The organism is Polaribacter sp. BAL334 (assembly GCF_015767435.1).
In the GTDB taxonomy this organism is placed as follows: domain Bacteria; phylum Bacteroidota; class Bacteroidia; order Flavobacteriales; family Flavobacteriaceae; genus Polaribacter.
This window is the reverse complement of the sequence record NZ_JADWOV010000319.1, coordinates 173014-288356: the sequence shown is the minus strand read 5'-3', so window position 1 is coordinate 288356 and position 115343 is coordinate 173014. Positions and strand designations below refer to the sequence as shown.

General features: G+C 31.6%; 111 protein-coding genes. 44 read left to right on the top strand and 67 right to left on the bottom strand.

Annotation, left to right across the window (positions count from 1 at the left end):
• Positions 1 to 537: 537 nt before the first annotated feature.
• The 10 genes from IU405_RS14390 to IU405_RS14350 all read right to left on the bottom strand — a co-directional run bounded on the left by IU405_RS14390 (position 538) and on the right by IU405_RS14350 (position 11130).
• Positions 538 to 1242, bottom strand: a complete 705-nt coding sequence (locus IU405_RS14390) for a sulfite exporter TauE/SafE family protein (protein ID WP_197439310.1) — start codon at positions 1240 to 1242, stop codon at positions 538 to 540.
• On the bottom strand, positions 1242 to 1688 hold the full coding sequence (locus tag IU405_RS14385) for a FixH family protein (protein ID WP_197439309.1): 447 nt from the start codon (positions 1686 to 1688) through the stop codon (positions 1242 to 1244). The genes IU405_RS14390 and IU405_RS14385 overlap by 1 nt, the downstream gene beginning before the upstream one ends.
• A gap of 12 nt (positions 1689 to 1700) precedes the next feature.
• Positions 1701 to 3122 carry a cytochrome c oxidase accessory protein CcoG gene (gene ccoG / locus IU405_RS14380; protein WP_197439308.1) on the bottom strand — a complete coding sequence of 474 codons (1422 nt, stop codon included), beginning with the start codon at positions 3120 to 3122 and terminating at the stop codon, positions 1701 to 1703.
• Between the two features lie 24 nt (positions 3123 to 3146).
• On the bottom strand, positions 3147 to 4004 hold the full coding sequence (locus tag IU405_RS14375; RefSeq protein ID WP_197439307.1) for a cbb3-type cytochrome c oxidase N-terminal domain-containing protein: 858 nt from the start codon (positions 4002 to 4004) through the stop codon (positions 3147 to 3149).
• Between the two features lie 14 nt (positions 4005 to 4018).
• Entirely contained in the window at positions 4019 to 4189 is a 171-nt protein-coding gene (locus tag IU405_RS15735; protein ID WP_231749767.1) for a CcoQ/FixQ family Cbb3-type cytochrome c oxidase assembly chaperone, read from the bottom strand.
• Between the two features lie 4 nt (positions 4190 to 4193).
• The gene (gene ccoN, locus IU405_RS14370) at positions 4194 to 6386 is read right to left on the bottom strand and encodes a cytochrome-c oxidase, cbb3-type subunit I (protein WP_197439306.1); all 2193 of its coding nucleotides are present in this window, start codon (positions 6384 to 6386) and stop codon (positions 4194 to 4196) included.
• A gap of 10 nt (positions 6387 to 6396) precedes the next feature.
• A complete protein-coding gene (ccoS, locus tag IU405_RS14365) occupies positions 6397 to 6570 on the bottom strand; it encodes a cbb3-type cytochrome oxidase assembly protein CcoS (protein ID WP_197439305.1) in 174 nt (57 codons plus the stop codon).
• 114 nt (positions 6571 to 6684) lie between these two features.
• Positions 6685 to 8046: an oxygen-independent coproporphyrinogen III oxidase gene (gene hemN, locus IU405_RS14360; RefSeq protein WP_197439304.1), complete on the bottom strand. Its 1362-nt coding sequence runs from the start codon at positions 8044 to 8046 to the stop codon at positions 6685 to 6687.
• Positions 8047 to 8055: 9 nt separating this feature from the next.
• Positions 8056 to 8754 carry a purine-nucleoside phosphorylase gene (gene deoD, locus IU405_RS14355; protein ID WP_197439303.1) on the bottom strand — a complete coding sequence of 233 codons (699 nt, stop codon included), beginning with the start codon at positions 8752 to 8754 and terminating at the stop codon, positions 8056 to 8058.
• 3 nt (positions 8755 to 8757) lie between these two features.
• A complete protein-coding gene (locus IU405_RS14350) occupies positions 8758 to 11130 on the bottom strand; it encodes a heavy metal translocating P-type ATPase (RefSeq protein WP_197439302.1) in 2373 nt (790 codons plus the stop codon).
• A 103-nt stretch (positions 11131 to 11233) separates the two neighbouring features.
• Here IU405_RS14350 and IU405_RS14345 point away from each other — a divergent pair, with 103 nt between their 5' ends.
• Positions 11234 to 11920, top strand: coding sequence for a Crp/Fnr family transcriptional regulator (locus IU405_RS14345; protein WP_197439301.1), 687 nt, complete (start codon positions 11234 to 11236; stop codon positions 11918 to 11920).
• Here IU405_RS14345 and IU405_RS14340 read toward each other — a convergent pair.
• The 12 genes from IU405_RS14340 to IU405_RS14285 all read right to left on the bottom strand — a co-directional run bounded on the left by IU405_RS14340 (position 11917) and on the right by IU405_RS14285 (position 23556).
• The gene (locus IU405_RS14340; protein ID WP_197439300.1) at positions 11917 to 12987 is read right to left on the bottom strand and encodes an AMP-binding protein; all 1071 of its coding nucleotides are present in this window, start codon (positions 12985 to 12987) and stop codon (positions 11917 to 11919) included. The genes IU405_RS14345 and IU405_RS14340 overlap by 4 nt on opposite strands.
• Positions 12988 to 13008: 21 nt before the next feature.
• Positions 13009 to 13926, bottom strand: coding sequence for a CPBP family intramembrane glutamic endopeptidase (locus IU405_RS14335; RefSeq protein ID WP_197439299.1), 918 nt, complete (start codon positions 13924 to 13926; stop codon positions 13009 to 13011).
• A 2-nt stretch (positions 13927 to 13928) separates the two neighbouring features.
• Positions 13929 to 14969: an o-succinylbenzoate synthase gene (locus IU405_RS14330; protein ID WP_197439298.1), complete on the bottom strand. Its 1041-nt coding sequence runs from the start codon at positions 14967 to 14969 to the stop codon at positions 13929 to 13931.
• A gap of 7 nt (positions 14970 to 14976) precedes the next feature.
• The gene (locus tag IU405_RS14325) at positions 14977 to 15489 is read right to left on the bottom strand and encodes an SRPBCC family protein (protein WP_197439297.1); all 513 of its coding nucleotides are present in this window, start codon (positions 15487 to 15489) and stop codon (positions 14977 to 14979) included.
• A gap of 3 nt (positions 15490 to 15492) precedes the next feature.
• Positions 15493 to 16317, bottom strand: a complete 825-nt coding sequence (locus IU405_RS14320; protein WP_197439296.1) for a DUF4349 domain-containing protein — start codon at positions 16315 to 16317, stop codon at positions 15493 to 15495.
• A gap of 9 nt (positions 16318 to 16326) precedes the next feature.
• Entirely contained in the window at positions 16327 to 17232 is a 906-nt protein-coding gene (menA, locus tag IU405_RS14315) for a 1,4-dihydroxy-2-naphthoate octaprenyltransferase (protein ID WP_197439295.1), read from the bottom strand.
• On the bottom strand, positions 17223 to 18761 hold the full coding sequence (locus tag IU405_RS14310) for a PH domain-containing protein (RefSeq protein ID WP_231749765.1): 1539 nt from the start codon (positions 18759 to 18761) through the stop codon (positions 17223 to 17225). The genes menA and IU405_RS14310 overlap by 10 nt, the downstream gene beginning before the upstream one ends.
• Positions 18715 to 19224 (bottom strand): PH domain-containing protein, encoded by a 510-nt coding sequence (locus IU405_RS14305; RefSeq protein ID WP_197439294.1) that lies wholly within the window; start codon positions 19222 to 19224, stop codon positions 18715 to 18717. The genes IU405_RS14310 and IU405_RS14305 overlap by 47 nt, the downstream gene beginning before the upstream one ends.
• 36 nt (positions 19225 to 19260) lie before the next feature.
• Positions 19261 to 20040, bottom strand: coding sequence for a (Fe-S)-binding protein (locus IU405_RS14300; RefSeq protein ID WP_197439293.1), 780 nt, complete (start codon positions 20038 to 20040; stop codon positions 19261 to 19263).
• A 79-nt stretch (positions 20041 to 20119) separates the two neighbouring features.
• On the bottom strand, positions 20120 to 21436 hold the full coding sequence (locus tag IU405_RS14295) for a (Fe-S)-binding protein (protein WP_197439292.1): 1317 nt from the start codon (positions 21434 to 21436) through the stop codon (positions 20120 to 20122).
• A gap of 23 nt (positions 21437 to 21459) precedes the next feature.
• Complete coding sequence (locus IU405_RS14290; protein WP_197439291.1) at positions 21460 to 22422, bottom strand: MlaD family protein; 963 nt, start codon at positions 22420 to 22422, stop codon at positions 21460 to 21462.
• 54 nt (positions 22423 to 22476) lie between these two features.
• The gene (locus IU405_RS14285; protein ID WP_231749763.1) at positions 22477 to 23556 is read right to left on the bottom strand and encodes an N-acetylmuramoyl-L-alanine amidase; all 1080 of its coding nucleotides are present in this window, start codon (positions 23554 to 23556) and stop codon (positions 22477 to 22479) included.
• A gap of 210 nt (positions 23557 to 23766) precedes the next feature.
• Here IU405_RS14285 and IU405_RS14280 point away from each other — a divergent pair, with 210 nt between their 5' ends.
• Both IU405_RS14280 and IU405_RS14275 read left to right on the top strand, forming a co-directional pair.
• On the top strand, positions 23767 to 26361 hold the full coding sequence (locus IU405_RS14280) for a putative LPS assembly protein LptD (RefSeq protein ID WP_317193377.1): 2595 nt from the start codon (positions 23767 to 23769) through the stop codon (positions 26359 to 26361).
• A 154-nt stretch (positions 26362 to 26515) separates the two neighbouring features.
• Positions 26516 to 26896 (top strand): Rid family detoxifying hydrolase, encoded by a 381-nt coding sequence (locus IU405_RS14275; protein WP_197439288.1) that lies wholly within the window; start codon positions 26516 to 26518, stop codon positions 26894 to 26896.
• Positions 26897 to 27042: 146 nt separating this feature from the next.
• Here IU405_RS14275 and IU405_RS14270 read toward each other — a convergent pair whose 3' ends face one another.
• Positions 27043 to 27801: a DUF481 domain-containing protein gene (locus IU405_RS14270; protein WP_197439287.1), complete on the bottom strand. Its 759-nt coding sequence runs from the start codon at positions 27799 to 27801 to the stop codon at positions 27043 to 27045.
• Positions 27802 to 28002: 201 nt separating this feature from the next.
• Between IU405_RS14270 and IU405_RS14265 the strand changes: the two genes are divergently transcribed.
• Positions 28003 to 29475, top strand: a complete 1473-nt coding sequence (locus IU405_RS14265; RefSeq protein ID WP_197439286.1) for a S41 family peptidase — start codon at positions 28003 to 28005, stop codon at positions 29473 to 29475.
• 73 nt (positions 29476 to 29548) lie between these two features.
• Here the strand turns inward: IU405_RS14265 and IU405_RS14260 are convergent, their stop codons facing one another.
• The gene (locus IU405_RS14260; RefSeq protein WP_197439285.1) at positions 29549 to 30490 is read right to left on the bottom strand and encodes a patatin family protein; all 942 of its coding nucleotides are present in this window, start codon (positions 30488 to 30490) and stop codon (positions 29549 to 29551) included.
• Positions 30491 to 30537: 47 nt separating this feature from the next.
• Here IU405_RS14260 and IU405_RS14255 point away from each other — a divergent pair, with 47 nt between their 5' ends.
• Together IU405_RS14255 and pepT are read left to right on the top strand one after the other, a co-directional pair.
• The gene (locus IU405_RS14255) at positions 30538 to 31581 is read left to right on the top strand and encodes an oxidoreductase (protein ID WP_197439284.1); all 1044 of its coding nucleotides are present in this window, start codon (positions 30538 to 30540) and stop codon (positions 31579 to 31581) included.
• A 23-nt stretch (positions 31582 to 31604) separates the two neighbouring features.
• Complete coding sequence (pepT, locus tag IU405_RS14250; protein WP_197439283.1) at positions 31605 to 32846, top strand: peptidase T; 1242 nt, start codon at positions 31605 to 31607, stop codon at positions 32844 to 32846.
• A 152-nt stretch (positions 32847 to 32998) separates the two neighbouring features.
• Here the strand turns inward: pepT and IU405_RS14245 are convergent, their stop codons facing one another.
• A complete protein-coding gene (locus IU405_RS14245; protein WP_197439282.1) occupies positions 32999 to 33538 on the bottom strand; it encodes a 1-acyl-sn-glycerol-3-phosphate acyltransferase in 540 nt (179 codons plus the stop codon).
• 44 nt (positions 33539 to 33582) lie between these two features.
• On the opposite strand from IU405_RS14245, the gene IU405_RS14240 reads away from it, so the two are divergent.
• Positions 33583 to 34923: a DNA recombination protein RmuC gene (locus tag IU405_RS14240; RefSeq protein ID WP_197439281.1), complete on the top strand. Its 1341-nt coding sequence runs from the start codon at positions 33583 to 33585 to the stop codon at positions 34921 to 34923.
• A 105-nt stretch (positions 34924 to 35028) separates the two neighbouring features.
• Here IU405_RS14240 and glyA read toward each other — a convergent pair whose 3' ends face one another.
• The gene (gene glyA / locus IU405_RS14235; RefSeq protein WP_197439280.1) at positions 35029 to 36303 is read right to left on the bottom strand and encodes a serine hydroxymethyltransferase; all 1275 of its coding nucleotides are present in this window, start codon (positions 36301 to 36303) and stop codon (positions 35029 to 35031) included.
• Positions 36304 to 36500: 197 nt separating this feature from the next.
• On the opposite strand from glyA, the gene fahA reads away from it, so the two are divergent.
• The 4 genes from fahA to IU405_RS14215 all read left to right on the top strand — a co-directional run bounded on the left by fahA (position 36501) and on the right by IU405_RS14215 (position 41629).
• On the top strand, positions 36501 to 37778 hold the full coding sequence (fahA, locus tag IU405_RS14230) for a fumarylacetoacetase (RefSeq protein ID WP_197439279.1): 1278 nt from the start codon (positions 36501 to 36503) through the stop codon (positions 37776 to 37778).
• Positions 37779 to 38027: 249 nt separating this feature from the next.
• The gene (locus IU405_RS14225) at positions 38028 to 38723 is read left to right on the top strand and encodes a hypothetical protein (protein ID WP_197439278.1); all 696 of its coding nucleotides are present in this window, start codon (positions 38028 to 38030) and stop codon (positions 38721 to 38723) included.
• Positions 38724 to 39230: 507 nt separating this feature from the next.
• Positions 39231 to 39473 (top strand): hypothetical protein, encoded by a 243-nt coding sequence (locus IU405_RS14220; RefSeq protein ID WP_197439277.1) that lies wholly within the window; start codon positions 39231 to 39233, stop codon positions 39471 to 39473.
• Positions 39474 to 39997: 524 nt separating this feature from the next.
• Positions 39998 to 41629 (top strand): hypothetical protein, encoded by a 1632-nt coding sequence (locus IU405_RS14215; protein ID WP_197439276.1) that lies wholly within the window; start codon positions 39998 to 40000, stop codon positions 41627 to 41629.
• Positions 41630 to 41799: 170 nt separating this feature from the next.
• Here the strand turns inward: IU405_RS14215 and IU405_RS14210 are convergent, their stop codons facing one another.
• From IU405_RS14210 to ytxJ, 10 genes are all read right to left on the bottom strand, one after another.
• Positions 41800 to 43200 carry a DUF4403 family protein gene (locus IU405_RS14210; RefSeq protein WP_197439275.1) on the bottom strand — a complete coding sequence of 467 codons (1401 nt, stop codon included), beginning with the start codon at positions 43198 to 43200 and terminating at the stop codon, positions 41800 to 41802.
• 171 nt (positions 43201 to 43371) lie between these two features.
• On the bottom strand, positions 43372 to 43971 hold the full coding sequence (locus IU405_RS14205) for a hypothetical protein (RefSeq protein WP_197439274.1): 600 nt from the start codon (positions 43969 to 43971) through the stop codon (positions 43372 to 43374).
• Positions 43972 to 44047: 76 nt separating this feature from the next.
• On the bottom strand, positions 44048 to 44230 hold the full coding sequence (locus IU405_RS14200) for a hypothetical protein (protein WP_197439273.1): 183 nt from the start codon (positions 44228 to 44230) through the stop codon (positions 44048 to 44050).
• A gap of 117 nt (positions 44231 to 44347) precedes the next feature.
• Positions 44348 to 44638, bottom strand: coding sequence for a hypothetical protein (locus IU405_RS14195; RefSeq protein ID WP_197439272.1), 291 nt, complete (start codon positions 44636 to 44638; stop codon positions 44348 to 44350).
• A gap of 78 nt (positions 44639 to 44716) precedes the next feature.
• A complete protein-coding gene (locus IU405_RS14190; protein WP_197439271.1) occupies positions 44717 to 45685 on the bottom strand; it encodes a deoxyhypusine synthase family protein in 969 nt (322 codons plus the stop codon).
• A gap of 16 nt (positions 45686 to 45701) precedes the next feature.
• On the bottom strand, positions 45702 to 47228 hold the full coding sequence (locus IU405_RS14185) for a bifunctional GNAT family N-acetyltransferase/carbon-nitrogen hydrolase family protein (protein WP_197439270.1): 1527 nt from the start codon (positions 47226 to 47228) through the stop codon (positions 45702 to 45704).
• A 9-nt stretch (positions 47229 to 47237) separates the two neighbouring features.
• On the bottom strand, positions 47238 to 48173 hold the full coding sequence (gene speB, locus IU405_RS14180; protein ID WP_197439269.1) for an agmatinase: 936 nt from the start codon (positions 48171 to 48173) through the stop codon (positions 47238 to 47240).
• Positions 48174 to 48221: 48 nt separating this feature from the next.
• Positions 48222 to 49613, bottom strand: a complete 1392-nt coding sequence (locus IU405_RS14175; protein WP_197439268.1) for an arginine decarboxylase — start codon at positions 49611 to 49613, stop codon at positions 48222 to 48224.
• Positions 49614 to 49978: 365 nt separating this feature from the next.
• Positions 49979 to 51526 carry a DEAD/DEAH box helicase gene (locus IU405_RS14170; RefSeq protein WP_197439267.1) on the bottom strand — a complete coding sequence of 516 codons (1548 nt, stop codon included), beginning with the start codon at positions 51524 to 51526 and terminating at the stop codon, positions 49979 to 49981.
• A gap of 59 nt (positions 51527 to 51585) precedes the next feature.
• Positions 51586 to 51978 carry a bacillithiol system redox-active protein YtxJ gene (gene ytxJ, locus IU405_RS14165; RefSeq protein WP_197439266.1) on the bottom strand — a complete coding sequence of 131 codons (393 nt, stop codon included), beginning with the start codon at positions 51976 to 51978 and terminating at the stop codon, positions 51586 to 51588.
• Positions 51979 to 52122: 144 nt separating this feature from the next.
• Between ytxJ and clpB the strand changes: the two genes are divergently transcribed.
• The gene (gene clpB / locus IU405_RS14160) at positions 52123 to 54729 is read left to right on the top strand and encodes an ATP-dependent chaperone ClpB (RefSeq protein ID WP_197439265.1); all 2607 of its coding nucleotides are present in this window, start codon (positions 52123 to 52125) and stop codon (positions 54727 to 54729) included.
• A 218-nt stretch (positions 54730 to 54947) separates the two neighbouring features.
• Positions 54948 to 55445, top strand: coding sequence for a SixA phosphatase family protein (locus tag IU405_RS14155; protein WP_197439264.1), 498 nt, complete (start codon positions 54948 to 54950; stop codon positions 55443 to 55445).
• A gap of 227 nt (positions 55446 to 55672) precedes the next feature.
• Here the strand turns inward: IU405_RS14155 and IU405_RS14150 are convergent, their stop codons facing one another.
• From IU405_RS14150 to nadC, 7 genes are all read right to left on the bottom strand, one after another.
• Entirely contained in the window at positions 55673 to 56368 is a 696-nt protein-coding gene (locus tag IU405_RS14150) for a DUF3291 domain-containing protein (protein ID WP_197439263.1), read from the bottom strand.
• A gap of 130 nt (positions 56369 to 56498) precedes the next feature.
• On the bottom strand, positions 56499 to 57167 hold the full coding sequence (folE, locus tag IU405_RS14145; RefSeq protein ID WP_197439262.1) for a GTP cyclohydrolase I FolE: 669 nt from the start codon (positions 57165 to 57167) through the stop codon (positions 56499 to 56501).
• A 108-nt stretch (positions 57168 to 57275) separates the two neighbouring features.
• Positions 57276 to 58643, bottom strand: a complete 1368-nt coding sequence (gene hisS, locus IU405_RS14140) for a histidine--tRNA ligase (protein ID WP_197439261.1) — start codon at positions 58641 to 58643, stop codon at positions 57276 to 57278.
• A 95-nt stretch (positions 58644 to 58738) separates the two neighbouring features.
• Positions 58739 to 59686, bottom strand: coding sequence for a YihY/virulence factor BrkB family protein (locus IU405_RS14135; protein WP_197439260.1), 948 nt, complete (start codon positions 59684 to 59686; stop codon positions 58739 to 58741).
• A 157-nt stretch (positions 59687 to 59843) separates the two neighbouring features.
• Positions 59844 to 60176, bottom strand: coding sequence for a four helix bundle protein (locus IU405_RS14130; protein WP_197439259.1), 333 nt, complete (start codon positions 60174 to 60176; stop codon positions 59844 to 59846).
• 86 nt (positions 60177 to 60262) lie between these two features.
• Positions 60263 to 60835 carry a pentapeptide repeat-containing protein gene (locus IU405_RS14125; RefSeq protein WP_197439258.1) on the bottom strand — a complete coding sequence of 191 codons (573 nt, stop codon included), beginning with the start codon at positions 60833 to 60835 and terminating at the stop codon, positions 60263 to 60265.
• Between the two features lie 115 nt (positions 60836 to 60950).
• Positions 60951 to 61808: a carboxylating nicotinate-nucleotide diphosphorylase gene (nadC, locus tag IU405_RS14120; protein ID WP_197439257.1), complete on the bottom strand. Its 858-nt coding sequence runs from the start codon at positions 61806 to 61808 to the stop codon at positions 60951 to 60953.
• 157 nt (positions 61809 to 61965) lie between these two features.
• Here nadC and rlmH point away from each other — a divergent pair, with 157 nt between their 5' ends.
• From rlmH to IU405_RS14085, 7 genes are all read left to right on the top strand, one after another.
• Positions 61966 to 62439: a 23S rRNA (pseudouridine(1915)-N(3))-methyltransferase RlmH gene (gene rlmH, locus IU405_RS14115; protein ID WP_197439256.1), complete on the top strand. Its 474-nt coding sequence runs from the start codon at positions 61966 to 61968 to the stop codon at positions 62437 to 62439.
• A 205-nt stretch (positions 62440 to 62644) separates the two neighbouring features.
• A complete protein-coding gene (locus tag IU405_RS14110) occupies positions 62645 to 63226 on the top strand; it encodes a non-canonical purine NTP diphosphatase (RefSeq protein WP_197439255.1) in 582 nt (193 codons plus the stop codon).
• A gap of 80 nt (positions 63227 to 63306) precedes the next feature.
• Positions 63307 to 63648 carry a DUF3592 domain-containing protein gene (locus IU405_RS14105; protein WP_197439254.1) on the top strand — a complete coding sequence of 114 codons (342 nt, stop codon included), beginning with the start codon at positions 63307 to 63309 and terminating at the stop codon, positions 63646 to 63648.
• A 60-nt stretch (positions 63649 to 63708) separates the two neighbouring features.
• Positions 63709 to 64737 (top strand): FecCD family ABC transporter permease, encoded by a 1029-nt coding sequence (locus IU405_RS14100; protein ID WP_197439253.1) that lies wholly within the window; start codon positions 63709 to 63711, stop codon positions 64735 to 64737.
• The gene (locus IU405_RS14095; RefSeq protein WP_197439252.1) at positions 64737 to 65528 is read left to right on the top strand and encodes an ABC transporter ATP-binding protein; all 792 of its coding nucleotides are present in this window, start codon (positions 64737 to 64739) and stop codon (positions 65526 to 65528) included. The genes IU405_RS14100 and IU405_RS14095 overlap by 1 nt, the downstream gene beginning before the upstream one ends.
• 383 nt (positions 65529 to 65911) lie before the next feature.
• Positions 65912 to 66202, top strand: coding sequence for a hypothetical protein (locus IU405_RS14090; protein WP_197439251.1), 291 nt, complete (start codon positions 65912 to 65914; stop codon positions 66200 to 66202).
• Positions 66203 to 66402: 200 nt separating this feature from the next.
• Positions 66403 to 67434, top strand: coding sequence for a M28 family metallopeptidase (locus tag IU405_RS14085; protein WP_197439250.1), 1032 nt, complete (start codon positions 66403 to 66405; stop codon positions 67432 to 67434).
• A 112-nt stretch (positions 67435 to 67546) separates the two neighbouring features.
• On the opposite strand, the gene IU405_RS14080 is transcribed toward IU405_RS14085, so the two are convergent.
• Positions 67547 to 68188 (bottom strand): protein-L-isoaspartate(D-aspartate) O-methyltransferase, encoded by a 642-nt coding sequence (locus IU405_RS14080; protein WP_197439249.1) that lies wholly within the window; start codon positions 68186 to 68188, stop codon positions 67547 to 67549.
• Between the two features lie 114 nt (positions 68189 to 68302).
• Here IU405_RS14080 and IU405_RS14075 point away from each other — a divergent pair, with 114 nt between their 5' ends.
• The 4 genes from IU405_RS14075 to IU405_RS14060 all read left to right on the top strand — a co-directional run bounded on the left by IU405_RS14075 (position 68303) and on the right by IU405_RS14060 (position 71545).
• Positions 68303 to 69262 carry a Gfo/Idh/MocA family protein gene (locus tag IU405_RS14075; RefSeq protein ID WP_197439248.1) on the top strand — a complete coding sequence of 320 codons (960 nt, stop codon included), beginning with the start codon at positions 68303 to 68305 and terminating at the stop codon, positions 69260 to 69262.
• A 120-nt stretch (positions 69263 to 69382) separates the two neighbouring features.
• Positions 69383 to 70270: a 3-hydroxybutyryl-CoA dehydrogenase gene (locus IU405_RS14070; RefSeq protein ID WP_197439247.1), complete on the top strand. Its 888-nt coding sequence runs from the start codon at positions 69383 to 69385 to the stop codon at positions 70268 to 70270.
• Between the two features lie 114 nt (positions 70271 to 70384).
• A complete protein-coding gene (locus IU405_RS14065) occupies positions 70385 to 70885 on the top strand; it encodes a hypothetical protein (RefSeq protein ID WP_197439246.1) in 501 nt (166 codons plus the stop codon).
• A gap of 18 nt (positions 70886 to 70903) precedes the next feature.
• A complete protein-coding gene (locus IU405_RS14060; RefSeq protein WP_197439245.1) occupies positions 70904 to 71545 on the top strand; it encodes an acyloxyacyl hydrolase in 642 nt (213 codons plus the stop codon).
• Between the two features lie 47 nt (positions 71546 to 71592).
• On the opposite strand, the gene IU405_RS14055 is transcribed toward IU405_RS14060, so the two are convergent.
• Complete coding sequence (locus IU405_RS14055; protein ID WP_197439244.1) at positions 71593 to 72066, bottom strand: Dps family protein; 474 nt, start codon at positions 72064 to 72066, stop codon at positions 71593 to 71595.
• A 102-nt stretch (positions 72067 to 72168) separates the two neighbouring features.
• On the opposite strand from IU405_RS14055, the gene IU405_RS14050 reads away from it, so the two are divergent.
• Positions 72169 to 73110: a hydrogen peroxide-inducible genes activator gene (locus IU405_RS14050; RefSeq protein WP_197439243.1), complete on the top strand. Its 942-nt coding sequence runs from the start codon at positions 72169 to 72171 to the stop codon at positions 73108 to 73110.
• A 33-nt stretch (positions 73111 to 73143) separates the two neighbouring features.
• Here the strand turns inward: IU405_RS14050 and IU405_RS14045 are convergent, their stop codons facing one another.
• A complete protein-coding gene (locus tag IU405_RS14045; protein ID WP_197439242.1) occupies positions 73144 to 74763 on the bottom strand; it encodes an ABC-F family ATP-binding cassette domain-containing protein in 1620 nt (539 codons plus the stop codon).
• Positions 74764 to 74943: 180 nt separating this feature from the next.
• Here IU405_RS14045 and IU405_RS14040 point away from each other — a divergent pair, with 180 nt between their 5' ends.
• Together IU405_RS14040 and IU405_RS14035 are read left to right on the top strand one after the other, a co-directional pair.
• A complete protein-coding gene (locus IU405_RS14040; protein WP_197439241.1) occupies positions 74944 to 76338 on the top strand; it encodes a hypothetical protein in 1395 nt (464 codons plus the stop codon).
• 136 nt (positions 76339 to 76474) lie between these two features.
• Positions 76475 to 78280 carry a DEAD/DEAH box helicase gene (locus IU405_RS14035; protein ID WP_197439240.1) on the top strand — a complete coding sequence of 602 codons (1806 nt, stop codon included), beginning with the start codon at positions 76475 to 76477 and terminating at the stop codon, positions 78278 to 78280.
• A 51-nt stretch (positions 78281 to 78331) separates the two neighbouring features.
• On the opposite strand, the gene IU405_RS14030 is transcribed toward IU405_RS14035, so the two are convergent.
• The 5 genes from IU405_RS14030 to pheT all read right to left on the bottom strand — a co-directional run bounded on the left by IU405_RS14030 (position 78332) and on the right by pheT (position 84959).
• Positions 78332 to 79747, bottom strand: a complete 1416-nt coding sequence (locus IU405_RS14030) for a bifunctional metallophosphatase/5'-nucleotidase (protein WP_231749760.1) — start codon at positions 79745 to 79747, stop codon at positions 78332 to 78334.
• A gap of 89 nt (positions 79748 to 79836) precedes the next feature.
• Positions 79837 to 80694, bottom strand: coding sequence for a hydroxymethylglutaryl-CoA lyase (locus tag IU405_RS14025; protein ID WP_197439238.1), 858 nt, complete (start codon positions 80692 to 80694; stop codon positions 79837 to 79839).
• A gap of 143 nt (positions 80695 to 80837) precedes the next feature.
• A complete protein-coding gene (locus tag IU405_RS14020; protein ID WP_197439237.1) occupies positions 80838 to 81452 on the bottom strand; it encodes a LysE family translocator in 615 nt (204 codons plus the stop codon).
• 6 nt (positions 81453 to 81458) lie between these two features.
• The gene (locus tag IU405_RS14015; RefSeq protein ID WP_197439236.1) at positions 81459 to 82490 is read right to left on the bottom strand and encodes a quinone-dependent dihydroorotate dehydrogenase; all 1032 of its coding nucleotides are present in this window, start codon (positions 82488 to 82490) and stop codon (positions 81459 to 81461) included.
• 42 nt (positions 82491 to 82532) lie between these two features.
• Positions 82533 to 84959, bottom strand: coding sequence for a phenylalanine--tRNA ligase subunit beta (gene pheT / locus IU405_RS14010; RefSeq protein WP_197439235.1), 2427 nt, complete (start codon positions 84957 to 84959; stop codon positions 82533 to 82535).
• A gap of 213 nt (positions 84960 to 85172) precedes the next feature.
• Here pheT and IU405_RS14005 point away from each other — a divergent pair, with 213 nt between their 5' ends.
• Complete coding sequence (locus IU405_RS14005; protein WP_197439234.1) at positions 85173 to 86837, top strand: ArnT family glycosyltransferase; 1665 nt, start codon at positions 85173 to 85175, stop codon at positions 86835 to 86837.
• 153 nt (positions 86838 to 86990) lie between these two features.
• Positions 86991 to 88913: an LTA synthase family protein gene (locus IU405_RS14000; RefSeq protein ID WP_231749758.1), complete on the top strand. Its 1923-nt coding sequence runs from the start codon at positions 86991 to 86993 to the stop codon at positions 88911 to 88913.
• Here IU405_RS14000 and IU405_RS13995 read toward each other — a convergent pair.
• From IU405_RS13995 to IU405_RS13975, 5 genes are read right to left on the bottom strand one after another with little or no spacing between them, the layout of a single operon-like run.
• Positions 88902 to 89462 carry a phosphatase PAP2 family protein gene (locus tag IU405_RS13995; protein ID WP_197439232.1) on the bottom strand — a complete coding sequence of 187 codons (561 nt, stop codon included), beginning with the start codon at positions 89460 to 89462 and terminating at the stop codon, positions 88902 to 88904. The two genes, IU405_RS14000 and IU405_RS13995, sit on opposite strands and share 12 nt — an antisense overlap.
• Before the next feature lies 1 nt (position 89463).
• Entirely contained in the window at positions 89464 to 90618 is a 1155-nt protein-coding gene (locus tag IU405_RS13990) for a peptidylprolyl isomerase (RefSeq protein ID WP_197439231.1), read from the bottom strand.
• Complete coding sequence (locus IU405_RS13985) at positions 90618 to 91325, bottom strand: FKBP-type peptidyl-prolyl cis-trans isomerase N-terminal domain-containing protein (protein WP_197439230.1); 708 nt, start codon at positions 91323 to 91325, stop codon at positions 90618 to 90620. Before IU405_RS13985 ends, IU405_RS13990 begins: the two co-directional genes overlap by 1 nt.
• A gap of 2 nt (positions 91326 to 91327) precedes the next feature.
• Positions 91328 to 91888: a gliding motility-associated peptidyl-prolyl isomerase GldI gene (gene gldI, locus IU405_RS13980; protein ID WP_231749756.1), complete on the bottom strand. Its 561-nt coding sequence runs from the start codon at positions 91886 to 91888 to the stop codon at positions 91328 to 91330.
• Positions 91854 to 92882: a DHH family phosphoesterase gene (locus IU405_RS13975; protein ID WP_197439229.1), complete on the bottom strand. Its 1029-nt coding sequence runs from the start codon at positions 92880 to 92882 to the stop codon at positions 91854 to 91856. Before IU405_RS13975 ends, gldI begins: the two co-directional genes overlap by 35 nt.
• Before the next feature lie 79 nt (positions 92883 to 92961).
• Here IU405_RS13975 and IU405_RS13970 point away from each other — a divergent pair, with 79 nt between their 5' ends.
• Together IU405_RS13970 and IU405_RS13965 are read left to right on the top strand one after the other, a co-directional pair.
• A complete protein-coding gene (locus IU405_RS13970; RefSeq protein ID WP_197439228.1) occupies positions 92962 to 93993 on the top strand; it encodes an alkaline phosphatase D family protein in 1032 nt (343 codons plus the stop codon).
• Between the two features lie 53 nt (positions 93994 to 94046).
• Positions 94047 to 94466 (top strand): nucleoside-diphosphate kinase, encoded by a 420-nt coding sequence (locus IU405_RS13965; RefSeq protein ID WP_197439227.1) that lies wholly within the window; start codon positions 94047 to 94049, stop codon positions 94464 to 94466.
• A 62-nt stretch (positions 94467 to 94528) separates the two neighbouring features.
• Here IU405_RS13965 and IU405_RS13960 read toward each other — a convergent pair whose 3' ends face one another.
• On the bottom strand, positions 94529 to 94825 hold the full coding sequence (locus tag IU405_RS13960) for a DUF721 domain-containing protein (RefSeq protein WP_197439226.1): 297 nt from the start codon (positions 94823 to 94825) through the stop codon (positions 94529 to 94531).
• Positions 94825 to 95904: a DNA replication/repair protein RecF gene (gene recF / locus IU405_RS13955; RefSeq protein ID WP_197439225.1), complete on the bottom strand. Its 1080-nt coding sequence runs from the start codon at positions 95902 to 95904 to the stop codon at positions 94825 to 94827. The genes IU405_RS13960 and recF overlap by 1 nt, the downstream gene beginning before the upstream one ends.
• Before the next feature lie 114 nt (positions 95905 to 96018).
• Between recF and IU405_RS13950 the strand changes: the two genes are divergently transcribed.
• The 7 genes from IU405_RS13950 (at position 96019) to IU405_RS13920 (ending at position 102204) form a co-directional block, all read left to right on the top strand.
• Positions 96019 to 96786 carry a tetratricopeptide repeat protein gene (locus IU405_RS13950; RefSeq protein WP_197439224.1) on the top strand — a complete coding sequence of 256 codons (768 nt, stop codon included), beginning with the start codon at positions 96019 to 96021 and terminating at the stop codon, positions 96784 to 96786.
• An 85-nt stretch (positions 96787 to 96871) separates the two neighbouring features.
• Positions 96872 to 97378, top strand: coding sequence for a 6,7-dimethyl-8-ribityllumazine synthase (ribH, locus tag IU405_RS13945; protein WP_197439223.1), 507 nt, complete (start codon positions 96872 to 96874; stop codon positions 97376 to 97378).
• A gap of 135 nt (positions 97379 to 97513) precedes the next feature.
• Positions 97514 to 97789 (top strand): riboflavin synthase subunit beta, encoded by a 276-nt coding sequence (locus IU405_RS13940; protein ID WP_197439222.1) that lies wholly within the window; start codon positions 97514 to 97516, stop codon positions 97787 to 97789.
• Positions 97789 to 99600, top strand: a complete 1812-nt coding sequence (mutL, locus tag IU405_RS13935; RefSeq protein WP_197439221.1) for a DNA mismatch repair endonuclease MutL — start codon at positions 97789 to 97791, stop codon at positions 99598 to 99600. The genes IU405_RS13940 and mutL overlap by 1 nt, the downstream gene beginning before the upstream one ends.
• Positions 99601 to 99603: 3 nt before the next feature.
• Entirely contained in the window at positions 99604 to 100335 is a 732-nt protein-coding gene (locus tag IU405_RS13930) for a rhomboid family intramembrane serine protease (protein WP_197439220.1), read from the top strand.
• On the top strand, positions 100336 to 101187 hold the full coding sequence (locus IU405_RS13925; RefSeq protein ID WP_197439219.1) for a rhomboid family intramembrane serine protease: 852 nt from the start codon (positions 100336 to 100338) through the stop codon (positions 101185 to 101187).
• Between the two features lie 6 nt (positions 101188 to 101193).
• Positions 101194 to 102204 carry an endonuclease/exonuclease/phosphatase family protein gene (locus tag IU405_RS13920; protein ID WP_197439218.1) on the top strand — a complete coding sequence of 337 codons (1011 nt, stop codon included), beginning with the start codon at positions 101194 to 101196 and terminating at the stop codon, positions 102202 to 102204.
• A 5-nt stretch (positions 102205 to 102209) separates the two neighbouring features.
• Here IU405_RS13920 and IU405_RS13915 read toward each other — a convergent pair whose 3' ends face one another.
• Both IU405_RS13915 and IU405_RS13910 read right to left on the bottom strand, forming a co-directional pair.
• Complete coding sequence (locus IU405_RS13915; RefSeq protein ID WP_197439217.1) at positions 102210 to 103370, bottom strand: NAD(P)/FAD-dependent oxidoreductase; 1161 nt, start codon at positions 103368 to 103370, stop codon at positions 102210 to 102212.
• A gap of 30 nt (positions 103371 to 103400) precedes the next feature.
• Positions 103401 to 103721, bottom strand: coding sequence for an antibiotic biosynthesis monooxygenase family protein (locus IU405_RS13910; protein ID WP_197439216.1), 321 nt, complete (start codon positions 103719 to 103721; stop codon positions 103401 to 103403).
• A 62-nt stretch (positions 103722 to 103783) separates the two neighbouring features.
• Here IU405_RS13910 and mtaB point away from each other — a divergent pair, with 62 nt between their 5' ends.
• Genes mtaB through IU405_RS13895 form a run of 3 tightly spaced genes read left to right on the top strand, consistent with a single transcriptional unit; the run spans position 103784 to position 106787 of the window.
• Positions 103784 to 105118: a tRNA (N(6)-L-threonylcarbamoyladenosine(37)-C(2))-methylthiotransferase MtaB gene (mtaB, locus tag IU405_RS13905; RefSeq protein ID WP_197439215.1), complete on the top strand. Its 1335-nt coding sequence runs from the start codon at positions 103784 to 103786 to the stop codon at positions 105116 to 105118.
• A gap of 58 nt (positions 105119 to 105176) precedes the next feature.
• A complete protein-coding gene (locus IU405_RS13900; RefSeq protein WP_231749754.1) occupies positions 105177 to 105833 on the top strand; it encodes an alpha/beta hydrolase in 657 nt (218 codons plus the stop codon).
• 45 nt (positions 105834 to 105878) lie between these two features.
• Positions 105879 to 106787 carry a lytic transglycosylase domain-containing protein gene (locus tag IU405_RS13895; RefSeq protein WP_197439213.1) on the top strand — a complete coding sequence of 303 codons (909 nt, stop codon included), beginning with the start codon at positions 105879 to 105881 and terminating at the stop codon, positions 106785 to 106787.
• A gap of 1 nt (position 106788) precedes the next feature.
• Here IU405_RS13895 and IU405_RS13890 read toward each other — a convergent pair whose 3' ends face one another.
• From IU405_RS13890 to IU405_RS13860, 7 genes are all read right to left on the bottom strand, one after another.
• Positions 106789 to 106986: a YwbE family protein gene (locus tag IU405_RS13890; protein WP_231749752.1), complete on the bottom strand. Its 198-nt coding sequence runs from the start codon at positions 106984 to 106986 to the stop codon at positions 106789 to 106791.
• Between the two features lie 83 nt (positions 106987 to 107069).
• Positions 107070 to 107261: a cold-shock protein gene (locus tag IU405_RS13885; protein WP_197439212.1), complete on the bottom strand. Its 192-nt coding sequence runs from the start codon at positions 107259 to 107261 to the stop codon at positions 107070 to 107072.
• Between the two features lie 115 nt (positions 107262 to 107376).
• Positions 107377 to 108318, bottom strand: coding sequence for an NAD(P)H-dependent flavin oxidoreductase (locus IU405_RS13880; protein WP_197439211.1), 942 nt, complete (start codon positions 108316 to 108318; stop codon positions 107377 to 107379).
• 17 nt (positions 108319 to 108335) lie between these two features.
• Positions 108336 to 110006: a S8 family serine peptidase gene (locus IU405_RS13875; protein ID WP_197439210.1), complete on the bottom strand. Its 1671-nt coding sequence runs from the start codon at positions 110004 to 110006 to the stop codon at positions 108336 to 108338.
• Between the two features lie 53 nt (positions 110007 to 110059).
• Positions 110060 to 111247, bottom strand: a complete 1188-nt coding sequence (gene mnmA, locus IU405_RS13870) for a tRNA 2-thiouridine(34) synthase MnmA (protein ID WP_197439209.1) — start codon at positions 111245 to 111247, stop codon at positions 110060 to 110062.
• 66 nt (positions 111248 to 111313) lie between these two features.
• On the bottom strand, positions 111314 to 112048 hold the full coding sequence (locus IU405_RS13865; protein ID WP_197439208.1) for a hypothetical protein: 735 nt from the start codon (positions 112046 to 112048) through the stop codon (positions 111314 to 111316).
• Positions 112038 to 112748 carry a toxin-antitoxin system YwqK family antitoxin gene (locus IU405_RS13860; protein ID WP_197439207.1) on the bottom strand — a complete coding sequence of 237 codons (711 nt, stop codon included), beginning with the start codon at positions 112746 to 112748 and terminating at the stop codon, positions 112038 to 112040. Before IU405_RS13860 ends, IU405_RS13865 begins: the two co-directional genes overlap by 11 nt.
• Before the next feature lie 40 nt (positions 112749 to 112788).
• Between IU405_RS13860 and IU405_RS13855 the strand changes: the two genes are divergently transcribed.
• The 3 genes from IU405_RS13855 to IU405_RS13845 are packed head-to-tail and all read left to right on the top strand — an operon-like array spanning position 112789 to position 115190.
• Complete coding sequence (locus IU405_RS13855; protein ID WP_197439206.1) at positions 112789 to 113364, top strand: adenylosuccinate lyase; 576 nt, start codon at positions 112789 to 112791, stop codon at positions 113362 to 113364.
• A gap of 42 nt (positions 113365 to 113406) precedes the next feature.
• Positions 113407 to 114750, top strand: coding sequence for an adenylosuccinate lyase (purB, locus tag IU405_RS13850; RefSeq protein ID WP_197439205.1), 1344 nt, complete (start codon positions 113407 to 113409; stop codon positions 114748 to 114750).
• A complete protein-coding gene (locus IU405_RS13845; protein ID WP_231749750.1) occupies positions 114750 to 115190 on the top strand; it encodes a hypothetical protein in 441 nt (146 codons plus the stop codon). Before purB ends, IU405_RS13845 begins: the two co-directional genes overlap by 1 nt.
• Positions 115191 to 115343: the final 153 nt, after the last annotated feature.

Here is a 115343-nt window from a genome sequence, read left to right as displayed (position 1 = left end):
CACTAAGGTTCTCGAAGAAAATGTAACGTGAAATTATATTCAATTACATCAGTGAAATTAGTGTCAAATCAAATTTCAATAAAAGCTTTTTGGATTTTGTGGCTTCTTTGTGGGTTTTGTGTAATAGCTATATCACAAAGGTTCACAAAGCAGACACAAAGGTTCTCAAAGAAAATGTAACGTGAAATTATATTCAATTACATCCGTGAAATAAGTGAAATTAGTGTCTTACTTTTTTAATGACAACTTTTTGGATTTTGTGGCTTCTTTGTGGTTTTTGTGTAATAGCTATAGCACTAAGGTTCACAAAGCAGACACTAAGGTTCTCGAAGAAAATGTAACGTGAAATTATATTCGCTTATATCCCTGAAATTAGTGAAATTAGTGTCTTACTTTTTTAATGACAACTTTGTGGATTTTGTGGCTTCTTTGTGGATTTTGTATAATAGCTATATCACAAATGTTCTCAAAGTAAATGTAATGTGAATTTATACTCACAAACTTCCGTGAAATTGGTGAAATTAGTGTCTACCTTTTTTAATGACAACTTTTTACAGTTTCAATAGCAGATGTCAAGACTGGCTCAGGAGGAGAAAGAAACGGAATTCCCAATCCTAAACCCCGTAAAATGAATAAAACGCCCATAAAAACAACCACTACTGGAATGGCTTTTTGAATAATGGTTCTAAAATTTCCTTTTGTAAAACTTCCAAAATATACCACAACTGTCATTAAAGGAATGGTTCCTAATCCAAAAAGAAACATATAAAACGCCCCTGAAATGGGTGTGGATGTAGTCAATGCGCCTAAAATAGCCATATACACCAAACCACAAGGCAACAAACCATTTAAAAAACCCAACACAAAAAAAGTGTCGTTGTTTTTCTTTTTCAATTCGTTCCCCAACGCATTTTTTACTTTGAAAACAAATTGATTGAGGACTTTTGACAAAGGAATTTTAGCCGTTATTTTGGGAAAAACAACCAATAAAATCATTAAAACTCCTGTAATAATAGCGATTTGTTGTTGAAACCCAAACAAGAAAAACCCTTTGCCTAGATAGCCAAAGAGAATTCCCATCAAACTATAAGTAAACAATCTGCCCAAATGATAACTGAGAATTTGCAAGGCTTTTTTGATGGGAGAATCCCTATCAACAGGCAACATAAAAGCGATGGGACCACACATGCCAACGCAGTGAAAACTGCCAACCAACCCAAAAATAAGTGCAGATATCAACATTAAATTTCGAGCTCTTGTTCGTGTAAATATTTCTTATTTTTGTATTCCCATTCCACAGTGATGTTCCAACGACCATCTACTAAACGATTCTCAGGCACGAGCAAATAGTTATCAGAAATTGAAATTGGCATTTCAAAATCTAGTTGTTTATTAGATGGTCTGTATAGGAACACTTTACCTTTAATTTTGTTATAATCAATATTTGAAGGAAAAAAAATAAAAAGTCCTTCATCATAACTGATGACCTTCATTACATCCTCAAATTCTTGAGCGTTTTTGGTAGCTTCAATTCGGTCTTGAAACTCCAATTCTTTTTGATAATATTTTTCTGTTACTAAGTCATGACTGTATTTTTCATTTACACTCATAGAAATCACAAAGTATAGGATAAACCCAATAAACCCTATAAATGCTAGTACGATTCCTGTTCCCCAATTGAATTTCATTTTTTTAATTATTTAACGATAACTTCTTGGACCTAGAAAATTAGTAGTCGTTGTTTCTATTAACTTTCCTTTACTAAAAACCCCTATTTTTAGAGTTATTTTATCTTTTTCTAATTCAGCACTATGCAATTCAATAAACAACGTACCTTGAGACAATCCCTGTTCAGGAATTGAAAAATGCCTGTCAGAAACTACTTTGATGGTTCCTTTGTGAGACAATAATTGATAGCTCACATCCTCGATTTTGTGTGTTGTTTTATTGATGATTTTATACGTATATACATTACTGATAATGTTGTTTTCTTTTTGTTGATACAATTGTCCTGGCAGGCGTAAAATATTGGCTTCTACATCATTTCTCAGGAAAAGCATGCCCACTAAAACCCCTACCAATATGAATAAAACTGCAGAATATCCTTTCATTCGAAGTGTAAATTTGAAAGGCTCTTTTTTGACAATGTTGTCTTCACTTGCATAGCGAATCAATCCTTTGGGAAGATTGATACTTTCCATAATATGATCACATTCATCAATACATGCTGTACAATTGACACATTCTAATTGCGTACCATTTCTGATGTCAATTCCTGTAGGACACACCACCACACATTGCTTGCAATCGATACAATCGCCTTTGCCAGCAGCTTCTCTGTCTTCTCCTTTTCTAAAAATAGAGCGTCCTTTTTCACCCTCACCACGTTTGTAATCGTAAGCAACATTGATGGTTTTGTTGTCTAATAACACTCCTTGCAATCTTCCATAAGGACAAGCAATGATGCACACTTGCTCACGAAACCAAGCGAAAATAAAATAGAAAACACCTGTGAAAATTAATAACGAAATTAATGTTCTTACGTTGTCAAGTGGATTGCCCGTAATATAACTTATCAAAGTGTCTCCCCCAATTAGATATGCTAAAAAAACATTGGCAATTAAAAATGAAATGACAAAGAAAATGAACCATTTTAACAGGCGTTTTCGTATTTTTTCGGCATTCCAAGGTTGTCTGTCCAAACGCATTTGTTTTCCACGATCACCATCAATCCAGTACTCTATTTTTCTGAAAACCATTTCCAAAAAAATGGTTTGCGGACAAATCCATCCACAAAAAATACGTCCAAAAACAACAGTAAAAAGAATGACAAACACGACTCCTGTTATCATGGAAATGACAAATAAGTAGAAATCTTGGGGCCAAAAAGGAAATCCAAAAATATTGAATTTACGTTCTAAAACGTTGAACAATAAAAATTGGTTTCCATTAATTTTGATAAAAGGCGCAGCAAAAAGAAATATCAATAAGAAATAACTGACATAGCTTCTGTATTTGTAAAAGCGCCCACTAGGTTTTTTTGGATACACCCAAGAACGCTTTCCTTCGGTATTTATGGTGGCAATACTGTCTCTAAATTGTTCGTTACTAGGTGTTTCCATTTTTGTTGTTTTAAGTATTTGATGCTATTCTTGCACCCAAATTTCTCCTTCAGCAGCTTTGGCAACATCAGGAGTTGTGCCTTGCAAGGAAAGCACATAACTAGCTACTTTTGCAATATCTTCTGGTTTAAGGGTTTTGTTCCAAGCAATCATTCCTTTTCCATCTCTACCTCCATTATACACAGTATTGAACACATTTTTAATTCCACCACCTAAAATCCAGTATTCATCCGTTAAATTAGGTCCAATTTGCCCTCCACCATCTGCCAAATGACAGGAAGCACAATTGAGGTTAAACACGGCTTTTCCTCTTTTTAAATCTGCATCCGCTGTTAATAAAGTAACATTTTCAATATCAAAAACATTGGGTGAAGTCGCTTTGAATTTTTCAACTTCTGCCCTAGCTTCAGCAACCGCTTTTTCATATTCAACAGCTTGATTATCTGCACCTAACACATGAAAACGAATCAAATACACCACTCCAAAAATGATGGTTGCGTAAAACATATATACCCACCAAGGAGGTAAAGAATTGTCCAATTCTTTGATACCATCGTAATTGTGATCCAACACAATTTCGTGTTCTTCTTCAATATCTTTTGCTTTTGTCCACGATTTTAAAAAGCTGCTATACCAAGCTTCTTTGATTTCTGGTACAACACCATCTTTTTCGTCTTGCAATGTTTTGGCTCTATTCACAGCCATGACATTGACAACTTCTTTTAATACAATGACCAATACAAATCCTATCAATGCCAACCAAACTAATGGATTTTCATACACATCAAATGGATTTTTATAGACCATAAACGATTTTGCAAGAGCTAAAAAAGTAACAATTACAAAAACTACATATACTGTTGATTGAAAATACTTTCTCATGTTTTACTGGTATTTTAGTTATCTTCTAAAGGTAAATTACTGACTGTTTTTATATACTCTTTTTTTGCTGTGAATACCCACCAAAACAATAAAACAAAAAAAGTGAAGAATATGAGCAATGAGATCATAGGATATATTTCAATTCCTGTGATGCTTTCCATATGATTTTTTACAAACTTTAACATGTGCTTATTTTTTAGAAATTTGATCTTCTTTTACTTTGATATCCGTTCCCAAACGTTGGATATAGGCTATGATAGCAATGATTTCTCGGTCTTTCATTTCAATAAATTCCAATCCGTTTTCTTTGGCATATTTCTTATCAGCTTCATAATTTTTTACAAAATCAGGATCTTGATATAGATTTTCTTCAATCATTTTCCCTTGCTGATTCATAGCTGCTTGTGCATACGTAATTTCTTCGTCAGTATAAGGAACGCCTAAAGAAACCATCACTCGCATTTTATCTTCGGTTTTTGACTTGTCTAATTTATTTGTAATTAGCCATTTATAGGAAGGCATGATAGAACCAGGTGACGTACTTTGTGGATCATACATGTGATTCAAATGCCAATTGTCATTGTATTTTTTACCCACTCTATGTAAATCAGGTCCTGTTCTTTTTGAACCCCATAAAAATGGATGGTCATATACATATTCTCCTGCTTTTGAATACTCGCCATAACGTTCCACTTCACTTCTGAATGGACGAATCATTTGAGAATGACATCCCACACAACCTTCTCTGATGTACAAATCTCTTCCTTCCAATTCAAGCGGAGTATACGGTTTTACACTGCTGATGGTAGGAATATTTGATTTTACTAACAATGTTGGAATGATTTGCACAATACCACCAATCAAAATGGCGATGGTTGCATAAATGGTTAATTTTATTGGTTTACGTTCTAACCAAGTATGATAGCCTTCACCTTTTGTTCTGTGAGAAGCTACTTTTGTTAAAGCAGCAGCTTCAGCCAATTCATCTGTAACATCACTTCCAGCTCTTACTGTTCTGATGATGTTGTACAACATGATAATTGCACCCAAAATATACATACTTCCTCCTATCGCACGCATCCAATACATGGGTATAATTTCGTTGACTGTTTCTAGGAAATTACCATAGGTCAATGTGCCATCAGGATTGAATTGTTTCCACATAGAGGCTTGCACAAAACCTGCCACATACATGGGCAATGTATATAAAATAATTCCTAAAGTTCCTACCCAAAAGTGCACATTTGCCAAGGCAACAGAGTGCAAATTAGTTTTGAATAATCTTGGTACTAACCAATATATCATCCCGAATGTTAAAAACCCATTCCAAGCCAACGCACCTACGTGAACGTGAGCAATAATCCAATCTGAAAAGTGTGCAATCGCATTTACGTTTTTCAATGACAACATTGGTCCTTCAAAAGTTGCCATACCATAACCTGTAATTGCAACTACCATGAATTTTAAAACTGGGTCAACACGTACTTTATCCCAAGCACCTCTCAATGTCAATAAACCATTAATCATCCCTCCCCAAGAAGGTGCAATTAACATAACTGAAAAAGCAACCCCTAAATTTTGAGCCCAATCTGGCAAAGCAGAATACAACAAATGGTGAGGTCCTGCCCAAATATAAATGAAGATCAAAGACCAAAAGTGTACAATTGATAATCTATAAGAATATACAGGTCTGTTTGCTGCTTTTGGCACAAAATAATACATCAATCCTAAAAATGGTGTTGTTAAGAAAAATGCTACTGCATTGTGTCCATACCACCATTGAACCAAGGCATCTTGCACTCCTGCATACACAGAATATGATTTTAAAGCACTTACTGGAAGCGCTAAACTATTGAAAATATGCAACACTGCAACTGTAACGAAAGTGGCTAAATAAAACCAAATAGCTACATATAAATGACGTTGTCTTCGTTGTAAAATTGTCCAAATCATGTTGACACCAAAAGCTACCCAAACCAACGCAATGGCAATGTCAATTGGCCATTCTAGCTCTGCATATTCTTTGGATGTTGAATACCCTAAAGGAAGCGTAATTGCAGCTGCCACAATGATCAACTGCCAACCCCAAAAGTTAAAATTACTTAAAAAGTTACTTGCCATTCTGGCTTTTAACAACCGCTGCAAGGAATAATACACCCCTGCAAAAATGGCATTCCCAACAAAAGCAAAAATTACGGCATTGGTGTGTAAAGGACGTAAACGACCAAAACTCAACCACGAAATTCCGTCAGTTAGATTTGGGAATAAAAACATAAAAGCTAAAAGTAATCCCACTGAAAACCCTACTATTCCCCATAGCAAAGTTGCGTAGATAAACTTTTTAACGATCTTATTGTCATAATAAAATTGTTGCATTTCCATAAATTTAAATTTAGTCTTTGGTTAATTTTTTATTGGTTTTTACTAGCTCGTCATCAAACAACATTCTGACTGAAGGTGTGTATGTATCATCATACTGACCTTTTTTTACTGCGTAAATAAATACGATTAGGAAAACTAATGCAACTAAAATACTTAGTGAAAGTAGTAGGTATATTACGCTCATATCTTGCCTGATAGATTTTATGTGTCAAAAATACTTGGATTGACTTTCTCAAAATATGACATTTGTCATATTCATATTTTTTTTAAAAAAAAACAATCCTATTACATCAATTGGTCATATTGTTTGTGAAAATAATTTCTCTTTGGATTGCTGTTGTTGCAAATTTTTATCAAATGCCATGCAGATATTTCTGACAAAGGGCCTTGCATGTTCCGGAATTTCAAGTGAGTGTTCTTTGATGATGACCAAACCATCATTTTCTAGTTCTCGTAACAAATTCAAATGAACCTCCAAATTTTCAAATTTCATGGATTCATCATTCCAAGAAGTTTCAAATTGGCACATCATATTCAAAATATGTTGGCGCATTACCAAATCTTCATCTGTTAAAATATGCCCTCTAAAAACTGGAATTTCTCCCTGAGAAACCAACTTTTGATACTCTTTTACGGTTTTCACATTTTGAGCAAAAGCCCCCCAAGAATCGGAAATTGCAGACATTCCCAGCCCAATCATCAACTGTGTTTTATTGGCGGTATATCCCATAAAATTTCGATGTAATGTGTTGTTTTTTGTTGCGATGTATAATTCATCTGTTTGTAAAGCAAAATGATCCATCCCTATTTCTTCATACCCAAAATCAGCAAAAAGTTGTTTTCCAATTTCGTATAAATTCCTTTTCTCTTCGTCTTTTGGCAAATCATCTTCATTAAATCCACGTTGTCCAACACCTTTTACCCAAGGCACATGTGCATAACTATAAAAAGAAATTCGGTCAGGTTGTAAGATTTTAGTTTTGGTAATGGTATCAATAATATCAGCAGCTGTTTGAAAAGGCAATCCAAAAATCAAATCGTGACTTATGGAAGTGTAGCCAATTTTTCGAGCCAACTTGGTTACTTTTTCTACATTTTCAAAAGGTTGAATTCTGTGAATGGCTTTTTGAACTTTTTCATTGTAATCTTGCACCCCAAAACTAACTCTTCTAAAACCAACATCAAACAAAGTTTGTAAATGCGCTTCAGTTGTATTGTTAGGATGACCTTCAAAACTAAATTCAGCCTTTGAATGTTTTGTGGCATTTTTTAGAATTCCTTCTATTAAAAAACGTAAATTCTTTTCAGAAAAAAAAGTGGGAGTTCCTCCACCCAAATGCAATTCTTTAATGATGGGTTTTTCATGCAACAAATTCAGATAGAGTTCCCATTCTTTTAGCACCGTTTCAAGATATTCCTCCTCAACTTCATGACGTTTGGTAATGTGTTTATGACACGCACAAAACGTACACAAACTTTCACAAAATGGCAGATGAATGTACACACTGATTCCTTCAGATGAATTGCTTTCGGCAAAAGATTTTTGAAAACTATGAAGCCATTTTTTTGTTGAAAATTCAGCAGCATCCCAAAAGGGAACTGTTGGGTAACTTGTATATCTTGGTCCTGGAATGTTGTATTTTTGGATGAGTGATTTCATTGGGATGTGTTATGCCAATTCAATGGCTATTTCAATCATTTCTTTAAACGTTTGCTCTCTTTCGTCAGCTGTAGTGCGTTCTTTGGTCACTAAATTGTCCGAAATGGTAAGAATTGACAACGCATTTACGTGATGTTTTACAGCAATCGTATACAAACCCGAAGTTTCCATTTCTACACACAATACACCATATTCAGCCCACTTTTTATATGAATCAAATTCATCTGCATAAAACTCGTCCGAACTCAGAATTCCTCCTGCTTTGATGGGAATGTTTTTTTCTTTAGCGATTTCTATTGCTTTTTGAAACAAGGTAAAGCTTGCTGTTGGCGCAAAATCAGCGCCGTTAAAACGAATCGTATTCAATCCTGAATTGGTGGAAGCTGCCATCGCAATCACAATATCCCTGATGTTCACCTCTTTCTGATAGGAACCTGCAGAACCCACTCTAATGAGGTTTTTCACTCCATATTCTGTTATCAATTCATGACAATAAATCAGCGTAGAAGGAATGCCCATTCCTGTGCCTTGAACTGAAATTCTTTTTCCTTTATAAGTACCTGTAAAACCGAACATTCCACGAACGTCATTGTATAAAAATGCGTTTGTTAAAAAGGTATCCGCAATCCATTTTGCTCTCATTGGATCACCAGGTAATAAAATAGTTTCTGCAATTTGACCTTTTTTGGCCTCAATATGTACACTCATAACTTAGATTTTTTTTCCTATTAAATTGGTACTAATCGTTGTAAAAACCACAATACTTATAGAACTCAAAGGCATTAAAATAGCTGCAATTACGGGCATTAATTGACCTGTAACTGCAAAATACAATCCTACTAAATTGTAGCAAAGTGACAATAAAAAGCTGTATTTTATCACTTTTATGGCTTTTTTGGAAGCATTGAAAAATTGGTCAATTTTTTGAAATTGACTCGCATCTAAAATGGCATCACAAGCAGGCGAAAACACATTGATGTTTTCTGATAAGGCAATTCCCACATCACTTTTTGCCAAAGCTCCAGCATCATTTAAACCATCTCCAATCATAGCAACTTTGTTGTTTTTGGATTGAAAATCTGCTACAATTTGCAATTTATCTTCTGGTTTTTGGTCGAATAAAAATGTAGTGTTATCAGGCAAAACTTGAGATAAAAATTCCTTTTCACCACTATTGTCTCCAGAAACAACTGCCAAATCAAACGTGCTTTTTAAAGACTCAAAAAGTGATTTCAATCCCTTTCTGTAGGAATTTTTTATAGTGAATTTTCCTTTGTATTCATCATCAAAACTAACGTGAACTGAAGTATCCAATGAAATTGGCAAAGCATTGTTTTGCACAAATAAAGCGGAACCTATTTTTATCCGTTTTTCATCAAAAATCACTTCAATTCCTTTGCCTATAATTTCCTTGAAATTTGAAACAGGAATTGTTTTTATATCTGAAAATGAATTGTATAAGGTTCTGCTCAAAGGATGATTTGAGGCTCTTAATGCACTTTTTACGAGCTGTTTTTCAGAGTCATTCAATGGAATTCCAACATAAGAAATGCTACTTTCTTTTGCTGTAGAAAGTGTGCCTGTTTTATCAAAAATGATGGAATTGATCGTCGCTAATTGTTCAATGACTGTGGCGTTTTTCAGATAGAATTTCTTTTTTCCAAAAATACGCAACATGTTTCCCAATGTAAAAGGAGCTGCCAATGCAATTGCACAAGGACAAGCAATAATAAGCACCGCAGTGAAAACATTTAGCGCTTTTGAAGCATCAAAAAACAACCAAAAAATAGTGGCTATTGTTGCAACAGACAACACAAAAATGGTGAAATTTTTACTGATGGTATCTGTGATGTTTTTAAAATGAGATTGCTTTTCTGTCTTAAAAACATCATTGCTCCACAATTGCGTCAGATAACTTTGCGAAACAGAAGCCAACACTTCCATTTCTAAAATTCCTGACAGTTGTTTTCCTCCTGCAAATAATTTATCGCCCGATTTTTTGGATACAGGAATTGCTTCACCTGTCACAAAACTATAGTCTATTTGTGCATTTCCATTGATTAAAATTCCATCAACAGGAATCAATTCTTGATTTCTGATGAGCAATCTATCTCCTTTTTGTACCTCGTAAATTTGAATATTTTCCTCTTTGCCATCTGCCAAAATTTTGGTCACAGCAATCGGAAAATAGGATTTAAAATCACGTTCAAAAGACAAGAAATTATAGGTTTTCTGCTGAAAAAACTTTCCCAATAAAAGGAAAAATACCAACCCAGTTAAACTGTCAAAAAAACCGGTTCCTAAATCAAATAAAATTTCAACAAAACTTCTGATAAATAAGACTGCAATTCCCAATGCAATTGGAACATCAATGTTTAGTATTCCCGATTTCAGTCCTTTATATGCTGCAATAAAATAGCCATTTCCTGAATAAAAAACGACAGGAAGTGAAAAAGCAAACATCAACCAACGAAAGATGTTTTTATAGTGATCTAACCAAAATTCTGAAACTTCAAAATACTCTGGAAAAGATAAAAACATCACATTTCCAAAGGCAAATCCTGCAATTCCGAGTTTGTAAATCAAACTTCTATCCACCGCTTTTTTTCCAGATTCGTAATCTTCCAAACTAATATAAGGTTCATACCCAATAGAACTTAACAGAATTACAACTTCTTTCAATGAAATTTTAGTCGCATGAAAAGTAACTCTGACCGTTTTTTTAGGAAAATCAACTTGTGAAGCAGTGATATTTGGATTCAATTTATGCAAATTTTCAAGCACCCAAATACACGAACTACAGTGAATATGAGGAATGAAAAGTGTGATGATTTGCGTAGTTTCATCATCAAATTCTAACAATTTTTCAGCAATTTTCGGATTGTCTAAAAAGTCGTATTTTCCCTTTATTTCAGAAGGAATTGCACCAGGATTCTCTTGAAAATCATAATAACAAGTCAGTTCATTTTCAGAAAAAATTTCGTACACAGTTTTACAACCGTTACAACAAAAATTTTTCCCATCTTTTTGAATGTCAGTATCATTACAAGAATCTCCACAATGATAACAATGTGTAGTGTTCATATTTGCTCGTTTGCCGATTGCAAAGTTGAAAATTCTTATGCAATTAAAATATGATTTTTGTCAGTTTTTCAGTATCTTTGATGAGGCACAAATTAACTTTTCTATGAGCAAATGTGAACAATGTATCGTTCGTCAATTTAATTCACTTAAACACCTTTCCAAAGATGATTTGGTGAGAATGTCTAATTGTAAAACTTCTAAAATCATCAAAAAAGGAGAACCTATTTTTGAAGAAGGAGATTACTTAAATGGTGTTTATTGTATCAAAGATGGAGTTTGCAAGGTTTCAAAAATGAGTGAAAACGGCAAAAATCAAATCGTAAATTTGGTTAAAAGAGGAGATTTATTAGGAGAAAGAAGTTTGATTTCAGAAGAAGTCTCCAATCTAAATGCCATTGCTTTAGAGGACATGGAAGTGTGTTTTATTCCAAGAGAAGAAATTATTAGAGATTTGGAGAAAAATCCTGCATTTACCATGGATGTTTTAAAAAACATGGCTATTAATTTGAAAAATTCAGATAATTTGGTAGTAGACATGGCACAAAAAAGTGTGAAACAACGCTTGGCTGAAACGCTCATGAAACTTCAAACAAAATTTGGTATCAATGATTTAGGAGCAATTAATTTGCAACTTTCTAGAGAAGATATTGCCAATATTATTGGTACAGCAACGGAATCTTGTATTCGATTATTATCAGAATTTAAGAAAAGTAAATACATTGATTTTGAAGGAAAAAACATCATTATTCTCAACAAAAATGAGTTGGAAAAAATTGCCAACGGATTTTAAAAATGATGGCTTTCTAAAGTACTTTTTCGTTGAATTTTCCCAGAAGTGGTCTCATTGAAATTGTTCAAAATAACAATTTCTTTCGGAATCTCGAACTTTGAAATGTTTTTCAACGTTTTTATCTGAGAAAAAAGGGTTGATTTGTACACATCTTCCTTGTCTATTTTTCCCTCTGATTCAATCAACAACACTAACTTTTCACCCAATTTTTCGTCTGGAATTCCAGCAACAAAAAAACGCAGTTTTATAATTTCCGATAATTTTTCTTCAATGATTTCTGGTTGCAATTTAATTCCCCCAGAATTGATGATATTGTCAAATCTCCCTAAGATTTCAAACTTGTTTTTGGAAACCAATTGAACAATATCATTGGTAAAAATCACCTTTTCAGAAATGTTTTTTGCATCAATGACCAAACAATCTCTGTGATCCTTGTAAATGGAAACATTGGGTAAAACCTCGAAAAAAGTTGGGCTTATTTGGGTATGATTCAATTTTTTAATGGCAATGTGCGTGATGGTTTCTGTCATTCCATACGTTGCAAATACCTTGCAATCAATTGTTTGTATCTTTTCCTGAAGTTGCTGAGATACAGCTCCTCCTCCAACAATCAGTTTTTTTATTAGATGTAAATGTTGCAATGAATTTTCCAATTGAAGTGGAATCATTGCAGAAAAATCAAAACTTTTAGAAATTTTTTCCAAAGGATTTGAAGATGCTTCTACAATATCCAAATGCCAACCCAAGGTAATGGCACGAATCAACATCATTTTTCCTGCAATGTAAGTGATTGGCAAACAAAGTAATGCTGTCGTTTTTTGAGGTAAATTAAAATAGGTGGCTGTAGCAATAGCACTATTTATCATGAATTCTTTTTGCAATGCAATTGTTTTTGGAATCCCTGTAGAACCAGAAGTTTTGACTAAAATCGTTTTTTCATTTGAAAACCAATCTGACAAAAATTCATGCATTTCAGCCGAAATTTGAGAAACATGAGCTAAAATTTCTTCAACACTTTTAAAGGAAATCCCGTTAATTTGAAATGATTTATGAAAAGAATTTGCCATCAATTAAAAACTAAAAAAACCTTAGTGCTCAGTGATTATTGCTGGTTTTTCAATTTTCCCAGTCAATTTTTCTTTCCAATTTGTCCAAGCATATTTCTTTGAAAAAATAAATATCAAAATAGGAAAAATCACAAAAACAGGAAGGTAAACATCTGCGCCTAACGCTGGTATGGAAACATCAATCAAAATTGAATCTGTTTGAAAAGCAGTCCAATTTGCAGTCACCAACAAAGCTGTAATCAAATTATTTGCTGCATGAAAACCCAAAGCTAATTCCAAACCTTCATCCATCAAGGTAATAATGCCAAGAAAAAATCCTGTTCCTATGTAATATACCAAAATTCCATAACCCAATTTTTCTACTTCAGGATTTGCAATGTGTAACAATCCAAAAACTAAGGAAGTAACAATCAATGGAAACCACCTGTTTTTGACAGCAATTCCAATACCTTGCATCAAATATCCTCTGAAAAAATATTCTTCAAAACTGGTTTGCAATGGAATCAATAAAACACCAATCAATACTAAATATAAAAAAGGTTCTAGTTGAAAATTCAAAACATAATCCTCAGGAGCAACTTGATAATCGATAAAAACAAACAAAGTTGTGATAAATCCCCAAAGTGAAAACGCAAAAAATACGCGTTTCCAATCCACCTTTTTTCGTGAAGTAGTCAGTGTTCTAATCTTTTGATTATGAACGTATTTTACCCAAAAAAAGACAGCTCCTAAACCAATTGCAAAAGGCAATAAATTTTCAATCAACACCTGATTTGTTCCTTTCTGTGCAATTTGATCTTTCATCAATTGATCCACATCTAAGTCTAATAAAAAAATGGCGAGCATGTTCAATCCCATAAAACCGAAAAAGACGATAGAAACAACCAAGTATTTCCACATTCCTAATTTCCCCGTAAAAGCTTGCTGTATATAATTCATTCTTATAAATTAAAATTCCAATTTTTAGTTGTATTATAGTGTAATTTTCCGTCACTTATTTCTAACGGACTTTCAAAATTGTTTGTAAATAAACTTCCTGTTCCCAAACCTTGAGGCAATGGATTTTTCAGATGATACGTGAATTGCGCAATCGCATTCAACCCAACATTGCTCTCCAAAGCTGAGGTAATCCACCAATCACAATTGTTTTGCTCTGCTAAAGTAATCCATTCTAAACTATTGGCAAAACCTCCCAACAAACTTGGTTTTAAAATGATGAATTGTGGCTGAATTGCAGCCAACAATTGGTGTCTTTTTTGAGTTGAAAAAACACCAATCAACTCCTCATCCAATGCAATTGGAACTGGCGTTTTTGCACACAAAGCTGCCATTTCTTCTATTTGACCTTGTTGAATAGGTTGCTCAATAGAATGAATGTCAAATTTTGATAATTTTTCTAGTTTTTCAAGCGCTTCATGTGGTTTAAATGCACCATTAGCGTCTACTCTCAATACAATTTCGTTGGCTGTATATTCTTTTCTGATGGCAGCTAACAATTCCAATTCTGTATCAAAATCAATCGCACCAATTTTCATTTTAATGCACGAAAAACCTTGTTCTAATTTTTCTTTGATTTGCGATTTCATAAACGCTTTATCTCCCATCCAAATCAAACCATTGATTTCAATAGCATCTTTTCCATTCGTGAATTTTGTAGGAAATAATTCAAAAGGAGTTTGACTTTTTAAAGACAAAAAAGCCTGTTCTAACCCAAATTGAATGGAAGGAAAATGAGTGAGTTTTTCCAATAAAACATCCAAACCAAGATGAATATTTTGACAAGTCCATGCAATTTTTTCTGAATAATTTGAAACATCGTCATAACTCAACCCTCGAAAAAGTCCTGTTTCGCCAATACCAATTTTGTCATTTTCTTGCAACATCAAAAACCAGGTTTCTTTGGTTTTTAAAATTCCACGAGAAGTACCACTTGGATTTTTAAAATGGAGAATGTATTTTACGGTACGTGCTGAAATAGACATTGAAAAATTATTGCTCTATAAAAGCTTTAAAATTGGTTAAATATGATAAATCTTGATTTTTAAATGTGCCTTTAAAATACGGAAACAAACATGCCATTAAATAAGAATCACTTGTACAAGTAGCTTGTAAGCTAATGTTAGTCAATCCATTAGATTCAGTAAAAATGTAATCATTGGTTTTTAACATATTTTCGGCATTGTGAAAAAGTGTTAGTTTTTCATTAGGAATATACGCCATAATTTTCTCAGAAATCATCATTTTTTGATCTTGATTTTCAATCATTAATTGATACTCACTTCCTGTTTTTCCGATATTTTCATTGACAACTTCAACAGATTTTAGTTCAGGAATCCATTTTTGTTTATTTTCAATGGCATTGAACGCATCAAAAACTTGAGCAATTGGCTTGTTAATTTGGACTTGAACAGTGTAAGTCGTTTGTTTTATAAATGCACCTGTTGCAAAAAAAACAAGTACTAATATGGAAATAATACCTAAAATAATTTTTACTCTTTTCATTCTTTACACTTTTTTATGACGCCATTTTTTGATTAAAAAATAAACGATTGGGATGATGATCACAAATGGCCAAATGGATAAAATAAATAGGAAAAAAGATTTCAAATTTTCAAATCCATTTTTAAAACTCTCCCCTATTTTTCCTGAAAAACCTGTTTCATTAGTCACTTTTTTATAAAAAGAAACGGACAATGTTGAAAAGGAAACTTGGTTGGAAAGGTAATTCAATCTTCCTTCAGTAGCTTCAATTTCTTCACGCAATTTTCCCAATTCACGTTCAACATTCAAAATATCTTCAACAGATTTGGCTTGATGCAAAATTTCTAAATACCGTTTTTCGAGTTCTTTTTTATTTTTTAAGCGAGATTCAATATCTAAAAACTCTTCTGTTACATCTGAAACTCGAATTTCTTTTGAATCAAATTTGGAAATTTGACTCGCAATTCCTGATAAAATGGAATCAAAATATTGTGCTGGAATTCTGATATTCAAATAATAATTTATTCTATTATCATATTCGTTTTTGGAGTCTGAAGAGATATATCCTTTGTATTTTTTGACTAAATTTTCAACAGAATACTTTGTTTTTTCCAAATCGTTCGTTTCAAAAAGGACGTTTCCATTTTTGATTAATTTCCTTGAAACTAGTTCTTTAGCATCAATATTCTGCGAAGTTTCAGCTTCTGAAAAACTTTTTTGAACTCCAGGTGAGCTCTTCAAATCCAACTTGTTCTCTGAGATTGCAGAGAGCTCAAGTGAATTTGAATCTGAATTTTTACAATTGACTAACAGTAATAAGGCAAATACAACTATTCCTAATTTTTTCATACTAAAATGTTATAAAGTGTTTACAAATCCAAAAATAACTGCGAATAAAAAAGTGCTTAATGCTACCTTTTTTAGCTCAGCATCCAACTCAGAAAGTTGGTTATTTTTGGCTACTGTAATCATATTTTTCGTCAAAGGAACAAAGGCTATTAGAAACAAAAACTGCATCCAAGATGAAAAATTTAAAATTACAAAAAACGTACTCGCAAACAATGCGCCAAAAATTAAAAAGTAATGGTATTTTTTTGCTTTTGAAATCCCTAATTTCACCACAAGTGTATTTTTTTGATTGATTTTGTCTTGTTCAAAATCACGAAGATTGTTCAAATTCAAAACAGCTGTGCTTAAAAATCCAATGGCAAAAGCAGGTAAAAAGATACTGAAATTCAATTGTTTGGTATATAAAAAATAACAACCAACAACACTTACCAATCCAAAAAAAAGAAATACAAAAACATCTCCAAAACCACTGTAACCATAAGCTGATTTGCCAACAGTATATTTAATTGCCGCAACAATTGAGCTAATTCCTAATAAAAAAAAGAAGATTGAATAGCCAAAATTTTCTTTTCCAAAAGATACAAAAATCAGGAATAAAGCAATAATTAAGGTAAAAATTGCTGTAATCATCATCGCGTTTTTCATTTGTTTTGGCGAAATTGCACCAGATGCCACCATTCGTGCTTCTCCTGTCCTATTTTTGTCAGTGCCTTTTATGCCATCACCATAATCGTTCGCAAAATTGGACAAAACTTGAAAACCAATCGTTGTGATGATTGCCAACCAAAAAATAGAAGATGCTAAAATAGAAGAATTTGATTGCTGATTCCCCAAAAAACTACCTACAATGATCCCTGAAATTGATAATGGAAGCGTTCTAAGACGCGCAGCTTTGATGACACTTTTTACATCCATGATTGTTGGCTAGTTTCAATTTTATACAACGCAAAATTATACATTTTTAATGCTTCTGTTGAATTGATGCAGGGAATTTTAATTTTTCCTGAAGCCGTTTGAAAAACCAAATCAGCCACATTTTTTCTTGCCTGAAAAAAAGTTTGTTGCATGCTAACGCATTGCACTTTATAAAATGGGAGAATTGTTTGATGTGTTTCTATGGTTCCAAAATTGATTTGCAATAAATCCTCAGAAAACAGATAGGTTCTTTTTTTAAATTTTGTTTCAATTAACAAAGCAAAAACAGGAAATAAAACAACATTTATCCAAAAAATAAGGTGATTTTGAAAACCAAAATAAAAACCTAGATTGATCAATGATAATACAAAAATTCCTTGAAGATACAAACGAGATTTATAATAAGAATCTACCTGATTTTTATCAAAATCGTTTAAATTTTCGTTCGGAAAAAGAAGGTTTTTAATGGCTGAAATTTGTGCTATTTTACAACCCACAATTTTGATAATTTCTTGTTTTTTCTCTTTAGAAATTCCACTTTCGGCTTGGCTAAAAGTGATGAATGAAATGCCTAAAATTTTCTTTAATGGATTCGTGGAAATCGTAATGTGCTGCACTTTATTTTTTTTGAGAACGATTGATTTTTTGGTGGTCAATCCTTGATCAATTTCTAATGTGTCATTTTTGATAAAAACCGTCAAATTAAAATGCTGTAACAGAATTCTGACAAACGAACTTATCAAGCCAACTAAAACCAATAAAAGAGAAAAAAATAACATTATAAAAATGCTAGTTTGAAAAGCAGATGAATTTTCAGAGATAAAATTATCTACCAATTCATCATTTCCTGAACCTTTAAAAAATTGTTCTAATTGCTGGAAAAATCCAATTAAAATTGCAATTAAAATGAGTAAACTTTTCAGATGATTTTCAGTGATACTCACTTTCAAAAGCGCTAAAAAATCAATTTCCAATAGCGGTTTTTCTTTGATTTCAACTTCTGATTTAGTATTTGCTTTATCAAAAATTGTGATGCTATTTTTCAGTGCAGTTGCTTGTTCAAAAGTCATTGCTTTGATAGAAATTTCGGCATCTGCAGAACCTGCAGTTTCAATATTTACTTCATACACATTGATGATTTGTTGAACAATATTTTGCTTAAAATTGATATTTTGAATTCTGTCAAAAGGAATTTCGATGTTCGTTTTTTTGATGATTCCTTTTTTTAAAATGAAATGATTGTTTTCTATTTTGAATTGAAAATTTTTAAAAATTAGAAAAGCTCTCACTAGGAAAAATACTAAAACAACTGCAATTCCAAGATACATATACGTTAAGGAAATTGCGGAAAGTTTTGAGAATTTTTGAATGAAAAGAATGAGTAAAATCCACGTGGCTTTCAGCAAACTAAAAATTTGGTTGCTATAAATTACTAAAATTCCTTTTTTAGATTGAGTGCTGAATTGAGAAAAAAGAGTTGCATTATCCATCAATTTGAGTGCTGATAAATTCTTTGATTTTTGATGCATCAGTCATTTTAATTCCTCGTATTTTTAAATCATCACTACTATTTCCAGCAGTAAAAACAATCAAAACAGCCAAATTAAAAAATCGTGAAAATGGTCCTTGATTGATTTCAATATGTTGAATTCTATGAAAAGGAACTGTAGTTGTTTTCATAAAAAACAGACCACTTTTGTACGAAATATCTTTACTTCTTACCAAATATTTTCTTTTGGAAAAACCAATTTTTAAAATCAGAAATTGAATTGTAAAGGCAATAATCAATGCAATATATATCCAAAATGAAAAAGCACTGATATTGATTATATTCGTAAAATCAACCAAAAAAACAACTGAAATTGAAGCAAAAAAAAGTATAAAGAAATTGATATAAATGACGTTTAAATACTTTTTTTCAATCGATAAAAACTCGTTTTCTGGAAGTTCAGGGAATGAAATTACAGCTATATTTTCAAAAGAATTGACCATTAATTGTAAATGATAAAAAGATTTAAATAAAAACGATTATAAATGATTTGCTTCTGCAATTAATTCTGCAATGTCTTTCACCACAATTTCACCCTCTTTTTCTTTAAATTTCACACCATCAGCCATCATTGTTTTGCAATAAGGACAACCAGTTGCAATGATTTGAGGATTGGTTTCTAAGGCATCTTCTGTTCGCAAAATATTCACTTCTTTGTCACCTTTTTCAGCATCTTTAAACATTTGAGCACCTCCTGCTCCACAGCACAAAGCTGTTGATTTGTGACGTTTCATTTCGGTTAAATTGACACCTAGTCTTCTAATTAAATCGCGTGGAGATTCATATTCTTCATTGGCTCTACCCAAATAACAAGGATCATGAAAAGTGAGTCTTTTTCCTTGTAAAGTTGTTTCATCTATTTTTAAACGATTTTCTTTTATCAATTTTTGGATGAATTGTGTATGATGAAAAACTTCATATTTTCCACCCAAACTTGGATATTCGTTTTTCAATGTATTGAACGAATGTGGATCGCAAGTTACAATCGTTTTCACCTCATATCCATTCAAAATTTCAATATTCATCAAAGCTTGCATTTGAAATAAAAATTCATTTCCAGCTCTTTTTGCAGCATCTCCAGTAGAAGATTCTTCTGTGCCTAACACAGCAAAATCAACATTTGCTTGTTGTAAAATTTTGACAAAAGCCCTCGTAATTTTCTTAGCTTTATCATCATAACTTCCAGCAGCGCCAACCCAAAACAACACTTCTGGTTGCTTTCCTTGCGCCATCATTTCTGCCATTGTTGTTACTGTCATTTGTTTATTTTTTAGTTGTTATTTTTTAGTTTTTAGTTAGTATTTAAGTTAAAACTAAAAATTCATCATTAAAAATTATTTATTCTTCATTCACCCAATTCAATCTATCTTGTTGATTGTACTGCCAAGGAGCGCCATTATTTTCGATATTGCTCATCATCATATTTAATGATTGAGGAGCAGCACTTTGCTCCATCACTAAATATCTTCTCATATCCATAATGATGGATAAAGGGTCAATATTTACAGGACATTCTTCCACACAAGCATTGCAACTTGTGCAAGCCCACAATTCCTCAGGAGTGATGTAATCGTTTAATAATTGCTTTCCATCGTCTTTAAAAATGCCGCCATTTGCGTCTATATTTTTTCCAACTTCTTCCAAACGATCTCTAGTATCCATCATAATTTTTCTAGGCGACAATTTTTTTCCTGTCAAATTTGCAGGACACGAAGAAGTACATCTTCCACATTCTGTACAAGTATACGCATTCAATAATTGCACCCAAGTTAAATCGGTTACATCTGAAGCTCCAAATTTTTCAGGAACTTGATTTTCAGTGCTTTCTGCGGGAGTTGCATACGGATCAACAGCAGGATCCATCATTAATTTTACTTCTCTAGTAACTGATTCTAGATTCGTAAATTGTCCTTTTGGATGTAAGTTTGCAAAATAAGTGTTTGGAAAAGCTAATAAAATGTGCAAATGTTTTGAATAATATAAATAATTAAGGAAAACTAAAATCCCTAAAATATGCAACCACCAAGCAGTTCTTTCAATGATATGAAGTGATTCTAAAGAAAAGCTTTCAAAAATTGGAGCAATAAACTGACTCATTACATTGCCAACTCCAGCTTCTTGAAATGCAATATCTGTGGCATTCATGGTTAAAAATAATGTCATCAAAACTACTTCAAAATACAGAATGATATTTCCATCATTTTTGGGCCAACCTTTCATTTCTGCGCTTAAAAAGCGTTTGATTTTAACCACATTTCTTCTTGTCCAAAAAACAAAAACGGCTAACAAAACTAATACCGCCAAAACTTCAAAAGTTCCAATTAAAAATCCATAAAAATTGGCTCCTAAAACACCTTGAAAAAGTCTGTGTGTTCCAAATAATCCATCAATAATAATTTCTAATACTTCAATATTGATGATGACAAAACCAATATAAACTACCAAATGCAACAATCCAGAAATAGGTCTTCTCACCATTTTTGATTGTCCAAAAGCAATTTTAAGCATGTTTTTGAGACGCTCAGATTTGTTATCTGTCCTGTTGATATCTTTTCCTAAACGAATATTTCTGAACAATTTGCGAACATTCATCGCAAAAAAACCGAAACCAATTGCTAATGCAAGTGCAAATAAAATATTTGGTAAATAGTGCATTTGACTGTTTTTATGTATTATAGTTATTGTTTAACTTCCTCCTCTTTAACTTCTGGTTTATAAGGAGTTGCTTTTTTTCCAAAAAGCGAAAAATGAACAAATCGTTTTGGATTTAATTTCATATCCCTCAATAATTCTTCCAATTCTTGAGACATTTCAGTTAGATTTGTATACAATGCATCATCATTCAATAATTTCCCAGCAGTTCCTTTTCCGTTGTTAATTCCATCTAACAATGTATTGACTGATGTCAAAGTGTATTCTGCTTTTCTCATGATTTCACCTAAATTCGAATTCGCTAATGTATCTGAAACTTTAGATAAATTCTGCGTAATTTGATTCGTGTTTTTCAATGTTTCTTTTAAGTTTGAAGAATTTGAATCCACAATTGAATTTACAGAAGCAATTGTTGCTCTTAAATCAATAATGGCAAGTTCAATCTCCTCAAAGGAATTTTGAATGCTGGTTGTTGTTTTTTTATCCAACAAATTATTGAATTTTTTGAAAGAATTATCAGCACTTTCTAAAACACGTTCCAATTTTATTTGAATAGGGTCTAATCTTGCACCAATTGACGAAAAAAGTCCTTCTTCCACTTCTCCCTTTAAATAATCACCATCTTCGGCTTCTACACCTTCATAACTTGGGATTAAAACTAAATTTGAGCCTGATAATGGATTAGGAGAATAGATTTTTACAATGCTATTTTTGGTAAATTTAAATCCATTTTCCAATGAAAATTTCACTAACATTTGCCCTTTTTTCTCTGGATTTGGATTGAAATCAATATTATCAACGCCACCAACTTTTAATCCATTTACAAAAACTGAACTTGCCTCAGTTAAGCCTCCTACATTATTATATTCGACAAGAAATTGTCTTTTGGTTGGTTGAAAAATATTTTGGCCATTCAAAAAATTGAATCCCCAAATAAAAATTATGATGATTAGAATTGCAATAATTCCGGTTTTTAATTCTTTTGACATATGTGAAAATTTATAACAATATTACTAATAATTTTTGGTTGAAGAGACCTGAAATCAATTCAATTTCAGTGCTTCTGCAACTGAAATTTTCTCTTCCCCTTTAAATGCAACCATAAATGCAGTTGAAAATCCTGCTTTTTGAGCAGTTTTTAAACTTTCTTGTGCTTCTTTGTAATTGGATGTTGTTCCATAATAATACTTAAAAAAATCACCTGTTTGCACTATTTCAACGTCTTTTAAGCCACTAAAATTGGATGGTTTTAATTCAATTTTATTTTTTCCTGATGCAATTTGAATTTTAAATACTACTTCGTTGTTCGTTTTTTCTGAAATTATTTTTGGAGTTTTTACCTCATTTACGGTATTCATTCTCAAATGATCAATATAATCTTTAATGGCATCAGCAATCGCTTTTGCCATTTGAGATTGGCCTTTTTCTGAATTCAAATAAGCACCTTCAGCTCTATTTGTTAAAAAACCCAATTCTATCAAAATACTTGGCATAATGGTTTCTCTCAATACTTGAAAATTATCTTGTTTTACTTTTCGGTCTAAACGATTCAATTTTTGAGTAAAATTTTGCTGTACTAAAGTTGCAATTTCCAAGCTTTTATCTAAATTTTCTTCTTGTAAAAGTGACAATCCAATCACAGATTCTGCAGAATTTGGATCAAAACCTTGATAGCGTTCTTGGTAATTATCTTCTAATAAGACCACCGCATTTTCTCTTTTTGCGATTTCGAAATTCTTTTTATTTCCTCGTAAACCCAACACAAAAGTTCCTGCTCCGTAAGCATTTGACGTGTGAGAATCACAATGAAAAGAAACAAATAAGGTTGCTTTAGAATCGTTTGCAATGGCACCTCTTTTCCATAAATCGATAAAAACATCTTCCTGTCTTGTATAAATTACTTTTATATTATCGAATTTTGATAGTTGTCGTCCAACTTCTAATGCTGTTTTCAATGCAATATCTTTCTCCTGAAAACCGTTTCCTAAATTTCCAGGGTCTTTTCCTCCATGACCAGCATCTAAAACAATAGTGTAGGTTTTTTGAGATAGTAATGGAGTTGAAAAAAAGGAGAAAAAAACCGTTAAAAGTGTTAAAAAAAACAAGTTTTGTGGTTTCAGCATAAATTTGTGGTTTTGCAAAAAGTTCATCAATAAAATTTAACTAATTTTGGCGTCATAAATTTGGTGTTCCAAATATTGAACCGTTTTTAATTTAATACAAAAATAGTATTTAAAGCATTGCAATCAAACCTATCATACATACTTTTATTTTGTGTCTTCTTTTTTACAAAGATTGGCTTTGCACAAGATATAAAATCGAGAACTAAAACAGTGATTCCAGTAGTAAAAAAGGATTCATTGAAACCCTCTAAAGAAGTTCCTAAAATCACTATTAAGAAAGATTCTCTTATCTTAAAAAAAACTGATACAATCGCAAAAGATTCTCTAAAACCAAAGGAAACTATTGAGGATATTATCACACATACTGCCAAAGATTACACCATTCAAGATGCAAAAAAAAGAACAGTAACTTTATACAATGAAGCTAACATTTTATACACAGATATTGATTTAAAAGCAGGAATCATCATTGTTGATTATAAAGAAAATAGTCTTTTTGCAAAAGGAATTATTGATAGTACAGGCTATGTTCAAAAACCAATTTTTAAACAAGGAAGTCAGGAATCTGTGCAAGATTCTATCATTTACAATTTTAAAAGCAAACGTGCCATTATCTATGGGCTAAAAACTCAGCAAGGTGAAATGTATACGTACGGAATGAAAACAAAAAGAGAAAATGACTCTACCGTTTTTATCAGAAAAATACGTTTCACAACTTCGGATAAAGAAATTCCTGATTATTATATTGCCACCAACAAAGCCAAATTAGTTCCTGGAAAAAAAATTATTGTGGGCGCAAGTAACTTGGTTTTGGCTGATGTACCTACACCTGTTTTTTTACCTTTTGCTTATTTTCCAATGACTGAAACAAGCATGTCTGGTTTTTTAGTTCCTGCTTTTGATACCGGAAGTAGCGCAAGAGGAATTGGTTTTCAAAATGGTGGATACTATTTTGCCATCAGTGATTTTATGGATTTAACGGTTTTGGGTGATGCCTATTCTAATGGAAGTTGGGGAACTAGAATTTCATCAAACTACAACAGACGTTACAAATACAATGGAATTTTTAGTTTGAATTTTGAGAATATTATCAATGGAATTCGTGGTTTTGATGATTTTGCAAAATCAAATAATTTTAACATCAGATGGACTCATAATCAAGATTCAAAAGCAAGTCCAAATTCACGATTTTCAGCTTCTGTAAATTTGGGAAGTAGTCGTTTTTTTAGAGAATCTTTGAACCAATTCAATGTTGCTCAAACTCAAAATAACACGTTTAATTCCTCTATCAATTACAGCAAAACTTTTGTTGGAACCCCATTTAATATGGCTGTGACTGCGTCACATCAACAAAATACAAACACGGAAAGTATTACTATGACGTTGCCAAACTTAACCTTAAATATGGACAGGATTTATCCATTTGCAGGAAAAAATGGTGTAAAGAAAAATCCAATTCAAAAAATGGGTTTCAATTACAATATGCAAGGACAATATTTGATCAATACTACTGATGCTGATTTTTTTACAAGCAAAATGTTTGAAACTGCGAGAGCAGGAATTCAACATAGAACTTCTACAAATACGAATATCAAAGCATTCAAATATTTTACGCTTTCTCCAAGTGCCAATTATGAAGAAGTTTGGCAATTTGATTATATAGAAAAAGAGTACGACCCAACCAATAATGTGGTTGTAACTGATACTTTACGAGGTTTTAAAAGCTTTAGAGAATACAATTTGGGTGTGAGTTTATCAACCAATATTTATGGAACGTTTAACTTTAAAAAAGGACGATTAAAGGCGATAAGACATACTATTAGACCCACAATTTCATATTCTTACAGACCTGATTTTAGAGATAATTATTTAAAACAAGTACAACAAAGTTCAAATCCACTTGATTTTCAAGAATATACTGTATTTGATCAAGGAATTTATGGAGGACCTTCAGGAGGTTTGAGCAATTCTATTGGAATTTCATTGAACAATGTTTTAGAAGCAAAAGTCGCCCCAAAAGACCCTGATAGTGATGATGAAGATGAAAAAATCATGTTGTTAAACAACTTGAATTTTAATACTTCCTACAATATTGCAGCTGATAGTTTGCGTTGGTCAAACGTATCATTTAGTGCAGGAACACGTTTGTTTAAAGACAAATTAGCGTTGAACATAAATGGCTCATTAGATCCTTATCAAGTAAATGATGAAGGTCAAAGAATCAATAAATTCAATCCAGGAATTTTCAGATTGACAAATGCGAATATGACTATGAATTATTCCATTTCAAGTACAGATTTAGACAAAAATAAAAAGAAAGATGAATCTGAAAACAAAAATGGAAATGGCGCAAACAATCCTGTTGATACCATGGGTGCAGAAATTGACCCAACAAATAGATTTGGAAGGCAAAATACAAACAACAATCAATCAAAAGAACCTACAAAAACAGAACTTTACAGAGCAAAAATTCCATGGACACTGAATTTAGTATATTCTGCAAATTATACAAATAATGGTATTCAGCCAGGAACAGTGGGTGTTCATACTGTTGGATTTAGTGGAAATATTGAATTGACACCCAAATGGAAAATTGGCTATTCCTCTGGATATGACATTAAAAACGGTGCTTTTTCTTTTTCAAGATTTAATTTTTCAAGAGACTTAGACAGTTGGCAATTCAATTTTAATTGGGTGCCTTTTGGTGCAAATTCTTCTTACACCTTTTTTATTGGGGTAAAATCGACCATGCTTGCAGACTTGAAATGGGATAAAAATAAACCACCAGATAGAAGACTTTTTTAATAGTTTTTAGTGTTTAGTTTTTAGTGTTTAGTGTTTAATTTTTAGTTTTTAGTTGAACTTTGAAACTTTGAAACTTTGAAACTTTGAAACTCTGAAACTTTGTAACTTTGAAACTTTGTAACTTTGAAACTTTGAATCTCTGAAACTAAAAAGAATGAAAAAAATTATCAAAACAGATAAAGCTCCTGTTCCAATTGGACCTTATAATCAGGCTATTTTAAGTGGAAATACGTTATACACTTCAGGACAAATTGCCATCAATCCAGCAACTGGTGAATTGGTTTTAGACGATATTACTACTGAAACGAAGCAAGTTATGGAAAACATGAAAGCTGTTTTAGAGGCTGCAGAAATGACTTTCGAAAATGTTGTAAAATCAACTATTTTTATTTCTGATATGCATAATTTTGGAGCTATAAACGCTGTGTATGCAACCTATTTTCAAGAAGAAACAGCTCCTGCAAGAGAAACTGTGGAAGTAGCAAATCTGCCAAAATTTGTGAATGTTGAAATCAGTATGATTGCGATCAAATAAGCAAAAATAGACTAAAAATAAAAACCTGTAAAACTAAAAACAGCATCAAAAACGGTATTGATGCTGTTTAAATTTATTTAATTTATCTAATAATTTTTATTGATTATTTAGGACTATTTAGATATTTAAAACTAAATTTATCTCCCCTAAAAACTCTTCAACGTAAAACCAAAAGACAAAAATTGGTCTTCTTGTTTTTGATTTTCAATCACCAAACTTTCGGAAGTATGTAAATAGCTGATTTTGAAATTTAAGAATTTCCAAATGGGCAATTCAGCACTAAGGTCTGCTTGCCAACGATAATTTTTATAATCCTGAAACGAAGGTTGAAAATAACTTTCATGGTTTAAAATCAATTTCTTTTTGAATAAATGGTATTTTCCATTCAGCCAAATCGTTCCACGCCAAGTATTTATGGTTGAATTTCCATTGTATTCAGGACGTGTAAAGTTGGTTTTATTGAAATTTGTTCGTTCATATTCCGTGGAAAGTGACATTTTTATCCAATTGGTTTTGTCATTGAAAATTTGAAAAGAAAGTCCACCACCAAATAAATAACGAATGTCTATTTCTCTTCGGTAATTGGTACTTACAAATCCTAACAACAAAGGATATATTTTTTTGTGGGTATTGAAGTATAAAAAGTTCAAACTCAGAATGTCTTCATCTGCTTTTACTTTTCCAAATTCTTGGTACACATACGAATTACTTGTTTTGAAAACCGTGTTTTTAAATGCTTCCACACTTCCTTCAGCCTTTGCTCTAAAGATAACAGTTTGTACATTTCCACCTTGCCAAAAACCCGTCAAAGACAATTGACCTTTTATCTTTAAAGTATCACTTTCGTTGAGTTGCGCAAAAAACAACATCGGAAAAAACAAGCTAACAAGGAGTATCTTTTTCATAATGACGGTTTTTAAAATCATATTTTTAGTACACATTTCAAAGATATTTATTTTTAGAAATCTGTCACAATTTGATTTGTAAAGTTTTTTTATGAAACCCGACTAAAATTCTAGAAAACAAAAAGCCATTTTTTGTTATCTTTGGTTGATATGAAAATGATGCATCCTCTATATAAATTTGAAATATAAAAGAATTATAACATGAAAAAACACATAGCTTCCCTTCTATTGTCAATTATTTTTATCACGATTTCCTGCGAAAAAAAAGAGATTGATTCCTTGGACGTTCCTACTTCCGATAAAATCAATAAGTTTATTTGGACTGGCATGAATACTTATTATTTATGGCAAAAAGACGTCCCAGTTTTGGCTGACAATCGTTTTGGAAATTATGAAGATTTTTACAGTTATTTCAGAGGATTCTCTTCTCCTGAAACGGCTTTTTATAGCCTTTTGAATCAACCTGGTGTTGTAGATCGTTTTTCGGTAATGGTGGATGATTATGTAGCATTGGAAAATTCATTTCAAGGAATTTCATTGAATAGCGGAATGGAATTTGGCTTGGTAAGATATGTCAATTCGTCTACACAAATTTTTGGATATGTGCGTTATGTGCTTCCAAATTCTGATGCTGCTAACAAAAATATTTCACGAGGAATGATTTTCAATACAGTGAATGGAACTCAACTCACAGATTCGAATTTTGGTAATTTATTGTTTGGTGAAAATAGCGTTTATACTATTGGTTTTGCCAATTATAACAACGGAAATCCAACTTCAAATGGCATTTCTATTTCGTTGACAAAAACGCAATTGCAAGAGAATCCAATTGCAGTTTCGAAAGTATTTACTGAGGGAACTAAAAAAATAGGCTATTTGATGTACAATCAGTTTTCTAGTTCTTTTGACGGAGAATTGAATACTGCTTTTGCCAATTTTAAAGCGGAAAATATCAACGAATTGATTGTTGATTTGCGCTATAATGGTGGTGGCTCTGTACAATCAGCTACATATTTAGGGAGCATGATTACAGGACAATTTAATGGACAATTGTACTCAAAAGAAGTTTGGAATAGCAAAGTATTGAGTGCACTTCCTGCAAGTCGTTTTGTAAACAATTTCACAAATCAAATCAGAAATGTGGATAGCAATGGAAATGTCATTTTGAATCAAAGCATCAATAGTTTGGGATTGACAAAAGTGTATTTCATTGTGTCAAGTAGCACAGCTTCAGCATCAGAATTGGTTATCAATTCATTGAGTGCCTATATTGATGTTCAATTGGTTGGCAATAAAACCGTGGGAAAACAAGTAGGTTCTATTACCTTGTATGATTCTGATAATTTGCTTAGAAATGGACCAAACTTAAACACCAATCACACCTATGCAATGCAACCCATTGTATTGGAAATCAGCAACAAAGACAATGAAAATCATCCTGAAGGTTTTACACCAGGAACCAGTTTGCCAGGTGTTTTATTGTCAGAAAACTTTGGGAATTTGGGTGTATTAGGAGAACGTTCTGATCCGTTATTAGACCGAACGTTAACGCTGATTACTACAGGTGCAAAAGGGATTTTCGATACTAAAACTTCACTTGTTCAAGAAGAAATTTTCAACTCGAAATTGGCTACTCCAACTCGTAATAATATGTATGTGGAAGTAAAGAATTGAGTTCAAAATTTAATAGTCAATATTCAAAGTTGAGATTCTAGAAACTGAAGAACAACAGAAACAACAGAAACCCTTAAACCTGTTCAATCTCATCATTAGGCAAAACATCAGGGCGAAATTCACTCATCAATTCTTCGCGTTTTGATTTGGCATATTCAAAGCCTGATTCCCACCATTTTGTCATCAATTTTTGATCAAATATCAGGGAATTTGTGGTGAGAACTGTTGGCGTATAATACAAATTGAGTTTTACATCTTTGCTATTTGCAGCCAATTTTCCAATGGTAATATTGTGTCTTTCAACATGTGCCAACATAAATTCAAATACATCAAACAGCAATGAAAAGGGGTTTTTTGACGGAATTCTATTGATTTGAGTCACTTCCGTTTCCAAAATAATAGCATCAATTTCTGTGGCTCCTCGCAAAATAGCTTGTCTTATTGGCACCAATGCTCCAAAACCACCATCAGCATATTGTTGTTTGTCTTTTTCAAGCAAACTCATAAAAGGCACATAATTGCACGAACCCCAAATCCAATCACAAAAATCTTCGTATGAACAATCATTACTGGATTTGTATTCAATTTGATTTGCGGTCAAATTTGACACTGTAACCACTACTTCTTTGTTATTTTGTCGAATGCTTTCAAACATTTCTCTGGTAACATTTTCCCGAATTAACTTTCGCAAGTTTTTACTTTCGCCAAAGGTTTTTCGTCCGTTGATAAAGTTCCAAAGTGTGTTTAAATGATTGATAAGTACCACTTTTTCACCATTCACTTTTTTGATGACAAATGGATTATTGCTAAAAATAGATTCTTGATTGACGTTGGTATAAAGTGTTTTTAATTCATCTAACATTCCCAAAGCCAAATGAGAAACCATCAAACTTCCTGTTGAAGTGCCCAAAAATAAGTCATATTGGCGAAGATCTCTCGTCATCAGAAATTCTGCAACACCTCCTGCAAATGCGCCTTTACTGCCTCCACCAGAAATTACCAATGCTTTTTTCATGAACTACAAATGATTTTGAGTATTTTAGTCGTATAAAAATATCAAAAATGAAATCATTTTCTTTAATTATTTTCACTTTCCTTTTGATGACTGCTTGTCAGCAAAAATATATTCCTAGAAAAACGATTGCAATCAAGTTACAAGAATTTAAAATAGACAGCACAAGTATCAGAGCAATTGTAGCAATGGATTCGAATTCAGTGTATTATGCAGGTTCAAATGGGGATTTTGGATATACGTTGGATGCTGGAAAAACATGGTCAACACAATTTTTTAAATTTCAAGATTCGATAAAACCACATTTCAGAAGTTTGGCTAGCAATGGAAAAGACTTTTTTGCGCTTTCTATTTCAAATCCTGCTTTGTTGTATAAAATCACTAAAAATGACCAAAAATTGGTGTATATTGAGCAACATGAACGCGTTTTTTATGATGCAATGCAATTTTTTGAAGACGGAATTCATGGCATTGCAGTGGGGGATCCAACCGAAAATTGCGCTTCTATTATTATTACCAAAGATGCAGGAGAAACTTGGCAAAAAATAGCTTGCGATATCTTACCCTTTTTTGACCAAGAGGAAGCTTTTTTTGCCGCAAGCAATACCAATATCAAAACCATTGGTAAAAAAGTTTGGATTGGTTCAGGTGGAAAAAATGCACGAATGCTATTTTCTGATAATTATGGAGAAACTTGGCAGATTTTTGATACGCCCATCATTCATGGAAATGGCCCACAAGGCATCTATTCTATAGATTTTTTTGATGAAAATAATGGCATTGTTGCAGGAGGAAATTACGCAAAACCATCAGAAAATAACGCCAATATTGCCACCACTACTGATGGTGGAAAAACATGGAAATTGGTTGCCAATGGCAAGAATCCTGGGTATATCAGTTGCATTCAATATGTGCCAAATACGCAAGGAAAAGAAATGATGGCTGTGGGAATTTCAGGAATTTCGTTTTCCAATGACGGAGGAAATTCTTGGAAAATCATTTCTGACGAACAATTTCATAACATTCAGTTTGTAAATAATAACATTGCATGGTTGTCTGGGGCACAAAAAATAGGTAAATTGAGCATTCAATAACAAACAAAAAGCAATTCTTCAAAATGATTGATAAACAACAGATTACGAATAGATTCATCTCTTATGTTGTGGTTGATACTACTTCCGATCCTGAAAATCCGTCATTTCCAAGTACTGAAAAACAATGGAACTTGGCAAAACTCCTCGAAAAAGAACTTTGTGAAATAGGCATGGAAGACGTTGAATTGGACGAAAACTGCTATTTAATGGCAACTTTGCCAAGTAATTTGGAATATCAAGTTCCCACCATTGGTTTTATTTCTCATATAGATACCAGTCCAGATTTTTCGGGAACAAACGTAAATCCTCAAATCATTGAGAATTATCAAGGAAATGATATTATAATCAACGAAGCTGAAAAGATAATTTTGTCACCCAGCTATTTTGAAGATTTAATCCTTTACAAAGGTCAAACATTGATTACCACTGATGGTACTACCTTGTTAGGTGCAGATGACAAAGCAGGAATCACAGAAATTGTATCTGCCATGGAATATTTGATACATCATCCTGAAATCAAACATGGAAAAATCAGAATTTGTTTTACACCTGATGAAGAAGTAGGCAAAGGAGCTCATTTATTTGATGTCGAAAAGTTTGGTGCTGAATGGGCATATACTATGGATGGCAGTCAAATTGGCGAATTAGAATATGAAAATTTCAATGCAGCAAGTGCCATTGTAACCATCAAAGGAAAAATGGTGCATCCTGGCTATGCCAAAGGAAAAATGATCAATTCGTTATTGATTGCACATGATTTTATTTCATCACTTCCCAATAACGAAATTCCAGAAAAAACAGCAGGTTATGAAGGTTTTTTTCATTTGCATGACATGAAAGGTTCCGTGGAAGAAACTACTTTAGAATTCATCATCAGAGATCATGATTTTGATATATTCGAAGAGAAAAAATACTTGTTGCAAAAAATTGCTTTTGACATCAATGAGCAATATGAACATGACTGTGTTTTTGTACAAATCAAAAATCAATATTTCAATATGAAAAAGAAAATTACTCCTGTAATGCATATTGTGGATATTGTTGAAGAAGTGATGAAAGATATTGGAATTGAACCGATTATCAAACCAATTAGAGGTGGCACAGATGGTTCTCAGCTGTCATTTAAAGGATTGCCTTGTCCGAATATTTTTGCAGGAGGTCATAACTTTCATGGAAAATATGAATATATTCCTGTGGAATCAATGATAAAAGCCACTGAAGTAATTGTTGGAATTGCACAAAAAGTAGCTGAAAAATATGCATAAAAAAATCTCCAGAAAGAACTTCTGGAGATAACATAAGTAGTTGCAACTAATTAATAAGTTTATACTATAAATCTAAAATAGACCCCCTAATTTCTATTTTAGCAAGTAAAACGTTGCAATTTTACAGATAATTTATCACATAAAAAAATATATTATGAAAGTTCAGGGTTTTTCCCCTTTACATCTCGGTAAAAACCCCTAAAAACCTCAAAATCTTTTTCCATATTTTCAGTAGTATAATAAGGTTCAGAGATTTTTATTTGTTTATTTCCAAAATCTAATGTTGCCATGACTACAGGAACTTTTGCACCTTTTGCAATAAAATAAAACCCTGTTTTCCATGTATCTACCTTTTTTCTGGTGCCTTCAGGTGACAATCCCAATCTGAATTCGTCTTTCGAATTAAAAAGTTCAACAATGGCATCAACCAATTTATTATTTTTAGTACGGTCTACAGGTGTACCACCCAAAGCTCTAAAAAAGAAACCAAAAGGCCCTTTAAAAAGAGAATCTTTTCCGATATAATTGATCATAATTCCTGAACTCATTCTGGCTAAAATGGCAATAGGAAAATCAACCCAACTTGTGTGAGGTGCTGCAATTACTACATATTTTTTTAAATGTGTTGGAAAATTCGTGTCCATTTTCCATCCTAAAATTCGGAATAAGATAAATCTTGCAAATGTTTTCATTGTGTCTGATAAAAGTGATAAATTTAAGGACTTAAATTGACATGATGAACGCATTTATTACGTATAGTTTATTAGCCCTTATTTTCGGTGTTATTGGATTTATTATTGGAAAAATACTAGGGAAATTACAATTCGAAACTTCTAAAACGGTTCTTGAAAAAGAGAAATCTTCTCTGGAAGAACGGGTTTTGTCTTTACAACAAAGCATTCAGCAACAAGAGCAAAAGAAAATTGAGTTAGAAAATGAAATGAAAGCGCTGCAAAGAGAAAAAGAATCATTGTTGGGATTGAATTCGCATCAAAAAGCTGCTTTAGAAAATTTGGAATCCAAACTTCACGATCAAAAAAGTGAAGTTGAAAAGTTGAATGAAAAGTTTACCAAAGAATTTGAAAACTTGGCAAATAAGATTTTAGATGAAAAATCGACGAAGTTTACACTTCAGAATAAAGAAAATATGGAAACAATCTTGAACCCTTTGCAAGAAAAAATAAAAGGTTTTGAAGATAAAGTTGAAAAAACGCACAAAGAAAGTATTGATTATCATGCAGCTTTGCGCCAACAAATTGTAGGATTGAAAGAGTTGAATCAGCAAATGAGCAAAGAAACGTTGAATTTGACCAAAGCCTTGAAAGGCGACAGCAAAGTGCAAGGTGATTGGGGTGAAACACAATTGGAAATCTTATTGGAAAAAGCCAATCTCACCAAAGATATTCACTTTACCACCCAAGGAGGATATAGAGACGAAGAAGGCAAACTTAAAAAGCCCGATTTTATCATCAATTTGCCAAATAACAGGCATTTAATTGTAGATTCAAAAGTTTCACTGACAGCATACGAACGATATTACAGCGCTGAAAATGAAGAAGATAAAGTGATTTTCTTAAAAAATCATGTAGAAAGTATACGCAAGCATTTTAGAGATTTGAGCGAAAAGAAATACGAAAAATTATATGATATCAATTCACCAGATTATGTTTTGATGTTTGTACCTATAGAACCCGCTTATTTATTGGCTTTGAGTAAAAGTGATGGTTTATATTTAGAAGCATTGGATAAAAATATTGTTTTGGTTTCAACTTCTACTTTATTAGCAACCTTGAGTACTATTTCCTCCATGTGGAGGCAAGAAAACCAAAAACGAAATGTGATTGAAATTGCAAGACAAGCAGGTGCCTTATACGATCAATTTGTGAATTTAACAGAGGATTTGATAAAAGTTGGCAATCAGTTAAAAACAGTTCAAGGAACTTATGATGTATCTATGAAAAAGCTTACAGGAAAAGGAAACTTAGTAACGAAAGTTGAAAATATTCGAAAATTAGGAGCAACAACCTCTAAAAATTTACCTCAAAATTTGTTAGATAGAGCTTTGGAAAATCAATAATCAATTTGTAAACTATCGTAAGTTTTTAGTAACTTTATAGGTATCATTTTAAAATAAAAAAGGCATCAAAAATTTGATGCCTTTTTTAATATAATCAGTAAAAAATTACATCACAAACAATCTTCTTGTGCTCATCATATCCGAAACACGTTCTCCAATATCGTGCAAAGCAACTTCATTATCCGCATTTTGAATGGCTTCATCAATAAAATCAACGATGTGAACCATGTCCTCTTCTTTCAAACCACGAGTAGTTACTGCAGCTGTTCCAACACGAATTCCTGAAGTAATAAAAGGACTTTTATCATCAAAAGGAACCATATTTTTGTTCACTGTAATTTCTGCTTTTCCTAAAGCGATTTCTGCATCTTTTCCAGAAATATTTTTGTTGTGCAAATCAATCAACATACAGTGATTGTCTGTGCCTCCTGAAATTAAATGATACCCTCTTGACACAAATTCAGCTGCCATTTTGGCTGCATTTTTCTTCACTTGAATTTGATATTCTAAGAATTCATCTGTCAAAGCTTCACCAAAAGCAACTGCTTTTGCAGCAATCACATGTTCTAAAGGACCTCCTTGATTTCCTGGGAACACAGCTGAGTTCAATAACGTTGAGATTCTTTTCGGAGTTCCATTTTTCAATAAATCACCAAACGTATTTTCAAAATCATCACCCACCATAATCATTCCTCCTCTTGGCCCACGCAATGTTTTGTGAGTAGTTGTGGTCACAATATGACAATGAGGAATTGGATCGTTCAAAATTCCTTTTGCAATTAAACCTGCAGGATGTGAAATATCAGCCAATAAAATAGCGCCAACACTATCCGCAATTTCTCTGAATCGTTTAAAATCCATATCTCTTGAATAGGCAGAAGCACCAGCAATCAATAATTTTGGTTTTTCTATTTCAGCGATTTCTTGAATTTTGTCATAATTCAACACACCCGTTTCTCTTTCCACACCATAAAACGAAGGTTTGTATAATTTTCCAGAGAAATTCACAGGCGAACCATGCGTCAAATGTCCTCCATGAGACAAATCAAATCCTAAAATTTTATCACCAGGATTCAAACACGCTGCAAAAACAGCCGTATTTGCTTGCGAACCAGAATGAGGTTGCACATTGACATACGAAGCTCCAAACAATTCTTTGGCTCTGTCAATGGCAATTTGCTCTACAATATCCACGATTTCACAACCTCCATAATACCTTTTTTCAGGATATCCTTCTGCATATTTGTTGGTCAAAATAGACCCCTGAGCTTTCATTACTTGATCACTTACAAAGTTTTCGGAAGCGATTAACTCTAACCCATTTAACTGTCTTTCTTTTTCTTGCTCTATGAGGTCGAAAATCTGATGATCTAATTGCATGTATATGTTTTTAAAAAGAAGCTACAAAAATAAGAAAAAGGATTGCGTTGCGAAATAGGTTTTTAGGATGTTTTCAACATTTTATTAAGAATTATAGGAATGAAAAAAAAGTCTTGTTAAAATTCCTCTTTTCGATCTTTTTTTGTTTTAAAATGTCAAAAAATTATGTAGGTTTGGAAAAAATATAAATCGACAAAATGATTATTACTGCAAATAACCCCAACAGAAAATCTTGGTTAAAAGTGAAAGAGGATTCCGATTTTCCTATTCAAAACATTCCATTTGGTGTTTTTATCACAAGAGATGACATCATTACTATAGGGAGTAGAATTGGTGATTATGCCATAGATTTAGGCGCATTTCATCAATTAGGCTATTTTGATGGAATTCCATTAACCGATGACATGTTTTTGCAAGACAATTTGAACGATTTTATTGCAGATGGTCGCAAAACGTGGCGTTTGGTAAGAAATCGTATTGCGGAAGTTTTTGATGTAAAAAATGGAATTCTACGCGATAATCCTGAACATAAAGACAAAATTATCTTTAGATTGGATGAAATCGAAATGTTGTTGCCAGTGGCTATTGGCGATTATACCGATTTTTATGCCAGCAAAGAACACGCCACCAATGTAGGTTCGTTGTTTAGAGATCCTGAAAATGCGTTGTTGCCCAATTGGTTGCACATCCCTATTGGCTATCATGGAAGAAGTTCCTCCATTGTGCCTTCAGGAACACCTATCAGAAGACCTTATGGGCAAACATCTCCTGCTGAAGGAAGCAATACTCCTGGATTTGGCCCCACAAAATTATTAGATTTTGAATTAGAAATGGCGTTTATCACTACAGATGCCAATGTTTTGGGTGAAAGAATTAACATTGACGAAGCTGAAGAATATATTTTTGGATTGGTACAATTCAATGATTGGTCTGCCAGAGACATTCAGGCTTGGGAATATGTGCCTTTGGGTCCTTTTTTAGGAAAGAATTTTGCGTCTACCATTTCTCCTTGGATTGTAACGTTGGATGCTTTAGAACCTTTCAGAGTGGACAATCCTAAACAAGAAATTGAGCCTCTACCCTATTTGAGACAAAAAGGAAAAGGCAGTTTTGATATTCATTTGCAAGCAGCCATCAAACCAGAAAACGGCCCAGAAACCGTAGTTTCAAATTCGAATTTTAAATATATGTATTGGACAATGGCGCAACAATTGGCACATCACACAGTGAATGGTTGTCCTGTAGAATCTGGTGATATGATGGGCTCAGGAACGATTTCTGGCCCCACAAAAGACAGTTTTGGTTCTATGCTCGAATTGACATGGAAAGGTCAACACCCAATCACCCTAAAAGACGGAACAACCCGAAAATTCATCAATGACTATGATACTGTGATTATGCGTGCGCATTGCAAAAACAGCAAAGTTCGTATTGGTTTTGGAGAATGTGCTGGGAAAGTATTGCCTGCGAAGTAGAGGTTTTTAGATGAAAGTTATATGAAGTTGCGCATATTTAAAGCTTATCATTTTAAAAATAACACTTGATAATTAAAGCTGAAATAAAATTGAAAAATTCTTATAGAAAAAAAAATATGTTTTTTTGTAGTTACATTTGATAGTTGGGTAGTTTTTAAAATTGAGTCATTTGATTCAAATACGACATATGGATAATAATACATAAGTATATTTTAAACAATAAGTGTGATTGTAATTAAATAAAATAGTATGTCTACGGAAAGGAAAATTGAAAATATTACAAAGAAAATTGAAAATATTTGTTTGAATAAATTTCAATTAAAACTGAACGACATACTATCCTTTTGTGAATCAAAAATTGAAAAGTTAATGATTTTACAGCTTTTCCATTATTTTTCTAATTATACCCTTGGGTTGAGTCATGATTATTTTGATGAGATGCAATATTATAATATTGATTTTATAGATAGATGGATTTGCTTTGATGGCTGTATTGGAGAGGAAAAGAAATCTTTAATGATTCATATTGAAAAATACAAATACAGATGGATAGGCGGAATGCCTTTTAAATATATCGGATTTAAAGCTCTAACAAATTTTACTGGATATGGGGAAAATGGTGAATATAAAGAATTTGAAGTTTACCCTCAATACGAGATTGAAATTGCAGATAAAGCCTATCGTATAGATATTGTAATTAAGTTAAATTTAAAAAAAGATGATAAAGTATTAAAATCTCAAAAAATTGCTATTGAATGTGATGGTTACGACTATCATAAAGACCCAATAAAATTTAGAGAAGATAAAATTAGAGAAAGAGCCCTTAAAAGCATAGGGTTTAAAGATGTTTTAAGATATTCTGGCAGTGAGATATATTCAATTGATGATGATTTAAAAAAAATACATTTCACCGTTCAAGAAATAGTAAATATAATACAATTATAGTTTATTCAGTTAAAAGTATTTTACCACACAAACTAATCATACACGAAATCAGAAGTTGAAAAAGATTTGAAAATTGAATCCTGCTCCGCAAAGTCTTAATTTATAAAACCTTGCTTTGCGATGGTCTCCTGACCTCGCAATAATTCATTATTTTTAATCCCAAAAATGAGTTTACAATATCAAGGTAGCAATCACAGTAATAAAGGAAGTGGTTACGAAGTCGTAGGAAGTAGTTACGCAGTCGTAGGAAGTGGTTACGCAGTCGTAGGAAGCAGTCACGGACTCTAAGGAAGTGGTTACGAAGTCGTAGGAAGCAGTCACGCAGTCGTAGGAAGCAGTCACGCAGTCGTAGGAAGTAGTCACAAACTCATAGGAAGTAGTCACGGACTCAAAGGAAGTGGTTACGCAGTCGAAGGAAGCAGTCATTCACGCTAAGAAATACAATAAAATATAAAAATTAAAAACAGAAATTGACAGTTTAGTATCTTTGATAAAAAAACATAGAAAATGGATTTAGAAGCTAGGAAAATATCATTTGTACAAGAGTTTTTAAGATTACAAAACAAAGATATCGTTAGTGGCCTTGAAAAATTATTACGTAAAAGAAAAGCTGAATTGATTGAAAATAGTTTTGAGCCTATGACAATGGAGCAATACAATGCTGAAATTGATCAAGCAATGGAGGATTCAAAAAATGGAAGAATGATAAAAGCTACTGACTTAAAAGCTAAAATCCAAAAATGGCTTTAGAAGTTTATTGGTTAGAACTTGCCGAGAGTAAACTTGAAGATATTTATAGTTATTATTCAGTAAAGGCTAGCCAAAAAACTAATCAACGGAATTGTCGAATCAACAATTGGGATTGAAAAACAACCTCAAATTGGTCAAATTGAAAATACCTTAAAACACTTATCGCAAGAATTCAGGTATCTAGTTTTTAAAAATTATAAAATTGTTTATTGGGTAAATATTGATTTTAATAGAATTGAAATTGCAAACGTTTTTGACACAAGACAGGACCTTAAAAAGATAACTGAAACGAAATAAAAGTCACTCATTAATGTTTCTTAATCAAAAAAACTAAACCAAGTAGTTAGAATTTGAAACCTCATTTAGAAATCTCGCAACTTTCTAAAACTTCCTTTTACAAGACAATACGTATGTAACTTTTATTTACACTCAATTGCCTATATTTACAGTGTATTTTGAATAAATTGTTGTAACATATTTATCAAATCATACACTAATTAATCAGAACTTAAATCAATAAGAAAATGAAACATTTAAAAATAATTTTATTTTTAGCAGTACTAGCAGGAATTCTATTTTATGTAAATCTACCTGTGCTGAATTATGGTTTTACAGGAATTGGAGTAATTCTTGCCCTGCTGTTAGTGTTGTACATCCTTCTTTCTATGGGAGTTACAACTGATGCATCAGGAAAAAATTTCAGAGTAAGTTCAAAACCAAATGTATTTGTCCTATTGCTTTTTGTCCTGTTTTTGGTGTATATCACTGTACTTCCTTTGCTTACAAGTGCTCCCATTTTTCATACCTCAAAATATCAAAAGTTAATTGGGAAAGTTGACAATGGTCAAAAAATTTCTACCCAAATTGCTCCTATTTCCATGGATAAAATTCGTGTGGTTGATAAAAAATTAGCGTATTTATTGGGTGAAAAAGTGATAGGTTCGCAACCTGCTTTGGGAAGTCAAATTGTTTTAGGAGAATTTACGATTCAACAAGTAAACAACGAATTGTATTGGGTGGCGCCATTATTACACTCTGGGTTTTTCAAATGGTTGAATAATTCTGGAGGAACAAATGGATATGTCATGGTTTCTGCAACCAATGAACGTGATGTGAAATTAGTGCAATCTGTCAACGGAAAACCTTTTTTTATTCGCTATCAACCAAGCGCCTATTTCTTTGACGATTTAGAGCGTCATGTCTATTTCAATGGTTTTGCCTCTATGGGTTTGACCGATTATACTTTTGAAATTAACGAAGAAGGGAAACCTTTTTGGGTGATTTCAACCTACGAAAAACAAATTGGATTTTCAGGAAGAAATGCTACAGGTGTGCTTGTTGTGGATGTTCAAACTGGTGAAATTGAACAATATAGTATTGAAAATGCTCCAAAATGGGTAGATAGAATTCAACCTGTTGATTTTATAGAAGAGCAATTGAATGATTGGGGTGAATATATCAACGGTTATTGGAATTTTTCTAACAAAGACAAATTGCAAATTACAGAAGGATTGACTTTAGTATACGGAAAAGACGATCGTTCTTATTGGTACACAGGATTGACCTCTGTGGGTTCTGATGAAAGTGCTGTTGGTTTTGTTTTGGTGGATACAAGAACCAAAGAAACTACTTTTTACAAACAAAGTGGTGCTACTGAATATGCAGCGCAACAATCTGCAGAAGGAAAAGTGCAAGAAAAAGGATATTCTACTTCCTTGCCAATTCCGTATAATATTAACAACATTCCTACCTATGTCATGACCTTAAAAGACGATGGAGGTTTGGTAAAAATGTATGCAATGGTTGCCATCAATGATTACACAATTGTGGGAGTTGGTAATTCTATGCGAGAAGCATTGACATCTTTTAAGAGTGCCTATAACTCCTCAGGAAATAGAATAAATCCGACAAGTTCAGATACTAAAAAACAATTAAAATCTGTCATCACGCGTATTCAAAGCGATGTGAAAAACGGCAATAGTTTTTACTATTTTACGGTAAAAGATTATTCCAATATTTTTGTTGGTTCCACCCAAATTAGTTCAGATATTCCTTTGACAATTGTGGGTGATAGTGTGAAAATATCGTTTGATATTGATCAAGAAAAAGTGATTGATGTAGCGCAATTTAAAAACTTGAATTTTAATAAGAAGTAGGATTGGGTTTGTGGATGAACGAAATTGTTGTACTCATTTTTTTCAAACCTACTTAGCAAAGTCTTATTTTATAAAAATGTGCTTTGCGATGTTCTCCTGACATCGCAAAGCATTATAAAACCTGCATTCTATGATTTTTAAAAAGAAAACTTTACAAAGAAAAAATCATCCTACTCCATTCCATCAATATTGACTCTCATTTTTCCGCTCGCTTTTATAAATGCGATGATGGCTTTATCAGTAAGTTCTACTTTTTCAAAATAAAAATCGTCTAAGCTACCATTTACAAAAACACCTTTCATGGGCGAAAAATTATTCAAATAAGGCAACATGCTTTTCTTTGCCTCTTCTAAATTATCACCCACAGAATAGCGACAATTTTCTTGAATTTTCTTTAAAATATTTCCTTGCAACAACCAATTGGCAGTCTTAGTCAATATGCCTTTTGAGTTGAGAACATAATCCATTTGTTCAAAATAAATTTCTTTTGTGATGGTATTGTAATTTGGAATTCCAGATAAATATAAGGTGCCATCTACACTGCCTGCCATGTTGAGCGCAAAAATCATTTTTCCGTCTTTGAGCCATAAATCAACCTTTTGAATGGTTATTTTTCGGCTTCCAGATGAAAATTCTTTTCCTTGAAAATTTTTAGTAATCACTCTTGATGCGTTTTCATAGGTGGAAATTGCTGCAATTGATGCATTGGTTTGAGTTGGTATTTTAGTTACTGGTTTGAAAGAAATAGAAGCTTTGTCAATAGCCTTTGAGGGTTCTTGCCCAACAACTGTTTGCATATTGCATTTCAAACCTAAATCCATCAAAACTTTGTTTTTTTGCAAAACAGCATCCGTGACATACACTTCTATAGGAATTAATTTGAACCAAGTTTCATATTCAGGACTGGTTTTAAAGGGTGTGCCTATGGTTTCTAACACATCCAAAACATAAGGTTTAAAGTTGCAAGATTGAGAAATGGCTTCGTCAATTTTTTTGGCTAATTTAGTTTTGAAAATGGATAACGTAGGATTTATGATATAGGTAATTGGCACTTTTTTGCCTGCAACTAATATTGATGGACTCTCATTCCATTGAATATCTTCAATTTTAGAATTGGTATTCATCATCCAATTGGACAATTTTACGGAACTCAATAAGGTTATTTTGCCACTCAAATTGATTTCTCTGGTATCATTCAAGCCCATAAATTCAGTGCCATATTTATATTTTGTGACAATTTTCAAGGGAATTATTGACTGAATTTTTCCGTCTTTTTCGATTAATTTGATGGTGCCCGTTTTCCAGATTTTCATTTCGGTTTTGTCATCATCAATATTGTTGTCTTCGTAAATCAAACCGTTTAGAGATTTATTGAGTTGATTTTCAATCTCTTTCAACGTGATTTCTAAAGGCATGCTAATGATAGAAGTCGTTGTTTTAAAAGCAATTGGATCATTGTTTGAAGGCAGAGGTTTTAGAGCTTCTATTTTGTTTGTGCTGCCACAATTGTACAAAAGTGCAACCAATATTAACGCAATTGACAGCACAAAAACTCTCTTTATATTTTTCATAAACGGATTGTTATTTTGTGCGAAATTACTAAAAAATAGCATCCATAATCCAATAAGAAAATGTTATTTTATGGTGATTTTAATACTATAAAAACTAAGATGAAGAATGATGGTTTTGTGTAAATAAAAATGTTTTTGGTAATGTTGATTTCAGAAAAATGCTAAGTCAGGTCATTTTTTATTTATTATTTCCCAAATAAATTTATATTCTTTCTTAAAAATAACCAAACCATTCTCATCTAAAGTATGTTTATCCTCAATAAATTTTTCCTTTAATGATTCATGAAAAGTTTTGGGTTCATTACTGATTTTATATCTAGTAATTACTTCCTCAAAAGAAATCAATCTTACATCTTTGAATTTTTTCAAAACATAACTTCGAGAAGATTCTTCTAATTGTAACATTAATTTTTCAGTATGTTCATCATTATTAAAAACTGGTGTAATTCCATAACATAAAATTTTTCCTTGGAATTTTTCAACAAACTCAATATAAGCTTTTGAAGTATCAAACTTTAATTGTTTTTCAATAAAATGGATATTTGAAATATTTATTTTCTTAGTTTCTAGGACTATTATATTTTTATTGTTGTTTACATAATTTGTGAATTCATCTTCTTTGACAACATTAATTTCATTTAAACCAAGTTTACGATAATATGTATCTTCAATAAATTTTACTTTTAATGTAATATAATCTGGTTTTATAAGTAATGTATCAGAAATTATCTGTTCATAAACATTTTGTGCTTTGAATTCAGAGGTATTCATAATTAGTAAATTTATTATGACAGAAAATAGCAATCTCATTGTTTACATATTTATTTGATCTAATTGTGAGGCAAATTTATTTGAACAATGTATCCAATTCTTTATCAAGTTCGGACTCACTTATTATTTGATTATTTTCGAATTGCATTTTTCCAATTTCAATTTTTTCAATCAAGATTAATCTCTCAATCAATTCATCAATGGAAAATTGTTCTGGGAAACTATCAATTTGCTCTTTTAATTTCGTTTTAGTGATCATACTAGAAATTTCTATAAATATATAAAAGTTTTAAAAACTTAATCAAATAAAAAACCCCACAAATTGTGAGGTTTTGTATTTTTAAAGAAGTAAAAAGGCAAAGATGTTGGCAAAGAATTAATCTTCATCTGCAGCATCTTCATCTTCAATGTTTACATCAAAGTCTTCATTGTCATCAAATGAGTCTTCATCATCGGCAAAATCTTCCATGGTTTGCTCCAATTTAGAACTGATTTTCACCAAATAAATAGTGTCTTCTGTGCGAACTTCCACAGCTTTAATGGTTTCTCCTTTCGCATTTTTGAAAGAAATAATATCGCTATAATCATATCCATCAGGATATTTCTCAATTAGCATATTCAAAATGTCTTTTGTCAATTTAGCGTAATCTACAATTACTCTTTTCATACGTTCGTTTTTACAAATACGAATTTAAAATCTTTTTCTTTAATACAATAACCTAAAGTAAAAAAAAAACATTTTTTTTTACATCTCTAATAAATACGCGAAAATCAATGGCGCAACAATGGTTGCATCACTTTCTATGATGAATTTTGGCGTATGAATATCTAATTTTCCCCAAGTGATTTTTTCGTTAGGAACCGCTCCTGAATACGAACCATAACTGGTGGTTGAATCAGAAATCTGACAGAAATAACTCCAAAAAGGCGTATCTGTTCTTTCCATATCTTGGTATAACATTGGTACCACACAAATTGGGAAATCGCCAGCAATTCCTCCTCCTATTTGGAAAAATCCTATGCCGTTTTCAGAATTTTGAGTATACCAATCAGCCAAAAATGTCATGTATTCAATACCTGATTTCATAGTACTTGCTTTGATTTCGCCTTTCAAAACATAGGACGCAAAAATATTTCCCATGGTTGAATCTTCCCAACCTGGAACGACCATTGGTAAGTTTTTTTCAGCAGCTGCATACATCCAAGAATTTTTGATGTCTATTTCATAATATTGCTCTAAAACTCCGGAAAGCAATAGTTTGTACATAAATTCGTGCGGAAAATAACGTTCTCCATTTGCTTCTGCATCTTTCCAAATTTTCACAATGTGTTTTTGCAAACGTCTGAAAGCTTCTTCTTCAGGAATACAGGTATCAGTAACTCTGTTTAAGCCTTTTTCTAGCAAATCCCATTCATCTTGTGGTGTTAAATCACGGTAATTTGGTACGCGTTTGTAATGTGAATGTGCAACTAAATTCATCACATCTTCTTCTAAATTGGCACCTGTACACGAAATAATTTGCACTTTGTCTTGACGAATTATTTCGGCAAAAATTTTCCCTAATTCTGCTGTACTCATGGCTCCTGCTAATGAAACTAACATTTTAGAGCCATCATTCAACTGCTTTTCATATCCTTTTGCGGCATCTACTAAAGCTGCTGCATTGAAATGTAAAAAGTATTTTTCTATAAAATTGGTGATTGGTTTATTCATTTTTTTTACTTGTTTTTTATCGAAGTTTTCGCACTTCAAAAATGTCTTTTCTTCTGTCTTTTAAGTTTCGTACACTTCCAAATTGATTCAAATCTTTCAGCAAATCTAAATCTACGTCTGCTATTAAAATCATTTCAGTATTGGTTGTTGATTCTGCTTTGATGCCATTGGCTGGAAATGAAAAATCGCAAGGCGTAAAAACCATGGATTGTGCATACTGAATATCCATGTTATTTACTTTTGGTAAATTCCCAACACTTCCTGCAATCGCCACATAACATTCGTTTTCAATGGCTCTTGCTTGGGCACAATGACGCACTCTTGAATAGCCATTTTGGGTATCTGTCAAAAAAGGAATGAATAAAATATCCATGCCTTCATCTGCCAAAATTCTGCTCAATTCAGGAAATTCAGAGTCATAACAAATCAAAATTCCTATTTTCCCACAGTCAGTATCATAAGTTCGCAATTCAGTTCCTCCTTGCATTCCCCATACTTTTGCTTCATCTGGAGTTACGTGCAATTTTTCATAGCGTTCAATGTTTCCATCGCGTTTGCACAAATATCCTACATTATACAGCAAACCATCTTTCACTTCTGGCATGCTTCCAGTAATGATATTGATGTTATAGGAAATCGCTAATTCCGAAAATTTCTTAACAATAACTGGTGTGTATTTTGCCAATTCTCTAATCGCTTCTGATTCTGGAAGATGGTTATTATCAGCCATCAAAGGCGCATTGAAAAATTCAGGAAACAAGGCAAAATCGGATCTGTATGCAGAAACGGAATCCACAAAATATTCTGCTTGTTCCATCAATCCTTCCAAACCTTTGTACAAACGCATTTGCCACTGAATCAATCCCAAACGCACCACTCTTTTTTTGGTTGCAGCTTTGGTGTTTTGTTTCACATAATACACGTTGTCCCATTCCAGTAAAACTGCGTATTCATTGGAATCTTTATCACCTTGCAAATAGCCTTTCATCACTTTTGAGGGATGAAAATCATTGGAAATTTGAAAGTTCAATACAGGATCGTGAATTTCTTTTCGCTTTACTTTTTCAATGTATTCTTTGGGCGAAATTTCGGAAGCGAATTTATGATAATTCGGAATTCGTCCTCCAAAAGCAATGCCTCTAAGATTGAGTTGTTCGCACAATTCTTTTCTGTAATCATACAAACGTCTTCCCAAACGCAATCCTCTGTATTCTGGTTTGATAAAAATATCGATTCCATACAAAACATCTCCATGGCTATTGTGCGTATTGAACGAATAATTTCCAGTGATTTCTTTGTAGGTATGATGATCGTCAAAGGTGTTGTAATCTACAATGATAGATAACGCACAACCTGCTAATTGACCATTTATTTTTATAACAATCTGACCTTCAGGGAATTTGGTAATCAATGATTGAATTTGAGATTCTTCCCAATAGATGTTTTGCATGTTTGCATACACCTCAATCATTGCTTGTTTCAATTCCTGATAATCATTTATTGTCAGGTACTTTAATTCGATATTCTCGATATTTTTTATCATCCAATTGGATTAGAATTCCTCTTCGTCGTTTTTAAATTTAGACAACTTGCTAAAAGGATTGTTATTTGAGTTTGAATCATCAGTGTCATAAGTATCATCTTTTGAAGAGAATTTGTAACTCAACATTTTATAATACAATTTTGCAGCCAATGAATCTGAACTTTTTTGATTTGGATTTGGGCAAAATTCAGCCATGTCAAATCCTACCACATTTTTCTCAGCAAAAACTCTTTTTAAGAATTCCATGGTTTCGTAGTAAAACAATCCACCAGAAACTGGATTTCCTGTTGCAGAAAAAAGTGATGCATCAAAAGCAGAAAAATCAAAAGAAATAAACACATTGCTTGTCAATTGATCAATCACATCGTCCATCCAATATTCATTCACAGCCATGTCATGAGCAAAAAACACTTTGTCAGGATTCATGGTTCTTTTTTCAGAAATATCCATACTTCTGATACCCACTTGAACCAAATTAGTGTTTTGATTTGCTTCGTACATCGCACATTTGTGATGATACGGAGAGCCTTCAAATTCTTTTCTCAAGTTGGCATGTGCATCAAAATGCAACACTGTCAAACTTTGAAAACAATCATTGAATGCTTTCACTGTTCCAATAGAAACAGCATGTTCGCCTCCAAAAACGGTCACAAACTTGTTTCTGTTGATGAATTTTTTAACGGTTTGATGCACCGCGTTTACCATGGCTTGTGGAGAAGCATTTTCAGTAATTGGGTCTGCTAAAAAAACACCCTCTTTGTAAACCTCAGAATCGGTTTCTATATCATACAATTCCATGTTTTCAGAGGCTTCTAAAAAAGCTTGTGGCCCTTTGCTTGCACCTTTTTGCCATCTGTTTGTCCCTTCATAAGGAACAGGAATCAACACAATCTTTGAATTGCTTAATGTTGCATAGTTTTCAGGAATTCCTGCGTATGTTTTCATGTTGTTTTGTAATCTGGTTTTGTTTTTTATGTTTCAAAAATACTAAAATTAATATCCTAAAATCGATAATAATTCATTGCTTTTTTGTTCTTCTTTAAATACTTTAGTCACAAAATTACCTTCTTCATCTTTATCAATCAAAATATGTTTTGGATGTGGAATCAAACAATGTTGCAATCCACCATAACCTCCTATCGTTTCTTGATAAGCTCCTGTGTTGAAAAATCCAATATACAAAGGTCTATCTTTTTCATAAATAGGCAAATATATGGCATTTATATGTTGTTCTGAATTGTAATAATCATCACTATCACAGGTCAATCCACCTAATAAAACACGCTCATATTTAAAATTCCATTTGTTGATGGGCAACATGATAAATCGTTTGTTGATGGCCCAAGAATCTGGTAATGTCGTGATAAATGATGAGTTGATCATATTCCAACGCTCTCTGTCATTTTGCTTTTTTTGATACAAAACTTCATAAATGGCACCACTAGCCTCACCTACTGTAAAACTTCCAAATTCTGTAAAAATATGAGGAACATCTACTTCTGCATTTTTACAAGATTCATTGATTTGATAAATAATTTCATCAATCATATATTGATAATCAAACTCGAATGCCAAAGAGTTTTTAATAGGAAATCCACCTCCAATATTCAAACTATCCAATGTAGGACACACTTTTTTTAAGCTGATATACACAGAGATACATTTCACCAATTCATTCCAATAATACGCATTGTCTTTGATGCCAGTATTGATGAAAAAATGCAACATTTTAAGTTCAACTTGCTCGTCTTCAGCAATTTCACGCTCATAAAAAGACACGATGTTTTTATATCCAATTCCCAATCTTGAGGTATAAAACTCAAACTTTGGTTCCTCTTCAGAGGCTATTCTAATCCCAACTTTGAATTTCCTATTTATTTTTTCTTGCAACAAAGTCAACTCCTCATAATTGTCAATAATCGGAATGCAATTTTTGTGACCAGAATTAATCAAATCAGCAATGTTCGAAATATATTGATCTCTTTTAAAGCCATTGCAAATCACAAAATTCTTATTGGTGATTTTGCCTTCTTTCTTTAAATTTTTAACAATATCAATATCAAAAGCAGAAGAAGTTTCTATATGAATGTCATTTTTCAATGCTTCATCCAACACATATTTAAAGTGCGAACTTTTTGTACAATAGCTGTAAAAATACTTGCCTTTGTACTTGTGTTTTTTCATACTTTGCTGGAACCAATCTTTGGCTTTGTTGATGTTTTCAGAGATTTTTGGCAAATAGGTAAATTTTAATGGAGAGCCATATTGCTCAATCAATTCCATCAAATTGATGTCATGCCAAAATAATTTATTGTTTTCGGTTTTAAATTCTTCTTGTGGAAAAACGAATGTTTGGTCTATTAAATCTTTATATTTTGTATTCACTTTGTTCTTTTAATAAGGTATAATAAATAGTTTAAACTAAAATATTTCTGAAATTTTAGTATCAAAAAATTGATATGATAAAGTGATTTTAATTACTGAATGATTTGTAGGTAAACAACGTGCAATTTAAAATAGCGTTGCAGATCTTTGAGAAAAGTAAGTGGAGAAATCTCAATTTTTTCGTTGCATTTCCAAAATGCAGAGCAATCATTTTTCTCCAAAAATAAATTGCGAACGAAACAAGAAAAACAATACATTTTACTTACATAAGCAGCGCAAAAATAACTGTTTTTTATATACAAAAACAAAAACGTAAAAAAAAGTGACTTTTTTTTCAATCTAACTCTTTTTATTTCTTTAATTCTTTAATCTTCAGGAGGATGTCCATATACTTGCTCATAGATTTCATCAAAATTAGTGCGCAAATGGGTATTCAATTTTTTTCGGTAATCATCTTTCAGCCAAGTTACAAAATTATGCGTACTTTTTGAAATGCATTTTGCATATCTGTTGATGCGATCATCTATTTCTTCTCCTAACTTTTTTGCCAAAATCAACGCATCAAAAACATCTTCACTGTTTTCAACACAAATTTTCGCATGATGTTCTATGGATTTTTCCAACACTCGTTTAGACGATTCTCCTGTTCTGATGGTTTCAATATACACTCTTTTTACATCAAAAAACAAGTCTTTTGAATTGGCAAAATCCTTTTTGATATCTGCTGGCAACTCATATCGAAATGAACTTTCTATCTCTTCATCAGACAAGATGGCATTCAAATAATAATCGGGTGAACGGAACATTTTTTGCCAATCCAAATCTGCTCCCCAAGGTCCAAATCTGTAAAAATTATTTCCCAAATCAATCACATCAAAAGTAGCTTTTTTGCCAAATATTCGAGAACCTCGTCCAATCATTTGGTAATACAAGGTCAAGGATTTTGTAGCTCTATTGAGTATAATTGCTTCAATACTAGGCTCATCAAACCCAGTTGTTAAAATACTTACAGAAGTAATAATTGCATTTGGTGTTTTGTGAAACCAACGTAAAATCAGTTCACGCTCTTTTTTGGTATTGGTATTATCCAAATGCGCAATGGGATATCCTGCTTTTTTAAAAGCATGAAAAACTTGGATAGAAGTGTTGATTCCATTATTAAAAATCAGTGTTTTTTTGCCTTTTACAGTTTCTTCGTAAGCAGAAACCAATTTAGAAAGCATGTCTGCATTCGTATATAAATCTTCAGATGATTTTACGGTATAATCACCATTGGCGCCAACTTCTAAGGAGGTTAAACCCACATTGTAGGAATACATATTTGCTTTTGCCAAATATTCATTGTCAATTAAATGCTGAATGGACTCGCCCACAAACAACTCATGATAATTTTCATACATGGGCAATTTGATGTTTGAACTCAATGGAGTTGCAGTCACACCCAAAATAAAACTATCGTCAAAAAACTTGAAAATTTTGGTAAAAGAATTGTAATGCGCTTCATCCACAATCACCAAACCAATATCCGAAATGTCAAATTTTTCGTCATTCAAACGATTATTGAGCGTTTCTACCATCGCCACAAAACAACTGTAGTTTTCTTGATCGTCTAATTTTGCAGTAGAATTGATGATTTTATTCGTTACATGAAACTCATTGAGCATTTTTGAAGTTTGTTTGCTCAACTCGATTCTGTGTGTCAACACCAACACTTTTTTTTGAAAGCGCTCTAAATAACGACGAACAATTTCAGAGAAAATAACTGTTTTTCCACCACCTGTGGGCAATTGGTATAACAAATGATACGCTTCAGGAGCATTTTCAAATCTTCGAAAAATTTCCTCCAATGCTTCTTTTTGATACCCGTATAATTCTTTACCTACTTTTTTTTCTGAAATGGAATTCTCTGACAATTTTATAAAAATTTAAGTAACAAAAATAAGACTTAAAAAGGGTTTCATGCAAGTTTCTGCTATATAAATCTTGATAAATTTATTTCGAGAATGGAATAATGCGATGCATTGAACACACAAACCTCGTTTTTAATCACCAATAATTGTGGAGATTCATGCACGATTTCAAACCTATTTGCAATTTCATTAGAAATTGTTCGATAGCGTAACAAATCCAAATAATAGACTTTTAATGACTGATGTTCCTCAGAAAATAACTTTTCAAAGCGTTTGATCACCATATTGCTGATACCACAACTTGTGGAATGTTTGAAGATCAATACGGAGTGAGTTTTTGAAATGCTTTTCAGTTCTTCCAATTGATTTTCAGTAGTTAATGGAATCCAATTGGGAATATTTTTAGTATCTTTATAAGGCTCATTATTGCCAAAAAGAGTGCCGAATAAACTCATTTGCTTGCTTTTTTTGACAAAGATAAGAAACTTTTCAAGTCAAAAAGTCAGCAAAACCAACTATTTTAAAGACAAAATGACGGATTCAAAGCACCTGTTTCAAATGGTATTACAATTGCTGTTTTCAAATAAAAAGTACGAAAAATGAACTTTACAAATTTTACCACAAAATCACAAGAAACCATACAAATGGCGCAACAATTGGCGCAAAGTTATGGTCATAATCAGATAGAAAATGAGCACATTTTCAAGGCTTTAACAGAAGTTGATGAAAATGTATTGCCTTTTTTATTGAAGAAATTGAATATCAATACTTCCCTCCTACAACAACTTTTAGAAAAGCAATTGCAGAGTTTTTCAAAAGTATCAGGAGCTGAACTATTGCTTTCAAGAGAAGCCTCAAAAACATTGAACGAAGCAGCCATCATCGCCAAAAGCATGAAGGATGAATTTGTTTCTATTGAACATTTGATTTTGGCAATTTTCAAATCGAAAAGTCAAATTGCTCAAGTATTAAAAGACCAAGGAGTTACTGAAAAAGCCTTAACAAGTGCGATTGAAGAACTTAGAAAAGGGGAAAGAGTGACTTCTCAAAGTCAGGAAGAAACCTACAATTCTTTGAACAAATATGCCAAAAACTTGAATCAATTGGCTAGAGATGGCAAATTAGATCCTGTCATTGGTCGAGATGAAGAAATCAGACGTTTGCTACAAATTTTATCACGAAGAACCAAAAACAATCCCATTTTAGTGGGGGAACCTGGCACAGGAAAAACGGCGATCGCTGAAGGATTAGCACACAGAATTGTAGATGGTGATGTGCCTGAAAACCTAAAAGATAAACTCATTTTTTCTTTGGATATGGGTGCTTTAATTGCGGGTGCAAAATACAAAGGAGAGTTTGAAGAGCGCTTGAAAGCAGTCATCAAAGAAGTAACAACTTCCGAAGGCGATATTGTATTGTTTATTGACGAAATTCACACCTTAGTAGGTGCTGGAGGTGGTCAAGGAGCGATGGATGCTGCCAATATTTTAAAACCTGCGTTGGCTCGTGGCGAATTGCGCGCCATTGGTGCCACAACCTTAGATGAATATCAAAAATATTTCGAGAAAGACAAAGCGTTAGAGCGTCGTTTTCAAAAAGTGTTGGTGGACGAACCAGATACGGAAAGTGCGATTTCTATTCTGAGAGGTATCAAAGAAAAATATGAAACGCATCACAAAGTGCGCATCAAAGACGAAGCGATTATTGCTGCTGTTGAATTGTCTCAACGCTATATTACCAATCGTTTTTTACCAGACAAAGCCATTGATTTGATGGATGAAGCTGCGTCTAAATTACGTATGGAAATCAATTCAAAACCCGAAGAATTGGACGTTTTGGATCGAAAAATCATGCAATTAGAAATCGAAATTGAAGCGATTAAGAGAGAAAAAGATGAGACCAAATTGAAATCTTTGCATTCGGATTTGGCAAATCTGAAAGAAGAACGCAATGAAATCAATGCCAAATGGAAGTCAGAAAAAGAGGTGGTGGACAATATTCAAAATGCCAAATTAGACATTGAAAACCTCAAAACAGAAGCTGAAAAAGCTGAGCGTGAAGGTGATTATGGAAAAGTAGCTGAAATTCGATACGGAAAAATCAAAGTAGCACAAGAACAATTGGAAGGATTCCAAAAAACCTTGTCTGAAAATCAGGCTGGAAATTCACTTATCAAAGAAGAAGTAACGTATGAAGATATTGCGGAAGTGGTTGCCAAATGGACTGGAATTCCTGTCACTAAAATGATTCAATCTGAACGTGATAAATTGCTAAAACTAGAACAACATTTGCACAAAAGAGTGATTGGACAAGAAGAAGCCATCATTGCAGTTTCGGATGCTGTAAGACGTTCAAGAGCTGGATTGCAAAATGCCAACAAACCTATAGGAAGTTTCTTGTTTTTAGGAACTACAGGTGTTGGAAAAACAGAATTGGCAAAAGCCTTGGCTGAATATTTGTTCGATGACGAAAATGCCATGACCCGAATTGACATGAGCGAATACCAAGAACGTCATGCTGTGAGCAGATTAATTGGTGCACCTCCAGGATATGTGGGCTATGATGAAGGTGGACAATTGACAGAAGCTGTCAGAAGAAGACCTTATTCTGTGGTGTTGTTAGACGAAATAGAAAAAGCGCATCCAGATACCTTCAATATTTTATTGCAAGTGTTGGACGAAGGAAGATTGACAGACAACAAAGGACGTGTTGCCGATTTTAAAAACACCATCATCATCATGACATCCAACATAGGAAGTCATATCATCATGGATAAATTCAGTGATCCAAAAGCAGATTTAGATGCTGTGACTGAATTGGCAAAAATTGAAGTGTTGGCATTGTTAAAACAATCTGTGAGACCTGAATTTTTAAATAGAATTGATGATGTGATTATGTTTACGCCTTTGCATCAAAAAGATATTTTCGAAATTGTGCGTTTGCAATTAGACCAATTGAAAAAAATGATTGGCAAGCAAGACATCACCTTAGATGCTACAGATGAGGCAATTGCTTATTTGGCTAAAAAAGGATATCAACCAGAATTTGGTGCAAGACCTGTAAAAAGAGTGATTCAGAAAGAAGTTTTGAACCAACTTTCTAAAGAAATCTTATCAGGAAAAATAACCACAGATAGCATTATTTTGTTGGATGCATTTGATGAGCAACTGGTATTTAGAAATCAAACAGATTTGATTGAAAATTAAGGCTTACTTTCTTTTATCTATTCCACAAAGTTTCTCAAAGAATTCACAAAAGACACAAAGAAAATCAAATTAAATCTTTGAGATTCTTTGTGTTTTACTTTGTGCATTTTGTGTAACAGCTCTCAAAATCAACTAAAAAGTTGCCAAAAGATTAAGAAAATGCTAAGAAAGGTTTTTCAGTAATTATTTTGTAAATTCGTTTCATAAATCAAAACCCCATGAGAAAAATTCTTTTTTTAGCACTCGTATTTGTTGCTTTTACAAACTGCAAACAACCTCAAATCACCACGTATTATTTGATTCGTCATGCAGAAAAAGACCGAACAAATCCTGCAAATCAAGACCCAAATTTGAATGAAGATGGATTAAAACGTGCTGAAAAATGGGCAACTTATTTCAAAGACATTTCATTAGATGCTGTGTATTCCACCAACTATAAACGAACACAACAAACTGCAAAACCCACTGCAACAGCTAAAAATTTAGAAATCCTCTCTTACAATCCTAGAGAATTGTATGCTGCTGATTTTCAAAAAGCAACTGTTGGAAAATCAGTATTGATTGTGGGTCATAGCAATACAACCCCTGCATTTGTCAATAAAATTATGGAGGCAACGTTCCTTGAAGACATGGCTGATGATGATAATGCTAGCTTGTTTATAGTTACTATTCAAGGAAATAAAAAGGACTATAAGGTGCTGAAAGTTGGGGAATAATCAATACTCAATAGATTTATTAAATTACTTACTTTTAGTTTTAAAATTTCATCTTTAAGGCTCAGAAATTCATTATTATGCTTCATTTAAATCAATTGAAAATTGATTCTCATCCGTGGAAATCCATCAAAACAATTCAACATCCGTGAATTCGTGGCGGTTGGAGTTCAAGGTTTAAAATTCAAGATTCAGGGTTTTGGGGAGTTTACAATTCGAAACGCTCTATGTTAAACCTCAACAGGTTTTCCGTCCCAAGTCCCAACGAATTTATAAGGAACAAATCGTGCAAATAGTTCTTCTTGATACCAGTTTAGTTTTCGGGTCAACAAGACTACTTCTTTGTGTCGTGGATTTTTATAGGCATAGTCCATCATTTCTGCTTGGGTTTTCCAAATACTGATGGTCGCTTGCTGAATCAAAGGCCATTCTCCTACTCCTATGGACAAAACCAATCCATCATAGCCTTCCAAACTTTGGCTTACAGTACTTACTTTACTCCAAAAAGACCACAATTTTCGGAAACGAATGCGCGCTCTTGTCAAGACCACAACTGGTTTGTCTTTGGCTAAAGTAGCTGTTTTTTGAAAAGGTTGTGTACCATTCCAAAAACCATGTGCTTCAGCGGAATTCAAATAAGCCGTCACATGTTCGCTACTTCGTTTTTGGTAGTTTTTGAAAAAAGTATTCTCTTCAAAAAAAGCGGTTGCAAATGCTTCTGATTCCCAAACACAAAAAAGAACATAGGTGCCAAAATTCGGTATCGCACTAAAACCATTCTTTGCACCTGAACCTAAAATCTTGTAAAATGTGAGTCCAGCAACCTGTTTCATTCCAAGATGACCCAATTGCATTTGAGTAAAAGCCCACCATTTATTAGAAAATGTAGCTACTTTAAAAAAAGTACTGGTGGTTATTTGACTCATGGAGTTGGTTGTTTTTAGAAGTTAGAAGTTAGATATTAGAAGTTTACTCTTTATTATTCTCTTTTCTTTACTCTTTATTCTCTTTTCTTTACTCTTTATTCTCTCCTCTTCATTCTCTCCTCTATATTCTTTACTCAAATCTCGTTTCCAATTTCAGGTAATCTAAAAACTCACTTTTGGTGGCAGCTTCTTTGAATTTTCCTCCAAATTCAGCAGTTACAGTGCTACTTTCAATGTCTTTGATTCCGCGTGAATTAACACACAAATGTTTGGCGTCAATCACACAAGCTACATCTTGAGTGCCTAAGGCTTCTTGCATGGCTTGCACCACTTGCATCGTCAAACGCTCTTGTACTTGAGGTCTTTTGGCAAAATATTCTACAATTCTGTTCATTTTTGACAATCCAATCACTCTTCCATTGGAAATATAGGCTACATGTGCACGACCAATAATGGGCAACAAATGATGTTCGCAAGTAGAATAGACCACAATGTTTTTTTCTACGAGCATTTCACCATAATTGTAGTTGTTTTCAAAGGTGGATGGTTTTGGTTTGTTTTTCGGATTCAATCCCATAAACAACTCATTGACAAAGGCTTTTGCAACTCTTCTTGGAGTTCCTTGAAGGCTATCGTCTGTCAAATCCATGCCCAAAGTGTGTAAAATATCTTTTACACTTTCTTGAATTCTATCTATTTTTTCTTGGTCAGAAAGTTCAAATGCATCTGCTCTCAAGGGAGTTTTTGCAGAAGTTGCAATGTGATTTTCTCCTATTTCGTTGATGGTTTCGTCGTTCATGCTGAATTATAAATCAAAAAATATCTCCAATATGGAAGTGCAAATTTACGTGATTACAAATTATTAATTCTAATTTGGTATCAATTAAAACTATAAAAGTATCGGATTTTATACGGTTACTAGTGATATCAATTCTGAAAGCGATACCGAATTTTGCTCCCCAGAAACCATGTTTTTCAATGTGTAGCTTTCATTTGTAATTTCTTCTGAACCCACAATCACCACAAAAGGAATGGCACGTTTGTCAGCATACGCAAATTGTTTTTTCATTTTTGCAGCTTCAGGATACAATTCTGATTTGATGTGTAAGGCTCTCAATTGTTGAATGGCTTTCAAAGAATACAAGGCTTCATTTTCGCCCAAATTCAGAAATAAGACTTTGGGTTTTGGCAAGGCAACTGCTTTGAACAATCCCAATTCTTCCAACACCAAATAAATTCGATCCAATCCAAAGGAAATCCCCACTCCAGAAACATCTTTCAAGCCAAAAATTCCTGTCAAATCATCATATCTTCCACCACCACCAATGGAACCCATGCTCACTGTTTTGGGTGCAGCCACTTCAAAAATAGCTCCTGTATAATAATTGAGTCCTCTTGCCAAGGTAACATCAATGGTCAATGTGGCTGATTGCAATCCCATTTGCTGGGTGTTTTCGATGATAAAACGCAACTCAGCAACGCCTTTTTTTCCTTCTTCTGACGATTGCAATAGATTGTCAAGTGCTCCTAATTTCTCAAGATTTGTTCCCGAAAAATCAAACAAAGGTTGCACTTTTTCAATAGCTTCTTCCGAAATTCCTTTGGAAATCATTTCTTTTTCAACACCCTCTTTACCGATTTTATCCAATTTATCTAAAGCAACTGTAAAATCAATCAATTTGTCTGATGCACCAATCACTTCCGCAATTCCAGAAAGGATTTTACGGTTGTTGATTTTGATAGTAGTTCCTTGCAAACCTAAGCTTGAAAAAACACTGTCATACAATTGTACAAACTCCACTTCTTGCCATAGAGAATCACTGCCAACCACATCAGCATCACACTGATAAAACTCTCTAAAACGTCCTTTTTGTGGACGATCTGCGCGCCAAACTGGCTGAATTTGATAGCGTTTGAAAGGAAAGGTAATGTCATTTTGGTGTTGCACTACATATCTTGCAAAAGGGACTGTAAGGTCATAACGTAAGGCTTTTTCGGAGATTTGTGATGTGAGTTTTACACTATTTTTCTCTGTTAAAAATTGCTCAGTGGCTTTATCCAAATAATCCCCAGAATTCAAAATCTTAAAAATCAATCGATCACCTTCTTCACCATATTTGCCCATCAAGGTTTCTGAATTTTCAAAACTGGGTGTTTCAATTGGCTGAAATCCGAAGTTTTCAAAAGCCGTTTTTATGGTATTGATGATATAGGTTCTGTTGGCTACTTCTGTAGGTGAAAAATCTCTAGTTCCTTTTGGAATGCTTGGTTTCATATAATTAATTACAAATTTTTAATTACGAATTACGAATTTACACTTGATAATTCGTAGTTCGTAATTCCTAATCAAGCCGCAAATATCGATAAAACCTAGCTATTCTCAAGACGTTTTTTGGTTTTATTTCGCCATTTCAATGCGTATAAAGAGGCGTTTAATTCAAAACCAAGCAAGAGAATGATGGCATTTAGCCAAACGAATAACATCAAAATTAGTAAGGTACCTATGGAACCATACAACTGATTGTATTGTGCGAATTTCTCCACATAAATTCCAAATAAATAAAAGGTAAAAAGCGAAACTACTGTGGTCAAAATTGCTCCTACAGAGAAGAATTTCGTTTCTTTTCCTTGCTTTGTTCCGTATCGAAAAAGTAAGGAAACAATCGTAAAAATCATGATTAAAAAAAGGATATTTTTACCAATATAAAACAGGTTTAAATCTGAGGTATTTAACCAGCCATTTTCGTGAATTTTAGCCAATGCAACTTGGTAAAAAATAGTGAGCGTTACAGTAATAATTAAAAAAAGTGATAGAATTAAAGACACTCCTAAAGAAACGAAATACGACCTAAAAACATTGCGAAATTCTTTAACGTGATACGAATATTCAAAACCCCCAAAAATAGCATTGATGCCATTTGTCATTAAAAAAATGGATAATACAAATCCGAAAGACAACAAACCACCATATTGATTGTTAAGAATATCCAACAAAACCATATTTACAGAATCGAAAGTTTTTGGCGGTAAAACATCTTTGATAAATGCAAATAATCCTTCTTGAAATCCATCAATTGGAATGTATGAAATGAGTGTTAAAATAAACAGTAAAAACGGGAAAATAGCCATAAAAAAACTAAAAGCAATGCCTCCTGCTCTTGATGTTAAAGCGCCTTTAATAATACCAATTCCATACATTTCCAACACATCATACAAAGACATACCTTCCAATCCAGGAATTTTTATTTTTTTTCCGAATTTCACCAACCAATTGATGATGGGTATTTTTTGTAATTGTTCTTCTACTTCTTTGGACATTTTTTTAAGTTTTTGAGTTACTAAGTTGCAGAGTGGCAAAGTTGCAAAGTTTTAAAGAAATGTTGAACGACTTTTTATTTACTTTAGATTTCATCTCTTTTTCTTAATAATTGTTTGATTGAAAATTAGACATCTTTTTTGCTTTTAGACTTCTTATCTAACTTGAAAGCATTCGTTCAATTTCTTTTGTTGATGTATATAAATCTTCAAACACAACTTTATCAATAAAATTCAAATTATAGGATATCTCTATTTGAGTTTGTATTTCAAAAAGTGATGATATTGAAATATTTAAAAATCGAATAAAATCATTTAAGCCCTCTCTTCCAAAACCCTCAGCAATATTACTGGGTATTGAAACTGAACTTCTTCTCATTTGAGAACTTAAACCAAATAATTCTTCTTTTGGATATTCCTTCGTAACCTTATAAATTTCAGTAACCAAAAGCATTGATTTTTGCCAAACTAATAATTCTTTAAAAGTTTTCATAGCATATTTTATTACAATTCAATTCTTGCAAACTTTGCCTCTTTGCCACTTTGCTGCTTTGCCTCTTTGCCTCTCTGCCACTTTACTCAATGAACAACAATCCCAAACCCATCCAAAAGTCCCACAACATTTTCTTTGCTAAAAATAGCTCCTTTTAGTAGATTTTTATCTGGGCTGATGATAAAATTAAACGACGAACTAAAATCTGCTTTTTGAAGATTTGAACTTTCAAAAATAGCGCTTTTCAAATCACATTGTTCAAAAGTAGCATTTGTGAGCTGGGTTTCAACAAAATCAACAGAAGTTAGATTGCATTTCATAAACTTTGTATGCGACATTTTCAATTGGAAAAATGAAGCAAAAGACAACGTGCACTCTTTAAAATACACTTTGAGTAAAAAAGAATTGCAATCACTAAATTTTACACCTAGCATTTTGCAATTCTCAAATCGGACATCTTTAAAAGCAGTATCTTTTACGATGGCATTGCTAAAATTACAGTCTATAAATTCACACTCAACAAACTCGATATTGGAAGCATGTACATTTTCAAAATTACAATTCACAAATCTACATTGATCATAAATTCCCTTTTTCAAGGGTGTTTTTGAAAAATCAATTTTTACAAATTCTTCACTTTCTATAAAGTTATTTGACATGTTTCTTTTGGTTTCTGTTGTTTCTATTGTTTGAGGGTTTCTATTGTTAGTTTAGTTCATTGATTCATTTCCACTTTGCCTCTTTGCTACTTTGTCACTTTGCCACTTTGCCACTTTAAAAAGCTTTCAAACTCAAATCCATATTATACACAGAATGCGTTAATGCGCCTGATGAAATGTAATTGACACCACAATCTGCATATTTTCTGAGGGTATTTTCATTGATGCCTCCTGAGGATTCTGTCAAACATTTATTGCCAATCAATTCCACTGCTTTTTTGGTGTCTTCGAAACTAAAATTGTCTATCAGAATTCTATAAATGCCTTCATGAGTTAGAATTTCCTGAATTTCTTCCAGATTTCTAGCTTCTACAATGATTTTTAAATCGAGATTGTTTGCTTGTAAATACGCTTTTGTTTTGTGAATTGCCTCCGAAATTCCGCCTGCAAAATCAATATGATTGTCTTTCAGCATGATCATGTCATACAAGGCAAATCTGTGGTTTTCTCCTCCTCCAATGATTACAGCCCATTTTTCCAATGCACGAATGCCTGGAGTGGTTTTTCTGGTGTCTAAAATTTTGGTATTTGTACCTTTTAATACCTCTACAAAATGCGCTGTTTTGGTCGCAATTGCACTCATTCTTTGCATGGCATTGAGCACCAAACGTTCTGCTTTTAAGATGGATTGTGAACTTCCTGAAACATGAAAAACAACATCGCCAAAAGCTACTATTTCTCCATCATTGATGAACGTTTCCACTTTTAAATTGGCATCTACATATACAAAAACTTGTTTTGCAAACGCAACACCTGCAATGATTCCTTCATCTTTCACTAGCAATTTTGCTTTGCCTGTGGCTTCTTTTGGGATGCAAGAAAGCGAACTGTGATCGCCATCACCCACATCTTCTCTAATGGCATTTTCGATAATCAAGGCTATTTCTTTATCAAATTGAGCTTTTGAAATCATATAATTTTGTTTGTTCGAGGTAAAAATACAAATTCATATGGCATAATTTGTAATTTTGCGACATGAAATCGCCATCAATTATGAGTTTGCTGTAGCAAACACCAATGAATAAATTGGCGATTGCATATGTGACCGCTAAAAAATAAATTTTACACATATGAAAATCAAACTACTTGCTATCGGAAAAACAGACAACAAAGCTTTACAATCTTTGATGGATGAATACCAGCAGCGTTTAAAACACTATATCAAATTTGAGTTTGAAGTAATTCAAGATATCAAAAATGCCAAAAATTTAAGCGAATCACAACAAAAAGAAAAAGAAGGCGAACTCATTCTCAGCAAACTACAACCTACAGATGAATTGCTATTGTTGGATGAAAATGGCAGTCAATTTACATCTGTTGAATTTTCCAATTTTTTACAGAAAAAAATGAATGCAGGCACCAAACAATTGGTCTTGGTAATTGGTGGTCCTTATGGCTTTTCGGAAGCAGTCTATGCAAAAGCAAGTGGTAAAATTTCTCTATCAAAAATGACTTTTTCACATCAAATGATTCGAGTTTTTGTGATTGAACAATTGTACAGAGCGTATACGATTCTGAAAAATGAGCCTTATCATCATCAATGAGATAATGAGATAATGAGATAATGTAGCAATGAGTTAATGTAGCAATAAACTAATACAACAATAAAAACAATAGAAACCCTCAAACAACAGAAACAATAGAAACCCTCAAACAACAGAAACAATAGAAACCCTCAAACAATAGAAACAACAGAAACTACAAAAACCCTTAAAATTTTGTTTAGTTTTGCCTTTTAAAAAATAATAGATGACACTGGTTTTTGCTACCAACAATGCCCACAAACTGAAAGAAGTGCAAGAAATGTTGCCAAACTCTATACAATTAGTGAGTTTGAAAGACATCAATTGTGAGGAGGACATTGAAGAAACTGCCACAACTTTGGAAGGAAATGCAGCCATAAAAGCCGATTTTATCACCCAAAAATATGGAATGAATTGTTTTGCGGATGATACTGGTTTGGAAGTAACTGCACTTGATGGAAAACCTGGAGTATATTCTGCAAGATATGCTGGAGAGCCTAGCAATGCTGAAAATAATATGACAAAATTGCTTTCTGAAATGGCTGGTGTTGAGAACAGAAATGCGCAATTCCGAACTGTAATTTGTCTGAATTTAGATGGAAATCAATATTATTTTGAAGGGATTTGCAAAGGAACAATCCTCACTAAAAAACAAGGCAACCAAGGTTTTGGATACGACCCAATTTTTCAACCAAATGGATTTGAAAAATCCTTTGCTGAAATGGACTCAGCAGATAAAAATCGGATTTCTCATAGAGGTTTGGCTATTGAAAAATTAGTGAAATTTTTAACTGAATATGTAGCATAAATATCTAAGTCAATGGTTTGGAAATACACATACGAAATTAGAAGTTTCTTCAAGAATCAAATCATTTGATAATAATTTAAATGGAAAATAATAAAAATACTTTTTGGTTCATTTTTCTTATGTTTATCATAATTCTTTATGTTGTTTACAATAAAAATAGTTATCAAAATGAAATTAATAATAACAAAGAGGAAACAATAGGAGAAATAGTTGATTTTCATTATTCAAACAAAGAATATAGACTTATATATATGTATAAAGTAGATAACATAGAATTTGAAAATATAATTTCTACAAGATTTTTTAGATGCAAAGATGGCACTAAGGGCTGTGTTGGAAAAACCTTTAAAGTCTATTACTCATCTAAAAATCCTGAGAAAAGTGATATTGATTTAGAAGAATATAATAAATTTAAGGAATAGTAATAAATAGTTATCTATCAATAAATAATCAAAAAATTTGAATAGTATTGAACTTTTAAAATGAACAAAACATCTTACAAAAAACATTTTTTATTCCTCTCTGTTTTAGGGATTGTATTGTTTTTTGTGAACATCAGTTTGGGTTCTGTAATGATTCCTATTCAAGATATTATGGCTGTTTTGATGGGCGAAAATGCCAATAAAGAAAGTTGGGAAATTATTGTGTTGAATTTCCGAATTCCGAAAGCAATTACTGCTGTGATGGTTGGCTCAGGATTGTCTGTGAGTGGTTTGTTGATGCAAACCTTGTTCAGAAATCCGTTGGCAGGTCCTTTTGTATTGGGAATTTCTTCAGGCGCAAGTTTGGGTGTTGCCTTTTTATTGTTGGGTTCTAGTTTGTTTGGAGGCGTTTTAATGAGCGGAACTTTATCAAACTGGACATTGCCAATTGCTGCCAGTTTAGGCGCATTTTTAGTATTATCAGCTGTTATTTTTGCTGCCAATAATGTACGAAATACCATGTCCATTTTGATTATTGGATTGATGTTTGGCAGTTTTGCATCTGCAATTATCAGTGTGTTATCTTATTTTAGTGAAGCTACTCAATTGCAACAATTCGTGTTTTGGAGTTTTGGTAGTTTGGGCAATTTGAGTTGGAATGAAATCCTAGTTTTTGCTGTTTTCTATGTGTTAGCCATGTGCGGAATTTTTCCCATTTTAAAATCTTTAAACAGTTTGCTTTTGGGCGAAAACTATGCAAAAAGTTTAGGAATTCCGATTCAAAAAAACAGAAATATCATCTTGCTCATTACGAGTATATTGACTGGCGTTATTACAGCATTTTCAGGACCAATTGCTTTTGTAGGATTGGCTGTACCTCATTTGGCAAGAATGCTTTTTACAACCTCAAATCATAAGGTTTTAGTGCCTGCAACTATGTTAATTGGAGCTATTGTATTACTGCTTTGTGATATTATTGCGCAATTGCCAACAAGCGAACATACCTTGCCCATCAATGCAATTACCTCACTTTTTGGTGCACCTGTGGTGATTTGGTTGCTCATCAGAAAAAAGAAACTTTACGTGTAATGATTATGGAAAGTACGAATACTATTTTACGCACAGAAAATTTACATATTGGATACACTGCTAAAAAGAAGTCGATTTCTGTGGCTAAAAACATTAATTTCCATCTTCAAAAAGGAAGTTTTGTTGCTTTATTAGGAAAAAATGGTATTGGAAAATCAACATTGTTACGAACTATTTCCAATGTTCAAAAACCACTTGAAGGAGCAATTTTTATGGATGAAAAACCATTGGAATCTTACAGCACTAAAAGTTTGGCAACCGCTATCAGTTTGGTACTTACAGAACGATTGCCCGAAAGTCAACTCACTGTTTTTGAATTGATTGCACTTGGTAGACAGCCTCATACAAACTGGGTTGATCAGTTAACTCCTCTTGATGTTGAAAAAATTGAAACTGCTATGACACTCACCGAAATTACTCATTTGTCAAATCAAAGATATTATGAGTTGAGTGATGGTCAATTGCAGCGTGTTTTAATAGCAAGAGCACTTGCGCAAGACACTCCTTTAATTATTTTAGATGAACCTACAGCGCATTTGGATTTGCATCATACCTTACAAATTTTTAAAGTTCTGAAAAAGTTGGTTTCAGAAACTTCAAAAACTATTTTGATTTCTACACATGAAGTAAACTTAGCTATCAAATTTTCTGATGAAATTGCCTTGATGACAGAAAATTCATTTCACAAAGACAGTCCAAAAAATTTGATTGAAAACAATATTTTTGATACACTTTTTCCAGACGAAATAATTCGTTTTGATAAAACGCTCCAACAATTTGTGATGAAATAACAACTATTTCGTCGTTAACTAACTTCTTTTTTAACACATTTCCCAAATATTGAAACTCATTTTTCGATTCAAAATTTTTCGTTTTTTATCAATTTTTGATAATTATCTGAACCTTAGGGAGCTATTATTTATACATCCAAAAAAGTCAATAATTGAAAAATTATGAGTTTCATAATTAAAAATGTGTGTCAAAAATTATTCACATCAAAACTGATTTTTTATTACATATTATCAAATATTAAGTATTATATTTCCTAATTATTACATTATTAATAATTCATAGGAAGGTATTCGAATGTATTTGCAATTTTTTAACATAGTTCACTTTTAGTGTTTTGTATCTTTGACATAATAAATTTAGCGAACTTAAAAGCACTATAATTATGAGAAAATTAGCAATTATTGGAATGATGTTTTTAGCAGGAAGCGCTTTTGCGCAACAAGGTGTAACAGGACCAAAGTTTAAAAACACTAACGTATGGGAAGTGAAAAAAACGGCTACCGTTTTAAACGTAAAAGGTGTAGTAACCCCCGAATTGAAATCACCAGAACTTAAAAATTTACAAGTTTGGCAACGAAAATCAACAACAGACATGGTTGTTAAAATAGGGAATCGAAAAATGCATGATTTGCAAGGTCCAAAAAGAAAAAATTACCATCCTTGGCAAAAATAAAAACCAAAAAGAGTTGCGAAAGCAGCTCTTTTTTATTTTAACTGATGTATCATTTTTTAATCAAAAAAAAACATCAAATACTGAAATCACTAAAAAACTTAACAGTTTGCCAAAAAATAAATTTCGAAAAACAGAATTCACTTCTTTTTTCCTACATTTGAAAAATAATAAATAATCAATAATTTATAAAGATTTCATTTATGAAAAAAATACTTTTTCTTGCTGGCGCATTGGCAATATATGCTTGTGGAGCTAATAAAAACACTGCCGAGGACAGCAATATAGACCAAGCCTCTAAATACGCTTCAACCATCACTGCTAAAGAATTAGGGACTCACCTATTTACGTATGCATCAGATGAATTTGAAGGTAGAAATACTGGCGAACCTGGACAAAAAAAAGCAGTTGAATACTTAAAAAACTATTATGTAAGTCAAGCAATTCCTTCACCAATTTCAAGTGATGATTATTTTCAAGAAGTTCCAGCCGAGTTTTTGAACAAACGCAAAAGACAAGTTCCTTTAAAAGACTCTGAAAATGTGGTTGCTTTTATAAAAGGTTCCGAAAAACCTGATGAAATTATTGTGATCTCTGCGCATTTAGACCATGAAGGCATCAAAGATGGTGAAATTTATAATGGTGCTGATGATGATGGTTCAGGTACAGTCGCTTTGTTAGAAATTGCACAAGCTTTTCAAATGGCAGTAAAAGCAGGAAAAGGCCCAAAACGTTCTATCTTATTTTTACATGTAACTGGTGAAGAAAAAGGCTTATTAGGTTCTCAATATTATACTGACAATCCTATTTTTCCTTTGGCAAATACAGTTTGTAACTTAAATATTGACATGGTTGGAAGAATTGACGACCGTCATAAAGAAGATCCAAACTATGTGTATTTGATTGGCTCTGATAAATTGAGTACAGAATTACATACGCTTTCTGAAGAAATCAATAACAAATACACAAAAATCAATTTAGATTATAAATACAATGATGAGAACGATCCAAATCGTTTTTACTATCGTTCAGACCACTATAACTTTGCAAAACACAACATTCCAATTATTTTTTATTTTAACGGAACTCATGCTGACTATCACAGACCAACAGATACTCCTGATAAAATCAACTATGAATTGTTAGAAAATAGAGCTCGTTTGGTATTTCACACTGCTTGGGAAGTGGCAAACAAAGAAACAAGAATCATTGCTGACAAAGCAGTAAAAAAATAAGAAAGCATTTTTTTGATTTCATTTAAAAAAACCGAGTTTTACTCGGTTTTTTTTTGCTCTAAAAGAGAATTTTATGTTACTTTTTAATAGTTGAATTTTTCAAACAATTAAGTTAATTTCGCTCTTCCAACATCGGCACAAAAGCAAAATCGCCCAACTCATGTTTTTCAAATTCTTTATTGGATTTCCGAATAAATAAGGTCATAATTTGAGTTTGATCGCCCACAGGAATCAGTAACATTCCTCCTACTTTCAATTGCGCCATCAAAGGTTTGGGTACAAAAGGCGCACCTGCTGTGACAATAATTTTATCAAAAGGAGCTTCTTCGGGCAAACCTTTATAACCATCACCAAAAATAAATTTCTTTGGATAGTATCCTAATTTCGGTAAAAACAATGAGGTTTTTTTAAACAATTCTACCTGTCTTTCAATGGTATATACTAAGGCTTTTAGTTCCAATAAAACCGCTGTTTGATACCCTGAACCTGTGCCAATTTCCAACACTTTTTCACCTTTTTGTACTTGCAACGTTTGTGATTGAAAAGCCACAGTATAAGGTTGTGAAATGGTTTGCCCAGCTGCAATAGGAAATGCCTTATCTTGATAAGCATGGTCTTCAAAGCTAGAATCAATAAACAAATGCCTAGGAATGCTACGAATGGCATTCAATACATTTTCATCAGTGATTCCTTTGGCTTTGAGAACGTTGGCTAATTGATTACGAAGTCCTTGGTGTTTTGCAGTATCTTTCAATGTCATGTTCTTTTAAGAAAGCTAAAAATAGGAATATTTTCAGATAAATTCTCATAAAATTGTATCTTTGTTTTTGCTGATTTTTTTAATCAATTTCTAAAAAATAAAGAATTTATGTTGAAAGTGGGAGTTTTAGGTGCGGGTCATCTTGGTAAAATTCATTTGCGTTTATTGCAACAATCTGATAAATATGAGTTGGTTGGTTTTTACGATCCATCTCCAGAAAATACCGAAAAAGTAATTGCTGAATTTGGCTATACATCATTCAATTCTGTGGATGATTTGATTGATGCCGTTGAAGTTGTTGATATTGTAACACCCACACTTTCTCATTTTGACTGTGCTAAAAAAGCGATTGAAAAAGGCTGTCATATCTTTGTGGAAAAACCAATTGCCAAAACAGTTATTGAAGCTGAGGCAATTAAAACATTGGCAAGTCAATACCATGTTTTGGGGCAAGTTGGTCATGTGGAGCGTTTTAATCCTGCTTTTTTGGCTGCCAAAGATTTGATCAACAATCCTATGTTTATTGAAACGCACAGATTGGCGGAATTCAATCCACGAGGAACAGATGTGCCTGTGGTGTTGGATTTGATGATTCATGATATTGACATTATTTTATCGGTTGTAAAATCAAAAGTTAAAAATGTGCATGCTAGTGGAATTTCTGTCATTTCAGAAACTCCTGATATTGCCAATGCCAGAATTGAGTTTGAAAATGGTTGCGTTGCCAACTTAACATCGAGTAGAATTTCGATGAAAAACATGCGTAAAACACGATTTTTTCAAAAAGACGCTTACATTTCTGTTGACTTTTTAGAGAAAAAAACAGAAGTGGTTCGTATGAAGGATGTTCCTGAACATCCTGATGATTATGCCATGATTTTGCAAAACGATGAAGGTGTTCAAAAACAAATCTATTTTGAAAATCCTGAAGTAAAACAAAACAATGCCATTTTGGACGAATTGGAAACCTTTGCAGATGCCATCATCAACAATACAACTCCTGTGGTAACATTGAGTAATGGAACAGAAGCATTGAGAATTGCACAAATGGTGATTGATAGTTTTTAATTTAAAAGTTTAAATGTTGAAGTGTTTCTATTGTTGAAGGATTTCAAGTTTTGATTAACTATTTAAACAAAAAAACAACAGAAACAATAGAAACAACACTAAAATAATATATCCTATTTTATGAAAAATATAGCTGTAATTGGTGCTGGAACCATGGGAAATGGCATTGCACACACGTTTGCACAATGTGATTATAATGTTCAATTGATTGATGTTTCTGAAGCGTCATTGAAACGTGGCATGGATACTATTGCCAAAAACTTGGACAGAATGGTTGCAAAAGAAAAAATAACCATTGCTGAAAAGGAAAAAACATTATCAAATATTACCACTTTTACTTCGATTAAAGAAGGAGTAAAATATGCTAGTTTAGTGATTGAAGCTGCAACTGAAAATGTGGCTTTGAAAACCCAAATTTTCAAAGAATTAGACGAAGTGTGTGCTGAAGATACTGTTTTAGCGACGAATACTTCTTCCATTTCTATCACGCAAATTGGAGCTGCAACCAAAAGAGCAGACAAAGTAATTGGCATGCATTTTATGAATCCTGTACCCATCATGCAATTGGTAGAAATTATCAGAGGCTATAATACGAGTGATGAAGTGACCAATTTTATTGTGGATTTATCTCAGAAAATAGGAAAAATCCCTGTGGAAGTGAATGATTATCCTGGGTTTGTAGCAAACCGCATTTTGATGCCAATGATTAATGAATCCATTGAAACTTTATATAATGGCGTTGCTGGAGTTTCCGAAATTGATACAGTAATGAAATTGGGAATGGCACACCCTATGGGACCATTGCAATTGGCTGATTTTATTGGGTTGGATGTTTGTTTATCTATTTTACACGTAATGTATGAAGGATTTAAAAACCCAAAATATGCTCCTTGTCCATTGTTGGTAAATATGGTGAGAGCAGGAAAATTGGGCGTAAAATCTGGAGAAGGTTTTTATGATTATTCAGAAAATAAAAAAGCTGAAATTGTATCAAAAATGTTTGTTTAAAATGTTATTTACAAGTTGAAAACTAGAGTAATTGAAGTTCGTTTCTAATTGAAAATTAATACAAATTAAATTATAATTAAAGGTTTTTAAAGCCCTTCAAAGTAAACTAAGAAAATGAGAAGAATTTTAATAATAATTTTAGTTCTTACATTATTTGAATGTAAAAAAGAAAGTAAAAAAAATATAATTACAAATCAAGATAGTAAATCTCAGAATAACTACTTGAATTCAAAACTAGACTCTATAAATGCTGAACTAAAAAAATATAAAACCTTATTTAAAACAATTGAATTTCTTTCATCTGGAGAATTTAGATACATCGAAAATGAAAAGAATGATATTTATGGAGAAAACTATAGAGTTGAAATATATTTAAGTGAAATATATAAATCTGTATATGTAAGTCATATAGAATATTATGGTGAAGGAATGCAAAGAATTTCCAAAAGTACACGAATTGATTTTGAAAAAATGTCTGGAATAACTAATGGACAAACAAATAATTTAGAATTTAACAAGTGGAATAATTTTAATCACTTTGAGTTAAGGTTAGGGGAGCAAATTTATGGAGTTGAGATAAAAAAACCTAATGAGTTTATAATTTCAGAATATTAAAGAACAAAAGCAATTTCAATGAAAAACCAACTCTTCCTCCTTTTCTTTCTTTTTTCGATAACGTTCACAATAAGTCAAGAAAAGAAAAAGGCTGTTTTGAAACCATATAAAATTGGATTTCTCTACAATTATGGCACCAATGAAAATTTTGTAAATGATGATGTTGATTATACCTATTCAACTCAAACCTATAAAGGACAACTTTTTTACAAATTAGGAACTTGGAAAAATTGGGATTTTGAGTTGATTGCGCAACCGCAAGTACAAGTACTAAAGCATCAATTGATAAATGAATGGTATGTAACTCCTGATCAAGAAAATTATCAAGAAAAAATTGCTGAATTTATACAACCAAAAACGATGCATTTGTATGGTATTGAGTTTGGATTGGCAGGTGTGAAAAAAATTTTTCAAAAAGTGTATTTCCAAGGAAGTTTAAGCTTAGGATTTTCTGTGATTGACACACGAACAGAAAGACTGGCAAAAGGATTTACATTTATTGAAAACTTATCTTTAGGTATTTTGTATAAAACTACTTCAAAATCTCAATTTTATTTGGGTACAAATTTTGGTCACGTTTCCAATCTTGATTTTCAAAAACCCAATGATGGCTATAATATTTTGGGTTTAGAAATTGGTTACAATTATATTTTAAACTAAAAAAAGACCTTTTGCAAGGTCTTTTTTTTTACTCAATAAGTTCCAGCTTATTTTCCCAACCAAGAATTCAACATCCAAATGGTTTTTTCTTGCTCTGCAATGAAATCACTCATCATGGAATTGGTTCCTTCGTCATTGGTTTCATCTGAAAGATGTAAAATTTCTCTCTCTAAAATCAATAATTTTGACAAAGAACTGACAACCAATTCTACAGCTTCCACATCGTTTGAAATATCTTTCCCAACAGGAACTGTGGATGTATTCAAATAATCTTGAAAAGTGTGTAATGGCTTGGCTTGCAATGTCAAAATTCGCTCTGCAATGAAATCGATTTTTACTTGAGCATCTGTATAAAATTCCTCAAACTTTAAATGCAATTCAAAGAAATTTTTACCCTTGATATTCCAATGCAAACCTCTCAAATTTTGGTAATAAATTTGAAAATTTGCTAATAATACATTCAATTTTTCGGCAACATTTTTACTATCAATCTTGTCTAATCCAATGGTTAATTTGCTCATAATCTTTATTTTAGTATTCTTTCAAATTTACTCAAAAAATATCGCAATTAACTATAATTATTATTGATAGTTTTAATATCTTTATCAAATAATACTATTTACATGACAATTACCCAATTAAAATACGTTTTATCTGTTGCTGAATATCAAAATTTCACTATTGCAGCAGAGCATAGTTTTGTTACTCAGCCCACATTGAGTATGCAAATTCAAAAATTAGAAGAAGAATTAGATGTAAAGATTTTCAATCGTTCTAAAAAACCTATAGAATTAACCGAAGTTGGAAAAAAAATTGTGGAACAAGCTAAGGTAATTGTGGATGAAAGTACCCGAATTTCAGATATTGTTCATCAACAAAAAGGATATGTTGGAGGCGAATTCAAATTAGGAATGATTCCTACAATTATGCCCACATTATTGCCTATGTTTTTGAATAACTTTACCAAAAAATATCCAAAAGTAAAGCTCATCATTGAAGAATTAACCACTGAAGACATCATAAAAAAATTGACTGATGGACATTTGGATGCAGCTATTGTGGCTACCCCATTAGAAAATGAAGCCATTAAAGAACGTCCTTTATATTATGAACCTTTTGTAGGTTTGATTCCTGAAAATCATCGTCTTTTTCAAAATAAACAAATTACTGTGGAAGATTTAGAAATGGAAGATATTTTGCTTTTGGAAGATGGTCATTGCTTTAAGGATAGTATTATCAATTTATGCAGAAACTATAAAGTTGATAATAAAAAAGGATTTCAGTTGGCAAGTGGAAGTTTTGACACTTTGATTAAACTTTCCAAAGAAGGTTTAGGAATGACATTATTACCTTATTTACACACGTTAGATTTATCAGAAAAAGATCAAAAACATTTGAGAGAATTTCAAAGTCCACCACCTGCAAGAGAAGTGAGTTTGATTTATCATAAATCGCAATTGAAAATGCAATTAATTGAGGCTTTGAAAAAAACCATTGATGGCGTTGTTAGAGGTGCCATTTCTTTTTCGGATGTAAAAATCGTCAGTCCAATTCAAAAGAAATAAAACAAAAAAGGAAGCTTTTCAGCTTCCTTTTTTTTATGCATACATTTTATCGCGCAATTCTTTGATTTTTGGATCAGCGATATAATCGTCAAATGTGGTGTATCTATCAATAATTCCATTTGGAGTCAACTCGATAATTCTGTTGGCAACAGTTTGTGCAAATTCGTGGTCATGAGTTGTGAACAAAACAGTTCCTTTAAAATTGATTAACGAATTGTTCAAAGCCTGAATAGATTCCAAATCCAAGTGATTTGTTGGTTCATCCAATAACAAAATATTGCCTCTTTTCATCATCATTCTTGATAGCATACAGCGTACTTTTTCACCTCCAGAAAGTACATTACTTTTTTTCAAAGCTTCTTCTCCTGAAAAAATCATTTTTCCTAAAAATCCTCTTAAAAAAACTTCCTCACGTTCTTCTTCAGTTTGGGCATATTGACGTAACCAATCTACCAAATTCAAATTTCCATCTTGAAAAAAAGAGGAATTATCCAAAGGTAAATACGATTGTGTGGTGGTAACTCCCCATGAAAATTTGCCAGCATCTGCTTTTTCATGCTCCGTAATTATTTGATAAAATGCGGAAACAGCTCTTGAATTCTTAGAAATAACAGCCACTTTATCGCCTTTGTTCAAGTTGATATGAACGTCATCAAATAGTTTTTCACCTTCAAAGCTTTTGCTCAAGCCTTCCACATTCAAAATTTGATCTCCTGCTTCTCTATCTTGGTCAAAAATAATGGCAGGATAACGTCTGCTAGATGGTTTGATATCCTCTACATTTAATTTTTCAATCATTTTTTTACGAGAAGTTGCCTGCTTAGATTTGGCAACATTGGCAGAAAAACGACGAATAAACTCCTCTAATTCTTTCTTTTTATCTTCCGCTTTTTTGTTTTGCTGTGCACGTTGTTTTGCAGCTAATTGACTAGATTCATACCAAAAAGTATAATTTCCAGAATAATGATTGATTTTTCCAAAATCGATGTCAGAAATATGAGTACAAACTGCATCCAAAAAGTGTCTATCGTGAGAAACTACAATCACACAATTGTCATAATTTGCTAAAAAATTCTCTAACCAAGCAATGGTTTCAAAATCCAAGTCATTGGTTGGCTCATCCATAATCAACACATCAGGATTTCCAAAAAGTGCTTGTGCAATCAATACACGAACTTTTTGCTTTCCGTCCAAATCTTTCATCAAAGTAAAATGATACTCTTCTGAAACTCCCAAATTTGACAATAAAGCTGCAGCATCAGAATCAGCGTTCCAACCATTCATTTCTTCAAAAACAATCTGAAGTTCCCCTATTTTTTCAGCATTTTCGTCAGTATAATCTGCGTATAAATCATCAATTTGTTTTTTGATTTTAAACAACTCTTTGTTTCCCATAATCACAGTTTCCAACACTGCATATTCATCAAATTCATTGTGATTCTGGGTTAAAACAGACATTCTTTTTCCAGGTTCTAAATGCACTTGACCAGAAGTTGGGTCTTGTTTTCCTGAAATTATTTTTAAAAATGTCGATTTTCCTGCTCCGTTTGCACCTATAATTCCATAGCAATTTCCTTGCTGAAATTTGGTATTCACTTCATCAAACAAAATTCTTTTTCCAAACTGGACAGATAAATTAGAAACTGATAACATATTGTAAAATTTTGTGCAAAAGTACGAATTTGATTTACTTTTAAGGCCTGATTTTAAATGCTTTTTGATGATTTTTTTCGTGAAATTTTTAAGGAAGTATTGTTTATATTTTAACAGCGCATTAACAATCATAGCTATTACGAATACCTAAATTTGTATTGTCTATAGTAAAATAAATAAATGTTTACATACGTAAAATATCTTGCATTCATAACGATCTCAATTTCTTTAATCAACTGTAAATCAGAGGTGAAAGAAGTTCATACTTATTTTGGAGGAAAGATCATACACCCAAAATCGGATCATGTTATTTTGTATTCTATGGATCAAGCAATTGACACTTTTTATTTGGACGAAAACAATAATTTTTTTGGAGAATTAAAAATTGCCTCTGAAGGATTGTTTTATTTTACACATGGATATGAAAATCAATACTTGTATTTACAACCAAATGATAGTTTATTATTGCGCTTAAATACTTGGGATTTTGATGAATCACTTGTTTTTGCTGGAAAAGGTGCTGACCGAAATAATGTGTTGATTGATTGTTTTTTAGAAGAGGAAAGAGAATCAAACAGCACTTATGAATTTAATAAGTTAGAACCTAAAAATTTTAAAGAAAAATTTGATTCATTAATTAAAGATAAGCTCTTTTTATATGATGAGTATGTTAAAACTCATCCTGAAGAAAGTAATGGTTACCGAAAAGTATTAAAAGTTGCTTTGACCTATCCTTTATATGCACGTTTGGAAAAATACCCAATGATTCATGCAAAACTGACAGAATCTGATAAACTTCCTGAGATTAACAAATCGTTCTATGACTACAGAAAATCTGTTGAAATTGATGACGATTCATTGATTTATTACCCACCATATTCAAAATATGTAAGAAATCATTTGTACAATGAAACCTATTCTTTGGGCTATACCCCAATGAAAAAGAATTATACTGCCAATTTTACATCGGATTTATTGACAATCATACACAAGAAAATTTCTCATGAGGATACTAAAAATGCGTTCTTAAAGCAAACAATTCTAAGTCATTTTTTCAATAAATCAAGTTGTAATTTAAATCAAGTTCCATTTGATAAATTTTTGAAATTTAGCTCTGATGAAGAAGATAAAAATCAAGTAAGAAATCTTATCAGTGATACACAATCAATACTTTTAAATAGTAAATTAGTTGAATTTAGCATCAATGATTATTTAGATACTCCAAGATCAATACACGATTTGATAAAAGGTAAAAATGCGTTTCTTTTCTTTTGGAGTCCTGAATATGTATCTGAACCCTATTTGGTTTCTCGCATCAACTTTTTATCAAATACCTATCAAAATATTGCATTTATTCCAATCAAAATTGATGGTGTGAAAACAGAACGTATTGAAAAATTGGATATCAAAGCACAATTTTATCTTGCTGATGACAGCTCAGCAAACCAATTCTTAACTTCCAAAATGCCTCGTTCAATTCTTGTAAATAAACAAGGAAAAGTAATGAATGGCTATGCTTCTATTTCGTCACCAAACTTGGATGAATATCTTATGAATTTAAATAAATTAAAATAGTTTATAAATACTTGCTATTCATTTTATTTAGATTACCTTTGCACGATTTTTGAAACGAGATTATTTTGTTTAAAATCAAGTCGAATTATAACAATCGGTTTGCAGGTGGGCGTCTGTGAATCACAAAAAACACAGTATGTCAACATTTTTAGAGTTGGGTTTGAAAGAACCTATCACAAGAGCATTATTAGATTTAGGATATGAAAATCCTACAGTAATTCAAGAAAAAGCAATTCCTCAAATTATTTCTTCAAAAAGCGATTTAAAAGCATTTGCACAAACAGGAACAGGAAAAACTGCCGCATTTAGTTTGCCAATATTACAATTAGTAGATGAAAACAACTCCAATACACAAGCAATTATTTTATCACCAACTAGAGAATTAGCTGTTCAAATTGGTAAAAACATTCAAGATTTTTCTAAGTATTTAAAAAATTTGAAAGTAGTTACTGTGTATGGTGGTGCAAGCATGGAAGAACAAATTCGTTCTTTAAACAAAGGTGCTCAAATCATTGTGGGAACTCCAGGTAGAACGTTAGATTTAATCAACAGAAGAGCACTAAAATTAGGCAATGTAGAATGGTTGGTGTTAGATGAAGCTGACGAAATGTTGAATATGGGTTTCAAAGAAGATTTAGATAATATCTTACAAGTTACTCCAAAAACAAAACAAACGTTGTTGTTTTCTGCAACATTCCCTGCAGAAGTTGAAGCTATTTCTAGAAACTACATGACCAAACCAGTTGAGATTACTTCTGGTCAAAAAAATGAAAGTTCAGACAATGTTAGTCACGAATATTATTTGGTAAACGAAAGTACACGTTACCTTGCCTTAAAGAGAATTGCAGATTTAAATCCTGATATTTATGGAATTATTTTCTGTAGAACAAGAAGAGAAACTCAAGAAGTTGCTGATAAATTAATCAAAGATGGTTACAATGCTGATGCATTGCATGGTGATTTATCACAAGCGCAAAGAGATTCAGTAATGGATAAATTCCACAATAAAAGTGTGCAATTGTTAGTGGCTACTGACGTTGCTGCACGTGGAATTGACGTAAATAATTTGACACACATTATCAATCACAAATTACCAGACCAAATCGAAAATTACAACCATAGAAGTGGACGTACAGGAAGAGCTGGGAAAAAAGGGATTTCGTTGGTTTTGGTGAACAATAAAGAGAAGAGCAAATTAAGACCGATTGAAAAAATCATCAACAAAAAGTTTATTGAAACGAGAGTTCCTTCTGGAAAAGAAATTTGCGAAAGTCAATTAATGCACTTGATTGATAGAGTAAAAAATACGGTTGTAAATGAAAGTGAAATTCAGGAATTTCTACCTAGTATTTATAAAAAGTTAGAAGATTTTTCAAGAGAAGAATTGATTAAAAAGTTTGTTTCTCTCGAATTCAACACGTTCTTATCTTATTATGAAAATTCAAAAGATTTGAATGATTTATCAAGAGAAAGTTCGAAAACTAGAGTAACAAGCGAAAATATGACTCGTTTTTTCATCAATATTGGTAGAAAAGACAGCTTGAATCCAGCAAAATTGATTGGATTGATCAACGACCAAAATATTGGAAACAAAATTGAAATTGGTGCCATTGATATTTTAGATACTTTTTCGTTTTTTGAAATCGACAAAAACTTCGAAGAGAAAACTTTAGAAGCATTTGCAAGTAACCAACCTGATTTTGAAGGACGTACAGTGAATATTGAAGTCACAAAAAAAGAACGTTCTGGAAATGAAAGAAGAGATGGTAAAAAACCATTTGCTAAAAAAGAAGGTGGTTTTGGAAGACGCAGAAGTGATGAAGGTGGTGCTAAAAAAGGAGCAGATTTTGGCGGAAGAAAAAGAACTGATAGAAAATTTAGTGATCGCCCAAAAACCTCTGTTGATAAAAAAGCAGGTGGATTTGGTAGAAAAAGAAAATAATATCTCACTTTAAAACTAAAAAAAAGCTTCACAAATTGTGAAGCTTTTTTATTATTTTTTTTTCAAAAACGCAACTACTGCTTTTCGAATATCAAAAGCCAATTCATCAGGTTTTGGTTCATAAATTGAAATTACCTCTTTATTTTTTTCCGATAAAAAAGGAATGTCAAAACCTTTTAATAAATAGTCTGAAAAAGCTACAGTATATGTTTTTTGAATATTTATTTGTTGATTGTTAATCATCCAAATATCGTTTACTTTTTCTGCATTATATCGCTGTAAATAAGCCCCAGTTCCAGCTGCTAAAACACCATAATCTAAAACTCTTTTTAACAATCTTCCTTTGAGTTGCACTTTCAAAACTGCACCTCCATAAGGCAACACTCTAAAAATATCAACTGGAGTTATATCTCCCAATAAAACATCATCAATGCGAATGGACCCTCCATTCACCAAAGCACAATCTACCTCATTATCAAAAGAATAGGACATTGATTTTGTAATGAGAATTCCTAAATTGGTTTGCTCACTTCGAATTGGAGTGTCTCTACCATCCAAACCAGGATTGGCATTGTAAATAATTTCGTTGGGATTGTCAATGATTTTTTTGATGTTTTCCGTTAAAATTCTTTGCCATTTTGAAACAATTCCTCCTACTTTTTTGTCTTCATGAATTCCATCATTGATTTCTTTCAATTCCGAATTTACAATCACTTTATTAGTTTTTTTATCAAATGAAATTCTATGAATATATACTGTTTTGGCATTCGCATCCGCTTTTGTAATCAACACATTCCCAACATTATCTTTGCTATTTGTGTGCTCATGACCACCCATAATTAAGGGAATGTTTGGCAATAACTTTGCAATCCGTTTATCATTCACAATTTTCACATGTGTCAATCCAAAAACCACATCAACACTATCTTTGAGGGCATTGTAAGAAGCCCTTGCTTTGTCAAACATGTTTTCATAATGAACATAATCTTTAGGATTGGAAGGAATACACACACTGATAAAACCAATTTTGATTTTAGTACCATCTTCATCTTCAAACTCTTTGATAAAAGTATCTTTTAAGGGTACTTTTTGACCATTTATTTCTTTGTAAAATGCAACAGTATCTTTTTCTGAAATCAATTTTACATTGGATGAAATCCAAGGAAATTGACTTTCATTCAATCTTTTTTGAAGGTCATTTTGAGATAAATCAAACTCATGATTTCCAAAGGCAACCAAGTCAAAGTTCATAGCATTCATCACTTCAATCATTTGCCTTCCATAAACTCGCTCATTATCAACCTTTAAAGTTCCAATCAAAGATGGATTTAAAAAATCGCCAGCCATCATCAAAAGTGTATTTTTATTTTCTTTTAGCAATTCTTGATGAACAGTTTCAACTCTTGCCATTCCTCCAAATTTTCCTCCTTGAATAGGTGCAATTTCATAAACATCATTAAGTTGCAAAAAAGTAAAATTAATTTTTTGATCCTCTTTTTTACAGGAAAAAAGGGATATTAAAAAGGTGAAAACAATATAAAACTTGAAATTTTTCATCATTCAAATATTTCTAATGCTTTGTTATAAGCGCTTTCAAAACTCATAGGTTTTATATTTGTAATCGCTTTTTGTACCGTAAAATAACTTAGTAATTTTTCAGTGGGCATATTTCCTGTCAAGTCATCTTTTGCCATTGGACAACCTCCAAAACCCATAATAGCACCATCAAAACGAACGCAACCTGCTTTGTATGCAGCATTTACTTTTTCAAACCAAGAATCAGGAGTGGTATGCAAATGCGCACCAAACTCAATTGCTGGATATTGAGAAATTAAATTAGAGAATAAATAGTCAATAATTTCGGGTGTTGAACTGCCAATTGTATCTGATAATGATAAAATTTTTACACCCATTTTGGCTAGTTTTTCAGTCCATTTTCCAACGATTTCAACATTCCAAGGATCTCCATATGGATTTCCAAAACCCATAGACAAATAGGCAACCACTTCTTTATGTGTCTTAGTAGCAATTTCCAAAATTTCATCCAAAGTTTCAATAGATTCCTCAATGGTTTTGTGCGTATTTCGCATCTGAAAATTTTCGGAAATAGAAAAAGGATATCCTAAATAATTGATTTCCTCAAATTGTGATGCATCCATTGCTCCTCTTGTATTGGCGACAATTGCTAGCAATTTGGTTTGCGTTCTTGACAAATCTAACATTGCTAAAACTTCTGCAGTATCTCGCATTTGAGGAATCGCTTTGGGCGACACAAAACTTCCAAAATCTAAGGTATCAAAACCAACATTCAGCAAAGAATTGATATATAATGCTTTTTTTTCAGTAGGAATAAAATGACTTTTGATGCCTTGCATGGCATCTCTTGGACATTCTATGATTTTGACTTGTTTCATTGAAATCAAAGATAGTTAAAGTAAGCTATTTCTGAAATTTTTTACCATGGAAAATTATTGAATTTTAAAAAATTAGAATGCTTTTTTGAGAAAAATACAACTATTTTTTGAAAACAATTTCCAAACCCTTTTATTGATTACAATTACAAAAATATCAAAAGCGCAATCCCAACAAAAACAAAAATTTGTGCCCATTTTAAAACCAAGCCAATTTGTTTGTTTTGCTGAATATAAGTAGATATTTTGCCACCCAAAAAAGCGATACTTCCAAAAATAACAAACGAAACTAGGATAAAAATAAATCCCAAAATATAAAATTGCAGCACTACAGAAAGGTCTTTGGAAAACAAAAATTGAGGAAAAAAAGCCAAGAAAAAAATAGTCACTTTTGGATTCAATACATTCATCAAAAAACCTGTTTTGAATAATTGAATTTCAGATTTTTTTTGAACGTTATCAGTAGAAAAGGAAATCTCAGCATCACTTTGATATACTTTATAAGCCAAATACAACAAATAAGAAGCTCCAAATACTTTCAATAAAAGGAAGATATTTTCGTTATTTTTGATGATTGCAGAAACACCAAAAGCAACCAAAGAAGTATGAATAATACATCCTGTCATCAATCCAAAAACGGTTGCAAAACCCTGTTTTTTACCATTCACAATGCTTTGAGTTAGCACAAAAATATTATCAGGCCCAGGAGAAATAGCCAAAACTGATGATGCGAATACAAATGAAAGTAAGATTTCAATCATTGAAAATTACTGATTTAAAATCGCTTTATTGATGCGTTTTATCAAACTTGGGCCTTCATAAATAAAACCTGTGTAAATTTGAATTAAATCTGCGCCTGCATTCAGTTTTTCTAAAGCATCTTCTTCAGAATGAATTCCTCCTACTCCAATAATTGGAAATGCTTTTTGAGAATTATCAGCCAAATATTGTATTACTCTAGTACTTTGATTTTTAATAGGTTGACCACTCAAACCACCATTTCCTATTTGTGCTAAGATTTCCTTAGAAATTTTTAAATCTTCTCTTGAAGTGGAAGTATTGGAAGCAATGACACCATCAATTTTTGTTTCAGCTACCAATTCAATAATTTCATCCAATTGATGATGATTCAAGTCTGGAGCTATTTTTAGTAAAATTGGTTTTTTAATTTTGAATGTTTGATTCACTTTTTGACATTCCGTAATTAAAGAAATCAAATAGTCTTTGTCATTCAATTTTGCATGACTTCCCACATTTGGACAACTCACATTCAACACAAAATAATCCACAAAAGGATGTAATTCTTGGAAACATTCTATGTAATCAGCTGTGTAATTTTCAGGTAAGGTGAACGTATTTTTTCCAATATTTCCGCCAATAATTACCTTGTGTTTGTTCTTTTTCAATTGTTTAATTACTGCCTCCAAACCATGATTGTTAAAGCCCATTCTATTGATGATTCCTTGATCATCTTTCAAACGAAACAAGCGTTTTTTAGGATTTCCTTCTTGCCCTTTTGGTGTCACAGTTCCAATTTCGATGAATCCAAAACCAAAATCAGCCAATTCGTTGTATAAAACCGCATTTTTATCAAACCCTGCTGCTAAACCTACTGGATTTTTAAAAGTAAGACCAAATAATTTTCGCTCTAATTTCACATCATTTACTTGAAAATAACTTCTGAATAAGCTAGAAACAAGTGGAATTTTTGACAAAAACCCAATGAGAGAGAAGGTAAAATAATGAACTTTCTCTGGGTCAAAAAGAAATAAAATAGGTCTTAAAAAATTTTTATACATATCCTCAAATATAAAAAAAAGCTCCAATATGGAGCTTATAAATTATCGCAAAACAGCGTTTAAATTTTTCTCAAAAGTTTGTTGTAATTTTTGCATGATTTTTTCAATTTGCTTTTCTTCCAACGTTTTTGATTCATCTTGCAACACAAAACTTACTGCATAAGATTTTTTTCCATCTGGCAAATTGTTACCTTCATAAACATCGAACAAATCAACTTCTTTCAATAGGTTTTTTTCCGATTGAAAAGCCAAATTATACACTTCTTTAAATTCAGTTTTTGCATCTAACAACAAGGCTAAATCTCTTTTTACCAGAGGGAATTTTGGCAATTCACGTACTTTGAAACTTTGATTATTTGATAATTTTAAAACATTTTCCCATTTAAAATCAGCAAACAACACTTCTTGTTTGATTCCAAACTCTTTCAAAATGGATTTCTTTACAACACCAAAATCAACCAAAATAGTTTTTCCTAAACTCAAAGAAATTCCTTCAGAAAAAATATCATTTTTGGTTGGATTATTTTTAAGATTGTGTATTCCTAATCGTGATAAAATAGCAGTAACTACTCCTTTTACATAAAAAAAGTCAGTGGTTTTTGTAGTTGAATTCCAAGATTCTTTACTTCTATTTCCAGTTACAAAAAGTGTTAGGTGTTTTTCTTCTGAAAAACCACTTTCAAAATTGTGATATGATTTTCCAAATTCAAAAAACTTTAAAGAACTATTCTTTCTGTTAATATTGTAATTTACTGATTCTAATCCACTGAATAACAACGATTGACGAAGGACACTTAAATCATTACTCAAAGGATTTAAAATACTTACATTTGCATTTTCTTGTAAATTTTCACTAAGATTTACGTACGAACTTTTTGTTAAAGAATTCGCCATAGTTTCATTAAAACCAAGAGAAGTTAACTGATTTGCAACGCTATTTTCCACTTTAATATCGTCATTTTTATCGAACGAAATTGACGTATTTAATTTGTATGAAAATTCAATATTATTATAGCCATACACTCGTAAAATTTCTTCAATAATGTCAGCTTCACGTTGAACGTCAGTTCTATAAGACGGAATTGTCAACCCTAAACCTCCTTCAGTTTCACTATTAATTTTAATTTCAAGAGAAGCTAAAATATTTTTAATAGTATCTTTTGAAATTACTTGACCAATCAAACGAAATGCATTTTCGTAAGATAAAAATACCTGATAATCTTCAATTTTATCAGGATAAAAATCAGAAATATCAGAAGTTAATTTTCCTCCTGCAAATTCTTCAATCAATAAAGCAGCTCTTTTTAAAGCATATTTTGTCATATTGATATCAATTCCTCTTTCAAATCTGAAGGAAGCATCTGTATTTAATCCATGACGTTTTGCTGATTTTCTGATAGAAATTGGATTGAAAAAAGCGCTTTCTAAAAAAATTGAATTGGTTTGTTCAGTTACACCTGAATTGATTCCTCCAAAAACCCCACCCAAACACATTGGATTTTCTTTGGCATCGCAAATCATAATATCTTCATCAGAAAGAGTTCGTTCTACACCATCTAAAGTGGTGAATTTTGTTCCTTCAGGAAGTGTTTTCACAATGACCTTATTTCCTGTAATTTTCTGAGCGTCAAAAGCATGCAAAGGTTGTCCTAATTCGTGCATCACATAATTTGTGATGTCAACCACATTATTTTTCGGGGTAATTCCAATCGCTTTTAGTCGATTTTGAATCCATTTTGGAGATTCTTTGATTTTGATATCAGAAATGGTAATTCCGCAATAACGAGGCACCAATTCTTTATTAGGAATCTCAACTTCAATTCGTGCTGTTCTCTCATCCACGTGAAAATCACTTACAGATGGAGAAATCAATTCTAATTTTAAATCGCGCTGAATCAAACCAGCTCTCAAATCTCTTGCCACACCATAATGACTCATGGCATCAGATCTATTGGGTGTTAAACCAATTTCAAAAACATAGTCTGTTTTGATATCAAATACTTTTGCTGCTGGAGTTCCTGATGCTAAAGAAGCATCTAAAATCATGATGCCATCATGACTTTTTCCCAAACCTATTTCATCTTCTGCACAAATCATTCCATGACTTACTTCACCTCTGATTTTGCTTTTTGTGATGACAAAAGATTCTCCTTTTTCAGTATATAAAGTAGTTCCAACATTGGCTACAGGCACTTTTTGACCAACAGCAACATTGGGAGCACCACACACAATTTGCACAGGAATTCCATCGCCCAAATCAACTGTTGTTATTTTTAATTTATCCGCATTAGGATGTTGAATACAAGTCAAAACTTCTCCCACAACAATCCCTTCCAAACTTCCTTTAATCGATTCAACTTTTTCAATTCCTTCCACCTCTAAACCTAAATTAGTCAACAATTCTCCAGTTTTAGCAGCTTCCCAACTTACATTCAAAAATTGTTGCAACCAATTGTATGATATTTTCATAATCTCCTTTTGAGTTTTTCTGGGGCAAATTTAAGTATTTTAATCAACTTATTTTGGGGAATTCTAAAAATAGCAAATGGATTTTTTATATTTAAAGATGTAGAAATATTTAAAAAAATAATAACCAATCATACAGAAAAATTATCGTCTGAAAATTGTTACTTTACATTTTTAAAAAAAAAGTTGAAAAATAACTATTTCAAATAATTTTTAATGAAAAAAGTACTACTTCAACAGGAAAGAAACCTGTTTTTTCTGATTTTTATTTTATATATTTTTATCACTTTTATTGGACTTCCAATCGATTTAATTGATCCTGATGCCGCACTTTATGCCACAATTTCCAAAACAATTGTCGAAAATTCTGATGCTATTAATTTATACTCTCTTGGTCACGACTGGTTAGACAAACCACATTTCCCGTTTTGGGTTACAGCACTCTCTTTTAAAATTTTCGGTGTTTCCAATTGGGCATATAAACTTCCTGCAATCCTAACTTTTTTCTTTGGAATTTGGATGACTTTTAAGTTTGCACAAAAAAATTATTCGACCAGAGTTGCCTGTTTTTCGGCAATAATTTTAGCAATTTCAACTCATAGTGTAATTTCAAATTTTGACGTTAGAGCTGAGCCTTATTTAACAACATTTATAATTGCAAGCATTTATTTTTTTGATAGTTTTATAAAAAAAAATTCCTTTAAATCGCTACTATTTGCATGTGTTTTTTGCAGTTTAGCAATCATGACAAAAGGTATTTTTTCTTTAATTCCGATTGCTGCTGCTTTGGGAGGAGAATTAGTAATAAAACGAAATTGGAAACAACTTTTCCACCCAATTTGGATTATTGCATTTTTATTAATTTTCCTTTTTATTATGCCAGAATTAATTGCCTTATACCTTCAGTTTGATTTGCATCCAGAAAAGGTGATTTTTAATAGAACAGAAGTTTCTGGAATCCAATTTTTCTTTTGGGACAGTCAGTTTGGTCGATTTTTTAATACAGCTCCCATTAAAGGTTCAGGAGATATTTTCTTCTTTTTCCATACAATTTTATGGGCTTTTTTGCCTTGGGGTATTATTTTTTACTTCGCAAGTTTTTTAAAAGTAAAAAGAAATTTTCTAAAAATTCAAGTTTCAGAAGAATTCTACACCTTTTTTGGAAGTGTAATTACCATTATAATTTTTTCACTAAGCCAATTTCAACTAGCTCATTACACAAATATCATTTTTCCCTTTATTTCAATTTTAGTTGCTGATTTTATAGTAAGATTAAATTCTATTTATCATAAATATCAACTATCAATCAAGTTTGTTTTTGGGTTTCAAAATATCATTATTTTATTTATTATCCTTTCCTTACATTATTTTTTAAAACCAAATTTTAATATCATAATAATACCCATTATTATTTTCGCAAGCTTTATTATTTGGAAAATATACTATGCAGAAATTTCAAAAATAATGTCAGTAACTTTACTTTCAGCAACTATTTTTTTAGTTTGCTATGGATATTTATTTACACATTTTTATCCTACAATCATTCAATTTCAAGGTGGAAAAAGCGCTGCTACATTTGTGAATAAAAATTTTGATGGAAAAGCACGATTGTTGGACAATAAATATCATCATTTTGGTTTTGAATTTTATTTAGATACACCTTTAAAAAGAGTTGACACATTACAAATTCATAAAGAAAAAGGGAACGTTTTTTATTTGGATAAGACTGAGTTAGAGGTTTTCAAAAGAAAAAATATTGATTATCGAATCACTAAAGAAATTTCTAATTTTCAAATTAGCAGACTTTCATTTCAGTTTTTATCAGAAAACACTAGAAATCAAGCTCTTGAAACTCGTTTTTTAGTATTAATAAATCATTAAATATTTTAAAAAACAATAAAAATTCATAACATAAATTTAACTTTAATTTAATAATTTTGAAGTCAAATTTTATATACTTTGAAATTAGCTAATTATATAAAGTATATTTTTAAAAATGTACTTTTTCTTTTTGTATACCTTACAATTTTTCGATTGATATTTTATTTTTTTGCACTTGATACGTCCGATTTTGATACTTCAGAAATAAAGAATGCTTTTTTCTTAGGAATAAGATTTGATTTAAAGTTGGCTACTTTGGTAGTGTTTCCTATTGCAATTTTAATACTAATTCTCAATAATCGATTTTTTACAAAACTACTATTTAAAAAAATTGCGCTCTATTATTGGGTGATTTTTTATGTGGTTATTACCGTATTTTACTTATTTGATTTTGGTTTTTACAATTATTTAAATACAAGAATTGATGCAACTGCACTCCGTTTTACAACGAATTTAAAAATTTCACTACAAGTAATGTTGGAAAGTTATCCTGTTTTTTCAGGACTTTTTGGATTGTTGATTCTTGGATTCCTAGTTTATAAATTTAGCAATTGGCAGTACAAAATATCCTCTAAAAATAATATACTTATTTCAAAAAAGAAAAAAAGCATCTTTTTTGCTAATACAATTTTTGTACTTTCTTTTTTCATTTATAGTAGCTTTACACATTATCCTTTACGTTGGAGTCAAGCTTTTTTTTCAAAAAATATTGCGATCAATCAATTTGCTTTGAATCCGGTTTTATACTTTTTTGATAGTTTTGCTTTTAGAAGTGAAGGTGTTGATTTAGAGGATTTTAAAAGATACTATCCTATTATTTCAGAAAATTTAAATTTACGAAAAGACAGTATTTCTTTCGAAAGAAAAATGATTTTCAACAATGCATCCACTGAAAAAATGAATGTTGTTTTTGTAATGTTAGAGTCCTTAGGAGTAAAACCTTTGGGATATTATGGAAATGCAGCAAACGCTTCACCTCATATTGATTCTTTATTGAGAAAAAGTATTCACTTTTCCAATTTTTACGTGCACAAATCAGGTACAGCAGCTAGTGTTTTTTCCAGTGTTACTGGTTTGCCAGATGTGGATGACATTAATACAGCCTCAAGAAATCCTATGATTATAGATCAGCGAATTCTGTTTGATCAATTTGATGGTTATGAAAAATTGTATTTGATTGGAGGAAGTGCGAATTGGGCGAATATCAGAGGTATTTTTCAGGCGAATATAACAGGTCTTCATATTTTTGAAGAAGGAAGTTATGACATGGAAAATAGAGCTGATGTTTGGGGAATTGATGATTATGAATTGTTCAAAGAATCTGATGAAGAATTTAAAAAATTACATGAACAGAAAAAACCTTTTGTAGCTTATATACAAACCGCTTCAAATCACATTCCCTTTACTGTTCCTGACGAAAAAGAGGAATTTAAACCTCTTTCTAAAGATTCAATTGCTGCGGATATATTGGAAAAGTCAGGATTTAAATCTATGGAACAATTAAATGCATTGCGTTATTTGGATTTCAATGTTGGTAAATTTTTACAAAGAGCAAAAAAATCAGGCTATTATGACAATACTGTTTTTGTTTTCTTTGGAGATCATAATACAGCTATGAATCAAACTGATAGATATTCAAAAGAATTTGACTTAAATATTCAATTACAGCATGTTCCTTTCATTATTCATGCCCCAAAAGTAGTTACGCCAATTGAAATAAAAACGTACGGAAAATTGATTGACTTATTTCCAACAGTCATGAGTTTGATGAATATCAATCATACAAATTATACTTTGGGAAGAAATCTTTTAGATCCAATTGCCGCAAAAGATTCTTTTTCCTTCGTGTATTTAAGGATGAATGGAGAACCAACCATTGGAATATTGAAAGACAGTTTATACTTTTCTAAAACTTTAGTAACAAAGACAAAAGGATTGTATGATTTGAGAACAAAAACGATGGATAATCTTTCTAAAATTGATTCCATAAAAGCATCACAAATGGATAGTTTGTTGATGGCTTATTATCATTCAACAAAATACTTGTATTTTAATAACAAAAAATTAGCCCATTAATTTTTTAAAAACTAGGCTAAATAATTGATAATAAATGATTGCAAAAATGGTTCCTGCTATAAAACCGATAAATATATCCAAAGGAAAATGAACTCCTAAATAGATTCTACTATACCCGAAAATTAAAGGAAAAAACAACAAAAAATAGGTGTTTTTATAGTATTTTCTTAGTAAAAGAATGATAAAAACTGTAAAAAAAGTTGAAGTTGTTGCGTGTCCTGAAGTAAAACTAAAACTTTGTGGTTGAATAAAATTACGCAGCAAATGATTTATTTCTGGGTCATTATTGGGTCTCAATCTTTGAAAATAATCCTTGATTAAATTTGTGAATTGATCAGAAAAAGCAACTAAAATTACGATTGATAATAAAATAAAACCTCCTTTTTTAAGTCCGAAAGTTTTAAAAATCATAAATAAAATAAGAAGAAACAAAGGAGTCCAATAAAATTGTTTTGTGATTAGTAACCAAAACGAATCCCATTGTTCACTTCCTAAATTGTTTAAGAAAATAAGAAGTTCTTTATCTTTTTGTATAAGAATTTCTAACAAACTATTTTTCTATTTCTATTATCTCTACTTCGAAAACCAAATCTGATTTTGCTGGAAAAGGACCATAAGCAGCCTCTCCAAAACCTATATAATAAGGCACAAATAAGCGTGCTTTTTCACCTTCTTTCATCATTCTTACACCTTCTGCAAAGCCAGTTATCATTGGTCTTTGTTTATCATCTAAACGAAAAACCAAAGGTGCACCACTATCTTCAGTGGATTGTATTTTTTTACCATCTGCAAGAAATAATGAAAAATGAGCTTTTATCGATTTAAAATCAACAACTTTTTGTCCTTTTGGATTGCTTTTCAAAACTAAAAATCCTAAACCAGAAGACGTTTTAACTGCATTTGATTCATCCAATTTTGTAAAAAAAGCATTTTTATTGACTAAGTATTCATTATATCTTTTTTCTTCAATAGCATCTTTTATTTTTTGACGCCCTTCTTCTCCTAATTCATATTGAACCATTTCTTCTTCAAAAACTTTTGGAGCATCAAAATTCTTTGCTTCCTCTCCTATTCTGATGATTTTAATTTTTTTGATGGTATCAAATTGCACAATTGAATTTACAACTAAAAGTCGAACAGAGTCAATTGCTTTTTTGAGTGTTAAAGTGTCTGAAAATTGTTTTTTTAGCTCTTTTAATTGTAAAGAATTCACAATAGTTTTTCCAAAAACTGGATGTTTTCCATCCAAATGTTGTGATGGAGTTTTGGTAATAAAAAATTGACTTCCATTAGTATCAGGTCCTGAATTTCCCATGGATAACATCCCATAATCGTTATGAGAATAAATATATTCATTGGTTTCATCAACTGGAAATTCATCTCCAAAACGATATCCTGGAAACCCTTTCCCAGTTTCTGTTGGATCACCTGCTTGAATGATGAAATTATTTACAACTCTGTGAAAACGAAGTCCATCATAATATTTTTTTCCTTTGATTGAATCTGGAACTTTGTCGTTAGTTCCTTCTGCCAAAGAAACAAAACTGGCAACTGTCATTGGAACATCTTCATAGTACAATTCCAATAAAATATCGCCTTTGTTTGTTTGAATTTCTGCATACAAACCATCTTTCAATCCATCATATTTAGCTGAATTACAGCTAAATATGAAAGGAATTAAAAGTAATAGTTTCAAATATTTCATTACTCATTAGTGATTTCCAACATCTCAATATCGAAAACTAATGTTGAGAATGGTTTGATTAAATCTCCTCTTTGTTGTGCACCATAAGCCAATTCTTGAGGAATATACAAACGATATTTCGCTCCTTTATTCATCAATAATAAACCTTCGCTAAATCCTGCAATGAATTGAGTAGGAGTTGCATCAATAGGCTCTTTTCTATCAACTGAACTATCAAAAACCTGACCGTCAATTGTAGTTCCATGATAATGAATTTTAATTTTTGAGGTTGGCAAAGCCTTATCACCTGAACCTTCTGTGATTACTTCGTATTGTAAACCACTTTCTGTAGTAATTACTCCTTTTTTAACTTTGTTTTCAGCTAAAAAATCTTCTCCTGCTTTTTTAACAGCGCCAAATTTTTTCTCAGCTTCTTTTTGAACTTTTTCTTGTTGTAATTTTTGGAAAAATTTGCTTAAAAAAGCATTTAAATCTTCTTGTTTGATCAACAAATTTGTTGAATCAATTCCATTTCTGTAGCCTTGTAAAAATAAATCAGTGTTTGCTTCTTCAAAATTAGCTTTTACTTTCACTGCCATGTCTAATCCTAAGGCATAACTTGCTGAATCGATTTCTGTTTTTAAGGAAGTAACTTCTTTTGGTTTGTTGTTACATGAAATTAAACTTGTAAGTGCTACAAGCATTGCGAAATTTTTTAAAATTCTCATTTTTAGTTTGTTATTTTAATTAATGTTACTGTACTTTTTACTGATTGGTTAACACCTATTTTTTTTCCATCACCTAAAACTCCAAATGCGTTGTAGAATGGAAGCACAAATGTAATGGTTTCTCCTGTCTTCATCAACTTTATTCCTTTTTGTAAGCCAGAAATAAAATCTTCTTTGTCAATTTTATATGTTTTTTGTCCTAATTCTTCCTTACTATATATAATAGAGTCATTCAAATCTGAAATTTCATACTCAATTACAACTTCATCTCCCATTTTTGGAGTGGGTAAATTTTCTTCAATTTTATGAATATAAGCATACCAAAAACCTTCTGAAGATTGCTTGTAATCAAATATTGTATCGTTTTTTATCAACTTTGCAATTAATTCATCTTCGGATTTATTTATTTTTTTTGAATCCTCGATAACTTCTTTATAAAAAATAGTAGATGGTTTTGGATTTATAGGTCTTCTTGGTTCTATTTTAGAACAAGAAAAAAGAAATAAAAAACTTAAAATAAAAAAGAATTTATTGAACATACGAATTTTGTAAAGCTTCTTCATAATTTGGTAAAAGGGAAACGAATTTTTGAATTGTTTCGTCTAATGAAGTTATAGATTTTCCTCCAGCAGCATTGTCATGACCTCCACCTTCAAAATGATTTCTAGCGAATTGATTTACTGAAAAATTTCCTTTTGAACGAAAAGATATTTTAATGATATTTTGTTCTTTATCTTCAATAAAAATAGCTGCAAAGACAATTCCCATTATCGATAAAGCATAATTTACAACTCCCTCAGAATCTCCTTTTTGGAACTCAAATCTATTTTTTTCTTCATCAGTTAATGTAATAAATGCTGTTTTATACTGTTCTAAAACTTTTAGATTTTGCAAGGCTTGTCCCAATAATAGCAGTCTATTTTTTGAATTGGAATCATAGACATTTGAATGAATTCGATCATTTTCAGCACCTTTATCAATTAAATCTGCAATAATTCTGTGTGTTTTACTTGTAGTAGATCTAAATCGAAATGAACCTGTATCTGTCATAATTCCAGTATACAAACAGGTTGCAATTGTTGCATCAATCAACTCTAAATCAGAATTCATTTCTATAAATTGATACACCATTTGCGCTGTAGAACAAATTTCAATATCCGAATACATATAGGTAAAATCATCTGGCTGTTGATGATGATCTATCAATACAAAATCGTTTGGATATTTTTCCAAAGTATTTTGCATATCTTCTCCAACTCTGTGTAATGCATTAAAATCTAACAAAAAAATAATGTCAGAATTTGAAATTGCTTTTTGTGCTTGCTTATTTTGCCAATCAAATCGAAAAGTAGTTTCATAGCCAGGCAACCAATGTAAAAAATCAGGATATTCATTAGGCACCAAAACTGTACAATTGTGCCCTTTTTTATCCAGATAATGTTTAAGACCTAATGTAGAGCCAATAGCATCACCATCAGGGTTTTTGTGACCAATAATTACAATATTTCTAGATTTCTCTAAAAACTGTTTTAATTCGTTAATTCCTTTTAAAATCATAGGTTGCGAATATACAATTTAATAACATTTGTGTAAAGTAAATTGTGTTTACTTTTACATTATTTTTAAACCTAAAATTATGAGAAAAATAATTATTTACACATTTCTTATTACAATTATAAATTTCATTTCATGTTCTAGTATACCTAAAAATACGGAGTTAAAAACTGAAAAATCAGATTTTATAATTGCATTTGGATCTTGCAATAAACAATCCAAAGCAAATATTTTATGGAAAGAAATCGCAAAAAATGAACCAAATTTATGGATTTGGGGTGGTGATAATATCTATGCTGATACTGAAGATATGACAAAAATGAGGGAAGATTATCAAGAATTAAGAAATCAACAAGGCTATTTGCAACTCACAAAAAATATCCCAGTTTTGGCTACTTGGGATGATCATGACTATGGTTTGAATGATGCTGGCATTGAATTTACCAAGAAAAAAGAATCTCAGGAATTGTTCCTTGATTTTTTTGATGTACCAAAAAATGATAGTAGAAGAAAACGAGAAGGTATTTATCATTCACAAATTTTTTCAACAAAAAAAGGAAGTATCAAAGTAATTGTTTTGGACACACGCTATTTTAGAACTAGCTTAACAAAAGCTGCTAATAAAAGATACCAACCAAATATATTTGGAGAGGGAACTATTTTAGGAGCAGACCAATGGAATTGGTTAGAAAATGAATTAAAAATATCAAAAACAGATTTTACAATAATTGTAAGTAGTATTCAATTTTTATCTTCAGAACATGGTTTTGAAACTTGGGGAAATTTTCCTCATGAAATAGAAAAAATGAAAAATTTAATTAAAAAAACAGCTTCTAAAAATGTACTTTTTTTATCAGGAGATAGGCATATTTCTGAATTTTCAAGAGACACCATTGAAGGTTTAAATTATCCAATTATTGATTTTACTTCAAGTGGTTTAACTCATTCTTATACTAGTTATTCTGGTGAACCAAATAAATTTCGCGTGAAAGAAGTTGTAAAAGAAATAAGTTTTGGATTGCTTTTAATTGATTTCGATAAAAAATCGATTGTTATGCAAATGCGTGGTGATAAAAATATTTTATTACAAGAGTTAAAACAAGTATATCCTTAACTTGGTTTTAAGATTTAAAACCGTACTTTTGCAAAAATTTTTAAAAAATTAGCATGGCTACAAATAGAACATTTACAATGATTAAACCAGATGGAGTTGAAAACGGTCATACTGGAGCAATTTTGGCACAAATTAATGCTGCTGGATTTCGTATTGTTGCGTTGAAAAAAACACAAATGACAAAAAATGATGCAGAGACTTTTTACGAAGTTCACAAAGAACGTCCATTTTTTGGAGAATTGGTTGAGTTTATGACAAGAGGCCCAATTGTTGCTGCCATTTTAGAAAAAGAAAATGCTGTAGAAGATTTTAGAACACTGATTGGTGCTACAAATCCTGCAAATGCTGCTGAAGGAACCATCAGAAAATTATATGCTACCTCTATGGGTGAAAATGCAATTCATGGTTCTGACTCTGATGAAAATGCTTTGATTGAAGGAAATTTCCATTTTTCAGGAAGAGAACAATTTTAAGAATTAGTAAAAATTCTTAGTGTTATATTTAGAGAAACTCGCTGATTTATTGGCGAGTTTTTTTATGCTAAAATGATTTTTGAAATCAAATGATCTCCCATTTCTTCATTCATCATTTTGATAATTTTATCTTTTCCATAGGTTAGTTCTTCACGTAAAACGGAAGAGGATAATTGAACAATCAACGTTTTGTTTTGTAATTTTACGGATGTTGTGTAGCCTGCAACTCCTTGTCCCATCAACTTTGCCCATGTTTCCTCTATCTGAATTTTTTGCATTCCTTTTGTCAAATTATTTTCTTTGATAAATAGTTGCATTAAGTCTTTTACCAAAAAAGAATCGTTTTCTCTTTTTGCCATTACAATTTAAAAATTTGATAGGGTTTATTGCTCATTTTTACAATATTTTCTGTTCTTTCTGGATGTGTATCTGTGATGAAAATTTGTCCAAATTCATCTTTATTGACCAAATCTACAATATGTGAAACTCTAATTTCATCCAATTTATCAAAAATATCGTCTAATAATAAAATAGGTGTAATAGTAGATTTTTGCTTGATAAATTCAAATTGCGCCAATTTTAAAGCAATCAAATACGATTTTTGCTGTCCTTGAGAGCCAAACTTTTTAATGGGAAATTCTCCTATATCAAAACTCAAATCATCTTTATGAATTCCTGCTGTTGTGAATTGCAAAATTTTATCTTTCTCCAATGATTTTTTTAATAAATCATTCATTTTAAAATCATACAACTGACTCTTGTACAACAAATTAACTCTTTCAGAATCTCCAGAAATAACTTGATATTTTTGATTGAAAATCGGAATAAAAGCCTCTAAAAACTGCTTTCGAACTTCATAAATTCGAGCACCAAACTCCGAAAGTTGTTCGTCATAAACACTCAAATTCAACGCATCAAAAGTTCTATTTGCAGCAAAATATTTCAACAAAGCATTTCGTTGAGTTAATACTTTATTGTAAGAAATCAAATCGTTTAAATAGGATTTGTTTTGTTGAGAAATCACACCATCCATAAATTTTCTTCGGGTTTCACTTCCTTCTGTAACCAAATCTCTATCAGCAGGAGAAATAATTACCAACGGAAATTGACCTATATGTTCTGAAAATTTCTCGTAAATTTTATCATTTCTCTTCAGTACTTTTTTCTGTCCCTTTTTTAAACTGCAAATAATTTTCTCTGGTCTTTCATTGATCAAATAATCTCCTTCAACCATAAAAAAAGAAGCATTGTGATTGATATTTTGAACAGCAACCGTATTAAAATAGCTTTTAGCAAAAGATAAATAATAAATTGCATCCAATACATTGGTTTTTCCAACACCATTATTACCCACAAAACAATTTATTTTCGGCTGAAAATCAAAAGTTTGAGACTCAATATTTTTAAAATTAACGATGGATATTTTTCGAAGATACATTCCTTTATTTTTACTTCTCAATGGAATCGCAAATTATCGAAAATTTTGCAAAATAAGCGCTTTTAAAATCCAATTAAAAAAACTATTTTTGTGCCCACAAATTTTTAAAGAAAGATGGCAACATACAAGAAGAGAGGATATAAACCAGGAAACAAAAAAGAAGAAAATCAATCAGATGAATCAGCTTATGAAACAGCTGGTGTTTTGAATACTTTGGATGAAACTGCTTCAAAATCTGAACAATGGATTGAAAAAAACAGCAAACCTTTACTAATTACTTTAATCAGTTTGGTGGTTGTTTTCTTGGGTTACCTAGGATATAATAAGTTTATTGAAGAACCAAAAGAATTAGAAGCTGCAGATGAATTGGCTTTTCCAAGAAAATATTTTGATGAGGCTGCTGTTGCAGGATCTGGAATAGATTCTTTATTAAACTTAGGATTAGAGGGTGCAGATGGAAAATATGGTTTTGTTGATATCGCTGAATCTTACAGTGGCACAAATGCTGGAAATTTGGCAAATTATTATGCAGGTGTTTCTTATTTACAATTGAAACAATATGACAAAGCAATTGAATTTTTAAGCAAATTCGATTCTGATGACGAAATGTTAGGGCCAATTTCTTTAGGCGCAATTGGTGATGCTTTTTCTGATATCAATCAACCAAAAGATGCATTGGAATATTATGAAAAAGCTGCCAACAAAAAAGACAACGAATTTACAACTCCTTTATATTTATTCAAAGCAGGACAAACTGCTATGAATTTGAAAGAATTTGGAAAAGCGGAAGGATTCTTTACTAAAATCAAAGAAAATTATTCAAAATCTGATCAAGGAAGAGATATTGAAAAATTCATAAACGCTGCAAAATACGCAGAATAGGTTTTAGTTTTTAGTTGAAAGTTTTAGTTGTAAAAAATCATCTTTAAATTTTGAACTCTAAACTTTGAACTTTGAATTAAGAATAATGGCAACAACCAATTTATCATATTACGACAAAACTAAAATCCCAAATGCGAATTCATTTCGATTTGGGATTGTTGTTTCTGAATGGAATCCAGAGATTACCCAAAATTTAAAAAAAGGTGCCATTGAAACCTTACTAGATTGTGGAGCTCAAGAAAAAAACATTATTTCTTGGGATGTTCCAGGGAGTTTTGAATTGGTTTTTGGATGTAAAAAAATGATTCAAACCCAAAAACTAGATGCCATTATTGCCATTGGAAATGTAATTCAAGGAGAAACAAAACATTTTGATTTTGTTTGTGAAGGCGTTACACAAGGCATCGTAGATTTGAATGTAAAGTATGATATTCCTGTGATTTTCTGTGTATTAACAGACAATACAAAACAACAATCTTTAGATCGTTCTGGAGGAAAATTAGGCAATAAAGGAATTGAATGTGCCATAGCTGCCATCAAGATGGCTGTCTTAAAAAATACTGGAAAATCATCAGAAAGTATTGGCTTTTAGCAAATAAACCAAGCTGTTTTTTTAAGAATTCTTTTTGCATCATTTCTTGATGTATTCCTATTATTTCTTTAAATTTGAATACTTTTAAAAATTGGAAAGATTTCTTTTTTTCTTTCCAATCAAGATGCTAAAACTATGGGATTTTTAAAAAGAACCAATAAAAAATTTGAATACAAACCTCGTTTTTACAAAGGAGAAGGAAGTCCATATAAAATAGAACACAAACTGGATAAATACCGAAAAACAGCAGGTAAAAACAAAAATTTAAAATCAAAATTAACAGATGCAATTAGTGAGTTAAGAGACTCAGAAAAAGGAGTTAACAGAACTATTATCTATATTATCTTAGTACTTGTATTGGTTTTTTTATTTATCATCGATTTTGATTTGTCTATATTTTTTACAAAATAATGTCAGATATCATTCAACTCTTACCAAATCATGTAGCCAATCAAATTGCTGCTGGTGAGGTCGTTCAACGTCCTGCATCTGTAGTAAAAGAATTGCTTGAAAATGCCATTGATGCTGGTGCAACTGACATCAAATTACTCATCAAAGAAGCTGGAAAAATCCTAATTCAAGTAATTGATAACGGAAAAGGCATGAGTGTTACTGATGCAAGAATGTGTTTTGAACGTCATGCAACTTCCAAAATTAGAAAAGCTGAGGATTTATTTAGCCTTCACACCAAAGGTTTTCGTGGAGAAGCATTGGCTTCAATTGCTGCTATTGCACATGTTGAATTAAAAACCAAACAAGAAAATCAAGAGCTTGGAACGTGTATTAAAATTGAAGGAAGTAAAATCACTTCCCAAGAATTTGTAAACACATCAAAAGGCACAAGCATTGCTGTAAAAAACTTGTTTTATAACATTCCTGCTAGAAGAAAGTTTTTGAAATCTGATACGATTGAAACGCGTCATATTATTGATGAATTTCAACGAGTGGTTTTGGCACATCCTGGAATTTCATTTTTATTACATCACAATGATATTGAGGTATATAACCTAAAAAGTAGTAATTTTAGAAAACGAATTGTGGCTGTTTTTGGTTCAAAAATGAATGAAAAATTGGTTCCTATTGAAGAGCAAACGGATATTGTTTCAATCACAGGTTTCGTTACAAAACCTTCTTTTTCAAAGAAAAAAAGAGGGGAACAATTCTTTTTTGTAAATGATCGATTTATAAAAAATGGGTATTTAAATCATGCAGTTGTGAGTGCTTTTGAGGGTTTGTTAGAATCAGGTTCACATCCCTCCTATTTTTTATATTTACAAGTTCCTGCAAATACGATTGATATCAATATTCATCCCACAAAAACGGAGATTGAGTTTGACAATGCCAATGCGTTGTATGCCATGTTAAGAGCTACTATCAAACATAGTTTGGGACAATACAATGTGGCTCCAATTTTAGATTTTAATAGAGATGCCAATCTAGATATTCCATATCAAATTGAAAAAAATTCGAGTTATACATCTACACCAAAAATCATTGTAGATCCTAATTTCAATCCTTTTAAAGAGGCTAGTCAAAAAGAAATTCATTTTCCTTTTAACAGAGAAAAACACACACAAAGTTGGGAATCTTTGTATACTTCAATTGAAACTTTCGAACAAAATAAACAAGAAAATCTATTTGAAAATCAGCAAGATAAAACCCAAAAAACATTTCAAATTCAGCGAAAATACATTATCAGTTTGATAAAATCTGGAGTGGTTTTAATTCATCAATCCTTAGCACATCAGCGCATTTTGTATGAATCTTTTTTGGAAAGTATCACTGTCAAAGAAGCAAATAGTCAGCAATTATTGTTCCCCGTAAAAATTTCTTTTTCATCCAATGAAATTGAAATGATTTATACCATCAAACAAGAATTGGAAAATGCTGGATTTTCTTTCGATGAATTTACCAAAGACAGCGTTACTATAAAAGGAATTCCAACGTCAGTAACTGAAAGTAAAATTTCAATAATTTTAGAGGATTTATTGAACGACATCAATTTAGAAGTTCCTGAAACAAGTTATAGTCATTTTGATGTAATGGCAAAATCGTTTGCTAAAACGTTGTCTATCAAAACTGGGACATTTTTATCGGAAAAAGAACAAGAAAATTTGGTAAATGACTTATTTTCGTGCAAAGAACCTTCCATTTCACCAACTGGAAAATCAACTTTCAAAACATTGACATTGAGCGAAATAGATAATCTTTTTAACAGTTAAAATATGAATAACATTACAGATGCTATCAAACATTTGATTATCATAAACGTAATAGTATTTATTGCGCCACAATTGCTGCAATCAGATTTTACGAACATTTTAGCCTTACATTTTCCCAAAAATGAACATTTCGGTTTTTGGCAATATGTTACACATATGTTTATGCATGGAGGTTTTGCGCACATTCTTTTCAATATGTACGGTTTGTGGGCTTTTGGAACACCTTTAGAACAAATGTGGGGAAAAAATAAATTTATTTTCTTTTATTTCTCATCTGGAATTGGAGCAGGTTTGATTTATACTTTGGTAAATTACTATCAATTCAATTCGATTTTTGAATTATTTATTCAAGCAGGATTAACTGATAATGAGGTAATTACAATTTTAAAAGAAGGAAGTACTAATGATTTGAGAGTTTTAGGAGCAATATCTCAACAACAATTCAATGAAATTTTTGCTTTGTATAACACTCCTGCTGTTGGAGCTTCAGGAGCCGTTTATGGAGTTTTAGTAGCTTTTGGAATGTATTTTAAAGATGCTAAATTGGCTTTGATTTTCTTTCCTGTGCCAATTGCAGCAAAATATTTTATTCCAGTGATGATTTTGGGAGATTTATTTTTTGGAGTAACAAAATATTCTGTTGGAAATGTTGCTCATTTTGCGCATATTGGAGGTGCATTGATTGGATTTATCATCGCATATTATTGGAAAAAAAATCAATTTAAAATGCATTAAATGAGTATTTTACATAATTTAAAACAACGATTTGAAAGAGGAACAATTGTAGAAAAATTAATCTACATCAATATTTTCTTCTTTTTCAGTACCATGTTATTGAGTGTTTTTCAGAGCTTGTATAAAAATGATGCTAATTTCTTGATTGATTGGCTTTCTCTAGATGGTTCAATAAACGTTGTATTAACAAAACCATGGACTTTACTTAGTTACGGATTTTTACATGCTGATTTTTTACATATTTTATTCAATTTAATTGCTTTGTATTTTATAGGAAATCTTTTTATTGAATATTTCACTCAAAAACAATTATTGACTTTTTACCTATTAGGAACTTTATTTGGTGGATTTTTCTTTCTATTCAGTCAAAATTATTTTCCATTATTTCAAGGAAGAACAGCTGTTTTGGTTGGTGCTTCTGCTGGAATTTCTGCAATTTTTATAGGAATTGCAACCTATATGCCCAATTATGAATTGAAAATTCGTTTTATTGGATTTGTGAAATTATGGTATTTGGCAGCAATTTGGGTTGGTTTAGATATATTAGCTTTGGCAGGAAATAATGCTGGAGGACATTTTGCGCATTTAGGAGGAAGTGTTTTTGGATTTTTGTTTGTAAATCAATTTAGCAACAAAAAAATCAGTGCTTTTGAGCAGTTTTTTTCCATTTTCAAACCGAAAAAGAAACCTCTAAAAACGGTTTATAAATCTAATTCCACTAAAAAAACAACTGAAAAAAGCGACTTTACACAAAAACAGATTGACGAAATTTTAGATAAAATAAGCAAATCAGGATATGATACACTTACAAAAGCAGAAAAGGAATTTTTGTTTAAACAAGGAAAAAATTAACCATAATTGAAAAAGCTATCTATCATCAACAAAATTATTTACTTGGTAAATATTGTTGTAGCATTATTACTTTTATCCTCATATTTATTACCTTTTATTTCACCAGAAAGGCTTCCTGTTTTGGCAATTTTAAGTTTGTTAGTGCCATTTTTGATATTCGCTAATATCGTTTTTTCTGTTTATTGGCTTTTATTTTTTAAAAGACAATTCATATTGTCTGCTTCCATTCTATTTTTAGGATGGATAACATTGACTCCAATTTATAAGTTTTTTGAAAAAAAATCAGTCTCAGAAAATGGTTTGACTGTGATGAGTTACAATGTGCGGTTATTCAATCATTGGGAATGGATTAATGATGATAAAATCCCTGAAAAAATCAATCATTTTATTCAAGAAAAATCTCCTGATATTTTACTATTTCAAGATTTTTACACGCTTGTAAATCAAGATTTTAACTATAAATATCACTATATCAACACCAAAACAAAAAACAATAAAAATGGTTTGGCGATTTACTCCAAATTTCCCATTATCAATAGTGGTTCTTTGGATTTAAAAAACACTTCAAACAACATTATTTTTGCTGATATTTTAAAAGGAAAAGATACTATAAGAGTGTATAATTTGCATTTGCAATCATTGAAATTAAAAACGGATAAAGAAAATTTTGGTCAGGAAAATTCAGAAAAATTAGTATCTATTTTGGAAGATGGTTTTAAAAAGCAAGTCAATCAAACAACTGTTTTTTTAGAACATGAAAGAAATTGGAAAGGAAAAAAAATAATTGCAGGAGACTTTAATAATACTAGTTTTTCATGGGTTTATAATCAAATTTCTAAAAACAAAAAAGATGCTTTTATTGAAGCAGGAAAAGAATTTGGAAAAACGTATAACTATTGGTTTCCCCTAAGAATTGATTTTATTTTAACCGATAAAACTGCTGAAATACAAGATTTTTCATCTTTTACTAAAAAATATTCTGATCACTTTCCAATATTGACAAAAATTAGTTGGTAAACTATTTAATAACTCCTTCTTTCAATAATTTTAAAAGATTTCTTTATAAATCTATTCTTAAAAATTTCAACTAAAAAACCAAAGATTCTTTTGTACTTAGAGATTTTCAACATATATAAACTAAATTTTAATAATTTTCCAAATTCATTTTTTATCTCAGTTTCATACTCTTTTAAAAAATTGGCTGAAAAATTATTGTATTTCAAACATTTTTCGATATTTCTAGCGGCTATAATTCCTGACATCATGCCTGTCCCAACACCTTCTTTATAAAAAGCATTCGATAATCCAGCAGCATCTCCTGTTAGTAAAAATCTATTTCCAATAATTTTTTGTTTTCCTAGATGATAAGGAATTACCCAACCACGCCAATTACTAATTCTCTCAGCATTAGAAAACTTATGTTTTACATATTTGTTTGATGAAATTATGTTTTCTATTTCTTGAATTAGGTTGATTTTGTGTTTTTTTATGAAGTAAGAATTGCCTCCTAAACTCACATTTGCCTCACCATTTACTAATGGAAAAATATAAAAAAATAAAGGTGCCTTTTTGTAAATAAGTCTAATTTCTCCCTCATTCATTTCATTAAAATCATTTATATTTTTAAAATATGCTGAAACAAATGTTGATTTATTTTTAATATCATTTTTGGGGAGAGCTAATTTTTTTGATACAATGGAATTTGCGCCATCAGCACCAACTATCAACTTTGTTAAAATTTGTTTTTCATCTTTAAGAGTTATTAAAATCCCATCAGGTTTCTCTTCCAAATTTTTAACTCCATTACCAAACTCTATATTAGTGAAGATTTTAGATAATTTTTCAACTAAAAAATGATCAAAATCAATTCTTTTAGCATAAGAAATAAAAAAATCTCTATCTTCACTTTCTGTAACAGGCAAGCATATTTTACTATTTATATGCAATCTAACTCCTTTTGAATGCAAAAAATTAGGGTGATTTAAGAAATCTTCAAAAAGATTATTTCCTAAAATTTTCATCGCTTTATAAGCATATAAAATTAAGCCATCACCGCAAGTTTTATCTCTTGGAAAAGTTTCTTTATCTATAATAAAATGATGAATTTTAAGGTTTGATAACATTAAAGAAGTTGCAGCTCCAGAAGGACCTGCACCAATAATACACACATCAGTCTTAATCATAAAATATAAAATTGTAAAACTACCATTTTTTTATTTCTTAAAACCATATTCACGTTCCACTTTACAAATACGCAATTGGTATTGTTGATACCATTTTTCTCTACCCAAATCTCTTGCAGCTGTATGTTCTATATTATTTTTCCAAGCCACAATATCATCCAAAGTTTCCCAATAAGAAACTGTAATTCCAATGTCTTTTCTAGCAGATTCTATCCCTAAATATCCTTTCTGAAGTTTTGCTAAAGCTTCCATTTTTTCTGCTGTTTCATGATATCCTTGTAAATTATCAGAAACAACTGTTGTGAAAATTACAGCATAATAGGGTGGTTTTAGATTTGTGACAATTTTCATATTTTGATTCGTTACTATTTATTGAATTATATTGTATTTTTGCAAGTCATAAATTTACATGAATGATTGCAAATAAAAAAGTCGCTTTTTATACCTTAGGTTGTAAGTTGAATTTTTCTGAAACGTCAACCATTGCTAGAAACTTTACCAATGAAGGTTTTGAAAGAGTTGATTTTGAAGAAAAAGCAGATGTGTATGTCATCAATACTTGTTCAGTAACTGACAATGCAGACAAGCGCTTTAAATCGATTGTAAAAAATGCTTTCAAACAAAATAAAAACGCTTTTTTAATTGCTGTTGGATGTTATGCACAATTAAAACCTGAGGAACTAGCAGCAGTTGATGGAGTAGATTTGGTTTTGGGTGCCACTGAAAAATTCAATGTGACAAGTTATATCAATGATTTAACGAAAAATGAAATTGGAGAAGTACACTCTTGCGAAATTTCGGAAGCTGATTTTTATGTTGGTTCTTATTCTATTGGCGATAGAACTCGTGCTTTTTTAAAAGTGCAAGATGGTTGTGATTATAAATGTACCTATTGTACAATTCCTTTAGCACGTGGAATTTCTAGAAGTGATACTTTGGAAAATGTTCTGAAAAATGCCCAAGAAATTGCTTCAAAAGGCATTAAAGAAATTGTATTGACAGGCGTAAATATTGGTGATTATGGAAAAGGTGAATTTGGAAACAAAAAACATGAACACACTTTTTATGAACTTGTTCAAGAATTAGATAAAATTGATGGGATTCATCGTTTGCGAATTTCGTCTATAGAACCCAATTTATTGACGGATGAAACCATTGATTTTGTGTCAAAATCAAACTCATTTGTGCCACATTTTCACATTCCATTGCAATCTGGAAGTGATGAATTGTTAAAAAAAATGAAACGCAGATACTTGCGAAAAACATACACAAATAGAGTGGAAAGAATCAAAGAAACCATGCCAAATGCTTGTATTGGTGTGGATGTTATTGTAGGGTTTCCAGGAGAAACTGACGAACTTTTTTTAGAAACGTACAACTATTTAAACGCTTTAGATATTTCTTATTTGCATGTTTTTACCTATTCTGAAAGACCAAATACTGAGGCTGCTGAAATGGAAAATGTGGTTCCGCAAAATGTGCGCGCAAAACGCAGTAAAATGTTGCGTGGATTAAGTGTCAAAAAAAGACGTGCATTTTATGAATCTCATTTAGGAAAAACGGCTACTGTTTTATTCGAAAACGAAAATAAAGAAGGATACATTCATGGTTTTACTGAAAACTATATCAAAGTAAAAACTCCTTGGAATCCTGAGCTGGCAAATACTTTGCACAATATTTCACTTACTGAAATTGATAGTGATGGATTAGTTCGATTTGAATTTATAAACGAGCCAATAGTAATTTAACCAACTATTTTACAAAAACTTTTTCATAAATATTACCTACAATATTTACCTAAAAATGATGAAAATACCCATATACTTAATGCCAGGTTTAGCAGCAGGTCCTGAAATTTTTGAAAATTTATCTTTGTCCAAAGAAAAATATGAAATTCATTATTTAAAATGGAAAAAGCCATTGGATTTGAATGAAAGTATTTCGAATTATGCTATGAGAATGTGTGAAGATGTAAAAAAGGAGAACCCTGTTTTGGTTGGTGTTTCTTTTGGTGGAATTTTAGTACAAGAAATGAGTAAATTTTTGGATTGTAAAAAAATCATCATCATTTCAAGTGTAAAAACTACTGATGAACTTCCAAAAAGGTTTAAAGTTGCCAATTTTGGGAATTTATATAAATTATTTCCAACAAAAATCATTACTCATTTTGAGGATTTTAGTCGCTTTTTTATCGGAAAAACATTGCAAAAAAGAGCCATGATTTATAAAAAATACCTTTCTGAAAGAAATGAAACATATCTAAAATGGGCGATTAAAAATGTTTTGAAATGGCAACAACATGAAGGAATTGAAAATATGATTCATATTCATGGAGTTGAAGACAAAATTTTTCCTATAAGTAATATCAAAAATGCTATTGAAATTGAAAATGGAACACACATTATGATATTAAACAAAGCAAAAAAGATCTCGAAAATTATCGATAAAAGTTTAACTTTTTAAAGACCAAATTTTTGTTTAATTTTATAGATTAAATCAACAATTCCAATGGACAAGTCAATTCGTTTTTTATCGCTAATTATCATTGTTTTTACAACAGTCTTTTTTATAAATGGTATACATAAATCAAATACAAATACAGAACCAAAAACAAATACGCACGAAAATTATAAAATAAAAGCACTAAAGTTGCCTGAAAATTTGAATTTTGCAGGTGAAAGAGTTCCATTGGAAATTCCAAATATTTTTGAAAGAATGGATAGAGAATTGCTGGTAAATACCTATTGGCAATCCAATGGATTATTGCTATTTAAGCGTGCAAATAAGTATTTTCCGATATTAGAACCACTCTTAAAAAAACATGGTTTGCCTGATGATTTTAAATTTTTGGCTTTAGCAGAAAGTGCATTTATTGACGAAACTTCTAGTGCAGGAGCAGCAGGAATGTGGCATTTCATGGTAGAAACTGGAAAAGAATATGGTTTGGAAATCAATGGCAATATTGATGAACGTTATAATATTGAAAAATCTACTGCTGTAGCTGCAGAATATCTAAAAAAATCTAAAGAAAAATTAGGCTCTTGGACATTGGCTGCTGCTGCTTATAATGCAGGAAACTATGGAGTTTCAAGCAGATTAGAGGCTCAAAAAGTAAAAAGTTATTATGAAGTTTTGTTGCCCAATGAAACTGAACGCTATGTTTTTAGAATTTTAGCTTTGAAAGAAGTCATGACAAATCCAGAAAAATATGGATTTGTTTTCGAAAAAGAAGATTTATATACTTTACCTAAAATAACCATTGTAAAAGTAGATACTACTATTACAAACTTAGTTTCTTTTAGTAAAAAATTTGGAATTACTTATAAAGAACTAAAAATTCACAATGCTTGGTTGCGTGAAAATAAATTGAATAATAAAAGTGGGAAAGTATATGAAATTAAAATTCCAGTAAAATAAATTATTCAATTATATTTTTTACTCTACCAATTAATCCTGATTGTAATTGGACTTTAATTCCATGTGGATGATTCACTGAATTTGTCAATATTTTTGAAACAACTCCTTGCGTAACTTCACCTGAAATTTGATGTTGTTTCAAAATAATTTCTACAAACATTCCGATTTTAATATTTGTACGTTTTCGACCATCAATCATTTTTCTAAATTTCTGTAAAAATAAAAAAGCCTATCAATTAATGATAGGCTTTTGATAAAAATTAACTAGTAATAAAATATATATTATAATACTCTTACATTTACTGCGTTTAATCCTTTTCTTCCATCTTGTAAGTCGAATTCAACTTCATCGTTTTCACGAATTTCGTCAACTAATCCTGACACATGCACAAAATGTTCTTTGTTTGATCCTTCTTCAGTGATAAATCCAAAACCTTTTGAATCATTGAAAAATTTTACGGTACCTTTATTCATTATAAAAAATTATTGTGTTGTTAAATTTAGTAATAACAACGTTTATTAGGTCACAAAGATACGCTCAATAAATAGAATAAAAGCTAATTAATTGATTTTGTTTTAATTAAATTGTTTAAAGCTTATGAATGAGTGCTTTAACTTCATTAAATTCTTGTATTATTTCTTCTAAAATTTCTTTAGAAGGTTTAATTTCATCAATAAGACCCGCAATTTGACCAATTTCTAATTCTCCATTTTCTAAATCACCCTCAAAAATCCCTTTTTTTGCTCTTGCTCTACCAAGCAATTCTTTTAGTTGATCTTCAGTGGGGTTTTGACGATATAATTCTTGAACTTGTTGATAAAATTTATTTTTTACCAAACGCACAGGAGCTAACTCTTTCAATGTTAAATGAGTATCTCCATCTTTCACATCAATAATTGTTTGTTTAAAATTTGAATGCGCTGAAGATTCTACACTTGCCGCAAATCTACTTCCGATTTGAACACCATCTGCACCTAAAATCATGGCAGCTAACATTCCTCTTCCTGTAGCAATTCCTCCAGCTGCAATTACTGGAATGGTTACCGCTTTTTTAACCATTGGAATCAATGTAAAAGTGGTTGTTTCCTCACGTCCATTGTGACCACCAGCTTCAAAACCTTCACACACAATGGCATCAACTCCAGCTTCTTGTGCTTTTAAAGCAAATTTTACAGAGCTCACCACATGAACAACAATAATTCCTTTTTCTTTCAAAAATGATGTCCACGTTTTTGGATTTCCAGCAGAAGTAAATACGATTTTTACGTTTTCTTCAACAATAATATCCATGATTTTTTCAATTTCTGGATACAACATGGGTACATTAACCCCAAAAGATTTGTCTGTAGCTTTGTTGCATTTTTGGATGTGTTCTCTCAACACTTCAGGATACATTGACCCTGCTCCAATCAATCCTAAACCTCCTGCATTTGATACTGCTGAGGCCAATTTCCATCCTGAAACCCAAACCATTCCTCCTTGAATTATTGGGTATTTTATGTTGAAAAGTTTTGTGATATTGTTAAACATTATTTTTAATATACAATTTATTCTTTCAAAATCTTAATTGTTCTTGAACTTGCATCATTAAAAATCTTCAGAAAATAAATTCCTTTTTTAAAAGTAGCAATATCAATATTTTCAGAGCTTACTGTTTGTTTTTCAAACACTTTTTTACCTAAAATATTGAAAATTTGTAATGAATAGGTTCCTGATGAATTCTCTAAATTTTGAATATTAAATGAGCTTTTAACTGGATTTGGACTGATTTTCATATTCGTTAATATGTTATCTTCCAAAGAAGCTGTATAATTATTCAAAGCAACTTCAAAATTAGGAATTCCATACCCATGTTGAACTGTAGGATTTGAATACCTATCAGCAGATTCAAAAACAGATTTCTTTAAATAATAATTAAAATTCTGGATTGTATTTGTTTTTTTGGTAGGATACGATTTTAGCAAAAAAGCGCTATTCTGATTCAAACAAGCAATCAAACCAGCCATAATTGGTGATGAAAAGGAAGTTCCATTTGATGAGGAAATTGCTCCACTTACATGATTTATAATGACCGCATTTGCTCCTTGCGCCAAAATTTCTGGCTTAATTCTGCCATCAAAAGTTGGTCCGTAAGAACTAAAACTGGCAATATTTCCAATAGAATTTACAGCTCCAACAGCAATTACTGAGGGCGCATCAGCAGGAGCTCCCATATATTTCCAAGAATCATTTCCACTATTTCCCACAGCATTTACCAGCAGCATTCCTCGAGAAGCTGCAATTTCTGCACCTCTTGAAATAAACGTTGTTTTTCCATCCATATCTTCATAAGAATGACTATGATTTTCATTGTCATAAGTAGTATAACCCAAAGAAGTATTGATGACATTTACGCCCAAACTATCTGCTTTTTCTGCGGCTTCAACCCACAATGTTTCTTCTAAAACAGTTTCAGATTCTACAATCTCAGTAATGAATAAATAAAATTTTGCATCAGGAGCAGTTCCTACAAATTCATTTTCAATATAGCCTGCAATGGTTGATAAAACTTGCGTTCCATGACCATCTCTTGTGTAAAAATTTGAATTTCTATCGGCAAAATTATAACCTCCTAAAATTTGATTATGATCTCGAATTCGTTGAAAAGCCGCTAATGTATTTACATTTGGAAAACCACCATCAATCACTGCAATTATTTGATTTCCTCCTGTTAATCCTTGTTGATGCAAGTAATCGCCTTTCAACATTTTAATTTGATTATTTGCTGAACCATAATTAAAATCTGTTGACGTTTTATTCCATTTATTTTGATGATTTGAAACTACTTTTTTTCTTTTTGATTTTCCATTTGGATTCAAAAATTTATTTGCAAATTCAATATGATCAATAAAATTATAACTTGAAAGTAACGTATTGATAACATTTATTTCTCCTTTTACATGGATTGCATTCAACCATTTTGATTTTCCTAAAACAGTTATTCCTGAACTATTTTTGATGGTTGAAATATAATTTTCATTTATTGGAACATCTTTTTCATCTACTGAAATTAGCAAATTATTTCTTCTATCTATCGCTCTTTGAGAAAGCATGGAAGTCGGATTTGCCATAAAAGTAGCTGCATTTGGTTTGTCTTTAAAAAACAACCATGCATCTTCTTGCTGAGAAAAAGCAGTTATAAAAATGAAAAAAAACAGTGTAAAAAAAATGTTTTTCATAGAGGATTTTTAAAACATAAATATAGCAATAAAAATCTGAAAATTATTCTTTTTTAAGAAATGACTCCTGAACCCAACAATTCCTCTTGTTGATACCAAGCCACAAATTGCCCTTCTTGAATGGCAGATTGTTGGTTTTCAAATTCCACAAACAAACCATTTTCAACTTTATATAAAGTAGCGTTTTCTAGAGCTTGTCTATAACGAATTCTGGCGTTTACTTTCATGATTTCTCCTGATTTCAAGGCCAAATCTTCACGAATCCAGTGAATTTCATCATTTGAAACAAATAATACATTTCTATATAAACCAGGATGATTTTTTCCTTCACCCGTAAAAATAATATTTTCATGTACGTCCGTTTCAATCACAAAAAGTGGTTCTTTTGTGCCACCAACAGCCAAGCCTTTTCTTTGTCCTTTTGTGAAATAATGCGCTCCTTGATGTTTGCCAACTACTTTTCCATCCGATTTTTTGTAGCTGTATTTTTGGGAAAAATAAATAAGTTCAGCTTCTTTGTTCTCAAAAGTTGGAATTGATTTGTGAAATTCCGAAAAATCTTCAGGAATTTGAACAATTTCGCCTTCTTTTGGCTGTAATTTTTGTTGTAAAAATTCAGGCAAACGCACTTTTCCTATAAAGCAAAGTCCTTGAGAATCTTTTTTCTCAGCCGTTATTAAATCTGCCTCTTTGGCAATTTTTCGTACTTCAGGTTTTGTCAATTCTCCAATTGGAAAGAACGATTTTGCCAATTGCTCTTGTGACAATTGACATAAAAAATAAGATTGATCTTTATTACTATCTTTTCCAGCCAACAATTTATAAACGATTTTTCCATCAATTTCTTCCTCACTTTTTCTACAATAATGACCAGTTGCCACAAAATCTGCCCCCAATTGAAGGGCGATTTTCATGAAAACATCAAATTTTATTTCACGATTGCAAAGTACATCAGGATTTGGAGTGCGTCCTTTTTCATATTCTTCAAACATATAATCAACAATACGTTCTTTGTATTGCTCGCTCAAATCCACTACTTGAAAAGGAATTCCTAGTTTTTCAGCAACAATCATAGCATCATTACTGTCTTCTAACCAAGGACATTCATTGGAAATTGTCACAGAATCATCGTGCCAATTTTTCATAAAAAGGCCAATGACTTCATAGCCTTGTTCTTTCAATAAATAGGCTGTAACACTTGAATCAACTCCACCAGAAAGCCCAACAACAACTCGTTCCATTTTTTATTTTTGAACTGCAAAGTTACGATTTTGTCGCGAAAATTTTGATTGAAAAAACTAATGCGTTTATTCTAAAAATTGATGGATTCTAGAGAGTTTTAAAACCACATTTTCATCTTTCGACTTCAAAAGTAAATTTTTGCCTTCTACGTTAAAATCATAAAACTGAAATTTTGGAGAAAGACTAGTATAACCTACCATTTCAAGTTGTTTCCTACCAAAATGTGCTTTAAAAATTCCATATTTTTCTCCTAAAGAATAATTGTAAAGTGTATATCCATTTTCAGGTCTTAAATGAAGCATCGCTTTTTTTGATGGATTTAAAGAATCTGACACTTCCTTATTATTGATAACAATAGAATCAAATTTCCAAATGCCAATTAATTTGTTAGCTTCTAAAGTTGGTAATTTATTTCCTCTCTCTAGAGTTATAGAAGTTATTTTATCTTCACTTTTTGCATGTAAAGTCATTGTATTTTTATTAAATTTTACATGATAAGAAGTATCGAAAGTTATAAAACCATTTGAGCCATTTTCATAGGTAATAGATAAAATTTCTGAGGCTTTTTTATATTTCCACAAACCAACAGAATGTTGTAACCAACCAGTTCCAAAAGTTTGAGTTGAATCAGCATTAAATTGAATCCAATCTGCAATTGGAGTCATGTCTTGGTCATTTATTTTCACCTCTTTCACAAGCCACAATCCATTAATATATTCCTGATTATCAATCTGTTGGTTTTTATTACATGAAATGATGATTGTAAAAATCAAGACAATTAAAAATACGTTACTTTTCATTTTTCTTAAATTTTTTGCTTTTTTCTATCTCTTTTTCATCGGTAATTTCTCCATCAATATAAAAATCCCATTTCCCAAATTTCTTTCCATTTTTATAGATTCCTTTTTCGCGTAAATTTCCATTCAATTCAAAGAATTTTGCAGCTCCATTCAAAATATTATTTTCAAAAGTTACTTCTTCAATCAAAATTCCATCACTTGAATATTTTTGAGAAATTCCATGTTTGAGACCATTTTTATAATGGGTAATTTCAGTGGCTTTCCCATTTGGATAATAATTGATGGCTTTTCCCTCTAGTTTTCCTTGATGGTAAAATTCTTCAGACATTATTTTACCATCATGAAAAAAATAGTGCCACTTTCCTACTCTATTTTTATCAATAAAAAATCCTTTGGATTGCAATTTTCCGTTTGTCAAATAAAACTCAACTGCAACAGAATCAGTTGTTTCTGAAAATTTTTTAATGATGGTTGGTTGCTGTGAATTTGATTCGTCATAAAATTTAAAAACACCTATTTCTTTACCATTCTTAAATTGCCCTTCGTAACGAATTTTTTGGTTATTATAATATTTTTTCCAAATGCCAGTTCGTTGTTTATTGGCATCAATTTGATTGATTTTTTGAGCAAAAAAAGAATCAATAGATGCAAAAAATAATGTAAGGATAATAAATGGCAACAATTTGTTTATTTTTATCATACAATTTTAATTTTTAAGTAAATATACAAATCACTTTAAAATGAGTAATCTTTATTTATTAAATTTACTTGAAAATGAAGTAAATGCATCAATAATAAACAGGCAGAAAGTAGCGAATATTGTATTAAAAGATGAAAATTTACATCGCGAACTTATTAAAATCACTTTTTACGTTACAGAAGAAATTTCAATTAAAGCAGTTTGGGTTTTAGAATGGATTTGCACTCATTACACAATTGACATTGTTTTAAAAAACATAGATGAGTTCACTGAAAACATAAAATTTGTAAAATTTGATAGTGCAGCAAGAGCTTGTTCAAAGATTTGTGAACTTTTAGCTGTGAATTTTGATACTAAAAAAGTCCTATGTTTAGATAATAACCATATTTTAAAAATTACAGAAACTTGTTTTGATTGGCTTATTTCAGATCAAAAAACAGCTGTAAAAGCTTATGCAATGACTACTTTATTTATTTTTGGCAAGAAACAAAAATGGATTCACGAATCATTAAAGCATCTTATTGAAACAAAAATAATTTTCGAAAGTAAAGGTACAAAAGCAAGAGGAAAAAATGTGTTGCTAGCTATTGAAAAACATAGAAAAAGTCGTTCATAAATCTTATGAAATGCCTATTTTTGTATCTTATTTTTTGAAACAATGAACTTGACTCCACTAAATGCTATTTCGCCAATTGATGGTCGTTATCGAAGTAAAATTGCTGAACTTGCCAATTATTTTTCTGAAGAAGCTTTGATAAAATATCGTGTTCGCGTAGAAATCGAATATTTCATTGCGCTTTGTGAAATTCCTTTACCACAATTGGCTGATTTTGATGCCTCAAATTTCACTCATTTAAGAAAAATTTATCAAGATTTTACTTCAAATGATGCTCAGCAAATAAAAGATATTGAGAAGATTACGAATCACGATGTAAAGGCTGCTGAGTATTTTATCAAAGAAAAATTTGATGCATTAGAATTGCAAAAATACAAGGAATTTATTCATTTTGGATTGACTTCACAAGACATCAATAACACCGCAATTCCTTTGTCGATAAAAGAGTTTTTACATGCTATTTTTACTCCAAATTTTGAAGAACTTATCACAAAATTAAAAACACTTGTTACTGAGTGGAAAGATATTTCTATGTTGGCAAGAACGCATGGTCAGCCAGCTTCTCCAACAAGATTAGGAAAGGAAATTGAGGTTTTTGTAGTGCGTTTAGAGGCGCAATTTCAGCAACTAAAAAATATTCCAAATGCTTCAAAATTTGGAGGTGCTACAGGAAATTATAATGCACACAAAGTGGCTTATCCTGCAATAAATTGGAAAGATTTTGGAACTGATTTTGTGGAAAATAAATTAGGATTGCATCATTCTTTTCCAACCACACAAATTGAACATTATGATCATATGGCATCCTTATTTGATGCTTTGAAAAGAATCAATACCATTATTATTGACTTGGATAGAGATTTTTGGACCTATGTTTCCATGGATTATTTCAAGCAAAAAATCAAAGCAGGTGAAGTGGGTTCATCAGCAATGCCACACAAAGTAAATCCGATTGATTTTGAAAATTCAGAAGGAAATTTAGGAATTGCCAATGCTATTTTTGAACATTTATCCGCAAAATTACCCATTTCTCGTTTGCAAAGAGATTTGACTGATAGTACTGTTTTGAGAAATGTGGGAGTTCCTTTTGGGCATACCATCATTGGTTTTACATCCACTTTAAAAGGACTGAATAAATTATTGCTGAATAAAGAGAAGTTTGAGCAAGATTTGGAAAATAATTGGGCTGTAGTTGCTGAAGCAATTCAAACGATTTTAAGACGTGAAGCCTATCCAAATCCTTATGAAGCGTTGAAAGGTTTAACGAGAACCAATGAAAAAATAAATCAAAAAACGATGGCAGATTTTATTGATACTTTGGATGTTTCAGAAGAAATAAAGAGAGAATTAAAATCGATTACACCTTCAAATTACACAGGAATATGATGAAAATAGATTATAGGGATATCAGAAAAGAGAGAAAAGAAAAGAGAGAAAACAAGAGAAATAATAGTCATCTCTTGTTTCTTGCTTCTTGTTTCTTGTTTCTAAATCTTGTCTCTTGCAAATCTGAATTTGCCGATAATTCAGACAGATTCAAAGAAGGGGTTTTTGAAATTCCTGCTGGAGATAATTTTGTAAAAGAAACCATCATCAGAAAAGATAGTATTCAAATCAGTAAATACGGAAATTCAGTTGATACGTTATCCATCAAATGGAAAAATAATTTTTTCTATACATTGAAATATATCCATCCAAAAAACGATTTACAAAAAGATCCTATGTATGTTCAAATCAATAAAATATATGATGATAAGTATGATTTTACGGTAAGGATTGGATTTTCAAAGTTTTCTCAAAAAGGAACAGTTTATAAAATTGAATAAATACTCCATTTAAACCTGTTGGGTGTTGAATTTTAAAATGAATTGGCCACGAATTCACGGATTTTTTTAAAATTACAAATCCAATAAATTCGAATTTTCATCTTAGATGAAAACAATTATTGTGATGAAATCCTTGAAATTGGTGAATTCGTG

Excerpts from the sequence above, each read along its gene's own strand:
- IU405_RS14390 (WP_197439310.1), bottom strand. The coding sequence starts at position 1,242 with ATGTTGATATCTGCACTTATTTTTGGGTTGGTTGGCAGTTTTCACTGC.
- IU405_RS14385 (WP_197439309.1), bottom strand. The coding sequence starts at position 1,688 with ATGAAATTCAATTGGGGAACAGGAATCGTACTAGCATTTATAGGGTTT.
- ccoG (WP_197439308.1), bottom strand. The coding sequence starts at position 3,122 with ATGGAAACACCTAGTAACGAACAATTTAGAGACAGTATTGCCACCATA.
- IU405_RS14375 (WP_197439307.1), bottom strand. The coding sequence starts at position 4,004 with ATGAGAAAGTATTTTCAATCAACAGTATATGTAGTTTTTGTAATTGTT.
- IU405_RS15735 (WP_231749767.1), bottom strand. The coding sequence starts at position 4,189 with ATGTTAAAGTTTGTAAAAAATCATATGGAAAGCATCACAGGAATTGAA.
- ccoN (WP_197439306.1), bottom strand. The coding sequence starts at position 6,386 with ATGGAAATGCAACAATTTTATTATGACAATAAGATCGTTAAAAAGTTT.
- ccoS (WP_197439305.1), bottom strand. The coding sequence starts at position 6,570 with ATGAGCGTAATATACCTACTACTTTCACTAAGTATTTTAGTTGCATTA.
- hemN (WP_197439304.1), bottom strand. The coding sequence starts at position 8,046 with ATGAAATCACTCATCCAAAAATACAACATTCCAGGACCAAGATATACA.
- deoD (WP_197439303.1), bottom strand. The coding sequence starts at position 8,754 with ATGAGTGTACATATTGAGGCCAAAAAAGGTCAAATTGCAGAAACTATT.
- IU405_RS14350 (WP_197439302.1), bottom strand. The coding sequence starts at position 11,130 with ATGAACACTACACATTGTTATCATTGTGGAGATTCTTGTAATGATACT.
- IU405_RS14345 (WP_197439301.1), top strand. The coding sequence starts at position 11,234 with ATGAGCAAATGTGAACAATGTATCGTTCGTCAATTTAATTCACTTAAA.
- IU405_RS14340 (WP_197439300.1), bottom strand. The coding sequence starts at position 12,987 with ATGGCAAATTCTTTTCATAAATCATTTCAAATTAACGGGATTTCCTTT.
- IU405_RS14335 (WP_197439299.1), bottom strand. The coding sequence starts at position 13,926 with ATGAATTATATACAGCAAGCTTTTACGGGGAAATTAGGAATGTGGAAA.
- IU405_RS14330 (WP_197439298.1), bottom strand. The coding sequence starts at position 14,969 with ATGTCTATTTCAGCACGTACCGTAAAATACATTCTCCATTTTAAAAAT.
- IU405_RS14325 (WP_197439297.1), bottom strand. The coding sequence starts at position 15,489 with ATGAAAAGAGTAAAAATTATTTTAGGTATTATTTCCATATTAGTACTT.
- IU405_RS14320 (WP_197439296.1), bottom strand. The coding sequence starts at position 16,317 with ATGAAAAAATTAGGAATAGTTGTATTTGCCTTATTACTGTTAGTCAAT.
- menA (WP_197439295.1), bottom strand. The coding sequence starts at position 17,232 with ATGGATGTAAAAAGTGTCATCAAAGCTGCGCGTCTTAGAACGCTTCCA.
- IU405_RS14310 (WP_231749765.1), bottom strand. The coding sequence starts at position 18,761 with ATGCATCAAAAATCAAAGAATTTATCAGCACTCAAATTGATGGATAAT.
- IU405_RS14305 (WP_197439294.1), bottom strand. The coding sequence starts at position 19,224 with ATGGTCAATTCTTTTGAAAATATAGCTGTAATTTCATTCCCTGAACTT.
- IU405_RS14300 (WP_197439293.1), bottom strand. The coding sequence starts at position 20,040 with ATGACAGTAACAACAATGGCAGAAATGATGGCGCAAGGAAAGCAACCA.
- IU405_RS14295 (WP_197439292.1), bottom strand. The coding sequence starts at position 21,436 with ATGCACTATTTACCAAATATTTTATTTGCACTTGCATTAGCAATTGGT.
- IU405_RS14290 (WP_197439291.1), bottom strand. The coding sequence starts at position 22,422 with ATGTCAAAAGAATTAAAAACCGGAATTATTGCAATTCTAATCATCATA.
- IU405_RS14285 (WP_231749763.1), bottom strand. The coding sequence starts at position 23,556 with ATGCTGAAACCACAAAACTTGTTTTTTTTAACACTTTTAACGGTTTTT.
- IU405_RS14275 (WP_197439288.1), top strand. The coding sequence starts at position 26,516 with ATGAAAAAAATTATCAAAACAGATAAAGCTCCTGTTCCAATTGGACCT.
- IU405_RS14270 (WP_197439287.1), bottom strand. The coding sequence starts at position 27,801 with ATGAAAAAGATACTCCTTGTTAGCTTGTTTTTTCCGATGTTGTTTTTT.
- IU405_RS14265 (WP_197439286.1), top strand. The coding sequence starts at position 28,003 with ATGAAAAAACACATAGCTTCCCTTCTATTGTCAATTATTTTTATCACG.
- IU405_RS14260 (WP_197439285.1), bottom strand. The coding sequence starts at position 30,490 with ATGAAAAAAGCATTGGTAATTTCTGGTGGAGGCAGTAAAGGCGCATTT.
- IU405_RS14255 (WP_197439284.1), top strand. The coding sequence starts at position 30,538 with ATGAAATCATTTTCTTTAATTATTTTCACTTTCCTTTTGATGACTGCT.
- pepT (WP_197439283.1), top strand. The coding sequence starts at position 31,605 with ATGATTGATAAACAACAGATTACGAATAGATTCATCTCTTATGTTGTG.
- IU405_RS14245 (WP_197439282.1), bottom strand. The coding sequence starts at position 33,538 with ATGAAAACATTTGCAAGATTTATCTTATTCCGAATTTTAGGATGGAAA.
- IU405_RS14240 (WP_197439281.1), top strand. The coding sequence starts at position 33,583 with ATGAACGCATTTATTACGTATAGTTTATTAGCCCTTATTTTCGGTGTT.
- glyA (WP_197439280.1), bottom strand. The coding sequence starts at position 36,303 with ATGCAATTAGATCATCAGATTTTCGACCTCATAGAGCAAGAAAAAGAA.
- fahA (WP_197439279.1), top strand. The coding sequence starts at position 36,501 with ATGATTATTACTGCAAATAACCCCAACAGAAAATCTTGGTTAAAAGTG.
- IU405_RS14225 (WP_197439278.1), top strand. The coding sequence starts at position 38,028 with ATGTCTACGGAAAGGAAAATTGAAAATATTACAAAGAAAATTGAAAAT.
- IU405_RS14220 (WP_197439277.1), top strand. The coding sequence starts at position 39,231 with ATGGATTTAGAAGCTAGGAAAATATCATTTGTACAAGAGTTTTTAAGA.
- IU405_RS14215 (WP_197439276.1), top strand. The coding sequence starts at position 39,998 with ATGAAACATTTAAAAATAATTTTATTTTTAGCAGTACTAGCAGGAATT.
- IU405_RS14210 (WP_197439275.1), bottom strand. The coding sequence starts at position 43,200 with ATGAAAAATATAAAGAGAGTTTTTGTGCTGTCAATTGCGTTAATATTG.
- IU405_RS14205 (WP_197439274.1), bottom strand. The coding sequence starts at position 43,971 with ATGAATACCTCTGAATTCAAAGCACAAAATGTTTATGAACAGATAATT.
- IU405_RS14200 (WP_197439273.1), bottom strand. The coding sequence starts at position 44,230 with ATGATCACTAAAACGAAATTAAAAGAGCAAATTGATAGTTTCCCAGAA.
- IU405_RS14195 (WP_197439272.1), bottom strand. The coding sequence starts at position 44,638 with ATGAAAAGAGTAATTGTAGATTACGCTAAATTGACAAAAGACATTTTG.
- IU405_RS14190 (WP_197439271.1), bottom strand. The coding sequence starts at position 45,685 with ATGAATAAACCAATCACCAATTTTATAGAAAAATACTTTTTACATTTC.
- IU405_RS14185 (WP_197439270.1), bottom strand. The coding sequence starts at position 47,228 with ATGATAAAAAATATCGAGAATATCGAATTAAAGTACCTGACAATAAAT.
- speB (WP_197439269.1), bottom strand. The coding sequence starts at position 48,173 with ATGAAAACATACGCAGGAATTCCTGAAAACTATGCAACATTAAGCAAT.
- ytxJ (WP_197439266.1), bottom strand. The coding sequence starts at position 51,978 with ATGAGTTTATTCGGCACTCTTTTTGGCAATAATGAGCCTTATAAAGAT.
- clpB (WP_197439265.1), top strand. The coding sequence starts at position 52,123 with ATGAACTTTACAAATTTTACCACAAAATCACAAGAAACCATACAAATG.
- IU405_RS14155 (WP_197439264.1), top strand. The coding sequence starts at position 54,948 with ATGAGAAAAATTCTTTTTTTAGCACTCGTATTTGTTGCTTTTACAAAC.
- IU405_RS14150 (WP_197439263.1), bottom strand. The coding sequence starts at position 56,368 with ATGAGTCAAATAACCACCAGTACTTTTTTTAAAGTAGCTACATTTTCT.
- folE (WP_197439262.1), bottom strand. The coding sequence starts at position 57,167 with ATGAACGACGAAACCATCAACGAAATAGGAGAAAATCACATTGCAACT.
- hisS (WP_197439261.1), bottom strand. The coding sequence starts at position 58,643 with ATGAAACCAAGCATTCCAAAAGGAACTAGAGATTTTTCACCTACAGAA.
- IU405_RS14135 (WP_197439260.1), bottom strand. The coding sequence starts at position 59,686 with ATGTCCAAAGAAGTAGAAGAACAATTACAAAAAATACCCATCATCAAT.
- IU405_RS14130 (WP_197439259.1), bottom strand. The coding sequence starts at position 60,176 with ATGAAAACTTTTAAAGAATTATTAGTTTGGCAAAAATCAATGCTTTTG.
- IU405_RS14125 (WP_197439258.1), bottom strand. The coding sequence starts at position 60,835 with ATGTCAAATAACTTTATAGAAAGTGAAGAATTTGTAAAAATTGATTTT.
- nadC (WP_197439257.1), bottom strand. The coding sequence starts at position 61,808 with ATGATTTCAAAAGCTCAATTTGATAAAGAAATAGCCTTGATTATCGAA.
- rlmH (WP_197439256.1), top strand. The coding sequence starts at position 61,966 with ATGAAAATCAAACTACTTGCTATCGGAAAAACAGACAACAAAGCTTTA.
- IU405_RS14110 (WP_197439255.1), top strand. The coding sequence starts at position 62,645 with ATGACACTGGTTTTTGCTACCAACAATGCCCACAAACTGAAAGAAGTG.
- IU405_RS14105 (WP_197439254.1), top strand. The coding sequence starts at position 63,307 with ATGGAAAATAATAAAAATACTTTTTGGTTCATTTTTCTTATGTTTATC.
- IU405_RS14100 (WP_197439253.1), top strand. The coding sequence starts at position 63,709 with ATGAACAAAACATCTTACAAAAAACATTTTTTATTCCTCTCTGTTTTA.
- IU405_RS14095 (WP_197439252.1), top strand. The coding sequence starts at position 64,737 with ATGATTATGGAAAGTACGAATACTATTTTACGCACAGAAAATTTACAT.
- IU405_RS14090 (WP_197439251.1), top strand. The coding sequence starts at position 65,912 with ATGAGAAAATTAGCAATTATTGGAATGATGTTTTTAGCAGGAAGCGCT.
- IU405_RS14085 (WP_197439250.1), top strand. The coding sequence starts at position 66,403 with ATGAAAAAAATACTTTTTCTTGCTGGCGCATTGGCAATATATGCTTGT.
- IU405_RS14075 (WP_197439248.1), top strand. The coding sequence starts at position 68,303 with ATGTTGAAAGTGGGAGTTTTAGGTGCGGGTCATCTTGGTAAAATTCAT.
- IU405_RS14070 (WP_197439247.1), top strand. The coding sequence starts at position 69,383 with ATGAAAAATATAGCTGTAATTGGTGCTGGAACCATGGGAAATGGCATT.
- IU405_RS14065 (WP_197439246.1), top strand. The coding sequence starts at position 70,385 with ATGAGAAGAATTTTAATAATAATTTTAGTTCTTACATTATTTGAATGT.
- IU405_RS14060 (WP_197439245.1), top strand. The coding sequence starts at position 70,904 with ATGAAAAACCAACTCTTCCTCCTTTTCTTTCTTTTTTCGATAACGTTC.
- IU405_RS14055 (WP_197439244.1), bottom strand. The coding sequence starts at position 72,066 with ATGAGCAAATTAACCATTGGATTAGACAAGATTGATAGTAAAAATGTT.
- IU405_RS14050 (WP_197439243.1), top strand. The coding sequence starts at position 72,169 with ATGACAATTACCCAATTAAAATACGTTTTATCTGTTGCTGAATATCAA.
- IU405_RS14045 (WP_197439242.1), bottom strand. The coding sequence starts at position 74,763 with ATGTTATCAGTTTCTAATTTATCTGTCCAGTTTGGAAAAAGAATTTTG.
- IU405_RS14040 (WP_197439241.1), top strand. The coding sequence starts at position 74,944 with ATGTTTACATACGTAAAATATCTTGCATTCATAACGATCTCAATTTCT.
- IU405_RS14035 (WP_197439240.1), top strand. The coding sequence starts at position 76,475 with ATGTCAACATTTTTAGAGTTGGGTTTGAAAGAACCTATCACAAGAGCA.
- IU405_RS14025 (WP_197439238.1), bottom strand. The coding sequence starts at position 80,694 with ATGAAACAAGTCAAAATCATAGAATGTCCAAGAGATGCCATGCAAGGC.
- IU405_RS14020 (WP_197439237.1), bottom strand. The coding sequence starts at position 81,452 with ATGATTGAAATCTTACTTTCATTTGTATTCGCATCATCAGTTTTGGCT.
- IU405_RS14015 (WP_197439236.1), bottom strand. The coding sequence starts at position 82,490 with ATGTATAAAAATTTTTTAAGACCTATTTTATTTCTTTTTGACCCAGAG.
- pheT (WP_197439235.1), bottom strand. The coding sequence starts at position 84,959 with ATGAAAATATCATACAATTGGTTGCAACAATTTTTGAATGTAAGTTGG.
- IU405_RS14005 (WP_197439234.1), top strand. The coding sequence starts at position 85,173 with ATGAAAAAAGTACTACTTCAACAGGAAAGAAACCTGTTTTTTCTGATT.
- IU405_RS13990 (WP_197439231.1), bottom strand. The coding sequence starts at position 90,618 with ATGAAATATTTGAAACTATTACTTTTAATTCCTTTCATATTTAGCTGT.
- IU405_RS13985 (WP_197439230.1), bottom strand. The coding sequence starts at position 91,325 with ATGAGAATTTTAAAAAATTTCGCAATGCTTGTAGCACTTACAAGTTTA.
- gldI (WP_231749756.1), bottom strand. The coding sequence starts at position 91,888 with ATGAAGAAGCTTTACAAAATTCGTATGTTCAATAAATTCTTTTTTATT.
- IU405_RS13975 (WP_197439229.1), bottom strand. The coding sequence starts at position 92,882 with ATGATTTTAAAAGGAATTAACGAATTAAAACAGTTTTTAGAGAAATCT.
- IU405_RS13970 (WP_197439228.1), top strand. The coding sequence starts at position 92,962 with ATGAGAAAAATAATTATTTACACATTTCTTATTACAATTATAAATTTC.
- IU405_RS13965 (WP_197439227.1), top strand. The coding sequence starts at position 94,047 with ATGGCTACAAATAGAACATTTACAATGATTAAACCAGATGGAGTTGAA.
- IU405_RS13960 (WP_197439226.1), bottom strand. The coding sequence starts at position 94,825 with ATGGCAAAAAGAGAAAACGATTCTTTTTTGGTAAAAGACTTAATGCAA.
- recF (WP_197439225.1), bottom strand. The coding sequence starts at position 95,904 with ATGTATCTTCGAAAAATATCCATCGTTAATTTTAAAAATATTGAGTCT.
- IU405_RS13950 (WP_197439224.1), top strand. The coding sequence starts at position 96,019 with ATGGCAACATACAAGAAGAGAGGATATAAACCAGGAAACAAAAAAGAA.
- ribH (WP_197439223.1), top strand. The coding sequence starts at position 96,872 with ATGGCAACAACCAATTTATCATATTACGACAAAACTAAAATCCCAAAT.
- IU405_RS13940 (WP_197439222.1), top strand. The coding sequence starts at position 97,514 with ATGGGATTTTTAAAAAGAACCAATAAAAAATTTGAATACAAACCTCGT.
- mutL (WP_197439221.1), top strand. The coding sequence starts at position 97,789 with ATGTCAGATATCATTCAACTCTTACCAAATCATGTAGCCAATCAAATT.
- IU405_RS13930 (WP_197439220.1), top strand. The coding sequence starts at position 99,604 with ATGAATAACATTACAGATGCTATCAAACATTTGATTATCATAAACGTA.
- IU405_RS13925 (WP_197439219.1), top strand. The coding sequence starts at position 100,336 with ATGAGTATTTTACATAATTTAAAACAACGATTTGAAAGAGGAACAATT.
- IU405_RS13915 (WP_197439217.1), bottom strand. The coding sequence starts at position 103,370 with ATGATTAAGACTGATGTGTGTATTATTGGTGCAGGTCCTTCTGGAGCT.
- IU405_RS13910 (WP_197439216.1), bottom strand. The coding sequence starts at position 103,721 with ATGAAAATTGTCACAAATCTAAAACCACCCTATTATGCTGTAATTTTC.
- mtaB (WP_197439215.1), top strand. The coding sequence starts at position 103,784 with ATGATTGCAAATAAAAAAGTCGCTTTTTATACCTTAGGTTGTAAGTTG.
- IU405_RS13900 (WP_231749754.1), top strand. The coding sequence starts at position 105,177 with ATGAAAATACCCATATACTTAATGCCAGGTTTAGCAGCAGGTCCTGAA.
- IU405_RS13895 (WP_197439213.1), top strand. The coding sequence starts at position 105,879 with ATGGACAAGTCAATTCGTTTTTTATCGCTAATTATCATTGTTTTTACA.
- IU405_RS13890 (WP_231749752.1), bottom strand. The coding sequence starts at position 106,986 with ATGATTGATGGTCGAAAACGTACAAATATTAAAATCGGAATGTTTGTA.
- IU405_RS13885 (WP_197439212.1), bottom strand. The coding sequence starts at position 107,261 with ATGAATAAAGGTACCGTAAAATTTTTCAATGATTCAAAAGGTTTTGGA.
- IU405_RS13880 (WP_197439211.1), bottom strand. The coding sequence starts at position 108,318 with ATGTTTAACAATATCACAAAACTTTTCAACATAAAATACCCAATAATT.
- IU405_RS13875 (WP_197439210.1), bottom strand. The coding sequence starts at position 110,006 with ATGAAAAACATTTTTTTTACACTGTTTTTTTTCATTTTTATAACTGCT.
- mnmA (WP_197439209.1), bottom strand. The coding sequence starts at position 111,247 with ATGGAACGAGTTGTTGTTGGGCTTTCTGGTGGAGTTGATTCAAGTGTT.
- IU405_RS13865 (WP_197439208.1), bottom strand. The coding sequence starts at position 112,048 with ATGAAAAGTAACGTATTTTTAATTGTCTTGATTTTTACAATCATCATT.
- IU405_RS13860 (WP_197439207.1), bottom strand. The coding sequence starts at position 112,748 with ATGATAAAAATAAACAAATTGTTGCCATTTATTATCCTTACATTATTT.
- IU405_RS13855 (WP_197439206.1), top strand. The coding sequence starts at position 112,789 with ATGAGTAATCTTTATTTATTAAATTTACTTGAAAATGAAGTAAATGCA.
- purB (WP_197439205.1), top strand. The coding sequence starts at position 113,407 with ATGAACTTGACTCCACTAAATGCTATTTCGCCAATTGATGGTCGTTAT.
- IU405_RS13845 (WP_231749750.1), top strand. The coding sequence starts at position 114,750 with ATGAAAATAGATTATAGGGATATCAGAAAAGAGAGAAAAGAAAAGAGA.